This is a genomic window from Pseudomonas sp. R2-60-08W, assembly GCF_003852335.1.
Taxonomy (GTDB): domain Bacteria; phylum Pseudomonadota; class Gammaproteobacteria; order Pseudomonadales; family Pseudomonadaceae; genus Aquipseudomonas.
On sequence record NZ_CP027731.1, the window covers coordinates 1093973 to 1209315 of the forward strand.

Annotated in this window: 102 protein-coding genes and 1 pseudogene (2 of these 103 running past the window's edge); 58 read left to right on the forward strand and 45 right to left on the reverse strand. The window is 61.2% G+C overall.

Annotated elements, in window-relative coordinates; all coding sequences use genetic code 11:
• The 3 genes in view from C4J90_RS04865 to C4J90_RS04875 are tightly spaced (at most 10 nt apart) and all read left to right on the forward strand, a layout consistent with a single transcriptional unit that may run on beyond the window.
• A protein-coding gene (locus C4J90_RS04865) for an FUSC family protein (protein WP_124419320.1) crosses the window boundary here: on the forward strand, positions 1–1738 show its 3' portion. 452 nt of this gene lie to the left of the window's left edge; 1738 of the gene's 2190 nt are visible here — the last part of the coding sequence; its start codon lies off the left edge, out of view; it ends in the stop codon at positions 1736–1738.
• Positions 1728–1928 (forward strand): DUF1656 domain-containing protein, encoded by a 201-nt coding sequence (locus C4J90_RS04870; RefSeq protein WP_124361378.1) that lies wholly within the window; start codon positions 1728–1730, stop codon positions 1926–1928. Before C4J90_RS04865 ends, C4J90_RS04870 begins: the two co-directional genes overlap by 11 nt.
• Positions 1929–1938: 10 nt before the next feature.
• Positions 1939–2799, forward strand: a complete 861-nt coding sequence (locus C4J90_RS04875; RefSeq protein ID WP_124413895.1) for an HlyD family secretion protein — start codon at positions 1939–1941, stop codon at positions 2797–2799.
• A gap of 104 nt (positions 2800–2903) precedes the next feature.
• On the opposite strand, the gene C4J90_RS04880 is transcribed toward C4J90_RS04875, so the two are convergent.
• Genes C4J90_RS04880 through C4J90_RS04890 form a run of 3 tightly spaced genes read right to left on the reverse strand, consistent with a single transcriptional unit; the run spans position 2904 to position 4596 of the window.
• Positions 2904–3305 carry a DUF4440 domain-containing protein gene (locus C4J90_RS04880; RefSeq protein WP_124419321.1) on the reverse strand — a complete coding sequence of 134 codons (402 nt, stop codon included), beginning with the start codon at positions 3303–3305 and terminating at the stop codon, positions 2904–2906.
• Positions 3306–4118 carry an SDR family oxidoreductase gene (locus tag C4J90_RS04885; RefSeq protein WP_124419322.1) on the reverse strand — a complete coding sequence of 271 codons (813 nt, stop codon included), beginning with the start codon at positions 4116–4118 and terminating at the stop codon, positions 3306–3308. It abuts the gene before it with no gap.
• A gap of 13 nt (positions 4119–4131) precedes the next feature.
• A complete protein-coding gene (locus tag C4J90_RS04890) occupies positions 4132–4596 on the reverse strand; it encodes a multidrug transporter (RefSeq protein ID WP_124361382.1) in 465 nt (154 codons plus the stop codon).
• Positions 4597–4803: 207 nt separating this feature from the next.
• Here C4J90_RS04890 and C4J90_RS04895 point away from each other — a divergent pair, with 207 nt between their 5' ends.
• Complete coding sequence (locus tag C4J90_RS04895) at positions 4804–5259, forward strand: hypothetical protein (RefSeq protein ID WP_124361383.1); 456 nt, start codon at positions 4804–4806, stop codon at positions 5257–5259.
• A 217-nt stretch (positions 5260–5476) separates the two neighbouring features.
• On the opposite strand, the gene C4J90_RS04900 is transcribed toward C4J90_RS04895, so the two are convergent.
• From C4J90_RS04900 to yaaA, 14 genes and pseudogenes are all read right to left on the reverse strand, one after another.
• A complete protein-coding gene (locus tag C4J90_RS04900) occupies positions 5477–6928 on the reverse strand; it encodes a mannose-1-phosphate guanylyltransferase/mannose-6-phosphate isomerase (RefSeq protein WP_124419323.1) in 1452 nt (483 codons plus the stop codon).
• A gap of 93 nt (positions 6929–7021) precedes the next feature.
• Positions 7022–7108 (reverse strand): annotated as a pseudogene (locus C4J90_RS27005) (outer membrane lipoprotein carrier protein LolA); the annotation flags it as partial.
• A gap of 40 nt (positions 7109–7148) precedes the next feature.
• Complete coding sequence (locus C4J90_RS04910; protein WP_043049782.1) at positions 7149–7805, reverse strand: alginate O-acetyltransferase AlgF; 657 nt, start codon at positions 7803–7805, stop codon at positions 7149–7151.
• A gap of 16 nt (positions 7806–7821) precedes the next feature.
• Positions 7822–9009, reverse strand: coding sequence for an alginate O-acetyltransferase (locus tag C4J90_RS04915; RefSeq protein WP_124361385.1), 1188 nt, complete (start codon positions 9007–9009; stop codon positions 7822–7824).
• A gap of 11 nt (positions 9010–9020) precedes the next feature.
• Positions 9021–10553, reverse strand: coding sequence for an MBOAT family protein (locus tag C4J90_RS04920; protein WP_124361386.1), 1533 nt, complete (start codon positions 10551–10553; stop codon positions 9021–9023).
• 188 nt (positions 10554–10741) lie between these two features.
• On the reverse strand, positions 10742–11851 hold the full coding sequence (locus C4J90_RS04925; RefSeq protein WP_124361387.1) for a mannuronate-specific alginate lyase: 1110 nt from the start codon (positions 11849–11851) through the stop codon (positions 10742–10744).
• Between the two features lie 8 nt (positions 11852–11859).
• Positions 11860–13308, reverse strand: a complete 1449-nt coding sequence (locus C4J90_RS04930; protein ID WP_124421187.1) for an alginate O-acetyltransferase — start codon at positions 13306–13308, stop codon at positions 11860–11862.
• An 11-nt stretch (positions 13309–13319) separates the two neighbouring features.
• Positions 13320–14888: a mannuronan 5-epimerase AlgG gene (gene algG, locus C4J90_RS04935; protein WP_124361389.1), complete on the reverse strand. Its 1569-nt coding sequence runs from the start codon at positions 14886–14888 to the stop codon at positions 13320–13322.
• Positions 14888–16375, reverse strand: coding sequence for an alginate export family protein (locus C4J90_RS04940; RefSeq protein ID WP_124361390.1), 1488 nt, complete (start codon positions 16373–16375; stop codon positions 14888–14890). The genes algG and C4J90_RS04940 overlap by 1 nt, the downstream gene beginning before the upstream one ends.
• Positions 16372–17751 (reverse strand): alginate biosynthesis TPR repeat lipoprotein AlgK, encoded by a 1380-nt coding sequence (algK, locus tag C4J90_RS04945; RefSeq protein WP_124365904.1) that lies wholly within the window; start codon positions 17749–17751, stop codon positions 16372–16374. Before algK ends, C4J90_RS04940 begins: the two co-directional genes overlap by 4 nt.
• A gap of 131 nt (positions 17752–17882) precedes the next feature.
• Positions 17883–19049 (reverse strand): alginate biosynthesis protein Alg44, encoded by a 1167-nt coding sequence (locus C4J90_RS04955; RefSeq protein ID WP_124357124.1) that lies wholly within the window; start codon positions 19047–19049, stop codon positions 17883–17885.
• A gap of 38 nt (positions 19050–19087) precedes the next feature.
• Positions 19088–20569 carry a mannuronan synthase gene (gene alg8, locus C4J90_RS04965; protein ID WP_164484512.1) on the reverse strand — a complete coding sequence of 494 codons (1482 nt, stop codon included), beginning with the start codon at positions 20567–20569 and terminating at the stop codon, positions 19088–19090.
• A gap of 82 nt (positions 20570–20651) precedes the next feature.
• Entirely contained in the window at positions 20652–21968 is a 1317-nt protein-coding gene (locus C4J90_RS04970) for a nucleotide sugar dehydrogenase (protein WP_124419325.1), read from the reverse strand.
• A gap of 876 nt (positions 21969–22844) precedes the next feature.
• On the reverse strand, positions 22845–23624 hold the full coding sequence (gene yaaA / locus C4J90_RS04975) for a peroxide stress protein YaaA (RefSeq protein ID WP_124365907.1): 780 nt from the start codon (positions 23622–23624) through the stop codon (positions 22845–22847).
• A gap of 132 nt (positions 23625–23756) precedes the next feature.
• Between yaaA and C4J90_RS04980 the strand changes: the two genes are divergently transcribed.
• The 7 genes from C4J90_RS04980 to C4J90_RS05010 all read left to right on the forward strand — a co-directional run bounded on the left by C4J90_RS04980 (position 23757) and on the right by C4J90_RS05010 (position 35058).
• Positions 23757–24881 carry a polysaccharide deacetylase family protein gene (locus C4J90_RS04980; protein ID WP_124419326.1) on the forward strand — a complete coding sequence of 375 codons (1125 nt, stop codon included), beginning with the start codon at positions 23757–23759 and terminating at the stop codon, positions 24879–24881.
• Between the two features lie 340 nt (positions 24882–25221).
• The gene (locus C4J90_RS04985) at positions 25222–26616 is read left to right on the forward strand and encodes a PhoH family protein (protein WP_057724660.1); all 1395 of its coding nucleotides are present in this window, start codon (positions 25222–25224) and stop codon (positions 26614–26616) included.
• A gap of 96 nt (positions 26617–26712) precedes the next feature.
• On the forward strand, positions 26713–27186 hold the full coding sequence (gene moaC, locus C4J90_RS04990; protein ID WP_124361398.1) for a cyclic pyranopterin monophosphate synthase MoaC: 474 nt from the start codon (positions 26713–26715) through the stop codon (positions 27184–27186).
• On the forward strand, positions 27183–27425 hold the full coding sequence (moaD, locus tag C4J90_RS04995) for a molybdopterin converting factor subunit 1 (protein ID WP_124361399.1): 243 nt from the start codon (positions 27183–27185) through the stop codon (positions 27423–27425). The genes moaC and moaD overlap by 4 nt, the downstream gene beginning before the upstream one ends.
• 2 nt (positions 27426–27427) lie before the next feature.
• Positions 27428–27874, forward strand: a complete 447-nt coding sequence (gene moaE / locus C4J90_RS05000) for a molybdopterin synthase catalytic subunit MoaE (RefSeq protein ID WP_124361400.1) — start codon at positions 27428–27430, stop codon at positions 27872–27874.
• Between the two features lie 225 nt (positions 27875–28099).
• On the forward strand, positions 28100–30079 hold the full coding sequence (locus C4J90_RS05005) for a hypothetical protein (RefSeq protein WP_124419327.1): 1980 nt from the start codon (positions 28100–28102) through the stop codon (positions 30077–30079).
• 98 nt (positions 30080–30177) lie between these two features.
• Positions 30178–35058, forward strand: a complete 4881-nt coding sequence (locus C4J90_RS05010; protein ID WP_124419328.1) for an RHS repeat domain-containing protein — start codon at positions 30178–30180, stop codon at positions 35056–35058.
• 116 nt (positions 35059–35174) lie between these two features.
• On the opposite strand, the gene rhlB is transcribed toward C4J90_RS05010, so the two are convergent.
• Together rhlB and C4J90_RS05020 are read right to left on the reverse strand one after the other, a co-directional pair.
• Entirely contained in the window at positions 35175–36641 is a 1467-nt protein-coding gene (rhlB, locus tag C4J90_RS05015) for an ATP-dependent RNA helicase RhlB (RefSeq protein ID WP_124419329.1), read from the reverse strand.
• 95 nt (positions 36642–36736) lie between these two features.
• The gene (locus C4J90_RS05020) at positions 36737–37393 is read right to left on the reverse strand and encodes an alpha/beta hydrolase (protein ID WP_124403153.1); all 657 of its coding nucleotides are present in this window, start codon (positions 37391–37393) and stop codon (positions 36737–36739) included.
• Positions 37394–37738: 345 nt separating this feature from the next.
• Here C4J90_RS05020 and C4J90_RS05025 point away from each other — a divergent pair, with 345 nt between their 5' ends.
• The 4 genes from C4J90_RS05025 to C4J90_RS05040 all read left to right on the forward strand — a co-directional run bounded on the left by C4J90_RS05025 (position 37739) and on the right by C4J90_RS05040 (position 41908).
• Positions 37739–38770 carry an amino acid ABC transporter substrate-binding protein gene (locus C4J90_RS05025; protein WP_048723770.1) on the forward strand — a complete coding sequence of 344 codons (1032 nt, stop codon included), beginning with the start codon at positions 37739–37741 and terminating at the stop codon, positions 38768–38770.
• 72 nt (positions 38771–38842) lie between these two features.
• A complete protein-coding gene (locus C4J90_RS05030) occupies positions 38843–40024 on the forward strand; it encodes an amino acid ABC transporter permease (protein WP_124419330.1) in 1182 nt (393 codons plus the stop codon).
• A gap of 10 nt (positions 40025–40034) precedes the next feature.
• Entirely contained in the window at positions 40035–41132 is a 1098-nt protein-coding gene (locus C4J90_RS05035) for an amino acid ABC transporter permease (RefSeq protein WP_124361406.1), read from the forward strand.
• Between the two features lie 11 nt (positions 41133–41143).
• A complete protein-coding gene (locus C4J90_RS05040; RefSeq protein WP_003171943.1) occupies positions 41144–41908 on the forward strand; it encodes an amino acid ABC transporter ATP-binding protein in 765 nt (254 codons plus the stop codon).
• A gap of 60 nt (positions 41909–41968) precedes the next feature.
• Here the strand turns inward: C4J90_RS05040 and C4J90_RS05045 are convergent, their stop codons facing one another.
• Complete coding sequence (locus C4J90_RS05045) at positions 41969–42457, reverse strand: type II toxin-antitoxin system MqsA family antitoxin (RefSeq protein WP_124419331.1); 489 nt, start codon at positions 42455–42457, stop codon at positions 41969–41971.
• Positions 42454–42765, reverse strand: a complete 312-nt coding sequence (locus tag C4J90_RS05050) for a type II toxin-antitoxin system MqsR family toxin (protein ID WP_124419332.1) — start codon at positions 42763–42765, stop codon at positions 42454–42456. The genes C4J90_RS05045 and C4J90_RS05050 overlap by 4 nt, the downstream gene beginning before the upstream one ends.
• A 159-nt stretch (positions 42766–42924) precedes the next feature.
• On the opposite strand from C4J90_RS05050, the gene C4J90_RS05055 reads away from it, so the two are divergent.
• The 8 genes from C4J90_RS05055 (at position 42925) to dacB (ending at position 51680) form a co-directional block, all read left to right on the forward strand.
• Positions 42925–43584 (forward strand): FadR/GntR family transcriptional regulator, encoded by a 660-nt coding sequence (locus C4J90_RS05055; protein ID WP_124406339.1) that lies wholly within the window; start codon positions 42925–42927, stop codon positions 43582–43584.
• Positions 43574–44848 carry a CynX/NimT family MFS transporter gene (locus tag C4J90_RS05060; RefSeq protein WP_124419333.1) on the forward strand — a complete coding sequence of 425 codons (1275 nt, stop codon included), beginning with the start codon at positions 43574–43576 and terminating at the stop codon, positions 44846–44848. The genes C4J90_RS05055 and C4J90_RS05060 overlap by 11 nt, the downstream gene beginning before the upstream one ends.
• 227 nt (positions 44849–45075) lie before the next feature.
• Positions 45076–45891: a response regulator gene (locus tag C4J90_RS05065; protein WP_124419334.1), complete on the forward strand. Its 816-nt coding sequence runs from the start codon at positions 45076–45078 to the stop codon at positions 45889–45891.
• A 197-nt stretch (positions 45892–46088) separates the two neighbouring features.
• Entirely contained in the window at positions 46089–46724 is a 636-nt protein-coding gene (locus C4J90_RS05070) for a response regulator transcription factor (RefSeq protein WP_124419335.1), read from the forward strand.
• Between the two features lie 69 nt (positions 46725–46793).
• Positions 46794–47264: a nuclear transport factor 2 family protein gene (locus C4J90_RS05075; RefSeq protein ID WP_124419336.1), complete on the forward strand. Its 471-nt coding sequence runs from the start codon at positions 46794–46796 to the stop codon at positions 47262–47264.
• Between the two features lie 36 nt (positions 47265–47300).
• Positions 47301–47573 carry a GIY-YIG nuclease family protein gene (locus tag C4J90_RS05080; RefSeq protein WP_124361413.1) on the forward strand — a complete coding sequence of 91 codons (273 nt, stop codon included), beginning with the start codon at positions 47301–47303 and terminating at the stop codon, positions 47571–47573.
• Positions 47574–47705: 132 nt separating this feature from the next.
• Entirely contained in the window at positions 47706–50120 is a 2415-nt protein-coding gene (locus tag C4J90_RS05085) for a TonB-dependent receptor (RefSeq protein WP_124419337.1), read from the forward strand.
• A 102-nt stretch (positions 50121–50222) separates the two neighbouring features.
• Positions 50223–51680: a D-alanyl-D-alanine carboxypeptidase/D-alanyl-D-alanine-endopeptidase gene (dacB, locus tag C4J90_RS05090; RefSeq protein ID WP_124419338.1), complete on the forward strand. Its 1458-nt coding sequence runs from the start codon at positions 50223–50225 to the stop codon at positions 51678–51680.
• Position 51681: 1 nt separating this feature from the next.
• Here the strand turns inward: dacB and C4J90_RS05095 are convergent, their stop codons facing one another.
• Positions 51682–52461 (reverse strand): IclR family transcriptional regulator, encoded by a 780-nt coding sequence (locus C4J90_RS05095; protein ID WP_124361416.1) that lies wholly within the window; start codon positions 52459–52461, stop codon positions 51682–51684.
• Between the two features lie 120 nt (positions 52462–52581).
• Between C4J90_RS05095 and hmgA the strand changes: the two genes are divergently transcribed.
• From hmgA to C4J90_RS05115, 4 genes are all read left to right on the forward strand, one after another.
• Positions 52582–53865: a homogentisate 1,2-dioxygenase gene (gene hmgA, locus C4J90_RS05100; RefSeq protein ID WP_124361417.1), complete on the forward strand. Its 1284-nt coding sequence runs from the start codon at positions 52582–52584 to the stop codon at positions 53863–53865.
• Positions 53866–53868: 3 nt separating this feature from the next.
• Positions 53869–55155, forward strand: a complete 1287-nt coding sequence (gene fahA, locus C4J90_RS05105) for a fumarylacetoacetase (RefSeq protein ID WP_124419339.1) — start codon at positions 53869–53871, stop codon at positions 55153–55155.
• An 11-nt stretch (positions 55156–55166) separates the two neighbouring features.
• The gene (gene maiA, locus C4J90_RS05110; RefSeq protein ID WP_124361419.1) at positions 55167–55799 is read left to right on the forward strand and encodes a maleylacetoacetate isomerase; all 633 of its coding nucleotides are present in this window, start codon (positions 55167–55169) and stop codon (positions 55797–55799) included.
• 150 nt (positions 55800–55949) lie between these two features.
• Positions 55950–57311 carry an aromatic acid/H+ symport family MFS transporter gene (locus C4J90_RS05115; protein WP_124419340.1) on the forward strand — a complete coding sequence of 454 codons (1362 nt, stop codon included), beginning with the start codon at positions 55950–55952 and terminating at the stop codon, positions 57309–57311.
• Here C4J90_RS05115 and C4J90_RS05120 read toward each other — a convergent pair.
• A complete protein-coding gene (locus C4J90_RS05120; RefSeq protein ID WP_124419341.1) occupies positions 57308–58111 on the reverse strand; it encodes a SirB1 family protein in 804 nt (267 codons plus the stop codon). The genes C4J90_RS05115 and C4J90_RS05120 overlap by 4 nt on opposite strands.
• 188 nt (positions 58112–58299) lie before the next feature.
• On the opposite strand from C4J90_RS05120, the gene C4J90_RS05125 reads away from it, so the two are divergent.
• Positions 58300–59319, forward strand: a complete 1020-nt coding sequence (locus C4J90_RS05125; protein ID WP_124419342.1) for a Glu/Leu/Phe/Val dehydrogenase dimerization domain-containing protein — start codon at positions 58300–58302, stop codon at positions 59317–59319.
• Positions 59320–59373: 54 nt separating this feature from the next.
• On the opposite strand, the gene C4J90_RS05130 is transcribed toward C4J90_RS05125, so the two are convergent.
• Positions 59374–59634 carry a YebG family protein gene (locus C4J90_RS05130; protein WP_003171979.1) on the reverse strand — a complete coding sequence of 87 codons (261 nt, stop codon included), beginning with the start codon at positions 59632–59634 and terminating at the stop codon, positions 59374–59376.
• Between the two features lie 320 nt (positions 59635–59954).
• On the opposite strand from C4J90_RS05130, the gene C4J90_RS05135 reads away from it, so the two are divergent.
• Positions 59955–60443, forward strand: a complete 489-nt coding sequence (locus C4J90_RS05135; protein ID WP_057724703.1) for a phosphate-starvation-inducible protein PsiE — start codon at positions 59955–59957, stop codon at positions 60441–60443.
• Here the strand turns inward: C4J90_RS05135 and C4J90_RS05140 are convergent.
• Both C4J90_RS05140 and C4J90_RS05145 read right to left on the reverse strand, forming a co-directional pair.
• The gene (locus C4J90_RS05140; RefSeq protein ID WP_124361424.1) at positions 60440–60757 is read right to left on the reverse strand and encodes a DUF3509 domain-containing protein; all 318 of its coding nucleotides are present in this window, start codon (positions 60755–60757) and stop codon (positions 60440–60442) included. The genes C4J90_RS05135 and C4J90_RS05140 overlap by 4 nt on opposite strands.
• A 325-nt stretch (positions 60758–61082) precedes the next feature.
• A complete protein-coding gene (locus C4J90_RS05145) occupies positions 61083–62459 on the reverse strand; it encodes an L-serine ammonia-lyase (protein ID WP_124419343.1) in 1377 nt (458 codons plus the stop codon).
• 137 nt (positions 62460–62596) lie between these two features.
• Here C4J90_RS05145 and C4J90_RS05150 point away from each other — a divergent pair, with 137 nt between their 5' ends.
• Together C4J90_RS05150 and C4J90_RS05155 are read left to right on the forward strand one after the other, a co-directional pair.
• Positions 62597–63544 (forward strand): LysR substrate-binding domain-containing protein, encoded by a 948-nt coding sequence (locus tag C4J90_RS05150; RefSeq protein ID WP_124413917.1) that lies wholly within the window; start codon positions 62597–62599, stop codon positions 63542–63544.
• A 213-nt stretch (positions 63545–63757) separates the two neighbouring features.
• Entirely contained in the window at positions 63758–64168 is a 411-nt protein-coding gene (locus tag C4J90_RS05155) for an HPF/RaiA family ribosome-associated protein (RefSeq protein WP_016978251.1), read from the forward strand.
• Between the two features lie 55 nt (positions 64169–64223).
• Here C4J90_RS05155 and C4J90_RS05160 read toward each other — a convergent pair whose 3' ends face one another.
• Positions 64224–65735, reverse strand: coding sequence for an MFS transporter (locus C4J90_RS05160; RefSeq protein WP_124419344.1), 1512 nt, complete (start codon positions 65733–65735; stop codon positions 64224–64226).
• 104 nt (positions 65736–65839) lie between these two features.
• Between C4J90_RS05160 and C4J90_RS05165 the strand changes: the two genes are divergently transcribed.
• Entirely contained in the window at positions 65840–66712 is an 873-nt protein-coding gene (locus C4J90_RS05165; protein WP_124419345.1) for a LysR family transcriptional regulator, read from the forward strand.
• 337 nt (positions 66713–67049) lie between these two features.
• On the opposite strand, the gene fecA is transcribed toward C4J90_RS05165, so the two are convergent.
• From fecA to C4J90_RS05180, 3 genes are all read right to left on the reverse strand, one after another.
• The gene (gene fecA / locus C4J90_RS05170) at positions 67050–69386 is read right to left on the reverse strand and encodes a TonB-dependent Fe(3+) dicitrate receptor FecA (protein ID WP_124419346.1); all 2337 of its coding nucleotides are present in this window, start codon (positions 69384–69386) and stop codon (positions 67050–67052) included.
• 91 nt (positions 69387–69477) lie between these two features.
• Positions 69478–70419, reverse strand: a complete 942-nt coding sequence (locus C4J90_RS05175) for a FecR domain-containing protein (protein ID WP_124419347.1) — start codon at positions 70417–70419, stop codon at positions 69478–69480.
• A complete protein-coding gene (locus tag C4J90_RS05180) occupies positions 70416–70904 on the reverse strand; it encodes a sigma-70 family RNA polymerase sigma factor (RefSeq protein ID WP_124361431.1) in 489 nt (162 codons plus the stop codon). The genes C4J90_RS05175 and C4J90_RS05180 overlap by 4 nt, the downstream gene beginning before the upstream one ends.
• 169 nt (positions 70905–71073) lie before the next feature.
• Between C4J90_RS05180 and C4J90_RS05185 the strand changes: the two genes are divergently transcribed.
• From C4J90_RS05185 to C4J90_RS05205, 5 genes are read left to right on the forward strand one after another with little or no spacing between them, the layout of a single operon-like run.
• Complete coding sequence (locus tag C4J90_RS05185) at positions 71074–71376, forward strand: DUF3649 domain-containing protein (protein WP_124403177.1); 303 nt, start codon at positions 71074–71076, stop codon at positions 71374–71376.
• The gene (locus C4J90_RS05190; protein ID WP_124419348.1) at positions 71373–72947 is read left to right on the forward strand and encodes a PepSY domain-containing protein; all 1575 of its coding nucleotides are present in this window, start codon (positions 71373–71375) and stop codon (positions 72945–72947) included. Before C4J90_RS05185 ends, C4J90_RS05190 begins: the two co-directional genes overlap by 4 nt.
• Positions 72948–73274: a DUF3325 domain-containing protein gene (locus C4J90_RS05195; protein WP_124361434.1), complete on the forward strand. Its 327-nt coding sequence runs from the start codon at positions 72948–72950 to the stop codon at positions 73272–73274. It begins immediately after the preceding gene.
• A 7-nt stretch (positions 73275–73281) separates the two neighbouring features.
• Positions 73282–73860, forward strand: a complete 579-nt coding sequence (locus tag C4J90_RS05200; RefSeq protein ID WP_124403180.1) for an RNA polymerase sigma factor — start codon at positions 73282–73284, stop codon at positions 73858–73860.
• The gene (locus C4J90_RS05205; protein WP_124419349.1) at positions 73857–74834 is read left to right on the forward strand and encodes a FecR family protein; all 978 of its coding nucleotides are present in this window, start codon (positions 73857–73859) and stop codon (positions 74832–74834) included. Before C4J90_RS05200 ends, C4J90_RS05205 begins: the two co-directional genes overlap by 4 nt.
• A 122-nt stretch (positions 74835–74956) precedes the next feature.
• Here C4J90_RS05205 and C4J90_RS05210 read toward each other — a convergent pair whose 3' ends face one another.
• Both C4J90_RS05210 and yejK read right to left on the reverse strand, forming a co-directional pair.
• Entirely contained in the window at positions 74957–75307 is a 351-nt protein-coding gene (locus tag C4J90_RS05210; RefSeq protein WP_124419350.1) for a glutaredoxin family protein, read from the reverse strand.
• Positions 75307–76311 (reverse strand): nucleoid-associated protein YejK, encoded by a 1005-nt coding sequence (gene yejK, locus C4J90_RS05215; RefSeq protein ID WP_124361438.1) that lies wholly within the window; start codon positions 76309–76311, stop codon positions 75307–75309. The genes C4J90_RS05210 and yejK overlap by 1 nt, the downstream gene beginning before the upstream one ends.
• Before the next feature lie 395 nt (positions 76312–76706).
• Between yejK and C4J90_RS05220 the strand changes: the two genes are divergently transcribed.
• Positions 76707–76988, forward strand: a complete 282-nt coding sequence (locus tag C4J90_RS05220) for an HU family DNA-binding protein (protein ID WP_003188840.1) — start codon at positions 76707–76709, stop codon at positions 76986–76988.
• 169 nt (positions 76989–77157) lie between these two features.
• On the opposite strand, the gene rlmF is transcribed toward C4J90_RS05220, so the two are convergent.
• The 5 genes from rlmF to C4J90_RS05245 all read right to left on the reverse strand — a co-directional run bounded on the left by rlmF (position 77158) and on the right by C4J90_RS05245 (position 83886).
• The gene (gene rlmF, locus C4J90_RS05225; RefSeq protein WP_124419351.1) at positions 77158–78174 is read right to left on the reverse strand and encodes a 23S rRNA (adenine(1618)-N(6))-methyltransferase RlmF; all 1017 of its coding nucleotides are present in this window, start codon (positions 78172–78174) and stop codon (positions 77158–77160) included.
• A gap of 213 nt (positions 78175–78387) precedes the next feature.
• Positions 78388–81234: a valine--tRNA ligase gene (locus C4J90_RS05230; RefSeq protein WP_124419352.1), complete on the reverse strand. Its 2847-nt coding sequence runs from the start codon at positions 81232–81234 to the stop codon at positions 78388–78390.
• Between the two features lie 194 nt (positions 81235–81428).
• The gene (locus tag C4J90_RS05235) at positions 81429–81803 is read right to left on the reverse strand and encodes a DNA polymerase III subunit chi (RefSeq protein ID WP_124361441.1); all 375 of its coding nucleotides are present in this window, start codon (positions 81801–81803) and stop codon (positions 81429–81431) included.
• A 7-nt stretch (positions 81804–81810) separates the two neighbouring features.
• On the reverse strand, positions 81811–82239 hold the full coding sequence (locus C4J90_RS05240; protein WP_124419353.1) for a DNA polymerase III subunit chi: 429 nt from the start codon (positions 82237–82239) through the stop codon (positions 81811–81813).
• Between the two features lie 156 nt (positions 82240–82395).
• Positions 82396–83886, reverse strand: coding sequence for a leucyl aminopeptidase (locus C4J90_RS05245; protein WP_124361442.1), 1491 nt, complete (start codon positions 83884–83886; stop codon positions 82396–82398).
• Between the two features lie 282 nt (positions 83887–84168).
• Between C4J90_RS05245 and lptF the strand changes: the two genes are divergently transcribed.
• The 10 genes from lptF (at position 84169) to tadA (ending at position 94655) form a co-directional block, all read left to right on the forward strand.
• A complete protein-coding gene (gene lptF / locus C4J90_RS05250; RefSeq protein ID WP_124361443.1) occupies positions 84169–85287 on the forward strand; it encodes an LPS export ABC transporter permease LptF in 1119 nt (372 codons plus the stop codon).
• Positions 85280–86359 (forward strand): LPS export ABC transporter permease LptG, encoded by a 1080-nt coding sequence (lptG, locus tag C4J90_RS05255; RefSeq protein ID WP_124419354.1) that lies wholly within the window; start codon positions 85280–85282, stop codon positions 86357–86359. The genes lptF and lptG overlap by 8 nt, the downstream gene beginning before the upstream one ends.
• 151 nt (positions 86360–86510) lie before the next feature.
• Positions 86511–88310: a translation elongation factor 4 gene (lepA, locus tag C4J90_RS05260; RefSeq protein WP_003210439.1), complete on the forward strand. Its 1800-nt coding sequence runs from the start codon at positions 86511–86513 to the stop codon at positions 88308–88310.
• Positions 88311–88315: 5 nt separating this feature from the next.
• Positions 88316–89170 (forward strand): signal peptidase I, encoded by an 855-nt coding sequence (gene lepB, locus C4J90_RS05265; protein ID WP_124361445.1) that lies wholly within the window; start codon positions 88316–88318, stop codon positions 89168–89170.
• 147 nt (positions 89171–89317) lie between these two features.
• Complete coding sequence (gene rnc, locus C4J90_RS05270; protein ID WP_003188856.1) at positions 89318–90007, forward strand: ribonuclease III; 690 nt, start codon at positions 89318–89320, stop codon at positions 90005–90007.
• Positions 90000–90902 carry a GTPase Era gene (gene era, locus C4J90_RS05275; protein ID WP_029297473.1) on the forward strand — a complete coding sequence of 301 codons (903 nt, stop codon included), beginning with the start codon at positions 90000–90002 and terminating at the stop codon, positions 90900–90902. Before rnc ends, era begins: the two co-directional genes overlap by 8 nt.
• Before the next feature lie 142 nt (positions 90903–91044).
• Positions 91045–91734 (forward strand): DNA repair protein RecO, encoded by a 690-nt coding sequence (gene recO, locus C4J90_RS05280; RefSeq protein ID WP_124361446.1) that lies wholly within the window; start codon positions 91045–91047, stop codon positions 91732–91734.
• Between the two features lie 51 nt (positions 91735–91785).
• Positions 91786–92529 carry a pyridoxine 5'-phosphate synthase gene (gene pdxJ, locus C4J90_RS05285; RefSeq protein WP_124413929.1) on the forward strand — a complete coding sequence of 248 codons (744 nt, stop codon included), beginning with the start codon at positions 91786–91788 and terminating at the stop codon, positions 92527–92529.
• Positions 92530–92778: 249 nt separating this feature from the next.
• Positions 92779–94161, forward strand: a complete 1383-nt coding sequence (locus tag C4J90_RS05290; protein WP_124419355.1) for a multicopper oxidase family protein — start codon at positions 92779–92781, stop codon at positions 94159–94161.
• Positions 94161–94655, forward strand: a complete 495-nt coding sequence (tadA, locus tag C4J90_RS05295) for a tRNA adenosine(34) deaminase TadA (protein WP_124419356.1) — start codon at positions 94161–94163, stop codon at positions 94653–94655. The genes C4J90_RS05290 and tadA overlap by 1 nt, the downstream gene beginning before the upstream one ends.
• 140 nt (positions 94656–94795) lie before the next feature.
• On the opposite strand, the gene cmoB is transcribed toward tadA, so the two are convergent.
• The 5 genes from cmoB to C4J90_RS05320 form a co-directional block, all read right to left on the reverse strand.
• Positions 94796–95752 carry a tRNA 5-methoxyuridine(34)/uridine 5-oxyacetic acid(34) synthase CmoB gene (gene cmoB / locus C4J90_RS05300; RefSeq protein WP_124419357.1) on the reverse strand — a complete coding sequence of 319 codons (957 nt, stop codon included), beginning with the start codon at positions 95750–95752 and terminating at the stop codon, positions 94796–94798.
• Positions 95749–96492, reverse strand: coding sequence for a carboxy-S-adenosyl-L-methionine synthase CmoA (gene cmoA, locus C4J90_RS05305; protein WP_124365955.1), 744 nt, complete (start codon positions 96490–96492; stop codon positions 95749–95751). The genes cmoB and cmoA overlap by 4 nt, the downstream gene beginning before the upstream one ends.
• 112 nt (positions 96493–96604) lie before the next feature.
• Positions 96605–96994 carry a protease inhibitor I42 family protein gene (locus C4J90_RS05310; protein WP_124419358.1) on the reverse strand — a complete coding sequence of 130 codons (390 nt, stop codon included), beginning with the start codon at positions 96992–96994 and terminating at the stop codon, positions 96605–96607.
• Between the two features lie 191 nt (positions 96995–97185).
• The gene (gene lon / locus C4J90_RS05315) at positions 97186–99603 is read right to left on the reverse strand and encodes an endopeptidase La (RefSeq protein WP_124419359.1); all 2418 of its coding nucleotides are present in this window, start codon (positions 99601–99603) and stop codon (positions 97186–97188) included.
• 109 nt (positions 99604–99712) lie between these two features.
• On the reverse strand, positions 99713–100702 hold the full coding sequence (locus tag C4J90_RS05320) for a GntR family transcriptional regulator (RefSeq protein ID WP_124413936.1): 990 nt from the start codon (positions 100700–100702) through the stop codon (positions 99713–99715).
• A 345-nt stretch (positions 100703–101047) separates the two neighbouring features.
• On the opposite strand from C4J90_RS05320, the gene C4J90_RS05325 reads away from it, so the two are divergent.
• The 8 genes from C4J90_RS05325 to C4J90_RS05360 all read left to right on the forward strand — a co-directional run bounded on the left by C4J90_RS05325 (position 101048) and on the right by C4J90_RS05360 (position 109008).
• Positions 101048–102397 (forward strand): amidase, encoded by a 1350-nt coding sequence (locus C4J90_RS05325; protein WP_124419360.1) that lies wholly within the window; start codon positions 101048–101050, stop codon positions 102395–102397.
• Complete coding sequence (locus C4J90_RS05330; protein WP_003234086.1) at positions 102390–103268, forward strand: polysaccharide deacetylase; 879 nt, start codon at positions 102390–102392, stop codon at positions 103266–103268. Before C4J90_RS05325 ends, C4J90_RS05330 begins: the two co-directional genes overlap by 8 nt.
• A gap of 176 nt (positions 103269–103444) precedes the next feature.
• Entirely contained in the window at positions 103445–104785 is a 1341-nt protein-coding gene (locus tag C4J90_RS05335) for an MFS transporter (protein ID WP_124361457.1), read from the forward strand.
• A gap of 10 nt (positions 104786–104795) precedes the next feature.
• Positions 104796–105557, forward strand: a complete 762-nt coding sequence (locus C4J90_RS05340; protein WP_124419361.1) for an SDR family NAD(P)-dependent oxidoreductase — start codon at positions 104796–104798, stop codon at positions 105555–105557.
• A gap of 127 nt (positions 105558–105684) precedes the next feature.
• A complete protein-coding gene (locus C4J90_RS05345; protein WP_124361459.1) occupies positions 105685–106434 on the forward strand; it encodes an SDR family NAD(P)-dependent oxidoreductase in 750 nt (249 codons plus the stop codon).
• A gap of 13 nt (positions 106435–106447) precedes the next feature.
• Positions 106448–106750 (forward strand): hypothetical protein, encoded by a 303-nt coding sequence (locus C4J90_RS05350; RefSeq protein WP_124419362.1) that lies wholly within the window; start codon positions 106448–106450, stop codon positions 106748–106750.
• Between the two features lie 111 nt (positions 106751–106861).
• Positions 106862–107836, forward strand: a complete 975-nt coding sequence (locus C4J90_RS05355; RefSeq protein ID WP_124419363.1) for a GTP-binding protein — start codon at positions 106862–106864, stop codon at positions 107834–107836.
• A complete protein-coding gene (locus C4J90_RS05360) occupies positions 107833–109008 on the forward strand; it encodes a PotD/PotF family extracellular solute-binding protein (RefSeq protein WP_124419364.1) in 1176 nt (391 codons plus the stop codon). The genes C4J90_RS05355 and C4J90_RS05360 overlap by 4 nt, the downstream gene beginning before the upstream one ends.
• An 81-nt stretch (positions 109009–109089) precedes the next feature.
• Here the strand turns inward: C4J90_RS05360 and C4J90_RS05365 are convergent, their stop codons facing one another.
• Together C4J90_RS05365 and C4J90_RS05370 are read right to left on the reverse strand one after the other, a co-directional pair.
• The gene (locus C4J90_RS05365) at positions 109090–111507 is read right to left on the reverse strand and encodes a glucose/quinate/shikimate family membrane-bound PQQ-dependent dehydrogenase (RefSeq protein WP_124419365.1); all 2418 of its coding nucleotides are present in this window, start codon (positions 111505–111507) and stop codon (positions 109090–109092) included.
• Positions 111508–111985: 478 nt separating this feature from the next.
• Positions 111986–114004, reverse strand: coding sequence for a TonB-dependent receptor (locus C4J90_RS05370; protein WP_124419366.1), 2019 nt, complete (start codon positions 114002–114004; stop codon positions 111986–111988).
• A gap of 169 nt (positions 114005–114173) precedes the next feature.
• On the opposite strand from C4J90_RS05370, the gene C4J90_RS05375 reads away from it, so the two are divergent.
• Positions 114174–114407 carry a VF530 family DNA-binding protein gene (locus C4J90_RS05375; RefSeq protein WP_124361465.1) on the forward strand — a complete coding sequence of 78 codons (234 nt, stop codon included), beginning with the start codon at positions 114174–114176 and terminating at the stop codon, positions 114405–114407.
• A 4-nt stretch (positions 114408–114411) separates the two neighbouring features.
• Entirely contained in the window at positions 114412–115038 is a 627-nt protein-coding gene (locus C4J90_RS05380; RefSeq protein WP_124419367.1) for a Pr6Pr family membrane protein, read from the forward strand.
• A 123-nt stretch (positions 115039–115161) separates the two neighbouring features.
• Here C4J90_RS05380 and C4J90_RS05385 read toward each other — a convergent pair whose 3' ends face one another.
• A protein-coding gene (locus C4J90_RS05385) for a siderophore-interacting protein (protein ID WP_124419368.1) crosses the window boundary here: on the reverse strand, positions 115162–115343 show its final stretch. Its footprint extends 586 nt past the window's final position; only the last 182 of its 768 coding nucleotides appear in the window; its start codon lies beyond the right edge, outside the window — the gene reads right to left on this strand; its stop codon occupies positions 115162–115164.

The window sequence follows — 115343 nt, forward strand, 5'->3', positions numbered from 1 at the left end:
CGGCGCCTTTATGGCGGCGGTGTGGCGCGTGCTGGAGATTTCCCTGGGCATTCTCTGCTCGACGCTGGTCAGCGCCGCGATACTGCCGCAGACCTCCAGCGCCGCGATGCGCAATGCGCTGTATCAACGCTTTGGGGTGTTCGCGCTGTTCGTCACCGACGGTCTGCGCGGTCGCAGTCAGCGTGAAGGCTTTGAAAGCACCAACGTGCGCTTTATCGCCGAGGCAGTGGGCTTGGAGGGCTTGCGCAGCGTTACGGTGTTCGAGGACCCGCACATGCGCCGGCGCAACGGCCGGCTCAATCGCCTCAACAGCGAGTTCATGAGCATCACCACGCGCTTCAACGCCTTGCACCAGTTGCTGGCGCGGTTGCGCGCCGACGCAGCCGATCACGTGGTCGCGGCGATCAAGCCCGGCCTGCAGGACCTAGCTGAAGTGCTCGACGGATTTTCCGGCCAGGCGCTGACCAGCCCCGACGCGGCACGGTTGGTCAACTTGCTCAGTGCCTATAAGGACAGCTTGCCTGCCAAGGTGCGCAGCCTGCGCGCCGGCTTCCAGCAAAGCGCCCCCACCGAAGCCGAACAACTGGATTTTCATACCGCCTACGAGCTGCTGTACCGCTTCGTCGACGACCTGCATAACTATGCGCAAACCCATGCGTCCCTGGCCGATCACCGCCACGCGCGGGAAGACTGGGACCAGGCCTACACGCCGAAAACCAACTGGCTGGCCTGCGCCGCCGCCGGGATACGCGCCTCGTTCATCCTGGTCGTCCTCGGCAGTTATTGGGTAGCCACGGCCTGGCCCAGCGGCGCCACCATGACCTTGATCGCGGCCGCCACCGTCGGCCTGTCCGCCGCCACGCCCAACCCCAAGCGCATGGCTTTCCAGATGGCCTGCGGCACCTTGATTGGTGCGCTGGTGGGCTTCGTCGAAATGTTCTTCGTGTTTCCCTTGATCGATGGCTTCGCGCTGCTGTGCGTGATGCTGGCGCCGGTGATCATTTTCGGCGCCTTTCTCGCCTCACGCCCGCAGTACGCCGGGGTCGGCGTGGGCTTGCTGATCTTCTTCAGCACCGGCTCGGTGCCGGATAACCTGACGCTCTACAACCCTTACAGCTTTATCAACGACTACATCGCCATGGTCATCGGCATGCTGGTGTGCGCTGCGGCCGGGGCAATCATCCTGCCGCCCAATAGCCGCTGGCTGTGGCGTCGCCTCGAGCAAGACCTGCGCGAGCAAGTGGTGTACGCGATCAGCGGCAAGCTCAAGGGCCTGGCGTCGAGTTTCGAAAGCCGCACCCGTGACCTGCTGCATCAGGCCTATGGCCTCGCCGCCGGCCAGCCGCAGGTGCAACGCGAGCTGCTGCGCTGGATGTTCGTGGTGCTGGAGGTCGGCCACGCGATCATCGAACTGCGCAAGGAACAGGCGATCCTGCCGGTGCACCCGGCGTACGCCGAATCCCAGCCCTGGCGCCAGGCGATCCGTGTGATGGGGCGCTCGCTGGTACGGCTGTTCCTGCAGCCCAGCGCCAGCAACCTGGAGCGCGGGCTGATCGCCGTCGACCATGCGATCAGCCGCGTGCAGGCCACCGATGAACCGTTCGCGCCGCACTTCGACACCTCGGCCCTGCGCCGCGTGAAAAGCTACCTGCACTTTATCCGCACCTCGTTGCTCGACCCGCAATCGCCGTTGGCGACTCTAAAAGGCACCACGCAAGGAGCCATGAATGCCTCGTGAAATCGCCTTCCACGGCCTCTACATGCCGAGCATGACCTTGATGTTCCTGATCGCGGCTGTGCTGGCCTGGGCCCTGGACCGTTTCCTGGCCGGGTTCGACCTGTACCGGTTTTTCTGGCACCCGGCGTTGCTGCGCCTGAGCCTGTTCGTTTGCCTGTTCGGCGCCCTGGCGCTGAGCGTCTACCGTTGAGAATGCCCCGATGAAAAAGTTTTTCAGCCTGCTCGCGACCCTGCTGGTGCTGGCGTTGGCGATCTGGATTGGCCGCACGTTGTGGGTGCATTACATGGAAACGCCGTGGACCCGCGACGGCCGCGTGCGGGCCGATATCATCAACGTCGCTGCCGACGTTACCGGCGAAGTGGTGGACGTACCGGTACGCGACAACCAGTTGGTGAAAAAAGGCGACCTGCTGATGCAGATCGACCCCGAGCACTACCGCATCGCGGTCAAGCAAGCGCAGTCGCTGGTGGCGTCGCGCAAAGCCACCTGGGAAATGCGCAAGCTCAACGCCCATCGCCGCGCCGACCTCGACGCCCTGGTGATCTCCCGGGAAAACCGCGACGACGCCAGCAACATTGCCGATTCGGCCCTGGCTGATTACCAGCACGCGCTGGCGCAACTGGAAGCGGCTGAACTCAATTTGAAACGCACCCACGTCGTGGCGGCGGTGGACGGCTATGTCACCAACCTCAACGTGCACCGCGGCGACTATGCGCGCATCGGTGAGGCGAAGATGGCCGTGGTGGATATGAACTCGTTCTGGGTTTATGGCTTCTTCGAAGAAACCAAGCTGCCCCACGTGAAGGTCGGCGACACAGCCGACCTGCAGTTAATGAGTGGCGAAACGCTCAAGGGCCATGTGGAAAGCATCTCCCGAGGCATCTACGACCGCGACAACCCCGAGAGCCGCGAGCTGATCGCCGATGTGAACCCTACGTTCAACTGGGTGAGGCTGGCCCAGCGCGTGCCGGTGCGGATTCACATTGATGAAGTGCCGGAAGGCGTGCTGCTGGCGGCGGGCATCACCTGCACCGTGATCGTCAACCAGGCGCAAAACTAAAATGTGGGAGGGGGCTTGCTCCCGATAGCGGTAATTCAGTCATGGATTCAGTGACTGGCACTCCGCTATCGGGAGCAAGCCCCCTCCCACATTCTTTAATCGAGTCAGGCCTTGATAAAGGTTTCATGCAGATGGCGCCACAACAGCGCACCACTGGCCTGCTTCTCGAACACCACCGTCGCCCGTCGATCCGTCTGCGTCCCGCTGTCATCAACCTGATGCTCGCGATAAGTCACCGTGGCGCCGCGTGCATGCCGGTCAATCCCGGTCATTTCACTCAAGGTGATTTTCAAACCTGGGCGCATGCCGCCCAGCCGAGTGAACAGAGCATTCACCCCGGCTGCGTTGACGCGCGTGCCAGTGGCAGGTGCGACCATGCTGAATTCGGGCGAGAAGCGCGCGAGCAGACTCTGCAGGGTACCTTCGGGCGCGACGCCGGCAAACCATTGCTCGATCTCGACGTGGGTCTGGATCACTTCTTCGAAAAAGTCGCTGTAGTCGATCATTTATAAACTCCCATTCAAACCAAAGCGTTTTTTCAACACGGTTTCCAATAATCCTTTGGGCAGCAGGGCTGCCATCAACGGCAACGCTCGACTGCCATTGCCCGAGCGCAACAGGCGCGGTGGCCGGGTTTGTTGCACGGCCTTGAGCACATCCGCCGCAAACTTGCTGGCCGAAGTCGGGTTTTCCTGCGAGGCCTGGGAGCGCGCACGAATGCCTTCACGCAACGGCCACCACGGAGACTGTTCTTTGATCAACAGCTCGGCCTGGGTTCCGGCATTCTTTGCAAAGTGTGTATCAATCGCACCGGGTTGAACCTCCATGACGCGCACGCCAAACGGCGCCAGCTCCATTCGCAGGGCGTCGCTCAGGGCATGTACGGCGGCTTTCGACGCGCAGTAGGCCCCGGCGAAGGGTGTGACCAGCACGCCGGAGACGCTGCCGATATTGATGACCAGGCCTCTGCCGCGCCGCAGGGCGGGAAACAGCGCCTGCGTCACGCCGACGATGGAAAACACGTTGGTCTCGAACTGGCGTTGCATCGCCTCGGTGCCGCCATCGAGCAGCGGGCCCATGGCGCCGTAGCCGGCGTTGTTAACCAGCACATCGAGCTCGCTCAGTTGTTCGGCCAGGCGCTGCAAGGCGCCAGGGTCGTTGACGTCCAGCTGCACAGCGTTGAAGCCGGCGGCGGCTAGGGCGGCGACATCGTCTGTGCGGCGGGCGCTGGCCCACACCGCGTAGCCTGCGGCCTTGAAGGCATCGGCCAGGGCGCGGCCGATGCCGCTGGAGCAACCGGTGATCAGTACGTTGGGCATGGGGCAATCCTTTCTAGTCCGAGAAACTGCCTTGCAGGTGCTCGGCACGAAATTCCAGGGTTTGTGGGCGGTAGCCGGGGCGTAACGGCGGGACGGGCAGGCAGTCGTCCCAGGTGGCGCCGGCCTGCAGCTCGCCGGGGCCGCGATAGCGCGGGGCCGCGTACACGTTGTCGGCCAGGTTTACGGTGTCGCCGGGTGCGTAGGCGGCGATACGCCAGCGCAGTTCGGTCAGCGGTACATCGTTGCCGTTGTTCAGCGTCAGCTTCAATGGGCGGTCGGCAGGGCATTCCTGCGCAGCGTAGCTGACGCGCAGTTCCAGGCGGGCCAGTTGCGCCGCTTCGCGGTTGTCGAGCCAGACCACCCAGACTGCCACCAAACCCAGGCCGACGGCAGCGGCCAGCGACACCGGCAGGGCCTTGGCCGGATAGCGCAGCAGCAGGACCAGCCAGGTGATGATCAGCAACACACCAAAGAACATACACACAACCTCGCACAGGGATAAAACATCCTACTCGTGGGGCGGGCCGATTGCCTATGGTGCAGCGCTGCTTTCCCTCGTGCGCAGGTATCTATTCCCTCTGATGCAGGAACTGCATCGCTCTCTTTTGCCACGAAGTCTTTACAAGGAATGACCTTGAAAGCCAGGAAGGTGCCAAACCGTAGATTCATGAATTCAGGTGCTTTTATGACCGTCTCAAATATCGCCACACCCGTATTGACCTCCCTCAGCGCACCTATGGCGCCGGTACCGCCCGCAGCGTCGGCAGCAGTCAGTCAAGCGCCCAATCCAGAGGTCGGCTCAACATCATTGCCGCGTATGCAGAACCTGGGGCTGACGAGCTTGCGGCAGACTGTCATGCAAGGTATCAGCGACCAACTCAGTTCATACGTTTCCCCTAGGCTTTCGATGAACTCGGAACAAACCAAAGGGGCTGCCTTGACGCTAGCTGGGGGGATGGCAAAAGTGCTTGGACAGAGCATGACGAAATCAGGTGGTGCAAGCTCCAAAGCGGTGGGTACGGCTTTGATATGGGGAGGCAAAACGGCTGAAAAAATTGGCAAAGGCACTTACAAAGAGGCTGGCAAGGATCACGGGGCGGGTAATTACAATGCCTTTGCCCCGCGGAACTGGGCCAAGTAGCCGTGTTGGCCTGCTATTGAACTGCGGGCCCGCTGCCCAGCCGTCTGTGCAGAAATGATCGGCCGGCTGGGTCGGCATCTTGCTGCCCTGCACGGCCAACATTTTGGGTTTGCAAGGTGCGACGCCGTGAGACTTTCATTGCACTAAAAAGCCCCCGCCTGACCGGCTGCGGATAGGGGACGCAGCCGGCTGGGCGGGGGCTTTCTGTACGACTCCTTTATTGCGCGATAGTTTTCACCGAAACACCACGTTCAATCGGCGTCGAGCGGCCGTAGATATCTTCGAACCGCTCGATATCGTCTTCGCCCAGGTAGCTGCCCGATTGCACTTCGATGATCTCCAACGGGATCTTGCCCGGGTTGCGCAGGCGGTGCACCGAGGCAATCGGGATGTAAGTGGACTGGTTCTCGCACAGCAGGAACACGTTGTCGTCACAGGTGACTTCAGCGGTGCCGCTGACCACGATCCAGTGTTCGGCGCGGTGGTGGTGCATCTGCAGGGACAGGCAGGCGCCCGGCTTGACCGAGATGTGCTTGACCTGGAACCGCCCGCCCATATCCACCGAATCGTAGGAGCCCCACGGACGATACACTTCGCAGTGGTTCTGGGTTTCGCTGCGCCCCTGCTCATTGAGGGTGTTGACCATCTGCTTGACGCCCTGGACCTTGTCCTTATGGGCAATCATCATCGCGTCCTTGGTTTCCACCACCACGATATTGTCCAGGCCGATCACCGAGACCAGCTTGCCGTTGCCATGCACCATGCAGTTGCGGCTGTCCTGGATGACCACATCACCCTTGCTCACGTTGCCGTTGGCGTCTTTATCGTTGACCGCCCACAGCGAGGCCCAGCAACCGACGTCGCTCCAGCCGGCGCTCAGTGGCACCACACAGGCGCGTTGGGTTTTTTCCATCACGGCGTAGTCGATGGAGTTGTCCGGGCAGCAGGCGAAGGTGGCTTCATCGAACGTCACGGTGTCGGTGGTCTGCTCGCTGCGCTCCAGGGTCAGGACGCAGGTGTCGTAGATGTCCGGATCGTGCTTTTTCAGCTCTTCCAGGAAGCGGCTGGCGCGGAACAGGAACATGCCGCTGTTCCAGAAGTAGCCACCGCTTTTGACGAACTCGATCGCGCGTTTTTCATCGGGTTTTTCCACGAACTGCTGTACGCGGCTCACACCTTCGGGCAGCAGCGAATCGTTGGTGGACTTGATGTAGCCGTAGCCGGTTTCCGGGCGCGTGGCCGGTACGCCGAACAGCACCATTTCTCCGCGCTCGGCCGCCACGGTGGCCAGGGCCAGGGCGCGTTGCAGGGCTTTCTGGTCGTCGATGACGTGGTCGGCGGGCAGCACCAGCATCAACTCGTCACGACCTTCATTGACCAGCATCATCGCGGTCAAGGCCACGGCCGGCGCGGTGTTGCGGCCGAACGGTTCCATCAGGATGCGTTGGCATTCGAGTTTGCGCGCGCTCAACTGCTCGTTGACGATGAAGCGGTGATCCTTGTTGCAGACCACGATCGGTGAGTCCATGCCTTCGAACACCAGGCGCTCCAGGGTTTGCTGGAACAGCGTGTGCTCGCCGGTCAGGGCCAGGAATTGTTTTGGAAATTGTTTACGGGAAAGCGGCCAAAGACGTGAGCCGCTACCACCGGAAAGGATTACTGGGATCATGTGTTTCTCCTTGAATCAATTTGGGTCAGAGCTACGAAGGTTTGTCGTTTCACTCTTGTTTTTGTCTCGTGTCCGAACCGGCGCCTCGATCCCTGTAGGAGCGAGCTTGCTCGCGAAAAACCTGAGAGCACCGCGATAAACCAGAGGCGCTGCGTCATCGTTGATGTTCTTCGCGGGCAAGCCCGCTCCTACAGTAGATTGCGTTCAGTCCGGGAAATAATCAGCGGGTCGACACCGGGCGTTTCACCCAGACTGGCGACAGGCTCGAACCCGAACCGGTGACGTACAGCACCGCCGCTTCACCACGTTCCAACGCAACCGGCTTCACATCGCCGACTTTCTTGTCACCGTCATACAACGCCAGGCTCACCTTCACCGGGTTGATTTCACGTTCGCCACGGCCTTTGGCGGCTACCGACTTGACCACGTCAGTCTTGCCATCGGCGGTTTTCAGGGTCAGGGCCTTGTCGCTGAGGTTCTGCACGCGAACCAGGGACTTCTGCTTATTCTTGAACGGCGGCTCTTCGATCAGTTGCGGCTGGCCGCTGCTGTTGTTGACCAAGGTGTAGTAGTGATCGGCCGCAAGCTTGACCGGTACGGTCTGGCTGCCGACCTTGGCGCTGTAGTCACCACCGGGCATGAAGCTGAAGTCGCTGCTGGCCAACGGCGCGACGTCGCTGAGGTTGGTGCTGCCAACGGTGGCGCTGACTTCCTGGTTGCTGGCGTTGTAGATGCGCACGAAGCTCGAACCTTTTGGCGCGGTAGGGCCGTAGAGCGCGGCGTCACCACCGGCGAAGGCAGACATCGATACGAAGCTCAGGCCGGCAGCGATAGCCAGGGTCTTGGCGAGACGACGAGGAGTTGTAGTGAAAGTCATGTGAGTTACCTCTCTTTCAGTTTTGCGCCCGGTCGGGCGTCTCGGATTTCTGATTTTTAAAAGCGGGGGTGTTCTGTGCCATGTTTTGTTGGCGCGAACCGGCTTGTTTAAGTTGCGCAACCCATGATGGGTCGGCATCACCGATTTCGTTGTTGACGGGCAGATAGCGTTCAGGGAACTCCCAGATCAGCACCTGCGGCGGGCTGTTCTTGAAGTCATCACTTTTCAGGTAGCTGAGCATCGGCAGGATCGGGCCGTGGCCGTCTTCGGCGTAGCTGACCACGTCGCTGCCCAGGGCTTGCTTGAGGGCGCCGACGAAGTTCCAGTTGGGGTTGGCGCTGTAGCTGGTGCCGACCAGTGCCACCGGGGTTTGGCTGTCGCTGAACAGCGCGTCGTCGCCCTGGGTTTGGGCCAGGTGCGTCACGCGTTTTTCCAGCGGCTCTTTAGGCGGCATCAGGTTTTCGAACAGCGGGTCCAGCGGCAGGAACAGACGCAGGTCGCCTTTATGCGGCTCGGTCTTTTCCGCTTCGGTAACAAAGCGCTGCGGCTCACCGTTGAGCGGAGTTTTATCGGCAATCGCCTTGGCCAATTGCTTGGCGGCGATTTCGGCACCGTCCGGTGTCCAGTGGGTGTCGGTGCGCAGGAACACTTGCTTGCCGCCCAGCTTGGCCTGTTGCAGCGGGCCGAGCAGGTCCGGGGCGATGATCTTGTCCGCCGCGACACGGGCGTGGAAGTCCTGGTACAGGTTGGCGTGGATGCTCGCCGGTTTCACTTCACCCAGGTGCTCCGGATACAGGCGCACCTTGGCCGGCACGATCGCCATCACCAGCTGGATGCCCTGGGCCTTGAGCTTCTGGCGCACGCCTTCGACCAGCGCGTAATTGCCCTGCAGGTTCTGGTCTTCGTTGACGGCAGGGTTGAACTCCTCGTCGCTGTACAACCAATGATCGCGGCCCAGCACCACGCCAGGGCGGCCTTCATTGAACAGCTTGTAGTCAAGCGCCGCCCAAAGGTTGGTGCCCAGGCGCTTGATCGGGAACTCGTCGTCGTAATGGGTCTCGACGGCTTTGGTCCAGCGACCGTTGAGCACGGTGGCATCGGCATTAGTGCTGAAGCCGAAGAAACTGCGCAGCGACCAGGCGCCCAGGGCCAACAGCACCACCAGGAACAGGCCGATATAGAGGACGCGTAATGAACGGGTCATGGTCGGCTCCCTCAGAATTGGAAGTAAAGGAACGGCGAGAAACTCTGCGCCGACAGTTTCAGGATCGACGCCACGAACAGCAGCAGCACGGCGGCGCGCATGGCGTAGCGTGGCCAGTCAGCGGTCCAGTAGGCCGGTTGCACGGCGGCGTCACGGCCCACCGTGAAGCCAGGCTCGTGGATGCTGCCGGGGTTGTCGCCCGGTACGGCCTTGATCAGGCTCGGATCGCTCGGCTTGGTTTTGTCGGCAGGGCGATTGCGGTAGAAATCACGCAGGCCGAAGAACGCCAGCGTTGCGTAGGCCACCACCAGGGTCGCCACTTGCAGGCCGGTGAGGCTGGCGCGGTTGAGTTCCGACAGCGACCATTCGCCAAAGCTGAACATCGCACCGTACATACGCCCGGCGACGTGCAGGTTTTCCGCGCGGAAGATCACCCAGCCCATCACCACCAGCAGGAAGGTGAAGGCCCAGCGCAGCACATTGAAGCTGCGCGGCGCGGTGTTGAGGCCGATGGCTTTTTCAATCGCCAGCCACATGCCGTGCCAGGCACCCCACACGATGTAGGTGATGTTGGCGCCGTGCCACAGGCCACCGAGCAGCATGGTCAGGAACAGGTTGCGATAGGTGGTCAGCGTACCTTTGCGGTTGCCGCCCAGGGTGATGTACAGGTAATCGCGCAACCAGGTCGACAGGCTGATGTGCCAGCGCCGCCAGAACTCGGTGATCGACTGGCTGATGTACGGCTGCTTGAAGTTTTCCATGAAGCGGAAACCCATCATCAGGCCCAGGCCGATGGCCATGTCGCTGTAGCCGGAGAAGTCGAAATACAACTGTGCGGTGTAGGCCAGCGCACCGAGCCAGGCATCCCCCGTAGTTGGGTTTTGCAAGGCGAAGCAGTGATCCGCGACTACCGCCAGGGTGTCGGCGATAAACACCTTCTTGATGAAACCCTGCATGAACCGCGTGCAGCCCTCGGAGAACTTGTCGAGGGTGTGGGTGCGGTTGTTGAACTGGTCGGCCAGGTCGCGAAAACGCAACACGGGGCCGGCGATCAGGTGCGGGAAGATCGCCACGAACGCCGCGAAGTCGATCAGGTTGCGCGTCGCCGGCGTATCGCCACGGTATACGTCGATGATGTAGCTGATGGACTCGAAGATGTAGAACGAGATACCAATCGGCAACAGCACGTGGGTGAGGATGAACGGCTCCAGGCCCATCGACTTCATCATCACGTTGATGCTGTCGACGCCGAAGTTGGCGTACTTGAAGTAGCCGAGGATGCACAGGTCGACTGCCACGCCGAGCAACAGCCAGCGTTGGGCCGGTTTGGTGCGCACGCCGGCGGCGCCGACCTTGAGGCCGATCCAGTAATTCCACAGGGTCACTGCGGCGAACAAAGCCAGGAAGTCCACTCGCCACCAGGCGTAGAACACATAGCTGGCAATCAGCAGCAGCAGGTTGCGATAGCGTTGCCCGCTCAAGTAGTACAAGCCGAGAAAGATCGGCAAGAACAGAAACAGGAACACATTGGACGAGAAAACCATCCCGATCTCTCCATGTTTAACCAACAGTCAAGGGCCAGAGCCCCCCAAACCCCCCCGCGATTTCGGGGGAGGCTTTGATCGTTCCCACGCTCTGCGTGGGAATGCCTCTTGTGACGCTCAGCGTCACGCTTTGGGACGCAGAGCGTCCCGTGCTGCATTCCCACGCGGAGCGTGGGAACGATCAGCGACTAGCTGCCTTTGTTGCCTTTTTCGTGCGTCGGGTCGTAGACCTTGGTCAGGTCACCACCCAGGCGGAACGTCTTGAATGGCTGCATGCCATGCTTGCGTTCGAGCACATCCGGGGCGCAGGTGTAGAGGGTGCAGAACGGCTCAAGCCAGGCGAATTTCATCGCCTGCTTCAAATCCTTCATGTCCTGCTCCTTGCCGTTCTTCTGTTCGAAGATGTCCGGGTCTTTCACCCCGGCGAGTACCTTGTCGCCCAGGCGCTTGAGCGCACTGTTGTTTTCCTGGCGCAGGTCCACACCGTTGACCAAGGCAAAGCTGGCGATCATCGACAGCGGCGGCAGGGCGTAGTTGTGATACGACAAAGCCCGTTGCTGACGCTTCAATTCGTTGGGCAGGAAGCCTTGGTCGTCGACCTGGTTCACCCCGACCTTGTATTCCTTGACAGCCCAATCGAACAGGTCGCGACGGTTAGTGGCGATGGACGTTGCCATCACCGACCAGGCGGCCCAGTACGAGTGGTTGTTGGTTTTTTCCAGCGGCAGGTTGTCCCAGTCGCTCACCACTTGATCGGCCAGCTTGTTGAACCAGGCCTCGATCAGTTGCGATTCCTGCTGATGGTTGGCCAGCGGGTGCGAGTCGGAGAATTTCAAGCGCACATAGGCCGAGGCCATGCTGCCCAGCGCCCATTTGCGCATCGACTTGCCGGTGTGGTTGAAGTCCTTGGACATCAACGCATCAGCCTTGGCCCACGACACCAGCCAGTTCAGCGTGCATTCGAGCTGCTGCGGACGACCGTCGCGCATGAACTGCATCACGCGCTTGCTGGTGTCTTTTTCCAGCTTGGTGATGTCGGCGGTGCTGTCGCGAAAGGCCTGTTCCGATTGCACGTTCAGGGTCGAACGCGCCTTGTCGGAGCCTTCGTACTTGCTGCGAAATTGCAGAGGCCCGGTGTAGGGCGTCGGCATGGCGTCGCAGTTTTCCTTGAAGTCGCCGGTCTTGAACGCTTCGATCGGTGCAAAATAGCCCTGGGGCGGCCGCAGGGGTGCGGCGGCGTTGACGGAGCCGGCAAACATCGCCAGGCCTAGCAGGGTGGGCAGCAATAACTTTTGCATAAGTAACCTCACTTCCCGAGCTGGGCGGTCTGCTGACCACCGCTTGGGAATACGTTGCGTGTGCAAATTTTCGCTTCGACCTTCTGCGCCGCAGCACCCTTTTCCGGGCCCTGCACTTCCACGGCCAGCAAGTTCTGCGAGGCCCAGTCTTCATCGGTGCGCAATTCAAAGGCGAAACGCCCGTCTGTATCGGATGTCTCGGGTTTTTCGATCTTGATGTCCTCGTGGCGCCCGTTCATGTACCAGAGGGTGGCTTGCAAGGTTTTCACCGACGGATCGGCGAAGCGGATATCGACCTGATGGTTGGCGTTGCGCAGGTCTTTGTTCGCGCTGTTGATCATCAGTTCGTTTTTGCCTGGTTTGAGCGTGGTGCTGGCTGACATCTGTGCGGTCTTGCCCTCACAGCCGTTGTCGAGCAGCGCCATCATCTGGCGGTAGATGGTTTCCTGATCGAGACGGTACAGCGGCGAGAATTCCCAGATCAGGATTTTTGGCGGGTTTTTCTGGAACTCTTCGCTGCCCAGGTACTGGATCATCGAGCCTTCCAGACCACCGCCGGGGAAGGCGACATTGAGGATGTCGGCACCGATTTCCTCCTGCAGGAAGCCGGCGAAGTTGTAGTTCTTGCCGCTGTGGCTGGTGCCCACCAGGGTGATCTGCGGGTTGCCCGAATCGCTGAACAGGTCGCCGTCACCGGCTTCGCCCTTGGGCTCGGTGGTGAATTGGTCCATGTACTGGATCGCATAGCTGGTGCCGCACAGCTGCCCGGCCATGTTGTGCAGGGTGCCGGTCTTGCCCATGCGGCCCGAGCGCTTGGTCTCGAATTCGCGCTTGGGAATATCGGCGTATTCCGGCATCTGCTTGACCTTGGCCGCGACGATTTTCGCGGTGCGCTGGGCGCCATAAGGGGTCCAGTGCTGGTCGCCACGGAAGTAAAAGTCGTGGGCCGGCAGTTCATCCGGCAACTGCTCGTTGGTCAGCGGCGAGAGGTCCGGCACCACGTAGCCCATCTTGGCGAAGCGGCCGAGCATGGTCTTGTAGTTGGTCAGGGCCTTGTCGAAATCGTACTTGGCCTTTTCCTCGGGGTTGAGCTTGTTGCGGTTCACCAGGCCACGGGTCGGCTGGTAGACCACCACCAGTTCCACGCCCTTGGCTTTGAACGCATCGTGCAACTGCTGCATGCGCTTGTAGCCGGCCGGGGTGGTGTCGAATTCGGTGCGCAGGTCTTCCTGGGTCCGGAACAGCCAGTCGCCCTGGGCTTGCACCAAGGTGGTGAAGTTCTGCTGGTAGCGCGTAGTGTAGTTCTTCGCGTCATGGGCCGCCGGGCACAGGCTGCAGCACGGCTCGGCGGTGAACGTCGGTGCTTTCACCTCGTCGGCGCGCACGCCCTGGCTGGCCGCGAGCAGGCCGAGGGTCAGACCCGAGAGGCTCAGCAATTTGATCATGTGTGGGTGCATAAGGGTCATCCTCAGTCCTGCATTTCGGTCTGGCGTTCGACAGGGTCGATCAGCACGGCTTTCTGCTGGCGTACCAGCAGGTCGAGAATCTCTTCCTGGCGCTCGCCAAGAACGCCGGAGAAGCTGATGCCGCTGGATTTGGTCGGCGCCAGCATCGACACGCGGTACAACTCGATACTCAGCGGCGAGTCGATGGACAACGGCCCGCTGCCGTTGCCCGCCAGTTCACCGCCGACCACGATCAGCGAGACCTTGGCGTCGAACGGGTCAAGGGCGATGTCGCGGTCGGTGTCGGTCAGATCCTTGATGTGGCCGTACACACCGGTCAGGCCGTTGGCCATGGCGGTGTTTTCGTACAGCTTGATGTTCACGCTGTTACGTATGCGGATGCCGTGGCGACGGTTGCTGATCACCTTGTTGCCCCACAGCAGGTTGTCACCGCTCTCATAGAGGGTGATGCCGTCGGTGTGGTTGCGGTAGATCTCGTTGTCGGCGATCAGGTTGTTGACGCTGTTACGGTCGATCACCAGGCCCGAGAGCTTGTTGTCATAGCTGCGGTTGTTGAAGATGAAGCTGTCGTTCACTTCTCGGGAAATGATGATGCCGTGCTTCTTCTTGGTGCCGTACACGGTGTTGTCGGCGATGATCAGGCCGTGGGAACGGTCATGGGGGTCAATGCCGTAGACGATGTTGTCTTTGTAGGTATTGCCCTTGATCACAAAGCCGGTGGTTTCGTAGCAGTAGAAGCCGTACCACATGTCCGAGAACTCGGAATCGATGATCCAGCCGGTCGGTTCAGGACGCTTGAGCACCTTGGCCATGTTCGGCGTGTACTGGGAAATACTCACCCCGTACGACTTACTGTTGGCGTAGCCGAAGCTGGCCATTTTGGTCTTGGAAATGTAGGTCTCGGTGCCGCCCCAGGCCAGCAGGAACGGGCGGAATTCCTTGGGCGACTTGAACAGCGCCGGGCCGTTGGTTTTTTCATCCCAACCGGTGACTTTGGTGTCACGCACGAACAGTTGGCCGTCGTTGATCAAAAACGAACCGGCTTGCTGGGACAGGCGCAATTCCTGGGTCTGCTTGTCGATATCGAGGATGCCTTTACGGCCGACCACGATCGGCAACTTGGCCAGGAACACACCCGGCGACGTCTCGCTGAAGTACTGCTTGGGCACCTTGCCCAGCAGGTCCTTGAGGTTCATGTAGCCATCGTCGACAAAGATCGCCTGGGGAATGCCATGCTGGCGCACCACCCATTCGGCCATCTTGTTATCGCCGCCGATAAAGTCCTTGAGGGCGTCTTCCTGCATCATGCGGCGGATGCTGACCTTGCCCGGTTTGCTTCTGACGATTTTCTTTTCCATGGCCGCAGCGGTGTAGCCCGACAGATCGGGCAGCGCCGGCTTGGCCATTTCCAGCGGCGCGGTCGGCGGGCTGGAAATGGTGTAGGTCTTGGCCTGTTGCAGTTCCTTGGCGATGGTCGGCGCCTTGGCCGCCGTATCGGCGAACGCTGGGGCACTGGCCACCAGCATTGCCGCGACGAGTAGGCTTTGAGCATTCATTGCGCAGGCTCCCATCAGAATTTCCAGATCACGTCGACAAAGGCGCGGTGCATGTACGAGTCGACCTGGCTGCCATAGGCATCGCCCGGTTTGAACACACCGGCGCGCAGGCGTACCAGCGCCGACGGCTCGTCGATCGACTGGCTGAGCGCTGCCGGCAACAGGCCTTTCTTGAAGTACTTGGTGACGACCAGGTCCATCTCCTGGCCCAGGTCTTTCTTGCCATCTTCAAGGGGCAGGGACGTGCTCGACAGGATCGCGCCAGTCACGTCATCGGTGTTGTTCTGCACCGCATCGATGCCGTTGCTGCCCACCGGCTTGTTGCCGTCGACGCGCCAGAACTTGTGGTACACCAGGCTGGCGTCGTAGTCCTCGCGCAGCTGCCAGGAACCGAACAGGCTCATGGACTGCATGTTGTTCATTTCGCCGCGAAACGCTTCGCCGAAGCGATGCACCCGGGACTGGGTACCGGTCCAGTTCGAACGGTTGCTTTGCAGGCCGTTCTGTTCGTACTCGGCACTGGCGCGCGAATAGGCCGCGCCCACTTGCCACTGCGGATCGAGGCGCAGGCGCACGCCGATATCGGTGGCCCACCCGCTCACGTCATCGCTGCGCTTGGCGTTGGTGGGGCGGGTGCCGTCGGCGTTCAAGGCGTTGACGGTGTCGCGGTCGCCGCGCATGCCGGTGATGCTCGCCCAGTAGTTGACGGTGTTGGTGTTGCGCCAGTTATAGGCGTCGCTGTTGGCTTCAATGCCGAGCCAGGTCAGGTCGCCGTTTTCGCGTTTGTCCAGCGGGTCGCTGGCCACGCCCGGTTCGGCGTAGTCGAGCTTGCCGTCGTCATGGGTGTGGTGGCCGCGCAGGCCGATCCACTGGCCCGGCGTCCACTGGTAGGCGGCGTCGGCGTAGAAGTGCTGGCGGTCCTTGTCCTTGGGCGACAGTTCCTTGAGGTCGGTGCGGTATTCGCTGAAACGCTCGGCGGCGCCGACGTTGGCCTTGAGCAGGGTGGTGTCGAAGGTCCAGTTCAGCGCTTCGATATTGGTGTCGCGCCATTGGCCGTCGTCATTGCGCAGGCGCTGGCGACCGAACTTGAGGAGCTCGCCGGGGTAGGGCGTGAAGCCGCTGTAGCCGACCCAGAACTCGCGCAGGGCCAGGTAGTTCTTCTTGGCCTTGCGGTCGTCGTTGCTCGATTGTTCGGTGGTGTCATCCGCCGACTGCTGCAGGGTGTCGGTCTCGATGATGTCGCTGGACACCACCGCCTGGCCCATGGCGTAGGCGCTCCACGCGCCGCTTTCGGCGTAGATCCACGGGCGCAGGTCGAGGCCGATGCCGTTGACGTCGCCGCCTTTCTGGGTACCCAGGTCGCGATCGTCTTCGGACTGCGCGGTGGCTTTGACTTCCAGGCCGAAGTTCTTGGCTTCGGTCAGCGCGGCCAGGGTCGGGCACGACCACAGCAGGGCGAAGGACAGGCCGATGCCGGCCTTGACGAATGGGTTGAGCTTCATAGGGATTCCTCGCCGTCTTCTTCTTGCAGGGCGTGCAGTTGCAGCGTGCTTTGGGCCAGGGTGCCGCGGGCGGCCAGTTCCTGCTGCACCAGGCGTTGGCCTTCGGCGCGTTGCTCAGGCGTCAGCGGGGCTTCAAGCTGGGTGGCCAGCTCATTGGCCTCTGGCGTGTCCTGGGCCTTGGCCAACTGGCTGAAGACATAGGCGTTCAGCGGGTCGGGCTTGGTGCCCTTGCCTTGGGAAAACAGTTGAGCAATGGCGAAGTCGGCGCTGTTCTGGCCGTTGCGCGCAGCGGTCAGCAGGTGGTCCAGGGCTTTTTGCGGATAGACCTTGCCCAGGTAGCCACGGCGGTAGATCTGGCCGAGGTAGTAATCGGCGGCCACTTCACGGCCCACGGCTTTTTCGAAATGGGCTTCGGCGGCCTTGGCGTCGGCGGGCACCCACTTGCCTTCGTAGTAGAGCTTGCCCAAGAGCAATTCTGCGCGTGGCTGGTCGGCGGCACGGCCGTTGTCGAGGTACTTCATCATCTGGTCGACGTCGCCCAGTTCGGGGAAGTCGTAGAGCAGTTGCGCCAGGCTGACCCAGGACGCCGGGTAGCCAGGGGCGATTTTTTCCAGCAGGGCCTGGGCGGTTTTCTCGTCCGGCGTGCCGAGGGTGGCATCGCCCAGCACGCGGGCGACGCTGTCGACACGTTGGGCGGTGACGGTGCCACGGCTGTAGCCTGCTTCCATCTGCTTGAGCAGTTCGGCCTGTTGTTCCGGCTGGGCTTTTTTCTGGTAGACCGTGGCCAGCTCGACGTAGCAGATATCGGTGGTGTTCAGCGCGGCTTTGCAGATGCGCTCCACATCATCCAGATGCTGGTCGTAGGTGCCCTGGGTGCGGTACAGCAGCACCTGGGCCAGGCCGGCCTCTGGATAACCCGCCGCTTGCCATTTGCTGATCTGCTGCTGGGCATTCACGTTGGGGAAGCTGTGCGGGTATTGCAGGTACAGCATCGCCAGCGGGATCAGGGTGTTGCCTTCGCCATTGGCAAAGGCTTTTTTCAGCAGGCTTTCGGCTTCGTGGTGCTCGGCTTCGGTGGCGCCGGGCTTGGCCACCAGCAGGCGGCCAAGACGTGCCTGGGCGCGGGGCGAGGTGTCCGCCGCAGCACGGTAAGTGGCTTCGGCCTGTTTGATTTGCGCCGGGTCACGAGTGCCTACCTGGATGTCGGCCAGGCCCACTTGGGCCTCGCTGTAGCCCAGGTCAGCCAGCTGCTGGTAATTCTGTTGCGCGGTGACGGTGTCGCCGCGTTTCAATGCTTCGTTGGCCAGGCGTTGGTCAGGCAGGCCGGCACAACCGGCCAGGCTCACCGCAATCGCCAGCAACGCCACCGAACCCATGTGGGAGGGGGCTTGCCCCCGATGCAGGCGACTCGGTCCGCCAGGCAAACCGCGCTGATCCCATCGCGAGCAAGCCCGCTCCCACAGGGATTGTGTTGTTCTTGAAATAGGGTTCACAGGCATGTCCTCGCTTACAGACCGTGAGCCATGGCTTTATCGATCAGCCAGTTCAGCGAAGGGCCACGGTCGCTGGTGACTTCTACCGGGCGGCCGGCGTAGGTGCTGTCCAGCGGGGCGTCAGGCTTGATCTGCACGCGGATGTCCGAAGACAGGTCGGCGCTGTTCAGGCTGGTGCTGCTGACGATGGTGCCGGTGCGTACCTGTTCTTCGTCGGCGACCTGGAAGCTCACCGGCGTACCTGGGCGCACATCACCGAACTGGCGATAGCTGAAGCGGGCTTCCACATTGGCCTGGCTGCCGCGTGGCACCAGTTGGAAGATCACATCACCCTTGCTGGCGTACTGGCCGTCGGCGACCAATTGCTGGGCGACCACGCAATCGCACGGCGAGGTCAGGGTGCCGGTCATTTGCTTGCCGAACAGCTCTTCGACCTTGGCCGGTTGCAGTTGGTCTTCGTCCAGGTGGCCCTTGAGCACATCGAGCATGCTGGTGCTGAAGGTGGCCAGTGGCGCGCCTTTGGCCGCTACCGCGTCACCTTTGAGCAGGCTTTGCACGGTGCCGTCGCGCGGCATGGTCACGTTCATGCCCGGTACGCTGACAAGCCCGGCCTGGGCGTGGCTGACGAAGTACATGCCGTACAGCGACTTGAAGACAAAACCGAAGGCCGCCAGGCCCACCAGGAAGATCGCCAGGCTGAACGTCACGGCGCGCAGGCGCCCGAACGCGGTCATGCCGCTGCCGCCGTCCTTGACCTTGCGCGCCTTGGTGAAGTTGTCGCGTTGCAGGGTGGCGAGCACGTCGCCCATGGTCACGATGTCGCCCGACAGGTGCGAGGTGATCAAGTGGCGCAGGGTGGAAATGTCCTGGGCATCGAGGTTCTGGAACTGGCAACCGGTGCGGCCGGTCTGGCGGTCGTAAGAGCGAATCTGCAGCTCCACGTCCATCGCCAAGCCGAGGTTATCGATGACGAACTGCAGGCGACCCTTGTGCACCTGGCCGATGGTGAGCGGCTGGGTGGCGGTGAACGCCAGGCCGCCGGCGGACAGGTCGATGACCTTGGCCTCGGTCGGCGTGCGGTCGCTGTTGAAAAAGCGCAGCTTGGCCGGGATTTTTACCCGGGCGTGCTGGCGCTGGGCTTCGGATTCGTGGACAACGTTGGCGTTTACTTGGCTGTTCATGACGGTGTAATTCCTTGGTTAATTCAGGCTTGGCAGGGTCAGACCATCATCAGCAACACGGCAACGAAGATGCTGCCGGCGGAGAAGGTCATGGTCCGAGACGACCAGGTGTTGAACCAACGTTGAAAGCTGGCCAAATCGCGGGTCAGTTTGGTGTCCTGGCGGGTCCAGGACTGTTGATCAAGGCGGAAGAACACGTAGATCTTCACCAACGCGCCCATGATCTGGTTGTAATAGAGAATCAGCGGGTAGGCCGGGCCGATCTTGTGGCCGGAGCACGACAGCAGCAGGGTGAGAATCAGGCGGGTGATGCCGATCCACAGCAGGTACGCGAGGATGAACGCGCCGCCGTACTTGAAGGTGGCGATGATCGCCACGGTCAGGCCGAGCAGGGAGGTCCACATCGACACGCGCTGGTCGAACAGCACCACGCTGGTGAACAGACCGAGGCGGCGTACACCCAGGCCCAGGGCGCGAGAGTTCTGGCGCAGGTTATTGCCGTACCAGCGGAACATCAGTTTGCGGCTGGCCTTGATGAAGCTCTTTTCCGGTGGGTGCTCCACGGTATTGATCGCGGCATCGGGCACGTAGAAGGTGTCGTAGCCCAGGCGCATCAGGCTGAACCAGCTGGATTTATCGTCGCCGGTCAGAAACTTGAAGCGGCCCAGGCGCCAGTGTTGCAGCGAGTCGCTTTCCACGTCGGCGATAAAGCCTGGGTCGGTCACCACGCTGGCGCGGAACACCGACATCCGCCCGGTCATGGTCAGCACGCGCTTGGACAGGGCCATGGAGCACATGTTGATGTGGCGTTGGGCGAAGCGCAGTTTGTGCCATTCGCTCATGATGTAGCCGCCGCGCACTTCGCAGAACTCGTTGGTGGTCAGGCCGCCGACATTGCCGAACAATTGGAACCACGGCACGGTCTTGCGCACCACGCCCTCGGCGAGCACGGTGTCGCCATCGATCACGGCCACCACGGCGCGGTCATCCGGCAGGTGGCGCGAGATGGCGCGAAAACCGAAGGCCAGGCCGTCACGCTTGCCGGTACCGGCGATGCGCACGAAGTCGAGCTTGACGTGATCCGGCGGGTTGAGTTTTTCCCACAGGCTCTTGACCAGCAGTTCATCGGACATTTCCACCAGCGAGCAGACCACGGTGGTGGGGAAGCCACATTCGATGGCTTCGCGAATCACCGAGCTGTAGACCTGCGCGGTGGTCAGCGCGTCGATACGAAAACTGGTGACCATCAGGAACACATGGGATGGGTCGGCGGCCTTGCCCAGCTTGCGCACTTTGCGGCGCAGGTGCGGGTAGACCACGTAGAGGAATAGCATGCCGCGAAAGAAATGCGTTGCACCCATCGAGTAGCGCCAGATACCGACGGCGCCAATCAGGAAAATAAAGTTCTTCGATTGCGAATCGAAGGTGCTCGCCGGCAACGCCAGGGCGAGTCCCATCAGCAGGCTGAGGAACAACAGCCAACCGGCGGCTTGCAGGAATACATGTTTTAACTTGGACATAAGCGTCATCCGCAAGGAGAGGAGGTTTCAGGCTGCAAGCGCTGGGGATAAAGACACTTGCAGCCTGAAACTTGCCGTGCTGTTACCAGCAAATACCTTCGGTACGGCCGCTTACGCTGGTGGCCTTGGACATGAAGCCCACCAGGTCGACCACTTGCTTGCCATCCGGGGCGTTATGCGCCAGGGCACGGAATTTCTCGTCGCGGTTACCCAGGATGATCACGTCGGAGTTGTTGATCACTTCGTCGAAGTCCGAGTTGAGCAGGGACGACACGTGAGGGATCTTGCCTTCGATGTAGTCCTTGTTCGCACCGTGTACGCGGGCGTATTCGACGTTGCTGTCGTAGATGCTCAGGTCGTAACCCTTGCCGATCAGCATTTCCGCCAGTTCCACCAATGGGCTTTCGCGCAGGTCGTCGGTACCGGCCTTGAAGCTCAGGCCCAGCAGGGCGACTTTGCGTTTGTCGTGGCTGGAAACGATGTCGAAAGCGTTCTGCACCTGGGACTCGTTACTGCGCATCAGTGAGTTGAGCAGCGGCGCTTCCACGTCCAGGGAACCGGCGCGGTAGGTCAGGGCGCGTACGTCTTTTGGCAGGCACGAGCCGCCGAACGCGAAGCCTGGGCGCATGTAGTACTGGGACAGGTTGAGGGTCTTGTCCTGGCAGACCACGTCCATCACTTCACGACCATCGACGCCGACGGCCTTGGCGATATTGCCGATTTCATTGGCGAAGGTGACTTTGGTGGCATGCCACACGTTGCAGGTGTACTTGATCATCTCGGCGACAGCGATGTCCTTGCGGATGATCGGCGCGTCGAGTTCTTCGTACAGCGACTGCAGGACATCGCCGGAGGCTGTGTCGAATTCGCCGATAACGGTCATTGGCGGCTGGTCGTAGTCAGCAATGGCGGTGGATTCGCGCAGGAATTCCGGGTTGACCGCAACGCCGAAGTCGACGCCGGCTTTCTTGCCGGAGCAGTCTTCGAGGATCGGGATCACCACGTTGGCCACGGTGCCGGGCAGTACGGTGCTGCGCACCACGATGGTGTGGCGGGTGGTCTTGTTACGCAGGACAAAGCCGATCTCGCGGCATACCGATTCGATGTAGTTGAGTTCCAGGTCGCCGTTTTTCTTGCTCGGCGTGCCGACGCAAATCATCGACAAATCGGTATCGCGAATGGCTTCGGCGAAATTGGTAGTGCCACGCAGCCGGCCCGTCTGGATACCCTGGCTCAACAGCTCGCCCAGACCCGGTTCAACGATCGGCGATTTGCCGGCGTTGATCAGGTCGATCTTTTCCTTGGAGATGTCTACGCCGACCACTTCGTGGCCACGGGCAGACAGGCAACCGGCACACACTGCGCCAACGTAACCCAAACCAAATATGCTGATGCGCATCGCAATTACCTCTGTATTTAAATCATGCCATTAGATGGCCGGAGTTCATGTTTGCAAGCGTCACTGATGCCGCGAAAGTTGGGCGAATAGACGCCGACTTACCGCGTGCAGGCATGTTGAATAACGAGTGACTAACTATTGCACTCAAGTTGTGCGCGACCAGGCCTTATTATTGGGGCTTGCCCTGAAATGCAGCCGGGCTCCCTTGGAGGAAGGCTCCGGCGCCGGTGCTGCAAGGTTTTGATGCAGGCAAAACGCCTTTTTTATCAATGCCTTGAGTGCATGCACGGCTCATTTAGGTCAGGCGCTGCCTTGGCCTGTAGGGGATAGCAATGCGTACTTATCGCCACCCTTAACTCGATCAGTTGATGTTGTGACCATAGAGTCAAAGTGTTCGATGACAACTTGACTACTTCCGTTGGTCGTTATGTAAGTCATCTCTTACAGCAGCAGAGAATTTCGTTACCGGTGGTATGAGCGGTGCTTCAGGATGAAGTTCCTGGCCGCTCATCCTGTTTCCGGAAATTTTTTGAAATATTAGAGAAGATGGCACTGGTACTATAGTGATAGCACTTGCTATTTAGGCCAGTAGTTGTGGGGAGTTGGAACGTTGAGATAGTTTTGTGCCACTACTGTTTAAAAAAAGTGGTGCCACTACGAAAAAAACCGACGAGTGTCGAGTGAAGAAATTGTTAGAGTTGTGTCTGGATGTTTTTCTGGCGCCAAATAAATGACGATTCTCATTTGGAATACAGAACAAAATGTGGGAGGGGGCTTGCCCCCGATAGCGGTGTATCAGTCCCTGTAGAGGTGACTGTTGCATCGCCATCGGGGGCAAGCCCCCTCCCACAGTTGATACTCAGTGTGTTTAAGGCCTTATTCCGGTGCGTGATCGCGTAAAAACACCAGATTGTCCGGCTTGGACTGCTCCGCATTGAAGCGATAACCCTGCGCATCGAACTGCTTGAGCCTGGCCGGGTCGTTGATCCGCTCTTGGATCACAAACCGGCTCATCATGCCCCGGGCTTTTTTCGCGTAGAAGCTGATGATCTTGTACTGGCCGTTCTTCAGGTCCTTGAACTCGGTGTTGATGACTCGTGCGTTCAGGGCCGTGCGCTTGACCGCCGAGAAATACTCGTTGGACGCCAGGTTGAGCAGCACATCGTCACCTTGTTCGGCCAGCGCCTCATTGAGCCACTCGCTGATGCGCGTGCCCCAGAAGGCATAGAGGTCCTTGCCACGGGCGTTGGCCAGCTTGGTGCCCATCTCCAGGCGATACGGCATCATCAGGTCCAGCGGGCGCAGCAGGCCGTACAGGCCGGAAAGCATACGCAGGTGATCCTGGGCGTAGCTGAAGTCGGCGTCGCTGAAGGTTTCGGCGTTGAGGCCGGTGTATACGTCGCCCTTGAACGCCAGCAGCGCCTGTTTGGCATTGGCCGGCGTGAAAGCGGGCGTCCAGCTGCCGAAACGGGCGGCGTTGAGGCCACCGATCTTGTCGGACACGTGCATCAACTCACTGATCTGCGCCGGGCTGAGTTCGCGCAGTTGCTCGATCAGTTCTTGGGAATGATCGAGGTATTGCGGCTGGGTGAAGCGCGGGGTTACCGGCTTGGACTCGAAATCGAGGGTCTTGGCGGGGGAAATCACCATCAGCATGAAGTTGGCTCCAGAAATCGTGGCGTGTAGCGTGGCTGCGATTCTAGGGGTTGGGGCGGTTTGACTCCACCTATGATGGTGATAGGCGCGATCCGCTATGATGGCCGGCAACTCTGGAGAGGGAGACCCCAAGTGCGATTAGCGCTTTTTGTGACGGCGTGCCTGTGGTGCCTGAATGTGCAGGCCGCGCCCGTTGACGTTGCCAGCCTCGACCGTGGCACCTGGCCGGAAAAACTCAGCAGCCCGGCGCTGTTCGACGTCGCCTCGCGTGCGGAAATCCTGATGTTTGCCCATGGCTTGATCCTCAGCGAGGCCCAGGACGAAGCCGCGCTCAAGCAACGCCTGGGGCTTAAGATCATCAACCTGGCGGCCATCGACGACCTGCGCCGCCAGCTCTGGCAACGTTTGCTGGAGAACTACACGTTTGCCCAGCAGAGCTGTGAGCAAGACGCCTCGTTCTGCTACCTGGTGGAAAACATGGACGATCTGCGCGAGCAGGCCGGCAAATTCGAGGTCAGTGACAACTCTTTCTATATAGGCTGGGCCGCCCCCAGCCGGCAGTTCCATGGGCGCTATCTGGACGAACTGCTGCGCAAGGCCGCGTTGTTGCCGCAGATCAGCAGCGAAGTCGCGCGCTTCGGTGATCATGAACGCAATGGTGACGAGCTTAATGACCGGATGTTCCTGCTGACCTTCGACGGCGGGCCGGCACCGGTCGGCGGCAATACCGACTGGCTCGCCGACTACCTGCGCCAGCAAAAGATGAACGCTACGTTCTTCGCCCTCGGCAGCAGCCTGCAGACCCGTGTGGAACGCAGCTCGGCGGCCGATGTGCAGGCGCTGTACCAGGGGCAGTGCGTGGGCAGCCAGGGCTGGCAATATCGCTCCCACAGCCATTGGGTCGACTGGCAAGACTCGATCATCCGCAGCGCATCGTTGGTGCAGAACCTGCTGCCGGAAAACTATGTGCCGCTGTTCCGGCCGCCTTACGGGCAGCGCCGTGCGGACAGCCAGGGGTTCTTTCAGGCGCAAGGTCTGCAGGTGGCGTTGTGGGACATCGACTCCCAGGACGATCCGGGCAAGCTCAAGGCCGAGGAATCGGCGCAACGGGTGCTGACGCTGATGCTGTTGTGGCGCAAAGGGGTGATTGTGTTTCATGACACCCAGGACAAGGCGCGAGTGGCATTGCCGCTGCTGTTGCAGGCAACGGCGCAAAGTGGCCTGGGTTGGCAGGACTGCCGCGAGGCGTTTCGCTGAAATGCCCGGCCCTGTTGGGCGAGAGGCATTTTCGGGGTGAATTGCTGCGACATTTCGCAGCAGGCGGACTTCCGACTTTAACGGCCTGTCTGGCACTCGGCTAGTGCTATTCGTCATCCTGAAAAATAAACTTCAAAAAAGCGTCAAAGTGCTTTTTCCTGTCATGGGTTTTGCGGTATTACGAAGTCAGATCGCCGAACCCTGCAACACAGGTGGCGTCTTCCAAGACTCCTCATGTGGGCACCGCACTTGACGTCACTCAAGCTGCGGTCGGTGGTCGAATCGAGGCGCAGCACCGCCCAGGTATTGCGTCGACTGGCTCCCACAAAGGTGACCGAGTATGGATGATCATGGACGCACCCCTTCTTCCGACCAGCCAATCCTTTATGTGCTTGATACCAACGTACTGATTCACGATCCAAACGCACTGCTTAACTTTGAAGAACACCATGTCGCCATCCCGATGATCGTGCTGGAGGAACTCGACAAACTCAAAAGCGGCCATCACAGCGTCGCCGCCGAATGCCGCCAGGCCATCCGCCTGATCGACAAGACCCTGGGTGAAGCCTCGCCCGAGGACGTTGAAGTCGGCGTACCGATCCAGCGCGGCAAAAGCGGGCCCAAGGGGTTGCTGTCGATCCTGATGAGCAAGCGCAACGAGCCCAACAGCCTGCTGCCGGAAAACCTCAACGACAATAAGATCATCAACCAATTGATCGACCTGCACGCGCGCGACAAGGACCTGCGCGTGGTGCTGGTGACCAAAGACATCAATATGCGCCTCAAGGCCCGAGCGTGTGGGATCGCGGCCGAGGACTACAGCACCGACCAACTGGTTGACGACGTGTCGATGTTGTCGCGCGGTTATCACATGATGACCGGCTCGTTCTGGGACCGCGTCAGCAAGGTCGAAACCCGCCAGGACCATGGCCGCACCTGGCACCAGGTGCAGTTGATCGACAACCTGCCGGCCGTGCATATCAATGAATTCATCGTCGACGAGCAGGGCTTCGTGGGCTGGATCAAAGAGATCCAGGTCGACAAGCTGCTGATCCTCGACCTGCATCAGGAACCCCTGTTGCACCAGGAAGCCTGGGGCCTGAAACCGCGCGATATCTACCAGAGCCTGGCGCTGTACGCGCTGCTCGACCCGGACATCCACCTGGTCAACCTGACCGGCGCCGCCGGCTCCGGCAAAACCATCCTGGCCCTGGCCGCCGCTATCGAACAGACCATGGTGACCAAGCGCTATCGCCGCATCATCGCCACCCGTAGCGTGCAGGGTCTGGACCAGGAAATCGGTTTCCTGCCCGGCACCGAAGCGGAAAAAATGGAGCCATGGCTGGGGGCGATCACCGACAACCTCGAAGCCTTGCACATGGATGACGAAAACACTCATGGCAGCGTCGACTACATCCTCAGCAAAGTGCCGTTGCAGTTCAAATCCCTCAACTACATCCGAGGCCGCAGCTTCCAGCAAAGCCTGATCCTGATCGATGAATGCCAGAACCTCACCCCGCACCAGATGAAAACCATCATCACCCGTGCCGGCGCTGGTTCCAAAGTGGTGTGCCTGGGCAACCTGGCGCAGATCGACACCCCTTACCTGTCCGCGACCAGCTCCGGGCTGACCTACCTGACGGAACGCTTCAAAGACTTCCCGAACGGCGTGCACATCGCGCTGCAAGGGGTGCCACGTTCGATCCTGGCCGAATACGCAGAGTCGCATCTCTGAGTAGCAAGCTTTAAGCTACAAGCTGCAAGTTGGTCCAGTGAGCTTTTCACTTGCCGCTTGCAGCTTGTAGCTTTTTTGCTGCCTCAAGGAGGCTCTGTGCTGACTCATCTAGATTCCCAAGGTCGCGCCCATATGGTCGACGTCACCGACAAAGCCGTGACGTTCCGTGAAGCGGTGGCCGAAGCGCGGGTGCGCATGCTGCCCGGCACCCTGCAAATGATTGTCGACGGCGCCCATCCCAAGGGCGACGTGTTCGCCGTGGCCCGCATCGCCGGGATCCAGGCGGCAAAGAAAACCAGCGATCTGATCCCCCTGTGCCACCCGCTGATGCTTACCGGCGTCAAGGTCGAACTGCGTGCCGACGGTGCCGACGCCGTGTACATCCTGGCGCGCTGCAAGCTCTCCGGCCAGACCGGCGTGGAGATGGAGGCGCTGACCGCCGCCAGCGTCGCAGCGCTGACGATCTACGACATGTGCAAGGCCGTGGACCGGGGCATGACCATCGAAAGTATTCGCCTGCTGGAAAAGCTTGGCGGTAAAAGCGGGCATTTCAAGGCGGACCAGCAATGAGTATCAACGTACTGTTTTTTGCGCGATATGCCGAAGCGGTGGGCTTTGATTCGTTGGAAATGGAAGGTGAGTTTGCCACCGTTGATGCCGTGCGCCTGGCACTGGCCGCTGACCTGGAGTTCGCAGTACTCAACGAGGCGAGTCTGATGTGTGCGCGCAACGAAGAGCTGTGCAATCTCGACGAGCCGGTCGAGGCCGGTGACGAAATCGCGTTTTTCCCACCCGTGACCGGAGGCTGAACATGGCCATTCGTGTGCAGGTCGAAGCCTTTGATCCGGGCGCCGAAGTCAACGCGATGCATGCGGCCAATGTGGGCGTGGGCGCGGTGGTGAGCTTTGTCGGCTATGTGCGCGATTTCAATGATGGTCGCGAAGTGGCGGGGATGTTCCTGGAGCATTATCCCGGCATGACCGAAAAGGCACTGGCCAAGATCGCCGTCGAGGCCGAGCAACGCTGGCCGCTGCTCAAATTGGAGGTGCTGCACCGCATCGGTGCCCTGGAACCCGGCGAGCCCATTGTCTTTGTAGCCGCCGCCAGTGCCCACCGCCAGGCCGCGTTCGACGCCTGTGCATTTGTGATGGACTACCTGAAGACCCGCGCGCCGTTCTGGAAAAAGGAAAACACCAGTGAAGGGCCGCGCTGGGTGGAAGGGCGGGACAGTGATCATGTGGCGGCGGATCGTTGGTAGGGGTGAACATCGTCAACTGTTAACTCTATTTAGGCTATAAAACACTCAGGCTTAGGCCAAAGGGTTCTGCATAACTGTCAAATCTGACAGTTGTTCGTCATTTTCTTTTAAGACTTAATTACTCTTGTCGGCATAGGTTTTTTCTTTAGGAGCAACCAGCCTGGGTTGAGTAATTATGCCTCCGGTTGTATTTCATAGCAGTTGAAAATACCAGGGAGAAAGAAGATGGCTGAGGCAACTAAACTGTCCAGACTTTCCCATTTCAGGGTTACATGCCCGGATGGCTCGGAGTTTACCAATAAACTTTATGCTAATGGACGGCATCAAAGTGAGGTTATTGTTGAAGTCATAAAGGAATGTCAAATCAACGCTGGGGTGTGGCAACGTACCGAGTTAACTAATGAGGAAATTGCGAGCGTGAGAGTGGCTCCATTTTTTTCAGACGATGGGCAGTCGCTACCTAGTGGTTGGCGGTATGATGATAAAAAGAATATTTATAGCGAAGGATTGTGGGAGCGTGAACAAAAAGTGGGTTCGGAACCTGATGCTTATAATCCAGGTACCGTGGTTCAGAGGGTTTCTCGTTATCTGCGGTTCAGTTCGCAAGAAGGGCCCTTGGATGCGGTCACTTTTGTAGCGTATATGGTTGTGGATAGTCAGGTTTATACAACCCGATTGTCGGCGGAGAATAGCTGCTTTGATTCTTCGGTTACCCTTCAGCCAGTAATGCCATTTAGACTTTCTGTGAGTGACTTGATTGAATATAGACATAACGCGGTTTCGGCACCAGATTTTTATGCGACGGTATACTACTGGGCGCCTCCGGCAGGAGTAGTATTTGTTGCACAAGAAGGTCTTGATAGGCCGTTGAATATGCAGTACGAAGGCGATCACTTTCAGACGAGCTACGCTTATGCTAAGCAGGGTGATGGCACTCCCCATAAGGGTGGTGTAGTTGTTAATAAGGAAAATTCACCCGTTATGCGGGAGGATGTGTTTAAGCCTTATGGTTATCCGGTTTACAATTATCATGTTCCGGTTGATATCCGGCCGACAATTATGAGAGCTATACTTGTACGCTCTCTCGCTTTGAAAGTTGACGTTACACGCGATTCGAATAGCGCATGGAGCTTGATGGACAATTTTGGAAATATTCACCGTTTCTCCCTGGTGCCGAATGCTGATTACTTTTTGCGTTTGGAGGATTATGAGTTTCGGCCTGAAACTAATATTAGAAATTTCAAAATTATATTTCCCGATGGTCTCCCCACCAGTAATGCCCTTTATGCCAATGGTCGCCATCAATGTAAGGTTTTGATTGAGGCTACTAAGGAGGAATATCTGCCGGATGGTACTTGGCGAGCCGTACCCTTGACTCGAGCAGAGTGTAACAGTGCAACAGTAACACTTTATTCTGTGAATGATGGTCAAGCACTTCCGTCGGGTTGGAGCTGTGATACGTCAAAGAATATTTATGATTCGGGTCTTTGGACCCGAGGTTCGGAAAAAAACGATCCTGAGAAACTTGCCGGCATGGATTACGCAGGGCCTGGGCCTCTGGTTGAAACAATTGATCGATATATGCGCGTCGATCCAAGTCGTCCGATTGAACCGATGCGGTTTATGGCACGGATAGTCGTCGATGGAAAGATCTATACAACGTACCACTCCAGTGGTGGAGAGTATGTGACTATTACCCCTACAAGGCCCTATACAGTAAAAGCTGCTGAGTTGATTTCATTTCCCGATCTGGATGCTTACAATGATGAAATCGCTGATTGTGATATTTACTACTGGTTGTTGCCATCCCCGTTGCGGTTCCTTGCCAATAAAGGTCTTGATAGACCTTTATCAATGGATAACGAGGGTGATTACTTTACAACGTGTTGGTCGACATATCATAGTGCTGTAAAACGCTACCTTAAGGCAGGAGTTCTGGTCACTAAAGATAGTCCTGAGCTGAGGATCCGAATGAAGGATGTTCATAGGCATATTTATGGGGGCGGAGATGGAACAAACCCATATATACCGTTTAACAAACACAATACGATGATGCGTGCTGTAAGACTGCAGGTGAAAAATACTACATTTACTACTGGTGATACAAATACTCCTTGGCGTCTATGGGATAACCATGGGTGTGAGCATGTGTATCGACTCGAGATGCACGAAAACGGGACGCGTATTTTATTGAAAGATTTTTGATCTGCGATGCCGGTGATGCGCTCTCAGGTTAAGCTGGCTCTTTCTAGGTACATGACTTAAGTCAGTGCGCTGAGTTTATTAAGCGTGAGAGGTGTTTTATGAACGTCTACTCTAATGCCTTTAATTTCCAATCCTATTTAGCAGGCTCGGTTGATCCACGTACTGGCCAGTACACTTGTCAGATTCGACTGGCGACGTTATCGCCACAGGGACCCTTGGAGGTGAGCCGGGACGTCAGTCTATTGTTCTCCATGCTCAACTCCGAAAGCGGGCGTTATGGCACGGGTTGGCATATGAGTAATACCGAGTTTGATGTCAACCGCTCCAGGCTCTCGTTGCTTGATGGCGAACAGTTTCAAACCCAGAGCCTGCCTCCCGTGGGCGAGACATTGGTGATCAAGGATTACAAACTCAAAGACCTGGTGGTCAAGCGACCGGACGCCGAAACGCTTCATGTGATCTACAAAGATGGCACGATTGAGATTTTGAAGCGTCATGCCAGCAACGTGCCCTATCGCATCAATACCATACAATTTGAAAACGGCGAGAGCTTGCGTTTTTGTTACGACTTGGGTGAATTCCTTGAGCGTATTCTGGATCAAAATGGCAATGAGTTGCTGATATTGACCTACTCGAGTAACAGATTGTCGATGGTCGATACCCGTGTCGATGGTGGTCGTTATGCACGCGTCCGGTTTACGTATGACAATGATCGTCTGACGGAGGTTACAGCGCCCTATGATCGCAATGGTACTGTCGGTAGCGCGAGTTTTGCGTTTATCTACACTGTATTTCGCAATGGCCTGATGGCCATGAACAATGTGCGCTCACCGATGGGAGGCGAGGAGCGGATTACCTATGCCGAGAACGGGCACGCCTACAGTAACAGCCAATATATTCCAAGGGTTGAACAGTGGGAGCACATACCCGCCAGCAACCAGCCGATGATGACCCGCACTTATGACTACAGCCCCAGCAAGAATTTTACCGGTTATCCTTTTTCTGGTGGCTTTCGCGAAGGAGAAGACAATTTATACCTGGTGAGTGGTGCCTATTCATACTGGACAGACGAAACCTGTATTGATGCTGCATCCAACAATGCGGTACTGAGCGTTACCCGCACCACCTACAACAAATTTCATTTGATGACCGAAGAGCGGGTCCTGCGCGAAGGGACTCGAACCATCCAAACCATTGCTTATAACGAAGTACCTGGCCTGTTTCCCGCACAGCCGCCCAATCTCCAGCTACCCAAGTCCATTACCACGCGTTACGAACTGGTGGCAGGTGGTACCGCAAGGGAGGTGACGGTAGCCATCCAGACCGACGACTACGGTAATGAGCTAAGCCGTACCGAGGCGTCCGGGGTTCGCGTCGACTACACCTATTACCCCATGGCTGGCGAAAGCGGCAAATGCCCTGCCGACCCGCGTGGATTGTTTGTGCGCTACGTCAAGCAAGAGCGTCTTGTCCCGGAGGGTGGCACGCCGGCAGCACGGCTCACGGAGTACACCCATACCCGTGTGCCGCCGACAGGCAGTAGCTACTTCGTTCTCCAACAGTCAAGCAACCAGGCCGGTGTGTTTGCGATGCAGCAAAGCTACTACGACACGCCTGTCGCTTTGGCTGGCCGTCTTAAGAGCAGCACCAGTACGATTGGCGGGCAGGCGTTGGTCAGTGATTTCAGTTACACCGTCTCAGGTGACAACCTTGTGGAAACCCGGCGCCTGAAGGGGCGCGAGGGGCAATGGCTTGAGGCGAAGAGGACGCTTTCGCTGGTTAATCGGCGGTTGCTGTCGATGACGCGGGATGGCGGCAGCACCTTGGACCTGGCGTTTGATGTCAGTGGCCGGTTGACGGAAGAAACGGTTTCCCGTGGAAAACCGCAGCAAGCCAGTCGAGGTTACGCCTATCATTTTGCGACGCAGACCAAACGTGCCCATCTGATCACCACGGATGCACAAGGTAATAAGGCCATTACCTACTATGACGGCGCTGGCCGCCAAGTGTCCGAAGCCCAACTGATTGGCCCGAACCAGGACCAGGAACGGGCCACCGGAACGTGGTGGTATGACGCGCTTGGGCAAACCGTGGAAGTGGTCAATATCGACTACCTGGGCGACGGACAACGCGTGTTTCGCAGTGTCCACTCCTACAGCAAGTGGGGCAACGCCAGCCGTGTCACCCACGCCGATGGCCGTGTAGTCATCGACGAGTATGACCCGCGGCTCAATCTTACGGAGGAAGGCGTTGTTGGCGGTGAGCGCCTATTGACCTATTTCAATACGCATAACCAACCGATGAAGGTGGAGCGCCTGGATGCCAACAATAATAAAGTGGAAGTGGCGTCGTATACCTACGATGGCTTGGGTCGCTGCCTGACGGTAGTGGACGTCAATAAAACGTCCACCGACTTGACCTATGACGAATTTGATCGGGTACTGACGACCCTCCAAAAACCGACAGATGGCACTCCTCATCGGCTGCGTAAAACTGATTACACCCGGGGCACCAGCAGTGAATTGGCCAGTGCTTTTACGGTCGATAGCAAGCGGTTGGGGGCCCGCACTTACGATAGTCTCGGCCGGATGACCAGTCAGACGCGTGGAACAGGGCAAGCCACAACCTGGGAGTACGAGCCTGAGTGGATAGAGCCGAACGCCATGGTTTCCCCCCGTGGGGTTCGCCAAACCCTCACGTACGACAAAGAGTTGGATGTGCCGACTCGGATTGAGATGCCGGGCCATCCGGTGAGCACCTACCGGCATGACCCGGTTACCGGTGCAATGACACGTTCCGAGACCAATGGCTTGATCCATGAGTTCGTTGTGGATGCCCACGGCCATCCTGAAAAGGATATTCAAACCGCCAATGGCAACGTGCTGACCTCGCAGTATGGTTATTCCCCAGGCGGGCGCCTGCTGCATCAAACTGCCGCCGATGGTCAGCACAGCCAGCTTCAGTACGATGTGTTCGGACGGTTCTCCAAGATGACCACTGGCGCCATGGTCATTGAGCAGACCTACGATACATTGGGCCGGCCGAATGTCCTGACCACCGCTTATGAAAGCACGCAAGTCATTACCAAAGTGTCCTATGACTCACTGGGCCGGGAAGCCGAGCGCCGCTTTGAGCAGAACGGTGCGCTGTTCCAGGTTATGTCCAGCACGTATCACCTCAACGGTATGTTGGCGACACGGGAACTCAAGGACGCTGGCTCACGCCTGGTGATCGGCGAGACCTTCACCTATGACGCCTACCTGCGGCTCAAGACCTATTGCTGCACGGGGCCTGAACATCCCAAGGATCATCTGGGCCGTGGCATTGTCGGGCAGGATTTCAGCTTTGACAGCCTCAATAACATTACTCAGGTCATTACGACGTTTGCCGACAACACACGAGACACCTGCGAGCGTTATTTCACCGGTTCCGATCCCACTCAACTGACGCGTCTGACCCGTACACACCCGGCGCAGGATGTCACCCTGAGGTATGATGCGGCGGGCAACTTGCAGGCAAGTCCGGCGGGTCAGGCCTATACCTACAATGGCTTTGAGCAGTTGACCGCCGTGCAGGCCGATACCCTCGAGTACAGCTACCAATACGATGCCGAGGCTCGTCAGGTACTGGCGTCCCGGGGCAGTGAATCGCCGGTAATGCTGGCATACGCCGGCGACCGTCTAGAGACTCTGGTTGAAGGCAACAAAAAGATCCGCTACGTCGACGGCGCAGATGAAGTGATGGCACGCAGCGGTGGTGTCGACGGGCCGCAACTGCATATGAATGATGCCAGCGGTAGCGTGCGCGGTGTATCGGCCCCAGGTCAGGCCCATGTGCGGCGACACTACACGCCCTATGGCGATACAAAGGTCCCGCTGGATGATGGCAAGGTCCGTAGCATGGCTGATCTGCAACTGCCGGCGTTCAATGCTCAACGGCTGGATGCAGGGATCCATCTCTACCATCTGGGCAACGGCCTGCGTGTCTACTCTCCTGACCTGATGATTTTCTTGCAACCTGACCCACTGAGCCCGTTTGATGAGGGGGGGATCAATAGCTATGCCTACTGTGCCTGCAACCCGATCAACATGCTCGATCCCAGTGGGATGTGGCCTGGTTGGTTGAAGTGGGCGTTGACCGGGGTAGCACTGGTGCTGTCGGTGGTAACGTTAGGGTTTGGGGCTGTCGGCCTTGCAGCAGCGCTAGCGGGGCCAGTGGCAATGTCAGTTTCTGCGGGGCTAGCCACGGCAGCAGTGGCGTCGGCGGTGATGGTGCCAACCGCTGCAGCAGCTTTGGGCGGGATGGCAGCAGCTGCCACTGCCACTGCCACTGCCGCTGCCGTTGTTGCTGCCGCTGCCGCAACAGGGTGGGTCATCGCCTCCAAGTCAGCGGTCACCATCGGAGCGGGACTCGGTGTTGTCAGCGGGACGTTGGGTGTCGCGGGGCTGGCTATTGCCGAGGTCGATAAAGCAATGGGCTGGGACCGTTCGCACCACATCCGTAATCTAGGATGGGCGTCCCTCGTGTTCTCAATTGCCTCGTTGGTCGTGAGCGTCGGGGGGGCTTATACCTCGGGGCACATGGCCTATAACTCTGCTGCTGCAAAGTTTTCCGGTGTTGGCAACCTGAAGCAGACTCCCATCGGCAGTGCGTTATTCGCGGCGCGCCAGCGCATGCTGGGCTTGAGCTACAAGTTCACTGATAAAGGGGGCGTCACCCCATTTAGTCAGATGTTTGGGAGTACCCGGGCGGTATTGAGATTTACCAACCTTGGCCGATCGATCGAAAGTAGAAGCAAGTCGCCAGCCACACCCCGACCGGAGGCGAGCAGCGGGGGCGCTTCGGCCCAGCCCCAAGCGCAAGCCACGTTTAGCCGGGTGGTCGATATGCCAAGCAGCAGTGCTGGCTACTACCAGGCATTCAGAGACGAGGCATCGCGCATTCGCGAGCCTATCATTGGGGCGTTGTATCAGGGTTAACCCAGCAGTGCGTCATGCGCGCAATCAATCCAGGTGCCGGGGCGACAACATCGCCTCGGTCAAGCCCGCACGCTGCAAGGTAACCCGCGCTCCCACATGGTTTACCGCATTTGAGCTTAAGGGCGCTTGCGCTCCACTGCCCGCAGCAGGTGCGTCGGCGGCGTCTCGCAGCTGATCTTGCGCCCCAGCAACGCCTCGATCGACGGCAGTTGATACGAATCATCTTCCCCGGCAAAGCTGATCGACACACCGGCAGCGCCTGCACGACCGGTCCGGCCAATGCGGTGCACATAGTCGTCCGGCATTTCCGGCAAGGTGAAGTTGATCACGTGGCTGATGCCGTCGATGTGGATCCCGCGGCCCGCCACATCGGTGGCCACCAGCACGCGGATCTTGCCTTCGCGAAAGCCTTCCAGGGTCTTGATGCGCTTGTGCTGCGGCACGTCGCCCGACAGTTGCGCGGCGTTGACGCCATCACGCACCAGGCGCTCTTCGATGCGGCGCACTTCGTCCTTGCGGTTGGCAAATACCATCACCCGCTCCCAACCGTTGTCGTTGATCAGGTTATAGAGCAGCTTGTACTTGTCGGCACCGGCGACGGCGTAGATGTGTTGCTCGACGTTTTCGCTGGCGACGTTGAGAGCTTCGATCTCGACGATGGACGGCTCGGTGGTCCACTGCTTGGCGAGGTTCATCACGTCTTCGGTGAAGGTCGCGGAGAACAGCAGGGTCTGGCGCTCGGCCTTTGGCGGGGTCTGGCGAATGATCTGACGCACCTGTGGGATGAAACCCATGTCGAGCATGCGGTCGGCTTCGTCCAGCACCATCACTTCGACCATGTCCAGGTGTACGTCGCCGCGCTGGTTGAAGTCGAGCAGGCGGCCTGGCGTCGCGACGAGGATGTCGCAATGACGGGCCTCAAGGTGCTTGAGCTGTTTGTCGAAGTCCATGCCGCCGACAAACGTCATCACGTTGAGGCCGGTGTACTTGGTCAAGTCGGCAGCGTCTTTGGCGATTTGCACCACCAGCTCCCGGGTAGGGGCGATGATCAGCGCGCGCGGCTCGCCCATGTAACGCTCTTTCGGCGGCGGCGTCTGCAACAGTTGGGTGATGATCGAGATCAGGAACGCGGCAGTCTTGCCGGTGCCGGTCTGGGCACGGCCGATAGCGTCTTTGCCGGCGAGGGTGAAGCCCAGCACCTGCGCCTGGATCGGCGTGCAGTACGGGAAGCCCAGGTCCTGGATGGCGTGCATCAGTTCCGGGGCCAGGTTGAAGTCATGGAAGCGGGTTTTACCTTCCTGGGGCTCGACGACGAAGTCTTCGAGTTTCCACGGCATCACGGGCGGCTTGGGCGCACGTTCGCGGCGTGGTTTGGCGACAGGTGCGGCGAGGATCTCTGCGGGCTCGGCCTGTTCGGGCGGCGTCACCGAGGCTGTTTTCGGTGCGGCCGCAGGTGCGATCCGCTCGGGCTGCCTAGCATCATTGCGGTTGCCGGGCTTGGGAGCGGGAGCACTGGGAACAGGCGCGAGCGGCTCAGCCTCGCTTTTGCCGAACATCTTCTTGAGTGCTTTGAGCACGGTCATCTCATTAATTGGTTAAGGAATGTACGCCGGCCAGTGTAATGCAAGAATCGGGCGCGGCGTAGTGCGTCTGTCATACAACTACATCAACGCGGGTTTCAGCGCAGGCGCTCGGTCAGCCAGGTGCCGATATCGCGTATCTCTTCGGGTAACACTTCGTGCCCCATTGGGTATTCCTGCCATGTCACGGTGACACTACGGTGCTTTAAATGCTCGTAGGCGCTGCGGCCCATGGCGTTTTGCACCACCTCGTCATACTGGCCATGCAGGCACAGGACAGGGATGCGTTGCTGGCTGGCGGATAATTCCAGCTCATCGTCGAAGGTCGGCGCATAAGTGGAGAGGGCGATCACGCCACCCAGCGGGCCCTGCCATTGTTTAAACGCAGTGTGGAAAACCACTGCTCCGCCCTGGGAAAAGCCCGCCAGGAAAACCCGCGAAGCGTCTATCCCGGTTCTCTTCTGCGCCTCGATCAAATCCGTGACCATTGTGGTCGACGCTTCCAGTTCTTCCAGGCTGATGGAACGGGCTGGGCTCATGGCCCTGATGTCGTACCAACTCGGCATCTCGTAGCCACCGTTAATCGTCACCGCACGGGTGGGCGCCTGGGGCAAAACGAAGCGGGTGGTCAGTAAAGTTTGCTGCAGCATTTCGGCTACCGGCAAGAAGTCGTAGCGGTCGGCGCCCAGGCCATGCAGCCAGATAACACAGGCATCTGCGGGCTTGGCGGGCTCAAGGATCAAGGGTTCGGTCATGTCTGCTCCATAGCTGTGCGGGCGCTCCGATTAAGTGCGTCGGAACGGTGCGCGACAGGTTGATCTGTTAAGAGAATGTCGCAAGGGTGAATCTTTTGCCATTGAACATCGCCGTCAGCGGCTCAGCCAGCACTCTGGTACGGGCCTTGCTATGTGTAGGTCGATGTCAGAACTCTCCTAGGGCGGTAACACTATCAGTGACTGCCGCTTGTGGGAAAGCAACTGGAATTACCGCAAAAATCTCATGCTGCTCGACCCCAAAAAAAGCCAACACGGGTCGATATCGCCTCATAAGGGTGCGCTGAGGTTGGAGCTCCGACACAACAAGAGCAACTGGAGGTTTGAATGAAGGTATTGAAATCCACCCTGGCCATCGTGACCGCGGCCGCTGTATTGGGTGTCAGTGGTTTTGCCCAAGCTGGCGCCACCCTGGATGCCGTGCAGAAAAAAGGCTTCGTGCAGTGTGGCGTGAGTGACGGCCTGCCGGGTTTCTCGGTGCCGGATGCCAGCGGCAAGATCCTCGGGATCGACGCTGACGTGTGCCGCGCCGTGGCCGCCGCCGTTTTCGGTGACGCAACCAAGGTCAAGTTCAGCCAGTTGAACGCCAAGGAGCGTTTCACCGCGCTTCAATCGGGCGAAGTCGATATCCTGTCGCGCAACACCACCATGACCAGCTCCCGCGATGCGGGCATGGGCCTGAAATTCCCGGGCTTCATCACCTACTACGACGGCATTGGCTTCCTGGTTAACAACAAGCTGGGCGTGAAAAGCGCCAAGGAACTGGACGGTGCAACCATTTGCATCCAGGCCGGTACCACCACCGAGCTGAACGTTTCCGACTACTTCCGTGGCAACAACCTCAAATACACCCCGATCACCTTCGACACCTCCGATGAAAGCGCCAAGTCGCTGGAGTCCGGGCGTTGCGACGTACTGACCTCCGACAAGTCCCAACTGTTCGCCCAGCGCAGCAAGCTGGCCGCGCCGAAGGACTACGTGGTCCTGCCGGAAACCATTTCCAAGGAACCGCTGGGCCCGGTCGTGCGTAATGGCGACGACGAGTGGCTGGCCATCGTGCGCTGGGTGGGCTACGCCATGCTCAACGCTGAAGAAGCCGGCATCACGTCGAAAAACGTCGAAGCTGAAGCCAAGTCCACCAAGAACCCGGACGTCGCGCGTCTGCTCGGTGCTGACGGCGAATACGGCAAAGACCTGAAAGTGAAGAAAGACTGGGTCGTACAGATCGTCAAGCAAGTCGGTAACTACGGCGAAGTGTTCGAGCGCAATCTGGGCAAGAGCACCCCGCTGGAAATAGACCGTGGCCTGAACGCCCTGTGGAACGCCGGCGGCATTCAATACGCACCTCCTGTGCGCTGATCGCTGATGGTTCTGTCACCCGGTGGGCCAACCGCCGGGTGATGTTCTGTTCCATTCTTTGCGGGGCACTTCATGCAAAATCAAATCGGCGCACCCAAGCAGAAGCTCAGCTTCAGCGATCCCAAAGTGCGTGCGTGGCTCTTCCAGATCATCACCATTGTGGCGGTGGTCTCGCTGGGCTGGTACCTCTTCAACAATACCCAGACCAACCTGCAACACCGGGGCATCACCTCGGGGTTCGACTTTCTTGAGCGCAGTGCCGGCTTTGGCATTGCGCAGCATTTGATCGATTACACCGAGTCGGACAGTTATGCCCGGGTGTTTGTGATCGGTTTGCTCAACACCCTGCTGGTGACCTTTATCGGCGTGATCCTGGCGACCCTGCTCGGATTCGTCATTGGCGTGGCGCGGCTGTCGCCGAACTGGATGATCAACAAGCTGGCGACGGTGTATGTGGAAGTGTTCCGCAACATCCCGCCGCTGCTGCAGATCCTGTTCTGGTACTTCGCGGTGTTCCTGACCATGCCGGGGCCGCGTAACAGCCACAACTTCGGCGATACCTTCTTTGTCAGCAGCCGTGGCCTGAATATGCCCGCAGCGCTTGCCGCTGACGGGTTCTGGCCGTTTGTGGTCAGCGTCGTGGTGGCGATTGCGGCAATCGTGCTGATGGCGCGCTGGGCCAACAAGCGCTTTGAAGCCACCGGTGTTCCGTTCCATAAATTCTGGGCTGGCCTGGCGCTGTTCATCGTGATTCCGGCGTTGTGCGCCTTGATCTTCGGCGCGCCGTTGCACTGGGAAATGCCGGAGCTCAAAGGCTTCAACTTCGTTGGCGGCTGGGTGCTGATTCCCGAACTGTTGGCACTGACCCTGGCGCTGACGGTTTATACTGCGGCGTTTATCGCGGAGATCGTGCGCTCGGGCATCAAGTCCGTCAGCCACGGCCAGACCGAAGCGGCGCGTTCCCTGGGCCTGCGCCCCGGGCCGACGTTGCGCAAAGTCATCATCCCGCAAGCGTTGCGCGTGATCATTCCGCCGTTGACCAGCCAATACCTGAACCTGGCGAAAAACTCGTCGCTGGCCGCCGGTATCGGTTACCCGGAAATGGTTTCGCTGTTTGCCGGCACGGTGCTCAACCAGACCGGCCAGGCCATCGAAGTCATTGCCATCACCATGAGCGTGTACCTGGCGATCAGCATCAGCATTTCCCTGCTGATGAACTGGTACAACAAGCGCATTGCGCTGATCGAGCGGTGAGGAAACCTGCATGAGTTCGCATACGTTCAAACCTGATATGCCGCCGCCGAGCAAAGTCTTCGGGCCGATGGCATGGATGCGCGCCAACCTGTTTTCCAGTTGGCTCAACACCCTGCTGACCTTGTTGGCGTTCTACCTGATCTACCTGGTGGTGCCGCCGATTCTGAGCTGGGCGATCATCGACGCCAACTGGGTCGGCACCACGCGCGCCGATTGCACCAAGGAGGGCGCCTGCTGGGTGTTCATCCAACAGCGCTTCGGGCAGTTCATGTACGGCTACTACCCCGGCGACCTGCGCTGGCGCGTGGACCTCACCGTATGGCTGGCCATCGTCGGCGTGGCGCCGTTGTTCATCTCGCGTTTTCAACGCAAGGCGGTCTACGGCCTGAGCTTTCTGGTGCTGTACCCGATCATCGCGTTCTTCCTGCTGCATGGCGGGATCTTCGGCCTGACCAACGTGGCGACCAGCCAATGGGGCGGCCTGATGCTGACCCTGGTGATCGCCACCGTCGGCATCGCCGGCGCCTTGCCCCTGGGCATCATGTTGGCGCTGGGACGGCGTTCGAACATGCCGGCCATTCGTGTGGTCTGCGTGACCTTCATCGAATTCTGGCGCGGCGTGCCGTTGATCACCGTGCTGTTCATGTCCTCGGTGATGCTGCCGTTGTTCCTGCCCGAAGGCATGGGCATCGACAAGCTGCTGCGCGCGTTGATCGGCGTGATCCTGTTCCAGTCGGCCTATGTGGCTGAAGTGGTGCGCGGTGGTTTGCAGGCGATTCCCAAGGGCCAGTACGAAGCGGCCGCAGCGATGGGCCTGGGTTACTGGCGTTCGATGGGCCTGGTGATCCTGCCGCAAGCCTTGAAGATGGTGATCCCCGGCATCGTCAACACGTTTATCGCGTTGTTCAAGGACACGAGCCTTGTGATCATTATCGGCCTCTTCGACCTGCTCAACAGCGTCAAGCAAGCCGCCGCCGACCCCAAATGGCTGGGCATGGCCACTGAAGGCTATGTGTTCGCCGCCCTGGTGTTCTGGATTTTCTGTTTTGGTATGTCGCGCTATTCCATTCATTTGGAACACAAGCTCGACACAGGCCACAAGCGTTAGGAGTTGATGTGATGAGCGAAGCGATCAAACAGCCTGTGAGCCCTGAAGGCATTATCCAGATGCAGGGCGTCAACAAATGGTACGGCCAGTTCCATGTGTTGAAAGACATCAACCTCAACGTCAAGCAGGGCGAGCGTATCGTGCTGTGCGGCCCGTCGGGTTCGGGCAAATCCACCACCATCCGCTGCCTCAACCGTCTGGAAGAACACCAGCAGGGCCGCATCGTGGTCGATGGCGTGGAATTGACCAACGACCTCAAGCAGATCGAGGCGATCCGCCGTGAAGTCGGCATGGTGTTCCAGCACTTCAACCTGTTCCCGCACCTGACCATCTTGCAGAACTGCACGCTGGCGCCGATGTGGGTGCGCAAGATGCCCAAGCGCAAGGCCGAAGAAATCGCCATGCACTACCTTGAGCGCGTGCGCATTCCGGAGCAGGCGCACAAGTTTCCGGGGCAACTGTCCGGCGGCCAGCAACAGCGCGTGGCGATTGCCCGCGCGTTGTGCATGAAGCCGAAAATCATGCTGTTTGATGAGCCGACCTCGGCCCTCGACCCGGAAATGGTGAAGGAAGTACTCGACACCATGATCGGCCTGGCCGAAGACGGCATGACCATGTTGTGCGTGACCCACGAAATGGGCTTTGCCCGCACCGTGGCCAATCGCGTGATCTTCATGGACAAGGGCGAGATCGTCGAACAGGCGGCGCCGAATGACTTCTTCGACAACCCGCAGAATGACCGGACCAAGCTGTTCTTGAGCCAGATTCTGCATTGATGGATGGATGATGCTTGAACACTAAACCCGGCCTTGGTGCCGGGTTTATTGTTTGGAGGATCAAGAGGCTTTGAGGGCTTCTGGCGTTTCGTTATTGAGGGTGTAGGTAAAGGCGTTGCGCAGGTCTGCGCCCTCGGCCAGTTCCTTGGCGTCGGTGAGCAAGTGCGGGTAACGATCCAGTAGTCGCATCAACACCATCAGTGGTTTGGGCGGTGTTATTTCGCCGCGTTCGTAGCGTGAAAAAGCGTTGTGCCCACCGCCGGACAGCCATTGCACGGTGTCTTTTTGCGTGAGATGCAGCTTGCGGCGAATACGCTTCAGTTCGACGCCCATCAGTCGCCGGGCGGCGTGGAGCAGGTCATCACCTGCCTTGGCATGGCGTTCGCTGCTGTCGGGGTCGTACATGCCGTCCTCGCAAACTTGGCATTCCCAGCCCGAAAGATCATCAATGCGCCGCTCCATACCTTTTATGCGCAGAGTTTCGCTGCGGCCTTCAAAGCGTGTCATGGCGTCTGGGGCACCGCAAATACAGCATTGTTGGGTTTTCATGGGTTCATCCCTTTGAAGGAGATCACCGGTGGGTTACTGCCAGAGCAGTAAGTGACCTTGATGTAAATCTCCAGACCATGTGAATGGATGTGGTAGACGTCTTGCCAGACCCGATGATCGGCATAGGTGGTCATCGACTTGTACAACATTCGGTTTTTCAGTTCGTAAACGATCGCCTGCATCTCGCTGATATCCAGGTCGAGACCCTTCCCTGTTTCCTTGGCCGCACGGGTGAATGCGCTTTCTCCCAGCCGCCTGACATCCGCCTTGATCACCGCCAGATCGTAATGAGGTGTGTACTTTTCCATAAGACACCTGAGTCCAATAATTACCCTCTGAGGGTAATTTTACCAATCGAAAATTCTGTTCTTTTTCCTGCCTGAAAATCCTAGTGCGTTGCCTTTGTAGGCAACTCCGAATAGGCTGTAGGAGAATTCATCCTATGATTGGACGAAAGCGTAAAGCTCATGACAGACATCGCCCCGTTGATCAAACGCTCCCTGGTGGACCAGGCCCTGGAGCAGTTGCGCTGGCGCATAACCGAAGGAAAATGGGCCATCGGCGAACGCCTGCCCACCGAACCGGAGCTGTCTGCCGAGCTAGGCATCAGCCGCAATACCGTGCGCGAGGCCATGCGTGTATTGGCGTTTTCCGGCTTGATCGAAATCCGCCAGGGCGATGGCAGCTATTTGCGTTCGATGACCGACCCACTGGGGGCGATGCGTGCGTTGTCCCATTGCTCGCTGGAACAGGCGCAGGAAACGCGGCAGATCCTCGAAGTGGAGGCCATCGGGCTCGCGGCGTTGCGCCGTAGCGATGACGACCTCGTCGCGCTACGCCAAGCCCTCCAGGCCAGCGCCGCGTTGTATCACGGTGAACTGGAGGCCTACATCAGCGCCGACCTGGTGTTCCACCAACGCTTGGTGGACGCGGCGCACAACCCGGCCCTGAGCGAGCTGTACCTTTATTTTTCGAGCATCGTCGGCGCCCAACTGCGCCAAACCCTAAACACCTCGCCGCGTCGCCAGGCCGTGTTCGACCTGCATATCGCCCTGCTCGACGCCGTGGAACACCAAGACCCGGAACGCGCCAAATCCCTCTGCCGGCAGTTGATCAATGAACCTTGAAGCCCCAAACAAGCAACGTGCAACCGAACTGGAAGAACTGCTGATCGATGCCGAAGCCGACGACGAGCTGGTCCAGCAGCACGAGCCGGTGGTCAGCCGGCCGTGGCTGTTGCTGCTCGGCCTGGTCCTGGTGGCGTTGAACCTGCGCCCGGCGTTGTCGAGCCTGTCGCCGCTGCTCAGCGAAGTGTCCGCCAGCCTGGGTTTGTCGGGGGCCAGGGCCGGTTTGCTGACCACCTTGCCCGTGCTGTGCCTGGGGCTGTTCGCGCCGCTGGCGCCGATCCTGGCCCGGCGTTTTGGCGCCGAGCGCGTGGTCCTGGGGATTCTGCTGACACTCGCCGGCGGCATCATCCTGCGCAGTTCTCTCGGAGAATTCGGGCTGTTCGCCGGTAGCCTGCTGGCCGGTGCGAGCATCGGCATCATCGGTGTGTTGCTGCCGGGCATCGTCAAGCGTGATTTCGCCAGGCAGGCCGGCGCCATGACCGGTGTCTACTCCATGGCCCTGTGCCTGGGCGCAGCCCTGGCCGCTGGCGCTACCGTGCCGTTGAGCCATTATTTCGCGGGCAGTTGGGCCATCGGCCTGGGCTTCTGGATGGTCCCGGCCCTGGTGGCGGCGCTGTTCTGGTTGCCTCAGGTGGGCCAGAAACACAGCGCCCATCAGGCGGCTTACCGGGTCAAGGGCTTGCTGCGCGACCCGCTGGCCTGGCAGGTCACCGTGTACATGGGCCTGCAATCCTCCCTGGCCTACATCGTGTTCGGCTGGTTGCCATCGATCCTGATCGGCCGCGGCCTGAGCGCCACCGAGGCCGGGCTGGCGCTGTCGGGCTCGATCATCCTGCAGTTGTTCAGTTCCCTGGCCGCGCCGTGGCTGGCCACACGCGGCAAGGACCAGCGCTTGGCAATCGTGGTGGTGATGCTGCTGACGCTCGGCGGTCTGTTCGGTTGCCTGTATGCACCACTCGATGGCCTGTGGGGCTGGGCGATTCTGCTGGGCCTGGGGCAGGGCGGCACCTTCAGCCTGGCGCTGACCCTGATCGTGCTGCGCTCCCGGGATTCCCATGTCGCCGCCAACCTGTCAGGCATGGCCCAGGGCATTGGCTACACCCTCGCGTCGATGGGCCCGTTTGCGGTCGGCCTGGTGCATGACTGGACTGGCGGTTGGGCGGCGATCGGTTGGATCTTCGCCGTGATCGGACTCGGCGCGATTATCGCGGGCCTTGGCGCCGGTCGTGCACGCTACGTAAACGTCACCAGCGAGAAAGTCTAAAGGCAGACACTTTCGACAGTGCCTGCATGGCACGCAACTCCAGTGCGCTGCCAGTGGATGGTGGCTTTTTCGTAGTTGTTGTATCGGCTTTCAATCACTCAAAAGGTTATCTGTTTCCGGCCGATAACGCCCAACAGGATTAGGCAATCATTCCTGCACTGGGCCCTCATGGCGATTGCATCAGTGTCACAGGTTGCCGCTGGATCAATAGCCATGAAGAGGTAGTGATGGTTTCGCCGCAAGGTTCAAGCGCGGGAGCGAACCGCACACCAGATCCGCCGGTTGTCCCCCCGCTTCATTGGCAGCACATGAATATCCTGGTGGTGGAGGATCATTCAGCCTACCGGCTGCTGCTGGGCTGGATGTTGCAGAAGCTGGGCCTGGGGTACGAGTTGGCCGCCGATGGGTTCATGGGGCTGGAGGCGTTTACCCGCCGGCCCTTTGATTTGGTGATCTGCGATTGCCAGATGCCGTTTATGGATGGTTACAGCATGGCCAGCGCCATTCGCCAGCATGAGCACGACCACGGATTGAGGCGAGTGCCGATCATTGCTTTGACCGCCAATCTGCAAAGCGATACCCCCCGGCGCTGTCGCGAAGCGGGCATGGATGCCTGGCTGCTCAAGCCACTGACCCTGGAACAACTGCACGCCGTGCTGCTGCACTGGTTGCCTGGCAGTGATGGTCCGCAAGCTAACCAGGAGACTGCGCCAGCCCCTGGCTGGCCAACCCGCGCCACGCTTGTCGCGACGTTTGGCAGCGACGCGGTCGTCGATCAGCTGCTCGAAGGCCTGCTGGTGGAAGCCTGGGAAGACTATCGCGTCTTGCGCCACGCCCGTTCAACGCTGAACGCCTCACTGGCTGCCGAGCGCCTGCATCGCCTGGTGGGTAGCCTGGTATTTCTGGGCGGCAGCGACCTCGAGTCCACTGCCACGCAATTGATCGAGCAGGTCCGGTCCGGCGATGTTGCTTCCCACTCGGTGCAACTGGAGCTGTTCCAGGCACGTTTGTGCGTTTATCTCGAATACTTGTCCCGTCTCTGAATCCGCGCCTGCAAGGGCTTTTCGTTTCCGAGTGAGCTGGTTTTGACTGTAGGTGTTTTCCTGTTGTTTTGTAGGCAAAAACTTAGCTGGTACAGAACATTGGGTGTGGCTGCAAGTGACGCTTTGTTAGCTGTTGTTGATGAATGCCGGCGGAGGTATTTTGCGCTGATTCAAGTTGCAATCATTCGTGGGTACCTATGCTTCGAGTAATTATTGCTGACGATCACCCTATTGTTCGCGTCGGGCAAAGGGTCGTGATCGAGGCGAATGGAAGATGCACAGTGGTCGGTGAGGCCGACGGTCCTGATCAGTTGCTTGACGTGTTGAGCACAACCCCGTGCGACGTGCTGGTCACGGATTTCGCCATGCCAGGCGGCCAGCAGGCCGATGGCTACGGTTTGTTGGGCCTGCTGCACCGCCAGTATCCGCAGGTACCGGTGATTGTGGTGACGATGTTCGCCAGCATCGCCATCTTGCGTGCAGCTTTTTCCCATGGTGTGCGCGGCGTGGTCGCCAAGAGTGCTTCGGCCAAGGAGTTGCCCCTGGCGATCAAGGCCGTGTGTGCGGGCCAGACCTTCACCAGCGAATCCCTGCGCTTGCAGTTGGTGGAGTCGGGAGTGGGCGACCAGTCCGGGCAGCCTAAATTGTCCGACAAGGAGCGCGAGGTGGTGCGAATGTTGGCCAGCGGTATGACCGTCAGCCAGATTGCGGCGCAGGTCAACCGCAGTATTTCCACCATCAGCAAGCAGAAAAGCACGGCCATGCAACGTTTGAGTATTTCGACGGATGTCGATTTGTTTGCTTATGCGCGCGATACGGGAATGGTGCCGTAGAAAGCAATGGCATTCTCGTGTTACGCGGACTATCGTTCGGCATCCCTGTTCATCCTGCGAAAACTGCCCATGAGTGATGCCCATAACGCCCTGATCACCGAGTTCTATAGCGCCTTTCAGCGCCTGGATGCCGAAGCCATGGCCGCCTGTTATACCCAGGACGTGGTGTTCAGCGATCCGGCCTTCGGCGAACTGCGCGGGCAGGACGCCAGCGACATGTGGCGCATGCTCACCACTCGGGCCAAGGATTTTTCCCTGACCTTTGACAACGTGCGCAGCGAGGGCAACGCGGGCAGCGCGCACTGGGTGGCGACCTACCTGTTCAGCGCGACCGGCAATACGGTGGTCAACGATATTCAGGCGCGCTTCGTGTTTCGTGATGGCAGGATTTGCGAGCATCACGACCATTTCGACCTGTGGCGCTGGTCGCGCCAGGCGTTGGGCACCAAGGGCCTGCTACTGGGCTGGACGCCCTTGGTGAAAAACGCCGTACGCGCCCAGGCGCGCAAAGGTTTGAAGGCATTCCAGGCCGGTCGTTGATAAGCTGGGTGCTTCTGTACATTGCCGAATCCCGTCGTGAACACGCCTGAATCCAAACCCTGGTTCGTCTACCTGGTGCGCGCCGCCAATGGCTCGCTGTATTGCGGCATCAGCAATGACCCGGTGCGCCGGTTCGCCACCCATCAAAGCGGCAAGGGCGCGCGGTTTTTCCTCTCCAGCCCCGCCGTTGCGCTGGTGTACACCGAGCAATGTGCGAGCAAAGGCGAAGCACTGCGCCAGGAACGCTTGATCAAGAAATTGAAGAAGAGCGCCAAGGAGTGCCTGGCGACCAGTGCTTCATCAGGCTGACTGACAGTTTCCATCAGGCGCAATAACAAAATATTTGCAAACAAGGGTGAGGTAAACCGCTCGCCCATCCGTGTAGTGCTTGAAACTGCGATCAATTCGCATTAACAGCGTTTTTACACGGATGCTCACAGCATGAAATCGACGGCGGGCGGTAGGGTCAAACAGTGGCTGGGAGCCTCGGTATTTTCAGTCTCGGCGCTGGCGTTGCTGCCCCTGGCCGTGGCACAGGCACAGGAGCAGCAAAGCGCCCAGTTCACCTTTGCTCTGGCGGCCAAACCACTGCCCCAGGCGCTGAGTGATTTCAGCCGGGTCACCGGGATCAGCGTGATCTATACCGCTGAAGCGCCTTACGGCCTCAACGCCCCGGCGCTCAACGGGCAGATGAGCGCGACCCAGGCGCTGCAACGCCTGCTGGGCAACTCCGGCTTCACCTTCCGCCAGATCGACGCCCGTACCCTGGCGCTGGAACCGCTGCCCGCCGACGGCGCGGTCAATCTCGGCGCCACCACCATCAGCGCTGTCAGCCCTGGCCAGGACGGCACCAGCTACCAACCGCCGCCGACCAGCTCGGTGATGCGCTCCCAGGGCCTGCTGCTGGAAACCCCGCAAACCGTCAATGTAGTACCCGCCCAGGTCTTGCGCGATCAACAACCGCGCAACCTGGATGACGCGCTGGGCAATATCAGCGGCATCACCCAGTCCAACACCCTTGGCAGCACCCAGGACGCGGTGATGCTGCGCGGCTTCGGCGACAACCGCAACGGCTCGATCATGAAGGACGGCATGCCGGTGGTGCAGGGCCGTGCGTTGAACGCCACCGCCGAGCGCGTGGAAGTGCTCAAGGGGCCATCGTCGTTGCTGTACGGCATCCAGGACCCGGGCGGCGTGGTCAACATCGTCAGCAAAAAGCCCGAATTGGTGCAGTCCACGTCCTTGACCGCGCGCGGCTCGACCTTCGGCAGCGGCAAGAATGGCAGTGGCGGCAGCCTGGACACCACCGGCCCGATTGGCGACAGCGGCCTGGCCTATCGCCTGATCGTCGACCATGAAGACGAAGACTACTGGCGCAACTACGGCACCCACCGTGAAACCCTGGTGGCGCCGTCGCTGGGTTGGTATGGCGACGCGACCCAAGTGGTGTTCGCCTATGAGCACCGCGAGTTTCTGTCGCCGTTCGACCGCGGCACGGCCATCGACCCAAAAACCAATCACCCGCTGAACATCCCCGCGACCCGCCGCCTGGATGAGCCGTTCAACGATATGGAAGGCCGCTCCGACCTGTACCGCCTGACCGTCGACCACGACCTGAACGACGACTGGAAAGCCCACTTCGGCTACAGCTGGAACCGTGAAACCTATGACGCCAGCCAGGTGCGCGTGGTCAAGGTCAACACCAACGGCACCCTCACCCGCAGCATGGACGGCACCCAGGGCGCGCTGACCACTGACCGCTTCGCCACCGCCAGCCTTGAAGGCAAGGTCGACGTGGCCGGCATGCGCCACGACCTGGTGTTTGGGCTGGACGATGAATACCGCAAAATCCACCGCGCCGAGCTGATTCGCCAGGCGCCACGCGGCAGTTTCAACTACAACGATCCGGTCTACGGCAATGAAGTGGCGGGCTCCAACGTCAGCGCGCCGGACAGCAACCAGACCGATCTGCTGCGCAGCGATTCGCTGTTCTTCCAGGATGCCCTGCACCTGAACGACCAGTGGATCCTGGTGGGCGGCGCGCGCTACCAGATGTACGACCAATACGCCGGTAAAGGCGTGCCGTTCACTGCCAACACCGACGGCAACGGCCAGAAGTGGGTGCCGCGTGCCGGGCTGGTGTATCGCTACAACGACGAACTGTCGTTCTACGGCAGCTACACCGAGTCGTTCAAACCCAACTCCACCATCGCGCCGTTGGCCAACAAAACGGTGTTGGAGGGCAGTCTGCAGCCGGAAGAATCCAAGGCCTGGGAGCTGGGTACCAAGTTCGACCTCCCGGGGCGCATCACCGCGAGCGCGGCGCTGTTCACCATCGATAAGCGCAACGTGCTGGTGCAGGTGGGCGAGGGTCTGACCTCGGTCTACAGCGTGGCGGGCAAGGTGCGTTCCCGTGGCCTGGAGCTGGATGCCAGCGGCCAGCTGAGCGATAAGTGGAGCCTGATCGGCAGTTATGCCTACACCGATGCCGAGGTCACCGACGACCCGACGCTCAAAGGCAATCGCCTGCAAAACGTGGCGAAAAATACCGCGTCGTTGTCGGCCGTGTATGACTTCGGCAGCCTGCTGGGTGGCGATCAACTGCGCGTCGGTGCCGGTGCGCGCTACGTGGGCGAGCGGGCAGGGGATGCGGCCAACAGCTTCGAATTGCCGAGCTATACCGTGGCCGATGCGTTCGCCAGCTATGACACCAAAATCGACGGGCAGAAGGTCAAGTTCCAGCTCAATGTGAAAAACCTTTTCGACCGCACTTACTACACCTCTTCGGTGAACACACAGTTCGTGTCCATCGGTGATGCGCGGCAGGTGTCGGTGTCCAGCACCCTTACCTTCTGACCGAATTTGCTTTTTTGTGGGAGGAGGGGGATTGCACCCTCCCACATTGACACCTGAGCTGTTAGCGTTGCCGGCATTCGATGCCTACGGAAAACGCTACTGATGCATTTTGGAAGATGGCTACACACCAGCGCCCTGCTGGTCGGCTTGAGCTTTTTGCTGGGCGGCTGCGCCAGCGTTTCGCCCACCTCCACCCCCGCGACGCTCGACAAGGTGCTGGCCGACCCGGCGTTGCACGGTGCCACCGTCTCGCTGATGGTGCGCGACGCCCGCAGCGGCAGCACGCTCTACCAGCACAACCCACGCACGCGGTTGGTGCCGGCTTCCAATCTCAAGCTGCTGACCACCGCGGCGGCGATGGATGTGCTGGGCGCGCAATACCGCTTCGCCACGCAACTGTTGAGCGATGGTGTCCGCCAGGGCGATCGCCTGACGGGTAATCTTTACCTGCGCGGCCTGGGCGACCCGACCATCCAGTACGCCGACTATCAAGCGCTGGCGGCGCAACTGGCCAGCCAGGGCGTTCGCCAGGTGCAGGGCGACCTGGTGTTCGACGATACCTGGTTCGACGCCGAACGCCTGGGCGTCGATTGGTCTTACGATGATGAAACCACCTACTACGGCGCGCAGATTTCCGCGCTGACGGTGTCGCCCAATGCTGACTTTGACGCAGGCAGCGTATTGGTCACCGCCAAGGCGCCGGTGCGGGCCGGTTTGCCGGTGACTGTCGACCTCTACCCGCCCAGCGATTACTTGCAATTGAGCAACCGCGCCGTCAGTGGGCCGGGCAACAGCTATGGGATCAACCGCCGGCATGGCACCAACCTGTTGCAGCTCAGCGGGACCGTTGCGCCGGGCAGGCAGAGCGAGCAATTGGTCAGCGTGTGGGAGCCCACGCAGTGGGTGGCCAACCTGTTTGAACAGGCGCTGGCGCAACAGGGCATCAGGGTGCATGGCCGTCGCATCATGGGCGGTGCAAGTCCGGCCACGGCGACGTTGCTGGCCGAGCATCGATCGGCGCCCTTGCAGGAATTGATCACGCCGCTGCTCAAGCTCTCCAACAACAACATGTCCGAAGCCTTGCTCAAAGCCATGGGCCGCAAGACCGCCAACAGCGGCACGGCGGCGGCGGGCGTGGCGGCGGTGGCCGGGTTTCTTAAGCGACAGGGGGTGGATACGAGTACCTTGAGCCAGGTGGACGGCTCGGGCCTGTCACGGCGTAACCTGCTGTCGTCGCAAACCCTGACCGACCTGCTGCTGGCCGCAAGCAAACAGCCGTGGTTCGATGCCTGGTACAACGCATTGCCAATTGCCGGCAACAGCGATCGTATGACCGGCGGCAGCTTGCGCTATCGGCTGCACGCCACGGCCGCCGAGAACAACCTGCACGGCAAGACCGGTTCCATGAGCGGGGTGTCGTCCCTGAGCGGTTACCTCACAGATGCCCAAGGACGGCGACTGGTGTTTGCGATGATCAGCAATAACTACCTGAGCGACACCGCCAGCATCCATGCTCTGGAAAACCGCCTGGCCGTGGCCCTCGCGCAGTGGCACGACTGACTCAGGGCTGATAACCCATGCGCCAACTCACGGCCCGGGTCGCCGCCAGCAAGCGCTGCGCCGCCGGGCCGTCTTCATCGGCATGGAACAGCGAGGTGGGGCCGACCACGGTCATCACCGCCGCCACTTGCCCGACCGCGTTGAACACCGGCGCCGACAACGCATCCACCCCCGGCATCAGCAAACCATGCACAAAGTGCAGGCCACGGTGGCGGATCTGCTCGCAGGTGATGGCGTAGGCCTGGTCATCCGCCAGGGCATGGGCGGTGCCGGCCTGGATTTCGCGCTCACGCAACTCCACGGTTTCCCGCGTCGGTAAATAGGCACTGAACACCAGCCCGGTGGACGAACTGAGCAGCGGCAAGACCGAACCCAGTTGGGTCACCACCGTCACCGCGCGCACCGCCGGTTCGATCTGCACCACGGTCGCGCCCTGGTTGCCCCAGACCGCCAGGAAGCAGGTTTCATTCAGCTCATCGCGCAGTTCCGCCAGGGGCATCGCACCGACCTTCAACACATCCATGCTGCCCAGCGCAGCCAAGCCTACGCGCAAGGCTTCGCGCCCCAGGCCATAGTGGTTGGTGGCGGCGTTCTGTTCAGCAAAGCCCGAGGCGATCAGCGCCTGCAGGTAACGATGGACCTTGCTCGCCGGCATCTGCACATGCTCGGCCAGGCGCGACAGTGAAGTGGCCGGCGACAGTTCGGCCAGGGCCTTGAGGATATCGGTGCCCACTTCGGCCGAGCGGACTTTCTGTTTACCGGTGTCGCGGGGCTTTTCCATGGGGGGGCGAGAATCCGAGAGATGAGTGGGCGTCTTTATAGCTTGACGGTCCATGGCGATCAAATTACGTTAAGCGTAACTGGATTACGATAAAAACAACTGACCCCCAGAGGATGCTCCATGAACCTCGAATACCTGTCGGGCTTCGGCAATGAATTCGCCAGCGAAGCCCTGCCCGGCGCGCTGCCCGTCGGCCAGAACTCGCCGCAGAAAGCGCCCTACGGGCTGTATACCGAACTGTTCTCCGGCACCGCGTTCACTATGGCGCGCAGCGAAGCCCGGCGTACCTGGCTGTACCGCATCCAGCCCTCGGCCAATCACCCGGCCTTCAGCAAATTGGAGCGGCAGTTGGCCGGCGGACCTCTGGGCGCGGTGACGCCGAACCGGCTGCGCTGGAACCCGCTGGACATTCCAGGAGAGCCGACTGACTTTATCGACGGGCTCGTAGGCATGGTTGCCAACGCCGGGTCGCAAAAACCGTCAGGCATCAGCATCCACACTTACCGCGCCAACCGCTCGATGGAGCGCGTGTTCTTCAATGCCGACGGCGAACTGTTGATCGTGCCCGAACAGGGCCGTTTGCGGATCGCCACGGAGCTCGGCGTGTTGGAGGTCGAGCCACTGGAGATTGTGGTACTGCCACGCGGGCTCAAGTTCCGCGTCGAACTGCTCGATGCCCAGGCGCGCGGTTACGTCGCCGAAAACCATGGCGCACCGCTGCGCCTGCCGGACCTGGGCCCTATCGGCAGCAACGGCCTGGCCAATCCGCGCGACTTCCTCAGCCCGGTCGCCCACTACGAAGACCTCAAGCAGCCGACCACGCTGGTGCAGAAATTCCTCGGCGAACTCTGGGCCTGCGAGCTCGACCATTCGCCGCTTAACGTAGTCGCCTGGCACGGCAATAACGTGCCGTACAAATACGACCTGCGTCGCTTCAACACCCTCGGCACGGTGAGTTTCGATCACCCGGACCCGTCGATTTTCACCGTATTGACCTCGCCCACCAGCGTGCATGGCTTGGCCAACCTCGACTTCGTGATCTTCCCGCCGCGCTGGATGGTGGCCGAGAACACCTTCCGCCCACCGTGGTTCCACCGCAACCTGATGAACGAATACATGGGCCTGATCCAAGGCGCCTACGACGCCAAGGCCGAGGGCTTCCTGCCCGGCGGCGCGTCGCTGCACAGCTGTATGAGCGCCCATGGCCCGGACGGCGAGACCTGTACCAAGGCGATCAATGCCGAGCTGGCGCCGCACAAGATCGATAACACCATGGCATTCATGTTCGAAACCAGCCAGGTGCTGCGCCCCACCCAGTTCGCCCTGGAATGCCCGCAACTGCAACCCGCTTATGACGCGTGCTGGGCTTCGCTGCCCGCCACCTTCAACCCGAATCGGAGATAACCCATGACTCAACCCACACAGACCCGCAGTTGGGTCGCCTGCGCCAACGGTCACGCGGATTTCCCCCTGCAGAACCTGCCGCTGGGGGTGTTCAGCATCAATGGCTCGGCGCCGCGCAGTGGCGTGGCGATTGGCGACGCGATCCTCGACCTGCACGCCGCCCTGGATGAATTTGACGGTGAAGCGCGGCGTGCGGTTGAGGCGACTGCAGGCGGCCAGTTGAACGCCTTTTTCGAACTCGGCCGCGGCCCACGCGTGGCCTTGCGCGAGCGCCTGCTGGAACTGCTCGCCGAAGGCAGCAAGCTGCAAACCCGCGAGGCGCAGGTGTTGCACCGTGCCGCCGATTGCCAGATGCACTTGCCGGCCAAAATCAATGATTACACCGACTTCTATGTTGGCATCGAACACGCGCAGAACGTCGGCAAACTATTTCGTCCCGACAACCCGCTGTTGCCCAACTACAAGTACGTGCCGATTGGCTATCACGGCCGTGCCTCGACCATTCGTCCCTCGGGTACGGATGTGCGCCGCCCCAAGGGCCAGACACTGCCGGCCGGCCAGGCCGAGCCCACCTTCGGCCCCTGCGCCCGCCTGGACTATGAGCTGGAACTGGGCATCTGGATCGGCCAGGGCAATGCCATGGGCGACGCGATTGCCATTGGCGATGCGGCCGAACATATCGCCGGTTTCTGCCTGCTCAACGACTGGTCGGCACGCGATATCCAAGCCTGGGAATACCAGCCGCTCGGGCCGTTCCTGTCCAAGAGCTTCATCACCAGCATCTCGCCCTGGGTAGTCACGGCCGAAGCGTTGGAGCCGTTCCGCAAGGCGCAACCGCCGCGACCCGAAGGCGATCCGCAGCCGTTGCCCTACCTGCTGGACCCTCGCGATCAAAAGGCGGGCGCCTTCGATATCGAGCTGGAAGTGCTGCTGACCACCGCTTCGATGCGTGAACAGAACCTGCCGGCCCATCGCCTGACCCTGAGCAACACCGAACATATGTACTGGACCGTGGCGCAAATGGTTGCGCACCACAGCGTCAACGGTTGCCAGTTGCAAGCCGGTGACCTGTTTGGTTCGGGCACGTTGTCGGGGCCGCAGCCGGGGCAGTTCGGCAGCCTGCTGGAGATCACCGAAGGCGGCAAAAAACCGATTGAACTGGCCTCCGGCGAGGTGCGCAAATTTCTCGAAGACGGCGATGAAATCATCCTGCGTGCGCGCTGCAACCGCGAAGGCTTTGCCTCCATCGGTTTCGGCGAATGCCGTGGCACTGTGGTCGGCGCACGCTGAGGGGCAGGGCTATGGAACTCTATACGTACTATCGTTCTACCGCGTCCTACCGGGTGCGCATCGCCCTGGCGCTCAAGGGCCTGGATTTCACGGCGGTGCCGGTCAACCTGCTGGTGCCAGCAGGCGGAGCCAATCACCAGCCCGAGTACCTGGCGATCAACCCGCAAGGGCGTGTGCCGGCCTTGCGCAGCGACGGTGAACTGTTGATTCAGTCCCAGGCGATCGTCGAATACCTGGAGGAACGTTATCCCCAGGTACCGCTGCTCTCCAAAGACCTGGCGGCGCGTGCCCACGAACGCGCTGTGGCGTCGATCATCGCCTGTGATATCCACCCGTTGCACAACTCCAGCACGCAGAACCTGCTGCGCCAGTGGGGCCATGATGAGGCGCAATTGCTCGAGTGGATCGCGCATTGGATCAGCCAGGGCCTCGGTGCGGTGGAGCAGTTGATTGGCGATCACGGGTTCTGCTTTGGCGAGCAGCCGGGCATGGCCGATGCGTTCCTGATTCCGCAGCTGTATGCAGCCGAGCGTTTCAAGGTGCCGTTGGCGGCCTACCCGCGTATCGGCAGGGTCGCGGCACTGGCGGCGCAGCATCCGGCGTTCATACAGGCGCACCCTGCCAATCAACCCGATACCCCCTGAAACACGCAAATCAATGTGGGAGGGGGCTTGCTCCCGATAGCGGTGTGTCAGCTATGAATATGTCGACTGACACACCGCCATCGGGAGCAAGCCCCCTCCCGCAGTTTTTGATCAGCGCCAGCCAATAAAAATAATGAAAGGTACCTTGCGATGCACAATCAGATTGCCAGCTTTCGCGCGGCACTCGACGCCCGTCCGGTGTCGCGCTATCAGTGGTTGATTCTCCTGCTACTGGCATTGCTACTGGTAACCGATGGCTACGACGCCCAGGTGCTCGGCTATGTCGTGCCGGCATTGGCCAAGGACTGGGGCCTGGAAAAAGCCGCGTTCGGCCCGGTGTTCAGCGCCAACCTGCTCGGCCTCACAGTGGGCTCGCTGCTGGTGACGCCACTGGCGGACCGGTTCGGTGTGCGGCGCATTCTGCTGGGCTGTGTGCTGATCTACGCCAGCCTCACGGTATTGATGGTGTTCGCCAACTCCCTGACCACGCTGATGGCCGCACGCTTTATCTGCGGCATCGGCATGGGCGGCGCGATGCCCAGCGCCATGGCCTTGATGTCGGAATATTCGCCGCCACGCATGCGCACCCTGATGGTGACCCTGGCAGCCTGTGGCTTCTCATTCGGCGGCGCGGCGGGTGGGTTTGTGGCGGCGGGGTTTATCGATGGCTTTGGTTGGCAAGCGGTGTTTCTGGCAGGCGGTGTTACGCCGCTGCTGTTGTTTCCGTTCCTGGTGTGGCGGTTGCCCGAATCCCTGCCGCGCCTGCTACGCGATGCGCCGCCCTATGCGCGCTTGCACAAGGTCACGGCACGCATGTTGCCCGATTGGCGGGCGCCCCTGGCGAGCGAGGCGCAGAATCGCCAGGAGCAGGGCAGCCGGTTGACCGTGGTGGAGCTGTTCCGTAACGGCTACGCGCGCCCGACCGTGCTGATCTGGGCGACCTTTTTCGTCAGCCTGATCCTGCTGTATTTCATGATCAGCTGGCTGCCGTCGCTGTTGCTCGAAAGCGGGCTGGCGCTGAACCAGGCCAACCTGGTGACCTCGATGTTCCTGTTTGCCGGCACATTGGGCGCCATCGGCATGGCCTGGTTCGCCGATCGGCTGAAAAGCAAAGTGCGCCTGTTGTCCGCTGTGCTGGCAGCGGCGGCGGTGTGCACGGTGCTGCTGGGCCTGAATCATGACAATCCGCGTTACCTGGTGGCGTGCGTGTTTGCCGCCGGGTTCTGCATCATCGGCGGGCAACTGACCCTCAATGCGTTCGCCAGTAATTTCTACCCGGCGCACGTGCGCGCCACCGGTACGGGCTGGGCATTGGGGGTGGGGCGATTCGGCTCGATCCTGGGGCCGTTGTTCGGCAGCCTGCTGCTGGCGATGCATATTCCGGTGCAGCAGATTTTCTTCTTCTGTGCGATTCCAGCGGTGATTGCGGCGCTGTTGATTATTCAGGTGCGGTCGCCAGGCACGAGCGAAGCCATGAAGCCGTCGCCGGGCGACCTGCTCAAGGCGCCCTAATGCACTACGGAATTGGGCGGCAGATGCCCCAGCCGCTCGGTCAGGCGCAGGCGCTGGATAGGGTCTTCGCTGAGCATCAACGCGTGTTCCAGGTCAAAGCGTTCGGCGCTCGGGCAGTCCAGGCGCTGATACAGGCTGGCCCGCGCCAGGTAGTCGGCGGCGCTGGCATTGCCCAGCTCGAGCACACGCTCGGCATCGACCAGGGCGGCCAGTGGTTCGTCGTTGGCGAGGTACAGCTGGCGCAGGTTACGTGACAGCCGTTGCAGGATCGCGCGCGGATCGGCGCTGTGCAGGTGCTCGGCTTGTAGTTTGAGATTGGCTCCGTACTGGCGGTGCAGCAGTTCGCGACAGTCGTTGGGGTACAGCCGCCGACCGCCGCAGGGGTCCAGCAGGTGATCGGCGCCGGGTACTCGCAGCAGGAAGTGGCCGGGGAAATTCACCCCGACCATGGGAATCTCCAGGCGCCGCGCCAGCTCCAGCGCGATCAGGCCCAGGGCCAGGGGTTGTCCGCGCTTACGTTGCAACACCTTGTCCAGCAGCGCGGCGGCGGGGCGCAGCGGGGTGAAGTCATCCTGGGCAAAGCCCAGGTCGTTCATGCAGCGCAGCAGCGGCTGGCCCAGTTCATCGGCCGGCAACGTGGGCATGCCCAGGCTGACCTGTTGTTGCAGTAGGCCGAACGCCTGCAGGATCAGTTGTGGCTGTACGCCAGCATCATGCTCGGCAGCAATCCACAGCGCGGCTTCGAACAGCGCAGGGGGCGAACGGTCCAGGCAGGCGAAAAAGGCTGTGCGGGGATTCATTGCATTCTCCGGCGGATGCCCTCGTTTTAGCCTTGCTGCGAATTTTCGTCCAGCATCTTAAGTAAATATCCCACGCTCTTATGCCACGGGTCCCACGAAACGAGGACGCTTATTCCAGTGCAATCGAGCAGTTTGCTGCTGTCAGCCTATACTTGGGCCACTACCAGAAGTGATTCGGGAGCACGACGATGTTTGCGCTCATGCACAGCACCCGCCTGGAATCGCTGCACCTGAGCGTCGACCCGGTGAGCGGGCTGAAGGCGATCATCGCCATTCATAACAGCCGCCTGGGCCCGGCCTTGGGCGGCTGCCGCTATCTTGCCTACCCCGATGATGAAAGTGCCGTGGCGGATGCCGCGCGCCTGGCTCAAGGCATGAGCTACAAGGCCGCTTTGGCGGGCTTGCCGGTGGGCGGCGGCACGGCGGTGATCCTGCGCCCCGCCCATGTGGAGAGCCGCGCCAGCCTGTTCGAAGCCTTCGGTCGCTGCGTGGAACAACTCGGCGGGCGCTACATTACCGCCATCGACAGCGGCACCTCGGTCGCCGACATGGATTGCATCGCCCAACACACCCGGTTCGTCACCAGCACCACGGCCGCCGGCGACCCTGCACCGCATGCGGCCATGGGGGTGTTCACCGGCATCCGCGCCACCGCCATGGCCCGCTTGGGCAGCGACAACCTCGAAGGCCTGCGCGTGGCGGTGCAGGGCCTGGGCAATGTCGGTTACGCCCTGGCCGAACAACTGCACGCGGCGGGTGCCGAACTGTTGGTCAGCGACATCGACCACGGCAAGGTGCAACTGGCCATGGAGCAATTGGGTGCCCACCCCATCGCCAACGACGCTTTGCTCAGCACCCCCTGCGACATCCTCGCGCCTTGCGGCCTGGGTGCGGTGTTCAATCGCCAGAGCGTCGGCCAACTGCGCTGCGCCGCTGTGGCTGGCTCCGCCAGCGCGCAGTTGACCAACCTGCAAGTGGCCGACCAACTGGAAGGGCGCGGCATCCTCTACGCCCCGGACTACGTAATCAATTCCGGCGGCCTGATCTACGTCGCGCTCAAACACAGCGGCGCGGAGCTGGCGAGCATCACCGCGCACCTGTCCAACATCGGCAGGCGCCTGACCGAAGTCTACGCCCATGCCCAAGCCGAAAAACGCTCCCCGGCACGGGTCGCAGACGAACTCGCCGAGCGCCTGCTGTACCAATGACCAGGCATTAAAAAGGCCCTGAATCCATGATTCAGGGCCTGTTCAATTCGGGCTTTATTCCGCCGCCGCGTTCAGCAACTCGGACAGCGCGTCCGGCTGGCTCTTGAACGCCTTGGCAAATACATCGCGGTTCTTCGCCATGTAGATCCCGGCTTCTTCCACCTGCTGCTCGCTCAAGGACGGCACGGCTTTTTGCAACACTTCTGCCAGCAACTCAGCGAGCTCAAGCATCTTGTCATGACGGTCAGCTTCGGCTTTATCCATGAACAAACGCTCCAGATCTCGGCTGCTGCGGTATACCACTTCGACGGCCATTCACCACCTCACATGCCTTCACGATAGTTGTCTTTTGCGACTACTGTATTTATATACAGCGAAAAGCATAAGCCAAACGCGGGGGTTTGGATAGTAGGTTTTTAATGTAGTTGGGAAATGGGGGTTTGCTACAGCGCAAATGCTCATTGTGGCGAGCACGCTCGCCCCTTTGCTCTAGGTCTGGTGAGCGCGCTGATCAATCTGTGTCTCATGCCACCGCGCCATCATCTTATGCACGTGCTGGCCTTTTTTCTACATGCAGAACAACCGTCACGTCCCTCCCGCATTATCCGGTCGAGCCGACCTAAGGAAACATCATCGTGAAAATCAACTGGGCCGAAAAGCTGCGCCAGCAAGTCCATGGGCTGGCCGAGTCGCTGGGCAATCTGTTTGTGGAGTCGTTCCACTACCTGGCGCTGTTCGCCATCGGAGCGGTCACTGCCTGGGCGGCGGTGATGGAGTTTCTGGGGATGCTGGAGAACGGGCATATCAAGATCGATGACATCTTGCTGCTGTTCATCTACCTGGAATTGGGCGCCATGGTCGGGATTTATTTCAAGACCAATCACATGCCGGTGCGTTTCCTGATCTACGTGGCAATCACCGCGCTGACGCGTCTGCTGATCTCCAACGTGTCCCATCACAACCCGCCGGACGTGGGCATTATCTACCTGTGCGGTGGGATTTTGCTGCTGGCCTTCGCGATCCTGGTGGTGCGCTACGCGTCGTCGGCCTTTCCGTCGGTGAAGGTCGAAGGCCCGCGTCGCAAGGGCGAGGCGAGCCTGGAAACCGAGAAGGGCGAGCTTTAAAGCCCGACGCTGAACGGCAGGCTGCGGGTGGGCGGTGGCTGCAAGAGCTTGTGATTGTCGCCATCCGTCATCACCGCGAGGATTTCCATGGCGCTGTGACCCTGCTCGATGGCGATGCCGAACTGGATGCTCTGCACCAGGCGCTTGAGCCGTTGCGGGTCGTTGCGTTGTTCGGCGCTGATCATGCGTTTGGCCACTACGCCGCTGTCATCGGAGAGGGTGAGCATGATGCTGCCGTCCAGCCGCTGGATGCTCAGGTTGACGCGGTATTGCGGGCTGAAGGTGTCGGTGATGATCTGAAAAGGGTTGTCCATGGTGCGTTACCGCCTGATAAGAACATGCAGTCATTGACGACCGGTGTCGGGAATAGTTCGCGTTGCCTGACCACCGGCCAAAGTCCGTTTTCCTCACAAGCTCTACAGCAAGGGCCGTGCCGTACAGGGCTGTGCCAGACGATCAGCAACCCATGTGGGAGGGGGCTTGCCCCCGATAGCGGTATGTCAGCCAATAAATGCTCGGCTGGAAGACCGCCATCGGGGGCAAGCCCCCTCCCACATTGGATATGGGTTGTGCCTGGGAACGGTGATCCGTTTCAGGGCAGTACGCAAAAAACGACCGCTGACGGCGCAGTCATCCCGGTCAGCACTCCACCCAGCTGACCGCCAGGCCGCCCCGTGACGTTTCTTTGTATTTGTCATGCATGTCGGCGCCGGTATCGCGCATGGTGCGGATCACCCGGTCGAGGGAAATGAAGTGCTTGCCGTCGCCGCGCAGGGCCATTTGGGTGGCATTGATCGCTTTGACCGCCGCGATGGCGTTGCGCTCGATGCAGGGCACCTGCACGAGGCCGCCAACCGGGTCGCAGGTCAGGCCGAGGTTGTGTTCCAGGCCGATTTCGGCGGCGTTTTCCAGTTGCTCAGGTGTAGCGCCGAGGATCTCGGCCAGCCCGGCGGCGGCCATGGCGCAGGCCGAGCCGACTTCGCCCTGGCAGCCGACTTCGGCACCGGAGATCGAGGCGTTCTTCTTGCAGAGGATGCCGACGGCGGCGGCAGCCAGAAAGAAATTGACGACGTCGTCATCGCACGCGTCGGCGTTGAACTTCATGTAGTAATGCAGCACCGCCGGGATAATCCCCGCCGCGCCATTGGTCGGTGCGGTGACCATGCGCCCGCCAGCGGCGTTTTCTTCGTTGACGGCGAGGGCGAACAGGTTGACCCACTCCATGGCTGATAAGGTCGAAGTGATCACGTTGGGCTTACCGATTTCCAACAGGCTGCGGTGCAATTTCGCAGCGCGACGCGGTACATCCAGGCCACCGGGCAGAATGCCTTCATCGCGCAGGCCTTGTTCCACGCACTCGCGCATCACCGACCAGATATGCAGAAGGCCGCTGCGGATGTCTGCGTCGCTGCGCCACGCCCGTTCGTTGGCCATCATCAACTGCGAAACCCGCAGGCCGTGCTGGTTGCACAAGGCCAACAGCTCGACGGCGCTGGAAAACTCGTAGGGCAATTGCACATCACTGGTCGGCGCAACGCCCGATGCGGCTTCGGCAGCTTCGATGATGAAACCACCGCCCACCGAATAATAGGTCTGCTCGCTTAGCAGGCCGCTGTCGCCATAGGCGTGCAGGGACATGGCGTTGGGGTGGTAGGGCAGGCTTTCGTCGAGCAGCAGCAGGTCGGTGTGCCAGTCGAAGGCAATGTTCTGCTGGCCGGCGAGGAGCAGTTGACCGGACTCGCGCAGTTGCTGGATGCGTGCGTTGATCGAGGTGGGGTCGATGCGATCCGGCCATTCGCCCATCAAGCCCATCACACAGGCGCGGTCGGTGGCGTGGCCGACGCCGGTAGCTGACAGCGAACCGTATAAACGCACTTCGACGCGGCGGGTCTCACTGAGCAACCGTTGGTCGGTCAGCGCCTGGGCGAAGGACGCCGCAGCGCGCATCGGGCCGACGGTATGGGAGCTGGACGGGCCAATGCCCACCTTGAATAGATCGAAAACACTGATAGCCATGCTAAAGCCTTACAAGCAATGGAGTAGAAATCGCTGCCATGTTTTGTAGAGCAGGCGGAATTGACGCGATACTGAGCCTCTGGATCGGCACTGACCAACGAATTATCCTAAGACACTCTTTAGCAGGACTAAACGCTATGACCCGTCCCCTTCATGGCCAGACGTATGTCTGGCTGCATGTGTTTTCATGCGCTGCACGGCATTTGTCGTTCACCCGCTGCGCCGAAGAACTGCACATCACGCCGGGGGCGGTGAGCCAGCAGATTCGCCAGTTGGAGGAGCGCCTGGGCTTTCGACTGTTTCATCGCCGGGCCAGGGGCGTGGAGCTCAGCGCCGAAGGGCAACGCCTGGCGGCGGTGGTGGGGGAGGCCTATGGCAGCATTGACGCCGAATTACAGCGTCTGGACGCTGGGATGATCAGCGGCACCTTGCGCCTGCGTTCGATCCCGTCGTTTCTTGGCAAGTGGCTGACCCCGCGTCTGCCACGCTTGCAGCAGCGCTTTCCAGACATTCAACTGCGCCTGGTCGCCGAAGACAGCAGCATCGCCCTGCACGAGGGCGACTTCGACCTGGCCATCGACCTGAACGACGGTAGCTACCCAGGCCTTTTATCCACAGCGCTGCTGGACGAACAGATCTTTCCGGTCTGCGCCCCCAGCCTGCTACGCGGGCGCCCGCCGCTGCATGGGCCGGCGGACCTGGTGCATTTCCCGCTGTTGCACGACATCACCGCCTGGCGTGGGAGTTATGAGTATGCCGAGTGGGAGTTTTACCTGAATGCCATTGGTTACCAGGACGCCGATGTACGCCGCGGGCACACCTTCAACCGCAACCACCTGACCATCGAAGCCGCCATCGCCGGTATGGGCGTCGCGATTGCGCGACGCACATTGCTCAACGATGAACTGGAACGCGGCAGCCTGATCGTGCCGTTCGGCCTGGCCGTGCCCAACCACAAACGCTACGTGCTGCTGTATGCGCCAGGCGCATTGAACCATCCGGGCGTGCGCGCGGTGCATGATTGGCTGGTGGAGGAGGCGGGGATTTTCCGGGCACTGCACCCAATGGGAGCGGGGCAATTGTGAGGATATTCAGGGGTAAGAAGATGTAACTAACTCCCCACCCTAACAGCGTTTTTGCTTGTCGTCAGGGTTAATTTGTAATGTAGGATTTATCTTTGCAAAGGGGTTGAATTGTTTCAGCGAGTGCTCAATTGTGTAATCAGGAGGTCATGGTTTCACCACCCCGGTGTTGCAGTTTGTGATCTCTGGCGAGCTAGCTGAAATAAGGGAAGAACTATGCAAATCCAAGTCAATAGCGATAACCATATTGAAAGCAGCATCCGACTGGAGGAGTGGGTACGTACTACCATTGAGAGCACGCTCGAACGTTATGAAGAAGACCTGACCCGTGTCGAGGTCTACCTGCGGGATGAGAACGGCGACAAGCCCGGTCCCCACGATTTAAGCTGCCGCCTGGAGGCCCGGCCAAAAGGCCACCAACCGCTTTCGGTGCTGCACAAGGCCGATACGCTGGAACAAGCGATCGATGGCGCGGCCACCAAGCTCGACCACGCGCTGGAGCATCTGTTCGGCAAACTGCAAGGCAAGCCCCGCGCTGCCGGTAAAAACCAGCCGACCACCAAAGTCAATGAAGATGAGCTTGAACAGGAGTTTCTGGAAAAAGAACGGGCCGTATTCAACGGCTGATGGTTTTTTTCACTCCCCATTGAAAACGGGCCTGCGCATGCAGGCCCGTTTTCGTTCAACGGCGCTGTTTGAAGAAATACCCGCTAAGCATCGCCAGCCCGCAAGCACCCAACCCTGCAAAGAGCATGGCCCAGCCGGCGCCGTTGCGCAGCGCCGCCTGGGCCTCGTCGAACACCAACCCCGGCGCGTCCAGCTTGCCCGCCGCGATGTGCTGGCTGAGGGCCGGCCAATCTATTGCCGTGCTTGGCGGCATGACCTCGGCCAGGTAATGGCCGATCCCCAGCAACAGCACCAGGCCCATCAACGCGATGTTGAGCGCCAAGGTGATCAGCCGTGCGCTGAAGTCGATACCCGAGGCCATGCCCGCCCGGTCAGCCGAGACGGCGCCTGTGGTGGTGTTGGTGGTGGGCGAGTTGGTCAGCGCCAGGCCGATGCCGGCGATCACGCAACTGAGCAGCACCAGCAGCGTGCTTGGCTGCGCGACGCCATTGGCGGCGGCCATTGACAGAAATCCCGCACCCATAGTCGCCAGGCCCACCGGGATGATGCGTTCGGCACCGTAGCGCAGGGCCAGGCGCTCGGCCAGCGGTGGCACCAGCAAGGTGGGCAAGGTGTAGGCGAGCAGGGCGCCGCCGGTGGTCAGGGTGTCGTAGCCCAGGCCGGCCTGGAAATACAGCGGCAGGTAGATCATGAAGGGCCAGAAGCTGAAGTTCATGCCGATCGAGCCCATCAGTGCACCGGTGAAGCGCTGGATGCGCAACACCGAAAAATCGAACATCGGATGGGCGCTGCGCTTTTCAACCACGATGAACAGCAGCAACGCCACCAGCGCCAAGCCCGCCCAGCCGAGCATTTGCGGTGTGGCGAAGCCATGCTCGGTGCCCTGGGTGATGAAGTACACCAGGGCGAACACCGCCAGCGTCAAGGTCAGCATGCCGGCGATATCGAGGCGATGGCCGGCCGGGTCGCGGGATTCCTGCACGCTGATGCGCAACAGCACCAAGGTGAACAGGGTGAGCGGCACATGCACGAGAAACACCCAGCGCCAGTCCGCGACTGCCAGGATCAGTGCACCGACCATCGGCCCGAACCCCAGGCCCACTCCGGCAATCACGCCCCAGATCGCAAATGCCCGGGCGCGTGCCGCCGGTTCCCGAAACAAGTGCGACAGTATCGCGAACTGGCAGATCATCATCGCGCCGGCGCCGATGCCCTGGACGAAACGCGCCACGATCAGCGTCGGTGCGTCGTTGGCCAAGCCGCAGGCCAGCGAGGCCAGGCCGAAGACCCACAGGCACAGCACCAGCATGCGTCGACGGCCAAAGCGATCGGCCAGGGTGCCCGCTGCCATCAGCACGCTGGTGCAGGCCAGGGTGTAGGCATTCATGATCCATTGGGCATCTTGAAACCCCGTGCCCAGTTCGCGTTCCAGGGTGGGCAGGATGACCGGCACGCTGGAAATTTCCAGGCCGAACATCAGGGCCACAAGGCACACGGCGGTGAGCGCCAGGCCGTTTCTGGCGACATGCGGTGGGCTGAGGGCCGATAGCGTGGCGACGGGTGGCATGGGATGTTCCTTTCGAGAGTGGGAGAGATTATTCTCTCGGGAATCTGATTCTTCATTTGCGATGATTTTTCCATGAATAAGGGAATGCAGGGCGACAAATTAATATGACCACCCCACGTTTCGATGGCGTCGAACTGTTCGTGCAAATCGTCGAGAGCGGCAGCCTGAGCGCAGCCGCCGAGCGCCTGAATCTCACCCGTTCGGCAGTGGGCAAGGGCCTGGCGCGGTTAGAAGCGCGGCTGGGCACTTGCCTGTTGCAACGCTCTACGCGGCGCCAGCGTCTGACCGAGGATGGGCAGGCGTACTACGAACACTGTCTGCGCGCGCTGGCAGAGCTGGAGGCGGCCGAGTCGGTGCTGGAAAGCGGCCGCCAGCAGCCACGCGGGCGCTTGCGGGCGAGTTTGCCGCTGGCGTTTGGTCACCACTATGCCGCGCCTGCGTTGTGGGGCTTGATGGACCGCTATCCGCAATTGGAGATCGAGATCAGTTTCTCCGACCGCATGGCCGATCTGGTGCAGGAAGGCTTCGATATCGCCGTGCGCATCGGCCCGCTGCCGGATACCGACCGCTTGAGTGCGCGGCGCCTGGGCGAGCAGGTCATGGGCTTGGCGGCGTCGCCCGCGTATTTGCAGCGCAGGGGGCCCATCGCCTGTATCGAAGACTTGTCGGCTCATCGTGGTATTGCTTACCGCAGCAACAGCGCCCATCGCTCGCGGTTGGTCACGCCCTTGGTGCTGGACGACCTCCAGGCCGTGGCCGATGCGGCCATCGCAGGCGTCGGCCTGGCCTGGTTGCCGAGTTGGTTGATCGCCCACTATGCGCTGCGCGGGCAACTGGCAGCGGTGCTGGCCGATTTCCGCGAACAGCCGGCCCCCATCCATGTGATCTGGCCGACGGCGCCGCACATGCCGGCCAAGACCCGATGCGCCATCGACGCCCTGGTCGCGGCCACCCCCAGTTGCCTGGCGGGCAGTTAGAACCCGAAATCCCGGACACACCGAGACTCAAATGTGGGAGGGGGCTTGCTCCCGATAGCGGAGTGTCAGTCAGTATATTTTTAACTGACCCACCGCCATCGGGGGCAAGCCCCCTCCCACATTTGACCGAGTACCGCTTAGAGATTCGGTCTGGCCATCGAGCTGAAGTCGATGAACCAGTCCGGGGCTTGAATAACACCACAGATACAATGTGGGAGGGGGCTTGCCCCCGATTGCGGTGGGTCAGCTAAAGATAAGCCGACTGACACACAGCCATCGGGAGCAAGCCCCCTCCCACATTTGGATGTGTTATGGCCTGCAAATTGAAGGCATGCCGTTAGAACGCGATAGACGTCTGCACGTACACCGTGCGCGGCTCACCGACGTACTTGCCCTTGTTGTTATCGTCGAACGAGCGCGTGTAGTACTGCTTGTTGAAGATATTCTTCACGCCGACCGCCAGGTTCAAATCCGACAGCTGTGGGCCGAAGTCATACGCTGCGCGGCTGCTGAACAGCATGTAGCCGGGGATGCGTCCATTCGCGTCGTCGGCGCTTTCGGCCTGGGTGTTGGCGTTGTCGGCGAATTGGCTGCTCTGGTAGCTGCTGTCCAGGTTGAGCTTCCACGGGCCTTCGGTGTAACCCACGCCGAGGGTGCCTTTGTGCCGGGACGAGAAGGGCACGCGGTTGCCTTTGTTCGGGCCGTCTTCGCGGATGGTCGCGTCGACATACGCATAGGTGGCGTACACATCGAAGCCGGCCAGCGCAGGATTCAAGCCGTCGAGGGCATAGTTGATGCTCGACTCGATGCCCTGGTGCCGCGTTTCACCGCGTGCGATCACGGTGTCATTGGTCTGGTTGCTGTCGTACTGGTTGTCGAAATTGATCAGGAACGCACCGATTTCCGCGCGCAGGCTACCGTTGTCATAGCGCGTACCAAGCTCCCAGGTGCGGGCTTTTTCCGGTTTCACTTCGCCGCTGCTCACGCGGTTGGGCATCTGGCTGTACTGCACGCTGCCGAACGAGCCTTCAGTGTTGGCGTAGAGGTTCCAGTCGTCGGTGAGGTGGTAGAGCACGTTCAACGCCGGCAGCGCAGTGTTGTAGTCGCCTTTGTAGTTGACGTTGCTCAGGTTGTTGGTCTGCTGGGACTTGATCATCTCGTAGCGAATGCCCGGCGTGAGGGTCCACTTGCCGATATCGATGCGGTCGTCGATGAAGAATGCATTGGCCTCGGTGCCGCCGCGCGTGTCGCGGTCGTTGCGGCTGTCGGTGGTCGGAATTTGCTGGTTGGCCGCAATCGGCGTGCGGTAGCGCAGCTCGTGGCCGGCTTCATTGATGTAGCGGTAGCCGACGCCGACTTCGTGTGTGGTGGGGCCGAGGTCGAAGCCTTGGGCGAAGCGGGTTTCCAGGCCGCGTACCCAGTACTCGCGCGGTGACAGCGAGAGGAAGTTGCCCTGGTCGAGGTAACCGCTGCGCAGCGTCTTGGTGAAGAAGCTGTTGACCGTGAACTCACGGCGGTCCTGCTCGTAGCGGTAGCCCAAGTTGAACATCGTACGGCGGCCCCAGAACTTATCGTAGGGGCGGGTCGACTGGTACGGGTCAGCCTTGTAGTCCTTGACGTTCAAGCCGCCGGGCATATCGGCCTGGCCTTCGTAGTACTGCGCCATGGCGTTGAAGCTGTTGGCGTCGTCCAGTTGGTATTTGCCCTTGAGGATCAAGTCGTCGATGCGCGTGTCACTGTTTTCGCGCCAGTCGCTGCCACGGGTGCCGGAGTACAGGAGCGCGCCGCCCAGGCCATTGTCGGCGGTGCCACCGGCCAGCAGGTTGCCGGTGGTCTTGAAGCCGTCGTGGCTGGAGGACGGGCTGGTTTCGGTTTGCAGGCCGCCTTTAACGGTGGGTGCATCCGGGATCGCACGGGTCACGAAGTTGACGATGCCGCCGACGTTTTGCGGGCCGTAGCGCACCGCGCCGCCGCCGCGGACCACGTCGACCGCGTCCATGTTGCCCATGCTGATCGGTGCGAATGACAGTTGCGGCTGGCCATACGGTGCGAAGGGCACGGGAATGCCGTCCATCAATACCGTGGAGCGCGACGCCAGGCGTGGGTTCAGCCCGCGAATACCGAAGTTCAGCGCCATGTCATGGCTGCCGGTGCCGTTGTTGTCCGGGGCGTTGACGCCGGGGATGCGGTTGAGCACGTCGCGGGCCTGGGTCGCGCCCTGGCGTTCGAAGGCTTCGCGGCGGATCACATCGCGCGCGCCGGGGTGTTCGAACACGTTGGTCTGCGCCGCATCGCCGAGCCAGTCGCCGACCACGTTGGAGGTCTGCAGTTCGAGAGTAGCCGGGGCGCTGGCCGGTTGCAGGCTGTAGGCGTTGTCGCCCTCGGCACGGGCTTGCAGGCCACTGCCTTCCAACAGTTTATTCAGGCCTTCGGCGGTGCTGTAGGTGCCCGACAAGCCCGGGCTTTGAAGGCCGGCGGTGACCTCGGAGCCGAAAGACACCAGCACCGAGGCTTCACGGCCGAACTGGTTCAGGGCCGCTTCCAGACTCGTCGGTGCGATGTGATAGGCCTTGGCTTCGGCCGCCATCATTGGGGGCAGCGCGGTCAGGCTGAGGCTGGCGCCGAGGAGGAATTGGCGCAGGGTACGGGCAAGAAGCGTCGGTTGCAGGGGCATGAAGGGCGGTCCTGAGAAGGAAGGATCAAGGTGGCTTTCCTTCTCTGTCACGCGAGGACGGGAAAACGGCTCACTGTTTTTCTGAATAATTTCAGGCGCGGGCCTGAACCGTCACCCAGTAGCGGGTAAAGCGTCGCACGGTGACCGGCAGGCTGACTTCCAGCAGGTCGAGGATGCGTTCGCTGTCATCCAGTGGATAGCTGCCTGACAGCAACAGGTTTGCCACCTGCGGGTCGCAATTGAGCTGGCCGCGACGGTAGCGCCCCAGTTCGCCGAGGAAATCCTCCAGGCGCATATGCGCAGCCACCAGCATGCCGTCTGCCCAGGCACCGCTGTTGGCGTCAGTGGGGCGAGGGCTGTCCCAGCCTTTGCGGGTGTAATTGACCTGATGCGCGGCCTCGACGCTCAGCGGCAGGCCGCTGTAGTGGTTGGGCATCACGTCGACCTGGCCGTCGAGCACCGCCAGTTGAGTATGGTCGCTGAACTGCCGCACGTTCAGTCGCGCCGCCTGGCTGCTGAGCAGACCCTGGCTGGTGAGTACGCGCAGCGGCGTGGCACCGGCGCGGGCGGTCAGCAGGATTTCACCTTCGAGCAGGCGGATCAGTCGCTGCTGGCTATCGACATGCACATCCACTGCGCTGCCGGTGTTGAGCTGCAACTGGCTGCCGTCGGCCAACTGCACGCTGCGGCGCTGGCCGACGGGGCTGCGGTAGTCGGCGGTCAGCGGCGGCAGAATACGCTGCTGGCGCAGGCTCCAGGCTGCCGCCGAACCGGCGCCGAGAATCAACAGCAGTTTCAGCGCCTGGCGCCGGCTGTTGGACGCCGGTGCATTCAACGCCGCGTGCGCCAGGGGCGAAGGCACGCCGCGCAGGCGCTGGTTGACGCGCTGGATATGGTCCCACGCGCGCTGGTGCTCGCTGTGCGCATCCAGCCATTGCTGCCAGGCCGCCTGTTGGCGCGGGTCGAGCGTGCCTTGCTGCATTTTCAGCAACCAGTGCACGGCTTGTTCGGCGACGGGGGGCGAGATGTTCATAGGGCGAAGTAGCAGCGCAGGGCGGCTTTATGCAGATGGCGTTTGACCGTGGCAATGGAAATGCCCAACTGCGCCCCGATTTGCGCATAGGTAAGGCCATCGAGCTGGGCCAGCAGGAAGGCGCGTTTGACCTGGACCGGCAAGCCGTCGAGCAATTGGTCCAGCTCCACCAGGGTTTGCAGGATGATGGCGCGGTCTTCCTCAGACGGCGTCACCTGCTCCGGCAATTGTGCCAGGGCATCGAGGTAGGCGCGTTCCAGGTCCTGGCGACGGTAAAAGTTGAACAGCACGCGCTTGGCAACCGTGGTGAGAAAGGCGCGGGGTTCGTTCAGCGTTGGCGCTTCCCGTGCGCTGAGTACACGGATGAAGGTGTCCTGGGCCAGGTCGGCGGCGCTTTCCGGGCAGCCGAGCTTGCGTCGCAACCAGCCGGTAAGCCAGTGATGATGGTCGTTGTACAGAACTTCGACAGCGTTGGACGGTGGCAACGGGATCACTCCATCAGCATCGGCATGCTTTAGAGAACAAGAATTGTTCGCATTGTAGGGGCGGGGACGAGGTTCGGCAATCCGCGAAGCCGGTGATTCATCCGTTCTCTTTTGCTTATGAGAATATTTATCATTAATATTGCGCGCTGATGAACTTGGCGCCTGTCGCATGAACAGCAAAACCCCACTGCCCGCGTCCTATCGCCTTGCCGTCACCTCCCGGGTGCTGGCGGCGGTGGTCGGCGGTTATCTGATGGCCTCCCTGGCCGCTATCTGCCTCGCACTGTGGCTGCCCACGTCCCGCGCCGATGCGGTAATCACCGGCATGATGAGTTCGTTCGTGTTCTACCTGCTGGCGGTGCTCTGGTGTTTTGCCTGCCGCACGGCATGGCGTGCCTGGGCGGGAGTGATGCTGCCAAGCGCGCTGTTCGCCACCCTGGCGGGCATCGGTTTCTGGGTGGCGCGCACATGAAGGAAGGCTTTCGCCAAGCCATGGCCTGGCTGCACACCTGGGCGGGGTTGATCTTCGGCTGGCTGCTGTTCGCGATTTTCCTGACCGGCACCCTGGCTTATTTCAAGGACGAAATAACCCACTGGATGCAGCCCGAAGTGCAGGCCCACCCGTTGGACGACGCGCGCAGCCTCGCCGTGGCGCAGCGCTATCTGCAGCAACAGGCGCCCACTGCCGCGCACTGGTTCATCACCTTGCCCACCCGCCGCGACCCCGGCCTGTCGGTGATGTGGCAAGACAAGGTCGACCCCGGCAAGCGCGGCAACTTCACCCAGAAAATCCTCGACCCGGTCAGCGGCCAAGCGGTGCAAGCCCGTGAAAGCATGGGCGGCGAATTCTTCTACCGTTTCCATTTCCAGCTGCAAATGCCTTACCCGTGGGGCCGCTGGCTGTCGACCATCGCCGCCATGGTGATGTTCGTCGCGCTGATCACCGGCATCATCACCCACAAGAAAATCTTCAAGGACTTCTTCACCTTCCGCCCGCGCAAAGGCCAGCGTTCCTGGCTGGACGGGCACAACGCGGTGGGCGTGCTGGTGTTGCCGTTCCACCTGATGATCACCTACAGCAGCCTGGTGATTTTCATGAACATGGTGATGCCGGCGCCGATCATGGCTTCGTATGGCAACGACAGCCGTGCATTCTTCAATGAGGTGTTCCCCAGTTCCGATAATGCGCCGGCGCTCGGCCAGCCGGGCACCTTGCTGGCATTGTGGCCGATGTACCAGCAGGCGCAGCACCAGTGGACGGGTGGGCATGTCGGACGCTTGGCGGTGAATAATCCGAGTGACGTCAACGCCTCGGTGAATGTGTTCCGCGCCGGGTCCGACAGCGTGGTGCAGGATTTCGGCAGCAGCCTATCGTTCAGCGGCACCACGGGCGAGCTGTTGCGGGCCAGTGGCGAGCCGTCGTTGCCGGCGGTCATCGGCGGCGGTTTCTACGGTTTGCACATGGGCCATTTCGCCGGCCCGGTGCTGCGCTGGCTGTACTTTGTCTGTGGCCTGGCCGGCACGGCGATGATCGGCACCGGGCTGGTGATCTGGCTGGGCAAGCGCCAGCTCAAGCACGCCAAAACCGGCGTGATGCCTTTTGAGCTGCGGCTGGTGGAAGTGCTGAATGTCGCCAGCATGTCCGGCCTGGTGATCGCCATCGCACTGTTCTTCTGGGCAAACCGGTTGTTGCCGGTGAGCTTCGCCGAGCGTTCCGACTGGGAAGTGCGCGCCTTCTTTATCGCCTGGGCCCTGAGCCTGCTGCACGCTCTGTTGCGGCGCGGTCGCCCGGCGTGGGTCGAGCAATTGAGCGTGGGGGCGCTGCTGTTGGTGGCCATCCCGTTGGTCAATGCACTGACCACCTCCCACCATTTGGGCGTTTCCCTGGTGAGTGGCGACTGGGCCATGGCCGGCTTCGACCTGACGTGCCTGGCCTGCGGCCTGTTTCTGGGCTGGGCCGCCTGGAAGATGCAGCGCCGCACGGCAACGCAGCCCAAGGCGCCGCGCGCAGGTGCATTGACGTTCAGACAGGAGGCCAACTGAATGCTGCTCGCGCTGCTCATGTGCTACGCCGGGTTTACCGCGCTGTGCCTGTCGACCGACCGTCATCACGGCGAGTTGCTGCGCAGCAAGCCTTCGCCTTTACGGCGTCTGGGGTTGCGTGCGGCCGGTTGGTTGCTGCTGGCGCTGTCGCCCTGGCCGGCGGTGGGCGCCATGGGCTGGGGCCAGGGGTTGGTGGAGTGGTGCGCGGTGTTGATGCTCAGCGCCTTGCTGCTGGTGCTGTTGCTGCCGTATCGGCCTCGGCTGGCGTTGAGCCTCGCGGGCGTAGGCCTGCTGGCCAGCCCGGTCGCGGCGTTCGGTCTGTTCTGAGTTGCCCATGATGATCAGCCCTGCGCCGAAACCTCAAGACCGTTCGCACCCGGACGCCGCCGGTGGGCGGGCGCATTTCCTGCAGGTGTTCCTGTCCCAGCGTTCGCAGATGGAGGCGCTGGTGAGCCGCCGTGTCGGTTGCCGCGCCACGGCGGCGGATCTGGTGCAAGACCTGTTCCTGCGCTTCTGGCGTCGCCCGCTGGTGCAGGTCGAAGAGCTCAGCACCTACCTGCTGCGCTGCGCCAGCAATATCGCCATCGACCATTTACGCAGCGAAGGCGCCCGCGTGCGCAGTAATGAAGGCTGGCTGCCGGAACAGCAGGGCAACCAGGGCTGCGAACCCCAGGCGGCACTCGAAGCGGGCAATGATTTGCGGCATGTCGAAGCCGCCTTGCGCAGTTTGCCCGAGCGCACCCGCCAGATTTTCCTGCTCAACCGCATCCACGGCCGCAAATATGCGCAAATCGCCAAGGCGATGGGCGTGTCCCAAAGCGCTGTGGAAAAACACATGATGCGTGCCCTCCAAGCCTGCAAGGCGAGCCTGAGCGAACCGTCGCCCCCACGCACGCCAGGAAAAGCACCGTGAACGTGACGCCCACGCCCGCCCAGGAACAGGCCGCGCTCGCCTGGCTGAGCCTGCTGCACGACCAGCCCAGCAGTGGCGATCAGGCCAGCTTCAGCCAATGGCTGCGGGCCGACCCCGCCCATGTCCAAGCCTATGCCCAGGCCCAGGTGCTGTGGGAGTTGAGCGAAGTACCGGCACGCGCGTTGGCCGACGAAGACGCGCAGGCGTTGCAGGGCTACCTCAATGCGATGAACCGTTCCACGCGGTCGCGCACGTTGCGCTGGTCTGGCGCCTTGGCCACGGCCGCCTGTGTGTTGTTGATGGTGGCGATGGGCGCCGGTTGGCAACCGTCGCGCTGGGTGGATGACTTCGGCGCCGATTACGTGACGGCGCCAGGGGAGGTGCGGACCGTGACCCTGGCCGATCAGTCCCAGGTTACCCTCGACGCCGACAGCGCCATTGCCGTGGATTTCAGCCACGGCGAGCGGCATGTCCAGTTGCGCCGAGGGGCCGGTTTTTTTCAGGTTGTCCACACCGGCCAGCCCTTTACGGTCGAGGCGGGCAGTGGAGAAACGGCAGTGCTGGGCACGCAGTTCGAAGTGCGCCTGCAACCGGCGGGGGCACAGGTGACCGTGTTGTCCGGCCGGGTAGGGGTGACGCCCTCCACACAGGCGCCGCAGCAAATTCTGACGGCAGGCCAGCAAGTGGCCTACGCCGAGGGTGTAGCCGAGCCGCTGCACGCGGTAGACAGCGAAGCACGCCTGGCCTGGCGCGATGGATGGCTCAATTACTACAAGGCGCCGCTGGCCGAGGTGATCGAGGATTTGGCGCGCTATTATCCTGGCCGCATCCTGGTGCTCAATGACGAGATGGGCGCCAAGCGCGTCAGCGGCAGCTTTCCAAGCAAGGACCCGGTAGCGGTGCTCAATGCCCTGCAAGCGGTGCTGGGCTTTGAGCAGAGCACAGTGCTGGGCCGGATGATTGTGTTGCGCTAAGCCCTCACCACAAAACCAATGTGGGAGGGGGCTTGCCCCCGATTGCGGTGGGTCAGCTACCCATAGGCTGGCTGACAGACTGCTATCGGGGGCAAGCCCCCTCCCACATTTGATCTGCGGTGTTACTTCAACGCGGCCATGATCGCATCCGGGTTGTAGTCGCGGATCAACGTGCCATTGACGTCGACAAACGGAATCCCGCCCCCACCCAACGCTTCATACGCCTTGCGCGCCTGGGCGTCCTTCTCGATATCGAACGCCTGGTAAGGAATGCCTTTCTGGTCCAGGAAACGCCGGATCTGCTTGCAGTAGCCGCACCACTCGCTGGCATAGAGCACCACGCGCGCCGAGGCGCGTACCTGCTCCGAAACCGCTTGCGAGGGGTTGAACAGCCGCTCGATCTTGCCCCAGTTCTGAATCACCACGACCACCAGCAGCACCAGCAGGACTTTCTTGAGCACGCCGCCAAGCATCAGTTACGGCGCTTGAGCTGATCGGTCAGTTGGGTCGGCAGGCCCTTGATGATCAAGGTGCCAGCTGCTTCGTCGTACTCGATCTTGTCGCCCAGCAGGTGCGCTTCAAAGCTGATGGACAAGCCTTCGGCGCGGCCGGTGAAACGGCGGAACTGGTTGAGGGTGCGTTTGTCGGCAGGGATCTCCGGCGACAGGCCGTAGTCCTTGTTGCGAATGTGGTCGTAGAACGCCTTGGGCCGATCTTCATCGATCAAACCGGACAGTTCTTCCAGGCCCATGGGCTCGCCGAGCTTGGCCTGGCTGCTGGCGTAGTCCACCAGGGTCTTGGTTTTCTCGCGGGCCGATTCGTCCGGCAGGTCTTCACTTTCAACGAAGTCGCTGAACGCCTTGAGCAGGGTGCGGGTTTCGCCCGGGCCGTCGACACCTTCCTGGCAGCCGATAAAGTCGCGGAAATACTCCGAGACCTTCTTGCCGTTCTTGCCTTTGATAAAGGAGATGTATTGCTTGGACTGCTTGTTGTTCTGCCACTCGGAGACGTTGATCCGCGCCGCCAGGTGCAGTTGGCCGAGGTCCAGGTGGCGCGAGGGGGTCACGTCCAGCTCATCGGTCACCGCCACGCCTTCGCTGTGGTGCAGCAGGGCGATGGCCAGGTAGTCGGTCATGCCTTGCTGGTAGTGGGCAAACAACACATGGCCGCCAGTGGACAGGTTGGACTCTTCCATCAGCTTCTGCAGATGCTCCACAGCCGTACGGCTGAAAGCGGTGAAATCCTGGCCGCCGTCAAAGTAGTCCTTCAACCAGCCGCTGAACGGGTGCGCGCCGGACTCGGCATGGAAGAAACCCCAGGCCTTGCCTTGTTTGGCGTTGTAGCTCTCGTTGAGGTCGGCGAGCATGTTCTCGATGGCGGCGGATTCGGACAGCTCCGAGTCACGGGCATGCAGAACTGCGGGTGTGCCGTCGGGTTTTTTGTCGATCAGGTGGACGATGCAATGACGGATCGGCATAGGCTTCTCGGCTGGTTGAAGGGGAGCGGTGAGCCTCCCCAAAAAGTTGCCCAGTGTACCGCACCCATTGGTCAAGACGCGCCTGGAAGGGCGTTTTGAACGTTGTCCGACCGGGTATATGCCTTTTTTTCACGGTTTAGAGCGATAAAGCTGACCAAATGGGTATGTTGAGGCGGATATTTCCCCGTCTCTGTGCTAGTTTTGCCCGGTCTTACGCCAAGTCTCGGCGTTAAGCGTGCATTCAGCATTTGTCAGGTCGAACCAATCCCCGTTTCAAGCATCTATAACCCCGTTCTCCGAGGTTATAGCCGGGGTGCCAGGCCAAGAAGGTCGGGCTCGACGGCTGACACTGCACTCTGCAATCCATATGAATTTGATAGGGAAGGAACACCACAATGGCTATTACTAAAGACCAACTGATCGCCGACCTGGCTGAAGCAGTAGACGCACCGAAAACTACCGTGCGCGCTCTGCTGGACCAACTGAGCCAAGTTGTTGCTGATCAGCTGGAAAATGGCGGCGAAATCACTCTGCCAGGCGTTGGCAAACTGAAAGTGACCGAGCGTCCTGCCCGTACTGGCCGTAACCCTTCGACTGGCGCTGCCATCGAAATCGCTGCCAAGAAAGTTATCAAGCTGGTTGTGGCCAAAGGCCTGACCGACGCTGTTAACAAGTAAGACGCAGTAAAAAAAACCGTGCACCGGAGCGATCCGGGCACGGTTTTTTGTTGCCTGCGATTTGTAGGAGCGAGCTTGCTCGCGAAGGTCGTTAACGATGACGCGCCCGTCTTGGATGAACGTGAAGTCTTGGCGTTTTTCGCGAGCAAGCTCGCTCCTACAGGTGGCGCTATCGAACCCAGCGCTGGCGCCAGAGCTGCTGTTCGTTCTTGGTCTGGAAGGTCCAGGCGACGAACCGGCTTTGCTTCTGCCCCTGGGACATTTCCACCACCTGGCTTTCCAACACGCCGGCTTTTTTCAGCGCGGTCTCGATCGCCGGCAGGTTTGACGCTTTTGACACCAGGGTGCTGAACCACAATACCTTGTGGGCAAAGTGCGCACTTTCAGCGATCAATTGCGTGACGAAACGCGCTTCACCGCCCTCGCACCACAGCTCGGCCGATTGGCCGCCGAAGTTCAACACCGGCAACTTGCGCTTGGGATCGGCTTTACCCAAGGCGCGCCATTTACGCTCGCTGCCCTTGGTCGCTTCATCCATCGAGGCATGGAACGGCGGGTTGCACATGGTCAGGTCAAAGCGCTCGGCAGGCTCCAGCAGGCCCAGCAGGATGTGCTTGGGATTGGGTTGCAGGCGCAGCTGGATGACTTTGTTCAGGTCGTTGGACTGCACGATGGCCTTGGCGGCGGCCACGGCGATAGGATCGACCTCCGAGCCCAGGAAGTTCCAGCGGTACTCCATATAGCCAATCAGCGGGTAGACGCAATTGGCGCCCATGCCGATGTCCAGCACCTTGACGATGGAGCCGCGCGGAATCTTGCCGTCGTTGACGCTGGCCAGCAAGTCGGCCAGGCAGTGCACGTAGTCGGCACGCCCCGGCACCGGCGGGCATAGGTAATCGGCCGGGATGTCCCAGTGCTGGATGCCATAGAAAGCCTTGAGCAGCGCCCGGTTGAACACCCGCACCGCGTCCGGGTTGGCGAAGTCGATGCTTTCCTTGCCGTAGGGGTTGATGATCACAAATTGCGCCAGTTCCGGCGTGGTCTTGATCAGCGCCGGGAAGTCGTAACGGCCGGTGTGGCGGTTGCGCGGGTGCAGGGTAGCCTCTTTGCGCGGCGCGACGGGTTTGGCCGTGGCTGCGGTTTTAGGCTTCTTGCGTGGAGGTTTTGGCGTAGTGGGGGCGGTCATGATGATTCTGGTGTTGGCTCAAAGTGATGGGCATTGTCACACATCCTGAGCCCAACTCGGGCAAATGTGGGAGGGGGCTTGCTCCCGATAGCGGTGGATCAGCCAGTTTATAGGCAGCTGACCCACCGCCATCGGGGGCAAGCCCCCTCCCACATTGACCGCATGCACAAAAAAAGAGACCCGAAGGTCTCTTTTTTTCACACGGTTTGGCCCTTACAGGCTGGAAATCCGCGCATGTTGCTCCGCCAGCTTGCCCAATGCCTGTTCAGCCTCGGCCAGTTTGGCGCGTTCTTTGTCGATCACTTCCGCCGGGGCCTTGTCGACGAAGGCCGCGTTGGACAGCTTGCCGCCCACTCGCTGCACTTCGCCTTGCAGGCGGGCGATTTCCTTGTCGAGTCGGGCCAGTTCCGCGCCCTTGTCGATCAGGCCGGCCATCGGCACCAGCACTTCCATGTCGCCGACCAGCGCAGTGGCGGACAGCGGTGCTTCGGCGCCGTCAGCCAAGACGGTGATTGACTCCAACTTGGCCAGCTTCTTGAGCAGCGCATCGTTCTCGCTGAGGCGACGCTGGTCTTCGGCACTGGCGTTCTTGACGAACACGGCCAGCGGCTTGCCTGGGCCGATGTTCATCTCGGCGCGGATGTTGCGCGTGCCGAGCATCAAGGTCTTGAGCCATTCGATATCGCTTTCGGCGGCCTCATCGATACGTGCTTCGTTGGCCACAGGCCAAGGTTGCAGCATGATGGTCTTGCCTTCGATACCGGCCAGCGGCGCCAGGCGCTGCCAGATTTCTTCGGTGATGAACGGCATGAACGGATGCGCCAGGCGCAATGCCACTTCCAGTACGCGCACCAGGGTGCGACGGGTGCCGCGCTGGCGCTCGACCGGCGCGTTTTCGTCCCACAGCACTGGCTTGGACAGTTCCAGGTACCAGTCGCAATACTGGTTCCAGATGAACTCGTACAAGGCTTGTGCGGCCAGGTCGAAACGGAACTGATCGAGTTGGCGGGTCACTTCGGCTTCGGTGCGTTGCAGTTGCGAGATGATCCAGCGGTCAGCCAGGCTCAGCTCATAGGCTTCGCCGTTCTGCCCGCAGTCTTCGCCTTTATCCAGTACGTAGCGCGCCGCGTTCCAGATCTTGTTGCAGAAGTTGCGATAGCCTTCGACGCGGCCCATGTCGAACTTGATGTCGCGGCCGGTGGAGGCCAGCGAGCAGAACGTGAAGCGCAGGGCGTCGGTGCCGTAGCTGGCGATGCCGTCGGCGAACTCGTCGCGGGTCTGCTTTTCGATCTTTTTCGCCAGCTTGGGCTGCATCAGGCCCGAGGTGCGTTTCTGCACCAGAGTTTCCAGGTCGATACCGTCGATGATGTCCAAGGGGTCCAGGACGTTGCCCTTGGACTTGGACATCTTCTGGCCCTGGCCATCGCGCACCAGGCCGTGCACATAGACGGTCTTGAACGGTACCTGTGGGGTGCCGTCTTCGTTCTTCACCAAATGCATGGTGAGCATGATCATCCGGGCAACCCAGAAGAAAATGATGTCGAAGCCGGTGACCAGCACGTCGGTGGAGTGGAATTTCTTCAGGAATTCGGTCTGTTGCGGCCAGCCGAGGGTGGAGAAGGTCCACAGGCCGGAGCTGAACCAGGTGTCCAGTACGTCGTTGTCCTGTTGCAGCGCGATGTCGGCGCCGAGGTGGTGCTTGGCACGCACTTCGGCTTCGTCGCGGCCTACGTAGACCTTGCCCGACTCGTCGTACCAGGCCGGAATGCGGTGGCCCCACCACAGCTGACGGCTGATGCACCAATCCTGGATGTCGCGCATCCACGAGAAGTACATGTTCTCGTACTGTTTGGGCACGAACTGGATGCGACCGTCTTCAACGGCGGCAATCGCAGGCTCGGCCAGCGGCTTGGTCGACACGTACCACTGGTCGGTCAACCACGGCTCGATCACCGTGCCGGAACGGTCGCCCTTGGGCACTTTCAGGCCGTGGTCGTCCACGCTCACCAGCAAACCGGCGGCGTCGAAGGCGGCAACGATCTGCTTGCGCGCTTCAAAACGGTCAAGGCCGGCGTATTCGGCCGGGATCTTGCCGTCGATGCTCTCGTTCAGCGTACCGTCCAGGTTGAATACCTGGCAGGCCGGCAATACGGCGGCGTTCTTGTCGAAGATATTGAGCAGCGGCAGGTTGTGGCGCTTGCCGACTTCGTAGTCGTTGAAATCGTGGGCCGGGGTGATTTTCACGCAGCCGGTGCCGAATTCAGGGTCGCAGTAGTCGTCGGCGATGATCGGGATGCGGCGGCCAACCAGTGGCAGCTCGACGAACTTGCCGATCAGCGCCTGGTAGCGCGCGTCGTTCGGGTTAACCGCGACAGCGGCGTCGCCGAGCATGGTTTCCGGACGGGTGGTGGCGACGATCAGGTAAGCGTTGCCTTCAGCGGTCTTGGCGCCGTCAGCCAGCGGATACTTGAGGTTCCACAGGAAGCCTTTCTCGTCGTGGTTTTCCACTTCGAGGTCGGAAATCGCCGTGTGCAGCTTGGTGTCCCAGTTGACCAGGCGCTTGCCGCGGTAGATCAGGCCGTCTTCATGCAAGCGCACGAAGGCTTCCTTCACCGCTTCCGACAGGCCGTCGTCCATGGTGAAACGCTCGCGGCTCCAGTCCACGGACGAACCCAGGCGACGGATCTGACGGCTGATATTGCCGCCGGACTGGTCTTTCCATTCCCAGATTTTCTCCAGGAACTTCTCGCGGCCCAGGTCGTGACGGCTTTGGCCGGTGGCTTCCAGTTGGCGTTCCACCAGCATCTGGGTGGCGATGCCGGCGTGGTCGGTGCCCGGCTGCCACAGCGTGTTACGGCCTTGCATGCGGCGGAAACGGATCAACGCATCCATGATCGCATTGTTGAAGCCATGGCCCATGTGCAGGCTGCCAGTGACGTTCGGCGGTGGGATCATGATGGTGTACGAGTCGCCTGCACCTTGTGGGGCGAAATAGTTCTCGGACTCCCAAGTGTTGTACCAGGAAGTTTCGATAGCGTGGGGCTGATAGGTCTTATCCATGCGCGGCGGGACCCTAGTTGGCATTTATTCAGGAAAGCCGGCAAGTATAACGGGGCAGGGCGAGGAGGGCGAGTTGGCGTACAGCAAATGTGGGAGGGGGCTTGCCCCCGATAGCGGTGGATCAGTCACAACATCACTGACTGACACTCAGCTATCGGGGGCAAGCCCCCTCCCACATTGGATCTTTGTGTGGCTTAAGACTGGTACTGGCTGAGCAACCGCTCCATCCGCGCATCCATCCGCCGCTTGATCTCGGCTTCGATATGCGGGGCAAAATCGGCGATCACGTCTTGCATGATCAGTTGCGCGGCGGCGCGCAGTTCGTTGTCCAGGTGCAGCAGCAATGCGTCGGGCGCTTTTTCTGTTGCGGGAGCGGGCGGCGCGGCCACAGGCTTGGGTGCAGCAGGCTGGTTGTCGACCATGTCGGACAACAGTGGAATCTGTACCCCGGCCTCGACCGATTCGGTCAACAGCGGCGGTTGCAGGTCATCATCACCGAGCAACTGACGGATCGACTCGAGGTCGTCCAGCAAGTGGTCGTCTTTTTTCATCGGGTTGGGCGTGTCCATCATGTACTCAAAGTCGTTGTAGCCGGTGATCCTGCAGAGAATAGCCCTGTTCGCGATAGAAACGGAAACTCTCCCGCGCGGCCTGACGAATAGCCGGGTCCTCCACCACCACTTCCGCCACACGGGCGAATGCCTTGGCGAAGGCCGGCGCTTTCAGGTCGAGGTTGACCAGCAGGTCTTGGTGATCGCCGCAACTGTCCCCCAGGCCCAGGACTACCAAGCCGTCGGGTTCGGATTCAGCGGGGCCGTGGGGCACGAAGCTTTCGCCCTTGAAGCGCCAGAGGCGTGCATCGAGGTCCTCGCGTTGGGCGACATCGCTGCAATGCAGGTAGATGCGGTGGCCCATGCGCCAGGCTTTTTCGGTGAGCTTGCAGGCAAAGTCCAGCCGCGCTGAAGGATCGGCGCTGGGCAGGATGTAGAAATCGACTTGGGTCATTGCGGTTCCTGGGCTGCCGCCGTGAACTGTAGGAGCGAGCTTGCTCGCGAAGAACCTGAGAACAATGCGTTCATCCAGGATGAACGCGTTATCGTTGGCGCTCTTCGCGAGCAAGCTCGCTCCTACAGTTGACGGTGGCAGGCAGTGGGCAGGTGTTTAGGCCTTGGCGCGGTCCAGCAAGTACTGGGTCAGCAGGGGTACCGGACGGCCAGTGGCGCCCTTGTCCTTGCCGCCGCTGGTCCATGCCGTGCCGGCGATGTCCAGGTGCGCCCAGTTGAAGTTCTTGGCAAACCGCGACAGGAAGCACGCGGCGGTGATGGTGCCGGCTTTCGGCCCGCCAATGTTGGCGATGTCGGCGAACGGGCTGTCCAGTTGCTCCTGGTACTCGTCGAACAGCGGCAGTTGCCAGGCGCGGTCGTCGGCGGCCTTGCCGGCGCTGAGCAATTGCTCGATCAGCTCGTCGTTATTGCCCAGCAGGCCCGATGTGTGGGCGCCCAGGGCAACCACGCAGGCACCGGTCAGGGTGGCGATGTCGATCACCGCTTGCGGCTTGAAGCGTTCGGCGTAGGTCAGCGCGTCGCACAGCACCAGGCGGCCTTCGGCGTCGGTGTTGAGGATTTCCACGGTCTGGCCGCTCATGGTCGTGACGATATCGCCTGGGCGGGCAGCACCGCCGCTCGGCATGTTCTCGGCGCAGGCCAGGATGCACACCAGGTTAATCGGCAGCTTGAGTTCCAGCACGGCGCGCAGGGTGCCGAACACGCTGGCGGCGCCGCCCATGTCGTATTTCATCTCATCCATGCCGGCGCCCGGTTTGAGGCTGATGCCGCCGGTGTCGAAGGTGATGCCCTTGCCGACCAGCGCATACGGCTTCTCGGACTTCTTGCCGCCGTTGTACTGCATCACGATCAGGCGTGGCGGCTGGTCGCTGCCCTGGCCCACGGCATAGAACGAACCCATGCCCAGGTCCTTGATCTTTTTCTCATCAAGCACTTCGACCTTGAGGGCTTTGAACTCTTTGCCCAACGCCTTGGCTTGCTCGCCCAGATAAGTCGGGTGGCAGATGTTCGGCGGCAGGTTGCCCAGGTCGCGGGTGAACGACATACCGTTGGCGATAGCCGTTGCATGAGTGACGGCGCGCTCGACTTCAGCCTGGGCAGCCTTGATGGTCAGCAGGGTGATTTTTTTCAGCGCGCGCGGTTCGGCTTTCTGGCTCTTGAACTGGTCGAAAACGTAGCCGCCGTCCACCAGACTTTCGGCCAGCAGACGGGTCTTGCCGTAGCTGTCACGGCCTTTTACGACGATTTCATCGAGTGCCAGTGCCGCATCGCTGCCGCCCAGGCCTTTAAGGGTGGTGAGGACGGCGCTGATGATCTTGCGGAATGGACGGTCGCCCAGCTCGGCGTCTTTGCCCACGCCCACCAGCAATACGCGCTCAGCCTTGAGGTTCGGCAAGCTTTGCAGCAGCAGGCTCTGGCCGACTTTGCCGGCCAGGTCGCCGCGCTTGAGCACGGCGCTGATGGCGCCGCCGCTCAGTTCATCGAGTTGCTTGGCGGCAACGCCGAGTTTGCGGCCTTCGCCGACAGCGACCACGAGGGTGGCGGTTTTCAACGTTTCGGGGCTAACGCTTTTTACAACCAATTCCATTTTCGGGTCCCTTATAAGGTCGGTGAGCCTGGCATGTGTACCCAGGCTTTAAAGCGTGGCAGCCTTGTAAACCGCCAGCGACAAAGGCCGCAGTTTGAACCTCGCCGGCGGAGCCTGACAACCCTCGAAGCACGCTTTGTGCGTGCGCATGAGGTTGCGCAGTGACAGGCGCGGTCAATCACAGGATAATGCGCCATCTTTTTAGCCGGCCCGCGCAAACGGGTCGACTCGGTATGCTTGCTTGTTTGGCCGCCTTAGCCTGACAACCCTGGAGTGTCTGGTTTGATCGTCTTCCGTTATCTATCCCGCGAAGTCCTGTTGACCCTGAGTGCCGTGAGTGCGGTATTGCTGGTCATCATCATGAGTGGTCGTTTCGTCAAATTCCTTGCGCAGGCCGCCTCGGGCGCCCTGGATCCGGGCTCTTTGTTCCTGATCATGGGCTTTCGCCTGCCGGGCTTCTTGCAACTGATCCTGCCGCTCGGCCTGTTCCTTGGCATCCTGCTGGCATATGGCCGGCTATATCTCGAAAGCGAGATGACCGTGCTGTCGGCCACTGGCATGAGCCAGCAGCGCCTGCTGGCCATGACCATGGTGCCGGCCGCCGGCGTTGCCCTGTTGGTGGCCTGGTTGAGCCTGAGCCTGGCGCCTCAGGGGGCCATGCAGTTTCAGTTGTTGCTGAACAAGCAGGACGCGATGACCGAGTTCGACACCCTCGAACCCGGGCGCTTCCAGGCGCTCAACGACGGCACGCGCGTGACCTATACCGAAGAAATGACCGAAGACCGTTCCAACCTGAGCGGCGTGTTCATTTCCCAGAAAAACCTCGGCAAGGACCAGAAAGACCGGGGCATCTCGATCCTGGTGGCCGACGGCGGCCGCCAGGAAGTGCGCCCCGACGGCAGCCGCTACCTGATCCTGGACAACGGCTATCGCTACGATGGCAGCCCGGGGTTGGCCGATTACCGCGTGATCAAGTACGACACCTACGGCGTCATGCTGCCCAAACCCGAGATCAGCGACGAGGTCACCGACCGCGATGCGCTCCCGACCGCATCACTGTTCGGTAGCCAGGAGCTGCGCTCGATCGCCGAGCTGCAATGGCGCCTGTCGCTGCCGCTGCTGGTATTCATCGTGACCTTGATGGCCGTGCCGCTGTCGCGCGTCAACCCGCGTCAGGGCCGTTTCCTCAAGCTGCTGCCGGCGATCCTGCTGTATATGGCGTACCTGACCATCCTGATTTCCGCCCGTGGCTCCCTGGAAAAGGGCAAGATTGCGCCCGCCCTGGGCCTGTGGTGGGTCCACGGGATTTTCCTGGTAATCGGCCTGGGGCTTCTCTACTGGGAGCCTATCCGTTTGAAAATGAAGAGCCGTCGTGGCCTGAAGGAGTTGGCTCGTGGCTAAGCTCGATCGCTACATTGGTAGCAGCGTACTGATCGCCATCCTGGCGGTATTGGGCATTATCCTGGGCCTGGCCTCGCTGTTTGCGTTCATCGATGAAGTGGGCAACGTCACCGATACCTATACGGTCACCGACGTACTGAGCTTCGTGGCGCTGACCGCGCCGCGTCGTCTCTACGACATGATGCCGATGGCCGGCCTGATCGGCTGCCTGATCGGCCTGGGCACCCTGGCCAGCAACAGCGAATTGACCATCATGCGCGCGGCGGGCGTATCCATCGGGCGTATCGTCTGGGCTGTGATGAAGCCAATGCTGCTGCTGATGGCGTGCAGCGTGCTGATCGGCGAATACGTCGCGCCACCGTCCGAAGCCACCGCCCAGGCCAATCGCGCCCTGGCCCAGGGTTCGGGCGATGCGCAAAGTTCCAAGCACGGCCTGTGGCACCGCCAGGGTGACCAGTTCATCCACATCAACGCCGTGCAGCCAGGTGGGCTGTTGATCGGCGTGACGCGCTACACGTTCGACAAGGAGCGGCACATGCTCAGCTCCAGTTTCGCCAAGCGCGCGCAGTATGACGGTGAAAAATGGCAACTGAGCGACGTCACCACCACGCTCTTCCATAACGTGGGCCAAGGCATCAAGGCCAGTACCGAAGTGCTCAATGAGCCCACCCAGGCATGGGACATCGCGCTCAAGCCGGAACTGCTCAATACCGTGATCATGGTCCCGGAAACCCTGCCGATCTCGGGGCTGTGGAGCTATATCCACTACCTCAAGGACCAGGGCCTGAACAATGGTCGCTACTGGCTGGCGTTCTGGGTCAAGGTGCTGCAGCCGGTGGTCACCGCCGCGCTGGTATTGATGGCGATCTCCTTTATCTTCGGCCCGTTGCGTTCCGTGACCCTCGGCCAGCGGGTATTCACCGGCGTGCTGGTGGGCTTCACCTTCCGCATCGCCCAGGACCTGCTGGGGCCGTCGAGCCTGGTATTTGGCTTCTCGCCGCTGTTTGCGGTGCTGGTGCCGACGTTTATCTGCGCCGTGGCCGGGTTCTGGTTGTTGCGCCGAGCCGGTTGATTGCGCGCTTATGCATAAAAAATGCCCCGCTTATACCAGCGGGGCATTTTTGTTCTGGTCAGCAAAGATGACGTCTGGCCTGAGCATCAGGTACAATTCCCGGCTATTTTTCAGCGGGCAATCTGCCTGCAGCCTTTTTGAGTGTTGATCCGTGAGTGATTTGAGTCATATCCGCAATTTCTCCATCATCGCCCACATTGACCATGGCAAGTCGACGCTGGCCGATCGATTCATCCAGATGTGCGGCGGCCTTGCCGAGCGTGAAATGGAAGCCCAGGTCCTGGACTCCATGGACCTCGAGCGTGAACGCGGGATCACCATCAAGGCCCATAGCGTCACCCTGTACTACACCGCCAAAGACGGCATCAAGTACCAGCTGAACTTCATTGACACCCCCGGCCACGTTGACTTCACCTACGAAGTCAGCCGCTCGCTGGCGGCCTGTGAAGGTGCCTTGCTGGTGGTCGACGCCGGCCAGGGCGTCGAGGCTCAGTCCGTAGCCAACTGCTATACCGCCATCGAGCAGGGCCTTGAGGTCATGCCGGTGCTGAACAAGATCGACCTGCCCCAGGCTGATCCGGACCGCGTAAAAGAAGAAATCGAAAAAATCATCGGCATTGACGCCACCGACGCCGTCGAGTGCAGCGCCAAGACCGGCCTTGGCGTCGACGAAGTGCTCGAGCGCCTGGTCAAGACCATCCCGGCCCCTACCGGTAACTACGAAGATCCGCTGCAGGCGTTGATCATCGATTCCTGGTTCGACAACTACCTGGGCGTCGTGTCCCTGGTGCGCGTACGCCACGGCCGCGTGAAGAAAGGCGACAAGATCCTGGTCAAATCCACCGGCAAGATCCACCTGGTGGACAGCGTCGGTGTGTTCAACCCCAAGCACACCGCCACCACGGACCTGAAAGCCGGTGAAGTGGGCTTCATCATCGCCGGTATCAAGGACATTCACGGGGCGCCGGTAGGCGACACCCTGACCTTGAGTTCCACCCCCGATGTCGACGTGCTGCCGGGCTTCAAACGCATCCAGCCGCAAGTCTACGCCGGCCTGTTCCCGGTCAGCTCCGACGACTTTGAAGACTTCCGCGAAGCCCTGCAGAAGCTGACCCTCAACGACTCGTCCCTGCAGTACACCCCGGAAAGCTCCGACGCCCTGGGCTTCGGCTTCCGTTGCGGGTTCCTGGGCATGCTGCACATGGAGATCATCCAGGAGCGCCTGGAGCGCGAATACGACCTGGACCTGATCACCACCGCGCCGACGGTTATTTTTGAGCTGGCGCTGAAAACCGGTGAAACGATTTACGTCGACAACCCGTCCAAGCTTCCGGATCTGTCTTCCATCGAAGACATGCGCGAGCCGATCGTGCGGGCCAATATCCTGGTTCCGCAGGAGCACCTGGGCAACGTCATCACTCTGTGTATCGAAAAACGTGGCGTGCAGCACGACATGTTGTTCCTCGGTACCCAGGTGCAAGTGACCTACGATTTGCCGATGAACGAAGTGGTCCTGGACTTCTTCGACCGTCTCAAATCCACCAGCCGCGGCTATGCTTCGCTGGATTACCATTTCGATCGTTACCAATCGGCTAATCTGGTGAAACTGGATGTGCTGATCAACGGCGACAAGGTCGATGCCCTGGCACTGATCGTGCACAAGGACAATGCGCACTACAAAGGTCGCCAGTTGACCGAGAAGATGAAAGAACTGATTCCGCGCCAGATGTTCGACGTCGCGATCCAGGCCGCCATCGGCGGGCAGATCATTGCGCGGACCTCCGTCAAGGCACTCAGAAAGAACGTACTGGCCAAATGCTACGGCGGTGACGTAAGCCGTAAGCGCAAGCTGCTTGAGAAGCAAAAGGCCGGTAAAAAACGCATGAAGCAAGTGGGCAACGTGGAAATTCCACAAGAAGCCTTCCTTGCGGTGCTCAGGTTGGATAGTTAGGTCCTATGTCACTAAATTTCCCGCTGTTGCTGGTCATCGCCGTCGCCGTTTGCGGCCTCCTGGCGTTGCTCGATCTGGTGTTCTTCGCCCCGCGTCGGCGGGCGGCTATCGCCTCCTATCAGGGCAGCGTCAGCCAGCCTGATGCGGTGGTGGTCGAGAAGCTGAACAAGGAGCCCTTGCTGGTTGAATACGGCAAGTCGTTCTTCCCGGTGTTGTTCATCGTGCTGGTGCTGCGTTCGTTCCTGGTGGAGCCGTTCCAGATCCCGTCGGGGTCGATGAAACCTACCCTGGACGTGGGCGACTTCATCCTGGTGAACAAGTTTTCCTATGGGATCCGCTTGCCGGTGATCGACAAGAAGGTCATCGAAGTCGGTGACCCCCAGCGCGGTGATGTGATGGTGTTCCGCTACCCAAGCGACCCGAACGTCAACTACATCAAGCGGGTGGTCGGCCTGCCGGGCGACGTGATCCGCTACACCAGTGACAAGCGCCTGTTCGTCAACGGTGAGTCAGTGGCCGAGAAACTGCTGGGCGCCGAGCCGAATACCTTGGGCAGCGCCGAGCTGTACCAGGAAAAACTCGGTACGGTAGAGCACCAGATCCGCAAGGAAATGAGCCGCTACCGCGCGATGCCCGATGGCCAGTGGAAAGTGCCTGCCGGGCACTATTTCATGATGGGCGACAACCGCGACAACTCCAATGACAGCCGCTACTGGGACGACCCCACTATTCCCAAGGATCTGCTGGGCATGGTGCCCGACGAGAATATTGTCGGCAAAGCCTTCGCGGTCTGGATGAGTTGGCCGGAACCCAAGCTCAGCCACCTGCCGAACTTCTCGCGGGTAGGGCTGATCAAGTAATACAAGCGGCGCTGTGAACACAGCGCCGAATGCTTTTCTGGGGCTTGGACATTTTCCGATGCCCCGTAGCACCCATCAGGATTTGAATTTGAACACTGCGTCAATCGTCGATGGCCGCCGGTGCCACCAACTAGATATGGATAAACCGTGACCGTTTCTCTCAGTCGTCTCGAGCGTCAGCTCGGCTACACCTTCAAGGACCAGGAATTGATGGTCCTTGCCCTCACACACCGCAGCTTTGCAGGGCGCAATAACGAGCGCCTGGAATTCCTCGGTGACGCCATCCTCAACTTCGCCGCCGGTGAGGCGCTCTTCGAGCGTTTTCCCCAGGCCCGTGAAGGCCAGCTTTCGCGCCTGCGTGCACGCCTTGTGAAGGGCGAGACCCTGGCCGTGCTGGCCCGAGGTTTCGGCCTGGGCGAGTACCTGCGGCTGGGCTCCGGTGAATTGAAAAGCGGCGGTTTCCGGCGCGAGTCGATCCTGGCTGATGCCCTGGAAGCATTGATCGGTGCGATCTACCTCGATGCCGGGATGGAAACGGCCAAGGAGCGCGTGGTCGCCTGGTTGGCGTCGGAAATCGAGAGCCTGACGCTGGTCGACACCAACAAAGATCCCAAGACCCGCCTGCAGGAATACCTGCAATCGCGCGGTTGCGAACTGCCACGCTACGAAGTGGTGGATATCCAGGGTGAGCCGCATTGCCGCGTGTTCTTCGTGGAATGTGAAATCACCTTACTGAACGAAAAAAGCCGAGGTCAGGGTGTGAGCCGTCGTATTGCCGAACAGGTAGCGGCCGCTGCAGCACTGATTGCCCTGGGCGTGGAGAATGGCCATGACTGATTCAACCGCAACACGCTGTGGCTATGTTGCCATCGTCGGCCGCCCGAACGTGGGCAAGTCCACGCTGCTGAACCACATCCTCGGCCAGAAGCTCGCGATCACCTCGCGCAAGCCGCAGACCACCCGCCACAACATGCTGGGCATCAAGACCGAAGGCAACGTGCAAGCGGTCTATGTGGATACCCCTGGCATGCACAAAGGCGGCGAAAAAGCGCTTAACCGCTACATGAACAAGACCGCTTCGGCGGCGTTGAAAGACGTCGACGTGGTGATCTTCGTGGTTGACCGCACCAAGTGGACCGACGAAGACCAGATGGTCCTCGAGCGTGTGCAGTACGTCACCGGCCCCTTGATCGTCGCGCTGAACAAGACCGACCGCATTGAAGACAAAGCCGAGCTGATGCCGCACCTGAGCTGGCTGCAGGAGCAACTGCCAAACGCCCAGATCATGCCGATCTCGGCGCAGCACGGCCACAACCTCGAAGCCCTGGAACGCGTGATTGCCGGCTACCTGCCGGAGAACGAGCATTTCTTCCCGGAAGATCAGATCACCGACCGCAGCAGCCGCTTCCTCGCCGCCGAACTGGTGCGCGAGAAAATCATGCGCCAGATGGGCGCCGAGCTGCCGTACCAGATCACCGTTGAAATCGAAGAGTTCAAGCAGCAGGGCAAAACCCTGCACATTCATGCCTTGATCCTCGTTGAGCGTGACGGCCAGAAGAAAATCATCATTGGCGACAAGGGCGAGCGCATCAAGCGCATCGGCACCGAGGCGCGCAAGGACATGGAATTGCTGTTCGATTCCAAGATCATGCTTAACCTGTGGGTGAAGGTTAAGGGTGGCTGGTCTGATGATGAGCGTGCGTTGCGCTCCCTCGGCTACGGCGACCTCTAAGCACACCGCAGGGCTGAAAATGTGGGAGGGGGCTTGCTCCCGATAGCGGTGGGTCAGTTAACAAATAAGTGACTGACCTACTGCCATCGGGAGCAAGCCCCCTCCCACATTAGGTTTATGTTGTTTTCAAGATCGAGAACCCATGTCCCCAACCCCACCCCCCAGCCAGCTCGCCTACGTCCTGCATAGCCGCGCCTACCGTGAGACCAGCGCGCTGGTGGACTTCCTCACGCCTCAAGGTCGCTTGCGCGCGGTTTTGCGCAGTGCGCGGGGCAAGGCCGGTACGCTGGCGCGGCCCTTCGTGGCGCTGGACGTGGAGTTTCGTGGCAAGGGCGAGTTGAAGAACGTGGGCCGCCTGGAAAGCGTTGGCACCTCTGCCTGGCTCAATGGTGATGCGCTGTTCAGCGGGCTCTATCTCAATGAGCTGCTGATCCGCCTGTTGCCCGCCGAAGACCCGCACCCGGCGGTCTTCGATCACTACGCCGCCACCTTGCTCGCCCTCGCTGAAGGCCGTCCTTTGGAGCCGCTGTTGCGCGCCTTTGAATGGCGCCTGCTGGATGACCTGGGCTACGGTTTTGAACTGCACAACGACCTGCACGGTGATCCCGTCGCCGCCGACGGCATGTACCGCCTGCAAGTAGACGCAGGCCTTGAGCGTGTGTACTTGTTGCAACCCGGTCTGTTCCAGGGCACCGAACTGCTGGCGATGAGCGAAGCGGACTGGACTGCCCCCGGCGCCTTGTCCGCCGCCAAGCGCCTGATGCGCCAGGCCCTGGCCGTGCACCTGGGCGGACGGCCGCTGGTCAGTCGCGAGTTGTTTCGAAAGCCCTGACATCCCCGTGTATGCTGTGCACCGATTCTTTCCCTTTTCAGGAGCGCTTCCGTGAGCACCAGCAATCGCATTCTTCTTGGCGTCAACATCGACCACGTCGCCACCCTGCGCCAGGCCCGGGGCACCCGTTACCCTGACCCGGTCAAGGCTGCGCTGGACGCGGAAGAAGCGGGCGCCGACGGCATCACCGTGCACCTGCGCGAAGACCGCCGCCACATCCAGGAGCGCGACGTGTTGCTGCTCAAGGACGTGCTGCAGACCCGCATGAACTTCGAAATGGGCGTCACCGAGGAAATGATGGCGTTCGCCGAGCGCATCCGCCCGGCGCACATTTGCCTGGTGCCGGAAACCCGCCAGGAACTGACCACCGAAGGCGGTCTCGACGTGGCCGGCCAGGAAGCGCGGATCAAGGCAGCGGTGGAGCGCCTGTCGAAGATCGGCAGCGAAGTGTCATTGTTCATCGATGCTGACGAGCGCCAGATCGAAGCCTCGCGCCGCGTCGGCGCGCCAGCGATCGAGCTGCACACCGGTCGCTACGCCGATGCCACCACGCCGACCGAAGTGGCCGAGGAGCTGCAACGCATCATCGACGGTGTGAACTGCGGCCTCACTGAAGGCCTGATCGTCAACGCCGGCCATGGCCTGCACTACCACAACGTCGAAGCCGTGGCCGCGATCAAGGGCATCAACGAACTGAACATCGGGCATGCGCTGGTGGCTCACGCGCTGTTCGTCGGGTTCAAAGGCGCCGTGGCCGAGATGAAGGCGCTGATTCTGGCGGCTGCCAGGACCTGAGCGAACACGCTATAGAAGCCAATGCAGATCAAAATGTGGGAGGGGGCTTGCTCCCGATAGCAGGGTGTCAGTCAGTACATATATTGACTGATCCACCGCTATCGGGAGCAAGCCCCCTCCCACATTGGGACCCCAGTGAATTGTAGAATTGCACCATGCGGCAATGCGAACCCTTACTGTTTAGCCCGCGCAGGTGTATCGTATCTGCCCTTTGCGGGCCCCGGCCTGCGACAGCTACGTGAGGTTGTTGTGTCCCAATCGTTTTCCCGTCGACAGATCCTCGGTGGCCTTGCCGGCCTGGCAGTCGTTGGTGTGGGCGCCGGTGGCGCCTACCGCTACTGGCTGGGCAAGGTTGTCGATGCCAACGCAGGAAGCGACTACCAACTGATCGCCGCGCCGCTCGATGTGGAACTGGTGCCGGGCCACACCACCCAAGCCTGGGCGTTCGGCCCTTCTGCGCCGGGCACTGAGCTGCGCGTACGCCAGGGCGAATGGCTGCGGGTGCGCTTTATCAACCACCTGCCGGTCGCCACCACCATCCACTGGCATGGCATCCGCCTGCCGCTGGAAATGGACGGCGTGCCCTACGTCTCGCAATTGCCGGTATTGCCAGGGGAATACTTCGATTACAAGTTCCGCGTGCCCGACGCCGGCAGCTACTGGTACCACCCCCATGTGAACAGCAGCGAAGAACTCGGCCGTGGCCTGGTCGGGCCGTTGATCATCGAAGAGCGTGAGCCCACCGGCTTCAAGCACGAGCGCACCCTCAGCCTGAAAAGCTGGCACGTGGACGAAGAGGGCGCCTTCGTGGCGTTCAGTATTCCCCGCGAGGCGGCGCGTGGCGGTACGGCAGGGCGGTTGTCCACCATCAACGGCGTGGCCCAGGCGGTGATCGACCTGCCGGCCGGGCAGATCACCCGCGTGCGCCTGCTCAACCTCGACAACACCCTGACTTATCGCCTCAACATCCCGGATGTCGAAGCGCAGATCTACGCGCTGGACGGCAACCCCATCGAGCCGCGCCCGCTGGGCAAGGAATACTGGCTGGGCCCTGGGATGCGTATTTGCTTGGCCATCAAGGCGCCGCCGGCGGGCGAAGAGCTGTCGATCCGCAACGGCCCGGTGCGTCTGGGTACGTTCCGCTCGGTGGCCAATACCGACGCGCCGAGCGAATGGCCGCCCGCATTGCCGCCCAACCCGGTTGCCGAACCGGACCTGGCCAATGCGGAAAAACTCAACTTCAATTTCGAGTGGGTCGGCTCGGTGTCGGTCAACGTCGACAACGGCAAGCCACCGAGCTTGTGGCAAATCAACGGCCAGGCCTGGGACATTACCGACAAAACCTGCGCCGACCGCCCGATCGCCAAGTTGGAGAAGGGCAAAAGCTATATTTTCGAATTGAAGAACATGACCCAGTACCAGCACCCGATCCACCTGCACGGCATGAGCTTCAAGGTAATTGCCTCGAACCGCCACAAGGTCATCCCGTATTTCACCGATACCTATCTGCTGGGCAAGAACGAACGCGCCCGCGTGGCGTTGGTGGCGGATAACCCGGGCGTGTGGATGTTCCACTGCCATGTGATCGACCATATGGAAACCGGCCTGATGGCCGCCATCGAGGTGGCGTGATGCGCCAGATCCGCCCGGCGATCATCGACCGCAGCCGCGACCAGGACTTCATGCGAGAAGCCCTGGCGCTTGCCGCCCAGGGCGCGGCGCTGGGTGAAGTGCCGGTGGGCGCGGTAGTGGTGCAAAACGGTGAGATCATCGGCCGCGGTTTCAACTGCCCCATCAGCGGCAATGACCCCAGCGCGCATGCCGAGATGGTCGCGATCCGCGCCGCTGCGCAAGCGATCAGCAACTATCGCCTGGTTGGCAGCACGTTGTATGTGACGTTGGAGCCGTGCAGCATGTGCGCCGGCCTGATCGTGCATTCGCGCGTGGCGCGGGTGGTGTATGGCGCGCTGGAGCCCAAGGCCGGGATTGTGCAGAGCCAGGGCCAGTTTTTTACCCAGGGGTTTCTCAACCATAAGGTGCTGTTCGAAGGCGGAGTGCTGGCCGAGGAGTGCGGAACGGTGTTGAGTGAGTTTTTCAAAGCCCGGCGGGCCAAGCCACCACTCTAAAGAACACTGAGGATAAAAATGTGGGAGGGGGCTTGCCCCCGATAGCGGTGTATCAGCCATAAATGTGGTGGCTGACACTCTGCTATCGGGGGCAAGCCCCCTCCCACATTTTGCCCTCTGTTTATTCAGGAAGAGCGGGACTATTTCTTGGCGATGATCACCGCCCGCATCGGCGCCGGCAGCCCTTCAATCGTCTTGCTGTGATCTTCCGGATCCAGGAAGTCGCTGAGGGATTGGTATTTCATCCACCCGGTCCCACGCTGTTCCTCCACCGTGGTCACGCTCACATCCACGCAACGCACGTCACTGAAACCGGCGCGGCGCAGCCATAGCATCAACGCGGGGACCGAGGGCAGGAACCACACGTTACGCATTTGCGCGTAGCGGTCTTCCGGTACCAGCACTTGTTGCTGGTCGCCTTCCACCACCAGGGTTTCCAGCACCAGTTCGCCGCCCTTGACCAGGGTGTCCTTCAGCGCCAGCAGATGTTCGATCGGCGAACGACGGTGATAGAACACGCCCATGGAAAACACCGTGTCGAAGCCTTCAAGGTTCGCCGGCAAGTCTTCGAACGGGAATGGCAGGTGCCAGGCCCTGGGTGCTGACAGGTACCGCTGCACCGCCTGGAACTGGCAGAAGAACAGCCAGTTCGGGTCGACGCCAATCACGCTGTCGGCGCCGGCGCCGAGCATGCGCCACATGTAGTAGCCGTTGCCGCAGCCCACATCAAGGATGCGCTTGCCGTTCAAATCCAGGTGCGGCGCCACCCGCGACCACTTCCAGTCCGAGCGCCATTCGGTGTCCACATGCACGCCGAACAGGTGGAACGGCCCCTTGCGCCACGGGCTCAGGCCCATCAGCGCGGTGTGCATTTGCGCACGGGTGGCGTCATCGCGTTCAGTGTCCAACACCAGGCCTGTGAGCAAGTCGACGTGGCTGGGCTGGATGTTAGGCAGCGCGTCCAATGCACTTTGCCAGCGCTCCAGGTCGCCATGGCCTTTTTCCATTTTGCTATCGAGCTGCGCTTGCAGGCCCTGGGCCCACACGGCCAAGGGAGTGCCGACCAGATGGCGGGCGAGGGGAGACAAATCAATCATGGCAAGGCAATCAACGAGGCAAAGTTAAGACACTGGAACCACGGCACGACTTTCGAGAACCCGGCCGCCAGCAGGCGTTCGCGGTGTTCTTCGAGGCTGTCGGGCTTCATGACGTTTTCGATGGCGCTGCGCTTCTGGGCGATTTCCAGCTCGCTGTAGCCGTTGGCGCGTTTGAACGCGATATGCAGGTCGGTCAGCAGCGCCTGTTCCTGGGCATCGTTGAAGCGCAGCTTTTCCGAGAGGATCAGCGCACCGCCCGGCAGCAGCGACTGACGGATGCGCCCGAGCAACGCCAGGCGTTCATCGGGGGCGATGAATTGCAGGGTGAAGTTCAGCGCGACTACCGAGGCCGGCTGGAAGTGCAGGGCGAGGATATCGCCCTCGATCACCTCCACCGGCAGCAATTCCTGGAACATCGAATCCTGGCCATTGAGGTATTCGCGGCAGCGTTCGACCATCGCCGTCGAGTTATCCACCGCGATCACCCGGCAACCGTCGGTACGCACATGGCGGCGCAGGGCCTGGGTCACGGCGCCTAAGGACGAGCCCAGGTCATACAGCACACTGCCCGGCTGGGCGAACTGGGCGGCGAGCACGCCGAGGTTTTCAACGATGGTCGGGTAACCGGGCACCGAGCGCTTGATCATGTCCGGGAACACCCGCACCACGTCTTCGTTAAAGGCGAAGTCCGGCACCTGGGGCAGGGGCTGGGCGAATAGGCGATCGGGTTCTTTGCTCACGGTTGTTCCGGCGACGAGGAAGGAAAGGCCGGCATTTTAGCCAACTTGGCCCGCGGATGCGCGGGTTGTCTGATGGAAAGCCGAGGACCGGCAGCGGCTAAGGAGCAGCCTGTCAGTTCACCGTAATGGCGCAGTCGAACGTCTGGGTGGGTTCGGCCTCCGGCTCCCACGGTTGCTGGGAGGTCAGGCGCAAACGGCCTTGCCCGGCGGCAAATGCCTGGAAGCGCCAGGTGGACTGGCCGCCGCCACCGATCACGCCGGATTCGCTGCTGCTGTACACCTCCGGGCTCAGCGCCCGCAACACGCCGCCGGCGGAGTCCTGGATGGCCCAGCGGTAGCCGGTGGTGGGGTTGCTGGGCAGGGTGAGGATCAGGTTCTGACCGGAAGTGAGCTGGAGCGGGCAGGCACTCTGGTCATCCACGCTGATGTTTTGCTTCGGCGCGCTGGCGCATGCGGCCAGCAGGGCAAGGCTCAAGGGGAGAAACAGGCGGGCAACGGTCATGGGGGCTCCGGTTGTACACGACGAAGGGCGAGCATAACCGAAGATGAGACAAGGTGTGACAGGTGGGGGGTGTGTTGGCAGGTCTGGCCTCATCGGGGGCAAGCCCCCCTCCCACACTTGAAGGCATTCACAAATCAAAATGTGGGAGGGGGCTTGCCCCCGATAGCGCCAGTTCAGGCACTACATAACGGTCAGAAAAGCACCTTCGCCACATCCGCAAAACGCTTGGCAAAATGCACCGTCATGCCTTCCTTCAAGTACTCCGGCAACTCTTCAAAACTGCCACGGTTGGGCTCCGGCAGGATCAACTCGTGAATCTTCTGGCGCCGCGCCGCAATCACCTTCTCACGCACGCCGCCAATCGGCAGCACATGCCCGGTCAACGTCAGTTCGCCGGTCATCGCCACGCCTTTTTTCGGCGGCTGGTTGCGTGCCAGGGACAGCAGCGCGCTGGCCATGGTCACGCCGGCACTCGGTCCGTCTTTTGGCGTGGCGCCTTCCGGTACGTGCAAATGGACGAAGGCTTCATCGAAGAACTTCGGATCACCGCCAAACGACTTCAGGTTGGAGCTGATGAAGCTGTAGGCGATTTCGGCGGATTCCTTCATCACGTCACCCAGTTGCCCGGTGAGCTTGAAGCCGCGATTGAGCGTGTGGATGCGCGTCGCTTCAATCGGCAAGGTCGCGCCACCCATGCTGGTCCAGGCCAGGCCGGTAATCACGCCGGTGCCCGACAGCACTTGTTCATTGCGAAACACCGGCATGCCCAGGGAGGCTTCCAGGTCCTTGTTAGCGATCTTGATCACCGAATTCGGCTCATCCAGCAGCTTGACCACCGCCTTGCGCACCAGTTTGCCCAGCTGTTTCTCCAACTGACGCACACCGGCTTCCCGCGCATAGCCATCGATCAACGCGCGCAGGGCGCCGTCGCTGATGCTCAGGCTGGTTTTTGCCACGCCGGCTTTTTCCAGCTGCTTGGGCCACAGGTGGCGCTTGGCGATGGCGACTTTTTCTTCGGTGATGTAGCCCGACAGGCGAATCACCTCCATGCGGTCGAGCAACGGGCCGGGGATCGAGTCCAGGGTGTTGGCGGTGCACACGAACAGCACCTTGGACAGGTCCAGGCGCAGGTCCAGGTAGTGGTCGAGGAATTCGACGTTCTGCTCGGGATCGAGGGTTTCAAGCAGCGCCGAGGCCGGGTCGCCCTGGAAGCTCTGGCCCATCTTGTCGATCTCGTCGAGCATGATCACCGGGTTCATCACTTCCACATCCTTGAGCGCCTGCACCAGCTTGCCCGGCAGCGCGCCGATGTAGGTGCGGCGGTGGCCCTTGATCTCGGCCTCGTCGCGCATGCCGCCGACACTGAAGCGGTAGAACGGCCGCCCCAGGGATTCGGCGATGGATTTACCGACGCTGGTCTTGCCTACGCCAGGCGGGCCCACCAGCAGCACGATGGAACCGGCGACTTCACCTTTATAGGCGCCTACCGCGAGGAACTCGAGGATGCGGCTCTTGATGTCATCCAGGCCCGCATGATGTTTATCCAACACCTTGCGCGCATGTTTCAGGTCGAGTTTGTCTTCGCCATACACGCCCCACGGTACTGAGGTGGCCCAGTCCAGGTAGTTACGGGTGACGGCGTATTCCGGCGAGCCGGTTTCGAGGATCGACAGCTTGTTGAGTTCTTCATCGATACGTTTCTGCGCCTGGGCCGGCAGCGACTTGCCCACCAGTCGCTGCTCGAATTGTTCGACATCGGCGCTGCGGTCGTCCTTGGTCAGGCCCAGCTCTTGCTGGATGACCTTGAGCTGTTCCTTGAGGAAGAACTCGCGCTGATGTTCGCCGATCTTGCGGTTCACTTCGGCGGAGAGTTCTTTCTGCAGGCGTGCGACTTCGACCTCTTTGCGCAGCATCGGCAAAACTTTTTCCATGCGCTTGAGCATGGGCACGCAATCGAGCACTTCCTGCAACTCGTTACCGGTGGCCGAGGTCAGCGCGGCGGCGAAGTCGGTGAGCGGCGACGGGTCGTTGGGGCTGAAGCGGTTGAGGTAGTTCTTCAACTCTTCGCTGTACAGCGGGTTGAGCGGCAGCAGTTCCTTGATCGCATTGATCAGCGCCATGCCGTAGGCCTTGACCTCGTCGGTCGGCTCGCTCGGCTGGTGCGGGTATTCGACCTCCACCAGGTACGGTGGGCGGTGGTGCTTGAGCCAGGTCTTGATGCGCACGCGCGTCAGGCCTTGGGCCACGAATTGCAGCTTGCCGTTTTCGCGGCTGGCGTGGTGCACCTTGACCAGGGTGCCGTACAGCGGCAGGGCAGAGGTGTCGAAGTGGCGCGGGTCTTCGGGCGGTGTATCCATGAAAAACAGGGCGAGGGAATGGTGGTCGGATTTGCTCACCAGTTCCAGGGTTTCGGCCCAGGGTTCTTCATTGACGATGACCGGCAACACCTGCGCCGGAAAAAACGGCCGGTTGTGGATCGGAATGATGTAGACCTTGTCCGGCAGGTTTTGCCCAGGCAGGGCCAGGCCGGTGTTGGACGAAGTTTCGGCGTTTTCGGGGTCGGCGTAGTCGTTCAGGTCGTAATCAGGGACGTCTTGCTGGTCGCTCATGGGGCACCTGCATAAGGAAGTATGCAGCTTAGATGGGGCAGGGCAGCGGTGGTTTCAATGGTAGGGGTGAGATAGCAACATATTACATAAAGTAACTGCAGCGACGCGGTCAGCTGATTTTGTGGAGGTAGGCCGGCAATGGCTGCTCGGGCAGTACCGAGAGCACCTTCAAGCGCTGCAACATTCGCTGCCGCGCCCGTTGCAGGTGCTCGCGCAGGTTCAGCGCGGCCGCATCGAAAGCGCCATGGAGCAAAAGCTCCAGGATCAGGCGATGTTCGGCGAGCATGGCCGGATCGGCGCCGATTCCCAGCAATCGATGGAAAATCCGACTGATGATCATCGGGCTCTGGCCCTGGCGGATCAGCGCGGCGATCTTGCGGTTCTGCAGGCCGGCCAGGCAGCGCTGGTGCAAGTCCTCTTCGATCTGCTCGATGGCTTCCAGGCTGCATTGCGGGTTCTGCTGGGCCGCCGTGACCCGCTGCAACATGGCTTCGAGGAGTTCCCGGTCGAGGCCCGGCGCGCTCTGGCGCAAGGCCTCGGGTTCCAGGCAGGCGCGCAGTTCGTAGTCTTCGGTGACTTCCCGCGCGGTCAACGGCCCGGCCAACCATTGGGAGTAGGGCTCTTTCTCCACCAGGCCACGGTCGCGCAGGCGCATCAGCGCTTCGCGGACCACGGCGCGGCTGACGCCGTAGTGGTCGGCGGCGGCTTGTTCGTCCAGGCGGTAATGGCCAAAGGCGATGCAGGTGGACAGCGCCGCACCGATTTCCTCGACGATCCGCTCGCCCAGGGGCCGGGTGTCCACCAGCTCGTCGTCGCCGTTGAGGCCCAGGTGTGCGTGGCTCAGGGGCAGGCGCAGCGGCTCCACGGCCAGGCCTTCGGGATTGATCAGGTAGCCACGGCCGTTGAAGCGGCAGATCAGGCCCTCATCGTGCAGCAGGTCCAGCGCCTTGCGCACCGGCACGCGGCTGGTGCCGAACAGCTCGGCCAGCGGCGCCTCCAGCAGCACAAGCCCGTGGCGCGCGGTGCCGTTGACGATTGCGTCACGCATCACCTTGTGAATCATCGCGTAACGGGATGCCGGGGCGGACACTGGTTTCATCTGCTTCTCTGGGTCATGAGTGCTAGGGCGTGACGATGGCCGGGGATTCTCTCATAGATGGGCCTGTCACTCCGCGCCACGTCGGTGGCACTTTTTTGGGGCCTTTGGCGCAGGACTGTTACTTTTTTGCACCAAAATGTATTTATTCATCAAAGATACGTTATTTCATTGAAGAGCAGGCCCAGCGCTGACTTCGAAATATTTTGCTTCTTACAAAAGCCTCTATCCCGTGGCTATGGACGAAAAGCCGAAATCATAAGCTCGAACACACAAAGAGACTGGCACGAAAGCTGCCTCTATAAAACGTACATTTTATAAATATATACGTTTTATGAGGTGATCTTCATGTCAGACGCCACGTCAATGGCCGAAGCGTTCGCCACCGGTCGCAGCGACCCGGTGCAAGTGCTCGAACAAGCGCTTGCCCGCGCGAGCACGGCGCCCAGCGTGTTCATCTCGCTGTGCACCGAGCGTGCCTTGCGTGAGGCGCAAGCGTCCGCCGCGCGCTGGCGTGCCGGCCAGCCGCTGAGCGTGTTCGACGGCGTGCCCCTGGCCTGGAAGGACTTGTTTGACGTGGCCGGTAGCATCACCACCGCAGGCGCCGCTTATCGCCGCGAGGCGCCGGCCGCTTTGCTTGATGCGCCAAGCGTGGGGCTGTTGTGCCGCGCCGGGATGGTCAACGTGGGCAAGACCAACCTCAGTGAGCTGGCGTATTCGGGCCTGGGCCTGAACCCGCATTTCGGCACGCCTCACAACCCCAACAGCAGCGACCAGCCGCGGATTCCCGGCGGTTCTTCATCGGGTTCGGGCGTGGCGGTGGCGGCCGGGATTGTGCCGATTGCCATGGGCACCGACACCGCTGGCTCGATCCGCATTCCCGCCGCCCTGAATGGCGTGGTGGGCTACCGCAGTAGCTGCCGCCGCTACAGCCGCGACGGCGTGTTTCCGTTGGCCCGCAGCCTTGACAGCCTCGGCCCGCTGGCCCGCAGCGTGCGTGATGCCCTGGTCATCGACGACCTGCTCCACGGCCGCGCACAAACCCATATCGCTCGCAGCCTGAAGGGCCAGCGTTTCGTGCTCGAGCAAGGCGCGCTGGAAGGCATTGAACCGGCGGTGCGCGATAACCTGCTGCGCACGGTGGACCAACTCAAGGCTGCCGGTGCGTTGATCGACCTGCGCCCCTGCGCCGCCTTCCAGGCCGCCCTCGACCTGATCCGGCAACACGGCTGGCTCGGCGCTTTCGAAGCCTTCGCCCTGCACCAGGCCCTGCTCGACAGCCCTGACGCCGAGCAACTCGACCCTCGCGTACGCCGCCGCCTCGAAGCCGCGCGCGGCTTGCCAGCCAGCCAACTGATCCACCTGACTGACGCCCGCAGGCGTCTGCAGAACCAACTGAGCGACGACCTCGACGGCGCTCTGCTGATCACCCCGACCGTCGCCCACGTCGCCCCGGCGTTGGCGCCGCTGGAGGCCGACGACGAATTGTTCGTCAGCACTAACCTGGCGACTCTGCGCCTGACCATGCCCGGCAGCCTGCTCGACATGCCGGGCGTCAGCCTGCCCAGCGGCCGCGATGCCCTGGGCCTGCCCACCGCGCTGCTACTCAGCGCCCCTAGTGGCGAAGACGCGCGCCTGCTCAGGGCCGCGCTGTCGGTCGAAACCGCCCTCAACCCTAAGGAGACACACCATGGCTAAAGACATTCTCTGTGCATTTGGCGTCGACGTTGACGCCGTCGCCGGCTGGCTCGGTTCCTACGGCGGTGAAGACTCGCCGGACGACATCTCCCGCGGCCTGTTCGCCGGTGAAATCGGCGCGCCGCGCCTGCTCAAATTGTTCGAGCGCTACGGCCTGCGCACCACCTGGTTTATCCCCGGCCACTCGATGGAAACCTTTCCCGAGCAGATGAAGGCCGTGGCCGACGCCGGCCACGAAATCGGTGTGCACGGCTACAGTCACGAAAACCCCATCGCGATGACCGCCGAGCAGGAAGAAATCGTCCTCGATAAATCCATCGAACTGATCACCCAGGTCACCGGCAAGCGCCCCACCGGGTACGTCGCGCCGTGGTGGGAGTTCAGCAAAGTCACCAACGAGCTGCTGCTGAAAAAAGGCATCAAGTACGACCACAGCCTGATGCACAACGACTTTCACCCCTACTACGTGCGCAAGGGCGACAGCTGGACCAAGATCGACTACAGCCAGCACCCCGACACCTGGATGAAGCCCCTGGTACGCGGCGAGGAAACCGACCTGGTGGAAATCCCGGCCAATTGGTACCTCGACGACCTGCCGCCAATGATGTTCATCAAGAAAGCCCCCAACAGCCACGGCTTCGTCAACCCGCGCCACCTGGAAGAAATGTGGCGCGACCAGTTCGACTGGGTCTACCGCGAACATGAACACGCGGTGTTCACCATGACCATCCACCCCGACGTGTCCGGCCGCCCGCAAGTGCTGCTGATGCTTGAGCGTCTGATCGAACACATCCAGAGCCATGCCGGCGTGCGCTTCGTCACCTTCGATGAAATCGCCGACGACTTTATCCGCCGTCAACCCCGCACCTGACCCGAACCCTGAACCCTGTAGGAGCGAGGCGGGCGGCTAGCCCTTGCTCGCGAAGAACCCATGAGCGCCGCGTGCATCCAGACTGCCCGCGTCGTCATTGACGATTTTCGCGAGCAAGGGCTAGCCGCCCGCCTCGCTCCTACAGAAAGCCCACTCCACCTCCCGAGGCGCGCTGCATGTCTATCTACAACAAGCTTGACCTGACTGGCTGGAAACCCCGGCAACTGACGTCCCAGGAAGTGCGCTTCGCCACCTGGATCGCGTTCTTCGCCTGGGTGTTCGCGGTGTATGACTTCATCCTGTTCGGCACCTTGCTGCCAGAGATCGGCCGGCACTTTGGCTGGGGGGAAGTGGAGCAGGCGCAAATCGCGACCTGGGTGGCGGTGGGCACGGCGGTGGTCGCGTTCGCCATTGGTCCCGTCGTCGATAAACTGGGGCGCCGCCAGGGGATTATTCTGACCGTGGCCGGCTCCGCGCTGTGCTCGGCGCTCACCGCGATTGGCGGGGCATGGGGCAAGTCGCCGCTGATCCTGATTCGCTCGCTGGGTGGCTTGGGGTATGCCGAGGAAACCGTCAATGCGACGTATCTGAGTGAGCTGTACGGCGCCTCGCAAGACCCGAAACTGACCAAGCGTCGCGGCTTCATCTACAGCCTGGTACAAGGCGGCTGGCCGGTCGGGGCCTTGATCGCGGCGGGGTTGACCGCGCTGCTGCTGCCGATTATCGGCTGGCAGGGCTGCTTCGTCTTCGCCGCGATACCGGCCATCGTGATTGCGATCATGGCGCGCAAGCTCAAGGAGAGCCCGCAGTTCCAGATTCACCAGCGCATCAGCCAACTGCGTAAACGCGGTGCGGTGAGCGAGGCGCAGAACGTCGCCGTGACCTACGGCGTGGATTATGACGAACACAGCAAGGCCGGCCTCAAGGCTGCATTCCGGGGCCCGGCGCGGCGCGCCACCCTGGTGATCGGCGCCGCGCTGTTGCTCAACTGGGCGGCGATCCAGGTGTTCAGCGTGCTGGGCACCTCGGTGATCGTCAGCGTGCACCACATCTCGTTCGAGAACTCGCTGATCATCCTCGTGCTGTCGAACCTGGTGGGCTATTGCGGGTACCTCAGCCACGGCTGGATGGGCGACAAGATCGGGCGGCGCAACGTGATCGGCCTGGGCTGGATGCTCGGCGGCCTGGCATTCGCCGGGATGTTGTTCGGCCCGAGCAACATGCCGATGGTGGTCGGGTTGTACAGCCTGGGCCTGTTCTTCCTGATCGGGCCGTACTCGGCAGCGCTGTTCTTCATCAGCGAAAGCTTCCCCACCAGCATCCGCGCCACCGGTGGCGCGATCATCCATGCCATGGGCCCGATCGGCGCCGTATTGGCCGGGTTTGGCGCCACCCAGGTGTTGTCCGCCGGCAGCGACTGGCAGACCGCCGCGCTGTGGTTCGGCGCGCTGCCGTGCTTCTTGTCCGGCGCGTTGATGTTTGCCGCGCGCCATGTGCGTCCGGAAACCGTTCAGTAAGGAGTTCTTGATGAACCGTAAAGTTGCCTTGATTACCGGTGCTGCCAGCGGCATCGGCCAAGCCCTTGCCGTGGCCTACGGGCGCAGCGGCGTGGCGGTGGTGGGCGGGTATTACCCGGCCGATCCCCATGATCCGCAAAGCACGGTTGCCCTGGTGGAAGCAGCCGGTGGCGAGTGTCTGATGCTGGCGCTGGACGTGGGCGACAGCGCCTCGGTGGATGCCATGGCCGAGCAAGCGGTGCAGCACTTCGGGCGCCTCGATTATGCGGTGGCCAATGCCGGCTTGCTGCGGCGCGCGCCGTTGCTGGAGATGAGCGATGCGTTGTGGGACGAGATGCTCAATATCGACCTCACGGGGGTGATGCGCACCTTCCGCGCGGCGACCCGGCATATGCGCGAAGGCGGCGCGCTGGTGGCGATTTCCTCGATTGCCGGCGGCGTGTATGGCTGGCAGGAACACAGCCACTACGCGGCGGCCAAGGCCGGGGTGCCGGGGTTGTGTCGTTCGCTGGCGGTGGAACTGGCGGCCAAGGGCATTCGGTGCAATGCGGTGATCCCGGGGTTGATCGAGACGCCGCAGTCATTGGATGCGAAGAATTCGCTGGGGCCTGAAGGGTTGGCCAAGGCTGCCAAGGCAATCCCGCTGGGCCGGGTAGGGCGGGCGGATGAAGTGGCGTCGCTGGTGCAGTTCTTGACCAGTGATGCATCGAGTTATTTGACCGGGCAAAGCATCATCATCGACGGCGGCCTGACCGTGCGCTGGCCTGACTGACCACGCTCGTTCCCACGCTCCGCGTGGGAATGCATCAGCGTGACGCTTCGCGTCACAACAGCGGACGCAGAGCGTCCAAGGCGGCATTCCCACGCAGAGCGTGGAAACGATCAATGAGGAAATAAAAATGAGCCTGTTGAATAACCGCCGCGCCGTCATCACCGGGGCCGGCAGCGGCATCGGTGCCGCCATTGCCCAGGCTTACGCGGTCGAGGGCGCTCGCCTGGTGTTGGCCGACCGCAACGCCGCGAGCCTGGCCGAAGTCGCGATCACCTGTCGCAACCTGGGCGCCGAGGTGTTCGAATGCCTGGCCGATGTCGGTACCGTCGAAGGCGCCCAGGCCAGTGTCGACCGTTGCGTCGAGCACTTCGGCGGGATCGACATCCTGGTCAACAATGCCGGCATGCTGACCCAGGCGCGTTGCGTCGATCTCTCCCTCGAGATGTGGAACGACATGTTGCGGGTCGACCTCACCAGCGTGTTCATCGCCAGCCAACGCGCCTTGCCGCATATGCTCGCGCAGCGCTGGGGGCGGATCATCAACGTCGCCTCGCAACTGGGCATCAAGGGCGGTGCCGAGCTGAGTCACTACGCGGCGGCCAAGGCCGGGGTGATCGGCTTCACCAAGTCCCTGGCCCTGGAAGTGGCCAAGGACAATGTGCTGGTCAACGCCATCGCCCCAGGCCCCATCGAAACCCCGCTGGTGGGCGGCATCAGCGACAGCTGGAAACGCGCCAAGGCCGCCGAACTGCCCCTGGGCCGCTTCGGCCTGGCGGACGAAGTCGCGCCCACCGCCGTGCTGCTGGCCAGTACCCCGGGCGGTAACCTGTTCGTCGGCCAGACCCTCGGCCCGAACGCCGGCGATGTCATGCCATGAGCGGGGCTTAGCCATGTGCGGACTCTGCGGCCTGCTCGGCGAAGACGTGCACTGGAGCGACCCCTTGGGCGATGCACTGCCCAGGCGTCGCGAGCGCCTGCGCCGGATCGCGGCGATCAATCAGGTGCTGGCGGTGTTTCGGCTCAAGGTCGAGGATTTCCAGGGCGCGTCATACCTGTTGCTCGGCGCGACCGGCAAACAGGCCCTGGCCAGCGGCCTGGATCAACTCTTGCAGGCGGCCGAAACCATGCTTGGCCGCCCGCTGGACCCCCTTGACCCGCGTCTACTTGACCACTTGGAAAACACCCCACTGTAGGAGCGAGCTTGCTCGCGAAAAATGTCAACGCTAACGCGTGTCGTCTGGATGTACGTGGCGCTCTCGGGTTTTTCGCGAGCAAGCTCGCTCCTACAGGGGGCGGAGGTAAATATGAGCATTGCCCTGAATGTGATCACCGGTTTCCTCGGCAGCGGCAAAACCACCTTGCTCAAGCGCCTGTTGCAGGGCGAAAGCCTGGGCGACACCGCGTTGCTGATCAATGAGTTCGGCGATGTCGGCATTGATCATCTGTTGGTGGAGGAAGTCGCGCCAGACACCGTCCTGCTGCCCAGCGGCTGTGTGTGCTGCTCGATTCGCGGCGAGTTGAAAGACGCACTGCTCGGCCTGTTGCAACGCCGTGAACGCGGGGAAATCCCGGCCTTCAAACGGGTGATCCTGGAAACCACCGGCCTGGCCGATCCGGCGCCGATCCTCGCCACGCTGAACAATGACGTGCAACTGCGCGGGCGTTTTCATATCGGCCTGGTGATCACCCTGGTCGATGCCAGCCATGCCGCCTTGCAGGAACGCCTGCACCCGGAGTGGCTGGCCCAGGTGGCGGCGGCCGACCGGCTGTTGCTGAGCAAGACCGACCTGGTCGACGATTGCGCCGCGCTGCGCGAGCATCTGCACGCCCTCAACGGCGGTACGTTGATCCTCGATACCCAGGCGATTCACAGCGGCGATCAACTGCTGCTCGGCGAGGGCGTGCGCGGCGCCGAGCCCGCCGTCGAGGTCAGTCGCTGGCAACTGCATCAACCCGCCACGGCCAACCACGGCGCGGCGCAGGTGTGCTGCCTGACTTTCGAGCAACCGCTGGACTGGATCGGGTTCGGGGTGTGGTTGTCGATGCTGCTAAGATGCCACGGCGAACGAATCCTTCGCGTCAAAGGACTGCTCAACGTGAACGCAAGCTCGGCCCCCATCGTCATCCATGGTGTGCAGCACTGCCTGCATGCCCCGGTGCATTTGTCTGCCTGGCCAGGCACTGAGCGCCAGTCGCGCCTGGTGTTCATCCTGCGCGGCCTCGACCCCGCGCTGTTGCGCCGTTCCTTCGACGTGTTCGCGCGGCGGTTCGCGGCATGATCACACTGCGCGTGCTCGGTACCTCCGTGACCTTGCTCGAGTGCCTGCGCGTGCGGGCCGAGCAGGAGCTGGGCATTCGCCTGGTGTACCAGGTGCATGATGTGGAGCAAGCCCAGCGTATCGCGGTGATGCAGCCAGACAGCTACGACCTGTACGACCAGTGGTTCCACAACGTCGACTTCGTGTGGCCGGCGCGGGCGATCCAGCCGATCGATACGCGGCGCATCGCGCTGTGGCATGAGATCAACGACCTGCCCAAGCGCGGCCGACTGTCGCCCAGCGACCGCCTGGGCAGTGGCAGCGTGCCGAGTGAGCGGCTGTTCGTGCAGCACGACGGCAGCCTCGGCAGCAGCGTAACCGAGCGCATCAGCATGCTGCCGCTGACCCACAACGCCGACAGTTTTGCCTATCGCCCCGAGCGTTTGCCCGAAGGTTTCTGCCACGGCAACGAAAGCTGGGGCTGGCTGCTCGACCCGGCGTGGCGCGCGCGCACCGCCCTGCAAAGCGACGCCGCCATCGGCGCCCTGGATGCCGCGCTCGCTGTGCAGGGCGCGGGGCTGGCGCAGTTCCGGGACATTGGCAATATGAGCATCGAGGAGATCGACGTGCTGGCCGAGATCCTGGTGCGCAAGCAGAAGGAGGGGCACTTTGCGGCGTTCTGGTCGGACGATGAAGAAGCCGCGCAATTGATGCTCAGCCCGAGCATCGACATCCAGAGCCTGTGGTCGCCGACCTTGATGCGCCTGCACCGTGCCGGGGTGAAATACCGGCTCGCCGTGCCGCGCGAAGGCTATCGCGCCTGGTTCGGCGGCTTGTCGTTGTCGCGCCATGCCCAGGGGCCGGTGCTGGATGCGGCCTATGCCTACCTGAATTGGTGGTTGTCCGGCTGGCCAGGGGCGGTGATGGCGCGCCAGGGTTACTACATCGGTAACCCGGCGCGTACCCGCGATCATCTGAGCAGCGCCGAGTGGGATTACTGGTACGCGGGCAAGCCTGCGCGTGAAGAGCTGTCGGGCAGCGACGGCTTGCCATTGATCGACATCGGCGAGGTGCGCGACGGCGGCTCCTATGAGCAGCGCATGGGGCACATTGCGGTGTGGAACTCGGTGATGGACGAGCACAACTACCTGGTGCGCCGTTGGGGCGATTTCATGCGCGCACGTTGCCTGTAAGCCCCGCGAGCGCCTATCAGGCGTGCACAAAAAAGGCGGCTACCCATCGGGTAGCCGCCTTTGTTTTACCGCCGGGTTTACTTAATCCGGCAGTTTGAACGCCATCACGTAGTCACCCTGCTTGGTGCCCAGGGAACCGTGACCGCCGGCCATGACCAGCACGTATTGCTTGCCGTCCTTGCCGGTGTAGGTCATCGGGGTGGTTTGCGCGCCTGCAGGCAGGCGGCCTTCCCACAGTTGCTTACCGTTTTTCACGTCGTAGGCACGCAGGTACTGGTCGAGGGTGCCGCTCAGGAACGCTACGCCACCTGCAGTGGTGAAGGTACCGCCCAGGCTTGGCACGCCCATGGTCAGCGGGATCGGAACCGGCGAGCTGTCACGCACGGTGCCGTTCTTGTGCATCCAGATGGTTTGGTGGGTGGTCAGGTCGACCGCCGCCACGTAACCCCAGGCTGGTGCCTGGCATGGCAGGCCCAGCGGCGAAAGCAGCGCTTCGAGGATCACACCATACGGCGCGCCTTTGTTCGGTTGTACGCCTTCGGTTTCGCTGACACGTGGGCCTTGCTTGGCGATGTCGGCGGCCGGAATCAGCTTCGATTTGAACGCCATGTAGCTGGGGTTCACGAAAGCGATCTGGCGGACCGGGTCAACCGAGATGCCGCCCCAGTCGAACACGCCGAAGTTGCCTGGGTACACGATCGAGCCTTGCAGCGACGGCGGCGTGAACGGGCCATCGTAGCGCATCGACTTGAAGTCGATCCGGCACAGCATCTGGTCGAACGGTGTCACGCCCCACATATCGCGTTCTTTCAACGGCGGTGGCATGAAGTTCAGGTCAGACTTCGGCTGGGTAGGGGAGGTGCGATCGCCGGCAACGGCGCCCTGTGGTACCGGGATTTCATTGATCGGCACTACCGGTTGGCCGGTGGCACGGTCCAGCACGTAGATGCTGCCTTGCTTGGTCGATGCCATCACCGCTTGCTTGACGCCGTCAGCGGTCTTGATGTCGATCAGCGAAGGCTGGCCGCCCACGTCCATGTCCCACAGGTCGTGGTGGGTGAACTGGAAGGTCCACTTCACGTGGCCGCTGTCGATGTCCAGGGCGGTCAGGCCGGCAGCGTATTTTTCGGAGTCATCGGTACGGTCACCGCCGTACTGGTCGGGCATCTGGTTGCCCATCGGCAGGTAGAGCATGCCGAGTTTTTCATCCACGGCGAACATGGACCACATGTTCGGCGAGTTGCGGGTGTAGGTCTTGCCCTCGGCCAACGGGGTGGTGTCGTCCGGGTTGCCGCTGTCCCAGTTCCACACCAGCTTGCCGGTGTGCACGTCGAACGCACGGATCACGCCGCTTGGCTCGTCGGTGGAGACGTTGTCGGTCACGTGACCGCCGATCACCACCAGGTTTTTGGTCACGGCCGGTGGCGAAGTGGAGTAGTAACCGCCCGGGGCGAAGGTGCCGATATTGGCACGCAGGTCGACCTGGCCTTTGTCACCGAAGTCTTCGCACATCTTGCCGGTATCGGCGTTCAGGGCGATCAGGCGGGTGTCGGCAGTCGGCACGAAGATGCGTTTCGGGCAGGCGGTCGGTGCGGCGGCCGGGCTGGCGCTACCGGTCGGGCTCTGCTCGGAGGCATAGGCGGCGTCATCGTGATACGACACGCCACGGCAGGTCATGTGCGCCCAACCCTTGAAGTTCTCGGCACCCTGGGTGGTGATCTTCGGGTCGAAACGCCAGATTTCCTTGCCGGTGTCCGGGTCCAGGGCAATCACCTGGCTGTGCGGGGTACACACGTACAGCATGCCGTTGACTTTCAGCGGGGTGTTTTCCGCAGTGGTCTCACCGGGATCGCCTGCGCCCGGAATGTCACCGGTACGGAAGGTCCAGGCCGGCACCAGCTTGTGCGCGTTTTCCGGAGTGATCTGGGCCAATGGTGAGTAACGGTCACCAAAGGCCGAACGGCCGTAGGAGTTCCAGTCGCCATCGGCTTGGGCAGGTGCAGCGCTGGCCATGCCAGGCACAGCATCGCGGTCCAGTTGGCCGGTCTTGACCATTTCGCCGGGGTTGGTGAATTGGCTGGCCAGGGCGGCAGCACCCGCCAGCACCACGGCCACGCTCAGGGCGCCGGTGCCCAGCGGCGCGGCTTGACCACGCAGCAACGGACGGCGAAACCATGGCAACAACATGACGATGCCCAAGGCGAACAGCAGGGCCAGGCGCGGCACCAACTGCCACCAGTCCAAGCCGACTTCCCATAGCGCCCACACCGTGCTGGCGAACAGCACCAGTGCGTACAGGCCCAGCGCAGCGCGGCGGGTGGCCAGCAGCAAAACGCCGGTCAAGGTGATGCCGATACCGGCCAGCAGGTAATACAGCGAGCCGCCGAGCATGCTCAGCTTGACCCCACCGGCCAGCAAGGCCAGCCCCATGATCAGCAGCAAGACGCCTAGCAACCTGGGCAGCAGGCGGCTTGGGCTTGAGGCACCATCAGTGCTCATAGTGTGTTTCTCCGTTACGTTGGAATTATGTAAGCCCGTGCTTCACTCACTGTAGATGACGATTCGGCGCGGGCTTGGTTCAGCGTTATTTTTGGTTTTTTCTGTGGATAACTCGGTTATCCACAGGCGGGCAATAAACCCCCAGGCGCAGCTCGATTTAAGACAGCGCTGTCTTTGCGTGAAGGAAAGGTTCGGCAAAGGGGGTAGAACCTGGAGGTGAAGCGTTTCAGATTGTTGCGAAGGATAATGCGGCGGGGCGTTTAGAGAAAGGGTGAATCGCAAGATGCATCATTTCAGATTTGGTAACAGTGACAGATAGTCGCTGCAAAAAACTGTGGGAGGGGGCTGATCGTTCCTACGCTCTGCGTGGGAATGCCTCCGGCGACGCTGCGCGTCGCGCCAACGCCTGGGCACACGTGACGCAGAGCGCCACGGGCTGCGTTACCACGCGGAGCGTGGGAACGATCGTTCGGGTGGGTTAGAAGGTGGTGCGGATGCCGACTTGCACACTGCGCCCCGGCGCCGGCGCAATATCGCGCAGGATCGAGCTGGCGTAGCGCACGGTCTGGTTGGTCAGGTTTTCGCCATTGACGAACGCCAGCCACTGGCTGCTGCCGACATTGAAGTGATAACCCGCGCTCGCGCCGAGGGTGGTATAGCCATCGGTGCCGCTTCCGTTACTCGGCACGCGCCCTTGGCCGGCGGCATGTTCTACGTCGATGCGCGCCTGCCAGCGATCCAGCTCCCACAGCAAACCGCTGTTCAAGCGCAGCGGCGCAATGCGCGGCAGGGCTTCGCCGGTGTCCAGGTTGGTTGCACGCGTGTAGTCGCCCGACAGCTCCAGGGCGAACTTGCCGTAGGCGCCTTCGCCGAGTTTCCAGTGGTCCTGAGCTTCGAAGCCGGCGAAACGTGCGCGTACCCCGGAGTAGGTGTACTCGGGAATACCGCCTGCGTCCTCTTCACCTTCGTCGTTCAATGTACGGCCAGTGCCGAGCAAGCCGATGTAGTTGGAGAAGCGGCTATAGAACACGCCAAAGCTGCCCTTGTGGGTGCCATTGTCAAAGCGCAGGGCCAGGTCGCTGGACACGGCTTTTTCTTTCGACAGGTTGGCGTCGCCCAATTCATAAGTGCCGGTGGCGACATGAGCACCATTGGCGTACAGCTCGTAGAACGTCGGGGCGCGCTCGGTGTAGCCCAGGGTGGCGGCCAACGACCAGATCGGCGTCAGGCTGTAGACCGCGCCAGACGACAGGCTGCCTGCGGTGAAGGTATTGGCCTTGTCGGCATTGGCGAAGCGCGAGTTGCCCTTGGCATCCGGGTCGACGCTGGTATGTTCCAGGCGCCCGCCGAGGCTGAGGGTGAGGCGCTCGGTGGCGTGCATTTGCTCAAGAATGAACAGCGCGCCGGCGTTGGTATCGGTCTGGGGCACGAAGGCTTCTTCGCCCAGGGCCGAAAACTCGTTGCGGGTCACTTGCGCGCCGACCACGCCGTCGAATGGCCCGATGGGCTGGTGGCGGGCTTCCACGCGGGCTTCATAGCCTTTGTTCTTGAAGGTGGTGCCGGTCTCGCCCCCTTCGATTTCGCGGTGCTGGTAGTCGGTGTAGCCTGCGTCGATTTTCACCGAGGTAAACGGGCCTTGCAGGTTGCGGATTTCGGAGGCGAACGCGTAATGCTCCTGTTGCATGCGGATGCGCACGTCCTGCTCGGCGGGCGAGCCGTAGTTGCTGTCGTAGTTGCTGTAGGACAGGCCCGCGTAGCCATCGTCCCAGGTGTAGGAACCGCCCACCGCGCCGCCATCCTGGCGCCCGTCGCTGTTGCCCAGGCGACCGTTTTTGCCGGGGCCTGCGTCGGTTTCGGGCGCGTGGCGGCTGCGCGCATCACCGGGAATTTTCAGATCGTTGAATTCACGCGCGTTGGCGTCCAGGTGCAAGGCAAAGGTGCCGTCGCCGGCTTCCAGCTTGCCCGCGCTGCTGCGGGTGGTGTCGGCGCCGCCGTAGCGCAGTTCACCGGCACCGTGGATGCCCTCGATGGCTGCGGTGGGGATGCGGTTGTCGAAGGTATTGACCACGCCGCCGATGGCGCTGCCGCCGTACAACAAGGCCGCCGGGCCGCGCACGATTTCAATGCGCTCGACGTTGATCGGGTCCAGCGGCACGGCGTGGTCATAGGACAGTGACGACGCATCCAGCGCGCCCACGCCGTTGCGCAGGATGCGAATACGGTCGCCGTCCTGGCCGCGAATGATCGGCCGGCTGGCACCGGGGCCGAAGTACGAAGACGACACCCCCGGCTGCTTGTTCAGGGTTTCGCCCAGGCTGCCTTTTTGTTGCAGGGTCAGCTCGTCGCCCTCCAGCACGGTGGTGGGCGAGGCGAGTTGCGCGCTGCCCAGGGGATTGCCAGTGATGATCTGCGATGGCAGTTCCAGGGCGTGGGCTTCGGAGCAGATCAGCAGGGCGGCGGCGAGGGGCGACAGGCGCCAGAGACAGGAGAGCGACATCGGACATTCCTTGGCAGGATTTTGATAAGTATCGTTACAATATAACATCTCTTTTTTCGCTGAAAAGGGGAACTTTTACCGACGGGCTATATTCAATGCAGTGCTTCCACCGGTACGCCCCGTCCGCTAAGGTGCGCGGCTGTGTTTCCTCTCTCGCAAAAGGCCCGGCATGACCGCGACAAGCAACGACCCACTCCACGGCGTGACCCTGCAACACGTCCTCACCACCCTGGTGGAACACTACGAATGGGCAGGCCTGGCCGAACGCATTGATATCCGCTGCTTCAGGAGCGACCCCAGCATCAAGTCGAGCCTGACCTTTCTGCGCAAAACCCCATGGGCGCGGGAAAAAGTCGAAGGCTTGTACGTCAAACTGATGCGCACCAAACGCCCGCTGGACTGAGCCCGTGAAGCGTTTTGTGGCGGCGGCCGCGTTGGCCGGTTGGGTGGGGCTGGCGATTCAGCAATACCTGATCCTGTATTCGCGCTGGTCCAGCGGCGCCAGCCTGCTGGGCGGATTGATCAGTTTCTTCAGTTTCTTCACGGTGCTGACCAATACCTTGGTCGTGGTAGTGCTGAGCTATTGGCTGGTCGAGCGCGAGTCGGCCGGCAAGCGGTTTTTCCTCGCGCCGGGTATCAGCAGCGCAATTGCCGCGAGCATCGTTCTGGTAAGCCTGGCCTACAACCTGTTGCTGCGGCACTTATGGAGCCCCGAGGGCTTTCAATTCATTGCCGATGAATTACTGCACGACGTGATGCCGGTGCTGTTTCTGATCTATTGGTGGCGGTGCGTGCCCAAGGGCACCTTGCGCCTCAAGCACATCGCCGGCTGGGTGGTTTACCCCTTGGTGTACTTCGCGTATGTACTGCTGCGCGGGCATTCGCTTGGGCAGTATCAGTACCCGTTCATGGATGTGGACAGCCTGGGTTACCCGCAGGTGTTCGTGAATGCCGGGGGGATTTTGCTGGGGTTCTTACTGATTGCGCTGGCAATGGTGGTGCTGGATAACCGCCTCAAATCACCCTCGACTTAAAGTGGGCACAGTCAATGTGGGAGGGGGCTTGCTCCCGATGGCGGTGTGTCAGATAGAGTCGTGTTAACTGACCCACCGCTATCGGGGGCAAGCCCCCACCCACATTTTTTGATCGCGTCGGTCTCATTGCTCTTCGCTGCCTTCCGCACGCCAGTAACCCACGGCCTTCAAGAACTCTTCGTTGACCTTGTGAGTGTCCAGCAACACCCGCCGCACCTGGCGCGACAGCTTGGTTTCGGTCGCGACAAAGCTGTACAACTTTCCGCCGGGCAGCGTGAGGTTGCGCACGACCTCGAGCAGGTCTG

Excerpts from the sequence above, each read along its gene's own strand:
- C4J90_RS04870 (WP_124361378.1), top strand. The coding sequence starts at position 1,728 with ATGCCTCGTGAAATCGCCTTCCACGGCCTCTACATGCCGAGCATGACC.
- C4J90_RS04875 (WP_124413895.1), top strand. The coding sequence starts at position 1,939 with ATGAAAAAGTTTTTCAGCCTGCTCGCGACCCTGCTGGTGCTGGCGTTG.
- C4J90_RS04880 (WP_124419321.1), bottom strand. The coding sequence starts at position 3,305 with ATGATCGACTACAGCGACTTTTTCGAAGAAGTGATCCAGACCCACGTC.
- C4J90_RS04885 (WP_124419322.1), bottom strand. The coding sequence starts at position 4,118 with ATGCCCAACGTACTGATCACCGGTTGCTCCAGCGGCATCGGCCGCGCC.
- C4J90_RS04890 (WP_124361382.1), bottom strand. The coding sequence starts at position 4,596 with ATGTTCTTTGGTGTGTTGCTGATCATCACCTGGCTGGTCCTGCTGCTG.
- C4J90_RS04895 (WP_124361383.1), top strand. The coding sequence starts at position 4,804 with ATGACCGTCTCAAATATCGCCACACCCGTATTGACCTCCCTCAGCGCA.
- C4J90_RS04900 (WP_124419323.1), bottom strand. The coding sequence starts at position 6,928 with ATGATCCCAGTAATCCTTTCCGGTGGTAGCGGCTCACGTCTTTGGCCG.
- C4J90_RS04910 (WP_043049782.1), bottom strand. The coding sequence starts at position 7,805 with ATGACTTTCACTACAACTCCTCGTCGTCTCGCCAAGACCCTGGCTATC.
- C4J90_RS04915 (WP_124361385.1), bottom strand. The coding sequence starts at position 9,009 with ATGACCCGTTCATTACGCGTCCTCTATATCGGCCTGTTCCTGGTGGTG.
- C4J90_RS04920 (WP_124361386.1), bottom strand. The coding sequence starts at position 10,553 with ATGGTTTTCTCGTCCAATGTGTTCCTGTTTCTGTTCTTGCCGATCTTT.
- C4J90_RS04925 (WP_124361387.1), bottom strand. The coding sequence starts at position 11,851 with ATGCAAAAGTTATTGCTGCCCACCCTGCTAGGCCTGGCGATGTTTGCC.
- C4J90_RS04930 (WP_124421187.1), bottom strand. The coding sequence starts at position 13,308 with ATGCACCCACACATGATCAAATTGCTGAGCCTCTCGGGTCTGACCCTC.
- algG (WP_124361389.1), bottom strand. The coding sequence starts at position 14,888 with ATGGGAGCCTGCGCAATGAATGCTCAAAGCCTACTCGTCGCGGCAATG.
- C4J90_RS04940 (WP_124361390.1), bottom strand. The coding sequence starts at position 16,375 with ATGAAGCTCAACCCATTCGTCAAGGCCGGCATCGGCCTGTCCTTCGCC.
- algK (WP_124365904.1), bottom strand. The coding sequence starts at position 17,751 with ATGGGTTCGGTGGCGTTGCTGGCGATTGCGGTGAGCCTGGCCGGTTGT.
- C4J90_RS04955 (WP_124357124.1), bottom strand. The coding sequence starts at position 19,049 with ATGAACAGCCAAGTAAACGCCAACGTTGTCCACGAATCCGAAGCCCAG.
- alg8 (WP_164484512.1), bottom strand. The coding sequence starts at position 20,569 with ATGTCCAAGTTAAAACATGTATTCCTGCAAGCCGCCGGTTGGCTGTTG.
- C4J90_RS04970 (WP_124419325.1), bottom strand. The coding sequence starts at position 21,968 with ATGCGCATCAGCATATTTGGTTTGGGTTACGTTGGCGCAGTGTGTGCC.
- yaaA (WP_124365907.1), bottom strand. The coding sequence starts at position 23,624 with ATGCTGATGGTGATTTCCCCCGCCAAGACCCTCGATTTCGAGTCCAAG.
- C4J90_RS04985 (WP_057724660.1), top strand. The coding sequence starts at position 25,222 with ATGGATGATCATGGACGCACCCCTTCTTCCGACCAGCCAATCCTTTAT.
- moaD (WP_124361399.1), top strand. The coding sequence starts at position 27,183 with ATGAGTATCAACGTACTGTTTTTTGCGCGATATGCCGAAGCGGTGGGC.
- moaE (WP_124361400.1), top strand. The coding sequence starts at position 27,428 with ATGGCCATTCGTGTGCAGGTCGAAGCCTTTGATCCGGGCGCCGAAGTC.
- C4J90_RS05005 (WP_124419327.1), top strand. The coding sequence starts at position 28,100 with ATGGCTGAGGCAACTAAACTGTCCAGACTTTCCCATTTCAGGGTTACA.
- C4J90_RS05010 (WP_124419328.1), top strand. The coding sequence starts at position 30,178 with ATGAACGTCTACTCTAATGCCTTTAATTTCCAATCCTATTTAGCAGGC.
- rhlB (WP_124419329.1), bottom strand. The coding sequence starts at position 36,641 with ATGACCGTGCTCAAAGCACTCAAGAAGATGTTCGGCAAAAGCGAGGCT.
- C4J90_RS05020 (WP_124403153.1), bottom strand. The coding sequence starts at position 37,393 with ATGACCGAACCCTTGATCCTTGAGCCCGCCAAGCCCGCAGATGCCTGT.
- C4J90_RS05025 (WP_048723770.1), top strand. The coding sequence starts at position 37,739 with ATGAAGGTATTGAAATCCACCCTGGCCATCGTGACCGCGGCCGCTGTA.
- C4J90_RS05030 (WP_124419330.1), top strand. The coding sequence starts at position 38,843 with ATGCAAAATCAAATCGGCGCACCCAAGCAGAAGCTCAGCTTCAGCGAT.
- C4J90_RS05035 (WP_124361406.1), top strand. The coding sequence starts at position 40,035 with ATGAGTTCGCATACGTTCAAACCTGATATGCCGCCGCCGAGCAAAGTC.
- C4J90_RS05040 (WP_003171943.1), top strand. The coding sequence starts at position 41,144 with ATGAGCGAAGCGATCAAACAGCCTGTGAGCCCTGAAGGCATTATCCAG.
- C4J90_RS05045 (WP_124419331.1), bottom strand. The coding sequence starts at position 42,457 with ATGAAAACCCAACAATGCTGTATTTGCGGTGCCCCAGACGCCATGACA.
- C4J90_RS05050 (WP_124419332.1), bottom strand. The coding sequence starts at position 42,765 with ATGGAAAAGTACACACCTCATTACGATCTGGCGGTGATCAAGGCGGAT.
- C4J90_RS05055 (WP_124406339.1), top strand. The coding sequence starts at position 42,925 with ATGACAGACATCGCCCCGTTGATCAAACGCTCCCTGGTGGACCAGGCC.
- C4J90_RS05060 (WP_124419333.1), top strand. The coding sequence starts at position 43,574 with ATGAACCTTGAAGCCCCAAACAAGCAACGTGCAACCGAACTGGAAGAA.
- C4J90_RS05065 (WP_124419334.1), top strand. The coding sequence starts at position 45,076 with ATGGTTTCGCCGCAAGGTTCAAGCGCGGGAGCGAACCGCACACCAGAT.
- C4J90_RS05070 (WP_124419335.1), top strand. The coding sequence starts at position 46,089 with ATGCTTCGAGTAATTATTGCTGACGATCACCCTATTGTTCGCGTCGGG.
- C4J90_RS05075 (WP_124419336.1), top strand. The coding sequence starts at position 46,794 with ATGAGTGATGCCCATAACGCCCTGATCACCGAGTTCTATAGCGCCTTT.
- C4J90_RS05085 (WP_124419337.1), top strand. The coding sequence starts at position 47,706 with ATGAAATCGACGGCGGGCGGTAGGGTCAAACAGTGGCTGGGAGCCTCG.
- dacB (WP_124419338.1), top strand. The coding sequence starts at position 50,223 with ATGCATTTTGGAAGATGGCTACACACCAGCGCCCTGCTGGTCGGCTTG.
- C4J90_RS05095 (WP_124361416.1), bottom strand. The coding sequence starts at position 52,461 with ATGGAAAAGCCCCGCGACACCGGTAAACAGAAAGTCCGCTCGGCCGAA.
- hmgA (WP_124361417.1), top strand. The coding sequence starts at position 52,582 with ATGAACCTCGAATACCTGTCGGGCTTCGGCAATGAATTCGCCAGCGAA.
- fahA (WP_124419339.1), top strand. The coding sequence starts at position 53,869 with ATGACTCAACCCACACAGACCCGCAGTTGGGTCGCCTGCGCCAACGGT.
- maiA (WP_124361419.1), top strand. The coding sequence starts at position 55,167 with ATGGAACTCTATACGTACTATCGTTCTACCGCGTCCTACCGGGTGCGC.
- C4J90_RS05115 (WP_124419340.1), top strand. The coding sequence starts at position 55,950 with ATGCACAATCAGATTGCCAGCTTTCGCGCGGCACTCGACGCCCGTCCG.
- C4J90_RS05120 (WP_124419341.1), bottom strand. The coding sequence starts at position 58,111 with ATGAATCCCCGCACAGCCTTTTTCGCCTGCCTGGACCGTTCGCCCCCT.
- C4J90_RS05125 (WP_124419342.1), top strand. The coding sequence starts at position 58,300 with ATGTTTGCGCTCATGCACAGCACCCGCCTGGAATCGCTGCACCTGAGC.
- C4J90_RS05130 (WP_003171979.1), bottom strand. The coding sequence starts at position 59,634 with ATGGCCGTCGAAGTGGTATACCGCAGCAGCCGAGATCTGGAGCGTTTG.
- C4J90_RS05140 (WP_124361424.1), bottom strand. The coding sequence starts at position 60,757 with ATGGACAACCCTTTTCAGATCATCACCGACACCTTCAGCCCGCAATAC.
- C4J90_RS05145 (WP_124419343.1), bottom strand. The coding sequence starts at position 62,459 with ATGGCTATCAGTGTTTTCGATCTATTCAAGGTGGGCATTGGCCCGTCC.
- C4J90_RS05150 (WP_124413917.1), top strand. The coding sequence starts at position 62,597 with ATGACCCGTCCCCTTCATGGCCAGACGTATGTCTGGCTGCATGTGTTT.
- C4J90_RS05155 (WP_016978251.1), top strand. The coding sequence starts at position 63,758 with ATGCAAATCCAAGTCAATAGCGATAACCATATTGAAAGCAGCATCCGA.
- C4J90_RS05160 (WP_124419344.1), bottom strand. The coding sequence starts at position 65,735 with ATGCCACCCGTCGCCACGCTATCGGCCCTCAGCCCACCGCATGTCGCC.
- C4J90_RS05165 (WP_124419345.1), top strand. The coding sequence starts at position 65,840 with ATGACCACCCCACGTTTCGATGGCGTCGAACTGTTCGTGCAAATCGTC.
- fecA (WP_124419346.1), bottom strand. The coding sequence starts at position 69,386 with ATGCCCCTGCAACCGACGCTTCTTGCCCGTACCCTGCGCCAATTCCTC.
- C4J90_RS05175 (WP_124419347.1), bottom strand. The coding sequence starts at position 70,419 with ATGAACATCTCGCCCCCCGTCGCCGAACAAGCCGTGCACTGGTTGCTG.
- C4J90_RS05185 (WP_124403177.1), top strand. The coding sequence starts at position 71,074 with ATGAACAGCAAAACCCCACTGCCCGCGTCCTATCGCCTTGCCGTCACC.
- C4J90_RS05190 (WP_124419348.1), top strand. The coding sequence starts at position 71,373 with ATGAAGGAAGGCTTTCGCCAAGCCATGGCCTGGCTGCACACCTGGGCG.
- C4J90_RS05195 (WP_124361434.1), top strand. The coding sequence starts at position 72,948 with ATGCTGCTCGCGCTGCTCATGTGCTACGCCGGGTTTACCGCGCTGTGC.
- C4J90_RS05200 (WP_124403180.1), top strand. The coding sequence starts at position 73,282 with ATGATGATCAGCCCTGCGCCGAAACCTCAAGACCGTTCGCACCCGGAC.
- C4J90_RS05210 (WP_124419350.1), bottom strand. The coding sequence starts at position 75,307 with ATGCTTGGCGGCGTGCTCAAGAAAGTCCTGCTGGTGCTGCTGGTGGTC.
- yejK (WP_124361438.1), bottom strand. The coding sequence starts at position 76,311 with ATGCCGATCCGTCATTGCATCGTCCACCTGATCGACAAAAAACCCGAC.
- C4J90_RS05220 (WP_003188840.1), top strand. The coding sequence starts at position 76,707 with ATGGCTATTACTAAAGACCAACTGATCGCCGACCTGGCTGAAGCAGTA.
- rlmF (WP_124419351.1), bottom strand. The coding sequence starts at position 78,174 with ATGACCGCCCCCACTACGCCAAAACCTCCACGCAAGAAGCCTAAAACC.
- C4J90_RS05230 (WP_124419352.1), bottom strand. The coding sequence starts at position 81,234 with ATGGATAAGACCTATCAGCCCCACGCTATCGAAACTTCCTGGTACAAC.
- C4J90_RS05235 (WP_124361441.1), bottom strand. The coding sequence starts at position 81,803 with ATGGACACGCCCAACCCGATGAAAAAAGACGACCACTTGCTGGACGAC.
- C4J90_RS05240 (WP_124419353.1), bottom strand. The coding sequence starts at position 82,239 with ATGACCCAAGTCGATTTCTACATCCTGCCCAGCGCCGATCCTTCAGCG.
- C4J90_RS05245 (WP_124361442.1), bottom strand. The coding sequence starts at position 83,886 with ATGGAATTGGTTGTAAAAAGCGTTAGCCCCGAAACGTTGAAAACCGCC.
- lepB (WP_124361445.1), top strand. The coding sequence starts at position 88,316 with ATGTCACTAAATTTCCCGCTGTTGCTGGTCATCGCCGTCGCCGTTTGC.
- era (WP_029297473.1), top strand. The coding sequence starts at position 90,000 with ATGACTGATTCAACCGCAACACGCTGTGGCTATGTTGCCATCGTCGGC.
- recO (WP_124361446.1), top strand. The coding sequence starts at position 91,045 with ATGTCCCCAACCCCACCCCCCAGCCAGCTCGCCTACGTCCTGCATAGC.
- tadA (WP_124419356.1), top strand. The coding sequence starts at position 94,161 with ATGCGCCAGATCCGCCCGGCGATCATCGACCGCAGCCGCGACCAGGAC.
- cmoB (WP_124419357.1), bottom strand. The coding sequence starts at position 95,752 with ATGATTGATTTGTCTCCCCTCGCCCGCCATCTGGTCGGCACTCCCTTG.
- C4J90_RS05310 (WP_124419358.1), bottom strand. The coding sequence starts at position 96,994 with ATGACCGTTGCCCGCCTGTTTCTCCCCTTGAGCCTTGCCCTGCTGGCC.
- lon (WP_124419359.1), bottom strand. The coding sequence starts at position 99,603 with ATGAGCGACCAGCAAGACGTCCCTGATTACGACCTGAACGACTACGCC.
- C4J90_RS05320 (WP_124413936.1), bottom strand. The coding sequence starts at position 100,702 with ATGAAACCAGTGTCCGCCCCGGCATCCCGTTACGCGATGATTCACAAG.
- C4J90_RS05325 (WP_124419360.1), top strand. The coding sequence starts at position 101,048 with ATGTCAGACGCCACGTCAATGGCCGAAGCGTTCGCCACCGGTCGCAGC.
- C4J90_RS05330 (WP_003234086.1), top strand. The coding sequence starts at position 102,390 with ATGGCTAAAGACATTCTCTGTGCATTTGGCGTCGACGTTGACGCCGTC.
- C4J90_RS05335 (WP_124361457.1), top strand. The coding sequence starts at position 103,445 with ATGTCTATCTACAACAAGCTTGACCTGACTGGCTGGAAACCCCGGCAA.
- C4J90_RS05340 (WP_124419361.1), top strand. The coding sequence starts at position 104,796 with ATGAACCGTAAAGTTGCCTTGATTACCGGTGCTGCCAGCGGCATCGGC.
- C4J90_RS05345 (WP_124361459.1), top strand. The coding sequence starts at position 105,685 with ATGAGCCTGTTGAATAACCGCCGCGCCGTCATCACCGGGGCCGGCAGC.
- C4J90_RS05350 (WP_124419362.1), top strand. The coding sequence starts at position 106,448 with ATGTGCGGACTCTGCGGCCTGCTCGGCGAAGACGTGCACTGGAGCGAC.
- C4J90_RS05355 (WP_124419363.1), top strand. The coding sequence starts at position 106,862 with ATGAGCATTGCCCTGAATGTGATCACCGGTTTCCTCGGCAGCGGCAAA.
- C4J90_RS05360 (WP_124419364.1), top strand. The coding sequence starts at position 107,833 with ATGATCACACTGCGCGTGCTCGGTACCTCCGTGACCTTGCTCGAGTGC.
- C4J90_RS05365 (WP_124419365.1), bottom strand. The coding sequence starts at position 111,507 with ATGAGCACTGATGGTGCCTCAAGCCCAAGCCGCCTGCTGCCCAGGTTG.
- C4J90_RS05370 (WP_124419366.1), bottom strand. The coding sequence starts at position 114,004 with ATGTCGCTCTCCTGTCTCTGGCGCCTGTCGCCCCTCGCCGCCGCCCTG.
- C4J90_RS05375 (WP_124361465.1), top strand. The coding sequence starts at position 114,174 with ATGACCGCGACAAGCAACGACCCACTCCACGGCGTGACCCTGCAACAC.